The organism is Streptosporangium sp. CA-135522, from assembly GCF_050949235.1.
In the GTDB taxonomy this organism is placed as follows: domain Bacteria; phylum Actinomycetota; class Actinomycetes; order Streptosporangiales; family Streptosporangiaceae; genus Streptosporangium.
In genome coordinates this window covers 111,203-221,004 of record NZ_CP192026.1, presented here as the reverse complement: position 1 = coordinate 221,004, position 109,802 = coordinate 111,203, and the positions used below count along the sequence as shown (strand labels likewise).

Below are 109,802 nucleotides of genomic sequence, written 5' to 3'. Positions count from 1 at the left end.
TGGCGTCGATCGGCCGGGCGCCCTTCCCGTTGTAGACCGATATCACGTCATGCGAGCGCGGAGAGATGGCGTTGTAGACCGGTATCCCTATGCGGTCCAGCCACGTGATGTCCGCCACTCGCGTGATGCCGGCTCGCCGAAGGTGCGGTCGCACGCGCTCCCACGTGGCTTCCGAACTCACCTCGCGGTGAGCGCCCGTCCCGTTGATTTTCGGAACATGTCGCCGAAGGTGCATGGTTCCTCCTCTGAATCGTCCTATGCGCCGGCGAGGCCGGATGACGTCCATCCCGCCGGCGCGTTCAGGTAGGGGTGGCGGATGTCGAGGCCTTCCTCGCGGTACCTGCTCTCGATCGCCAGGAAACGTTCGCGCGGCGAGTCGGCCCCTTCTTCGTGGGCACGCACGAGACCTTCGGCCACGAGCTGGCACCGGTGCAGGCCGAAGCTCGTACGCCGGCCCTTGACCTCGGGCTCCTGCGCGAAGGAGAAGCCCGGCGCCAATCTGAGCGCGAAGCAGGGATGGTCGTCCCTGAACCGGTCCGCCCTGCTGCGGTGGATCGCCTCCAGCACCGCTCGATGGCGTTCCCATGCTCCGGCGCTGATGTAGATCACAAAAGCGTCCCGGCGCTTGAACGCCTCCGGGTGGTTGACGACTTTGAGCTGGAACGGGACCTTCAACGCGTTCAGCGCCCGGGTGGTGGAGCCGACCAGCTCGGGTGCCGCCTCGGCGTCGGCCAGCGTGAGGTAGAGGCGGACGAGCCCGCCGTCCTCCCCGTCCAGCACGCCGTGATCACCGAAGATCGTGTACCAGCCCAGCAGCAGATAGGGCCTGTCGGGCGGCAGGCGTAGTGCCACCGTCCTGCCCTCGGCCGGCGGTCCGTCGGCGAACAGCTCCTCCCGCGAGACCCGCAGGGTCAGGCGGTCCTTGGTGACGAGGTAGTCGTCGTCCCGTTTCTCTTGGACGACCCATCCGTGCCTCAGATGCCCCTGCCCCACGCCGGCCGCCCGGATGCGGTTGACCAGGTCGAAGTCCTCGTGCCCCTGCAGGGACGCCGCGCGGCGGCCACCGCGGAGGAAGAGCTCCGCGGCGAAGTGGTCTCCGGCGTAGTAGGTGAGATAGAGCACGCGGTGCAGGTACGCCAGGACCGGACGCTCCGGATCGACGTCCAGGTCCCGGGGCGGTTGCAGGGTTCCGAGCTCCGGGTGGCGGAAAGTGGCGGAGTCCAGGATCTCGATTTCTTCCGCGATCCGCCAGAAGATCTTTTCGTAGCCGTTCAGCCGACCCACCCCTTTCTCCGGCGCCCATCCGAGAGCAGCATGGACACGATGTCGGGATGCTGGACGAAGCGCTTACCGAAATGCAGGCAGAGATGTCCGATCCTGCCCAGCGCCCCTATTTGCTGGAGCCTGACGGTGGAATGGACGAGCAGCGCTATACCGGCGTACTGCACCAGCCGGCGCACATCCTCTTCGGACACGGACCTGGCCTTCGAGTAAGCGCTCATGAAATCGTGCGCGTTGGCCTGTATCCGTGACACCCAGTCGGTGGCCCCGACGTCGAACCGTACGCGTCGCATCTCGCCGAGAAAGAGCTGGCCGACCAGGAAACCGACGTCGTACATCGGGTCGCCGAATCCCGCCAGCTCCCAGTCGATGAGCCTGACCGGCAAGGCGCCGGCCGACGGCGCCACCGGAAAGAGGACGTTGTCGCCACCCAGGTCGAAGTGGATCAGGCTGTTCGGAGTCCACCGGTCATGAAGTTCCCGGAACCTCGGCTCCAGCTCCTGCATGGACCGCAGGTAGTCGTCGAAGTCCAGGCCGCAGCCGTTGGCGTACTCCCTTGTGCTCACGAGCGTGTCCCGCGGCACCGGAGGCCCCAGCGTCCGGTCATGGTGCCCGTCCCTGATCCCCCGCACCTCGACACCGTGCAAAGACGCAAGGATCCGGGCCAGTGCTCGCAGGTAGGGCTCCGGGACCGGCCTTTCGTTCCCGAGCAGATCGTGCAGGCTGGGACACGGGGGAATCGCGTCGACGACGACTACGCGTGTCTGCGGGTCCACCGCCAGGATGCGCGGGATGGCCGCCCTGATCTCGGGAGGAAGCGCCACCTCGTCGAGCAGGCCGAGCATGGTGGTTTCGTAGTTGTTCTCGACGTCGATGTCCTCATCCGGCCATTTGAGAAGAACGAAGGAGTCGTCCACCAGCCGCACCAGGACCACGCGTCGCCGGGAGATGCACCGCGTCACGGAGATCACTTCGTGAACACGATGTCCCACGGCGCGAAGGATCCGGCCGACCGATTCGCTGGAGACCAGTTCCTCGTCTTCCATACGCGGGGAGGGGCGCGTGCCCGGACGCGGGATCAGGAATCCCAGCGTCCGGGCACGCAGTAAATCTTCTGGCGAATATCTCATCGAGTGTTCAACCGTCGCACTCGATTCAGCAGTGCGTCGCGGGTGTGACGAGTACACCGGTGAAGGTGCCTTGGATGCTCTCGTCGGGAGAGACCCCGACCTTCTCCTCAAGGAACTGCTGCAGCTCCTCGGCGCTGATTCCAGCAAGCTCGGAGAACGAGACGTCGATCGATCCCAGGTCGATGTCCTGGAAATCGTCCTCCTTGACCCGATCCATGAGCTCTGCGATGAGAGCTTCGTCGACTGGCGCTTCTGGCATTGCTGCCCTCCTCTTTCGGCGGACGAACTCGGAGCCAGATTAATTTGGCGTGACAGAGCCCACAACAGGCACTAATTCCAGCCAGTCGCATATGCAACACTTTCCACGACATGTCGCTTGATCACGTCGTCGCCGTACATTTAGCCTGGCGGCATGTTAAATGCGGCAGGAGCGAGGCGCGGTGCCATCAGGAGTTGATCGCGATCCGGACGCCTCATCGAACTCCCAGGTCGAAACCTCGCTGGACATCACCGACAAAAGCGTGGTGCGATCCATGCGCGGCCCTTTTGTGAACAGGATCTGCATGCGAACGGCGCATGGATATCGATGGATCGAGCACTTGCAGAGATCCAGCGGAATATATCTGGACAATGCCCGCCTCGCCGATGTTTTCCGCGTCATGCCGAAGACCGGCGCGGTCGCCGTGCCCCTCCGCGTCCAGAATCATGTCCTTGCGACGTGGAACGCCGTACCCACCCCCGCGCTGCTGTGCGACCGGATCTTCGACGCCGCGTTCACCGGGGAGGACGGCTGGTGGCACGGAGTCCTCGGCGGCCTGGCCCGTTTTCTGGGGGCTCTGCACCGGCTCCCCGCAGACGATCTCGTGGGCGTCCTCCCGAGCCGGAGCGCCGGGAGTGCTTGGCTCGCATCGGACGGCGAAGCCGCGGCCGGCGTACGGCGAGCCAGGGACCGGCTGCCATCGCACCTGACGCCCCTGATGACGGAAAAGGCGCGATGGCCCGGAACACCACCCCGGAACACCGCCGTCGTCCATGGCAGATTCTCCACGGGAGTATGCGCCCCCACCTCGCCGGTGGCGATCCTCGGATGGCGTGAGGCGGGCATCGGCGATCCGCTGAGCGACGTCGCGTATCTCATGGGAGAGGTTCTTGAGGCGGCCGCTCTGACGGGAGTCGCGCCCCAGACGCTCCATCTCCGCATCGGGACGTTCCTCACCCGGTACCAGACCTCGCTGGGCCGCTCGCTGAACGCCGCCGAGGGTGAATGGCTGAGCGTGCTCACGGCCCGGAGAGTGATCGATCACTACGCGCAGGCGACGTGGGCCCTCGGGCCGGACGACACCTTGCGTGAAGTGCTGCCGAAGGTGGAAAAACAGTGGCTGGTCCTTCACGAGGTGGCGAGCTCATGACCTTTCCCTCGGATCCCTCGGAGCCGAGACAGTTGAGGCTTCTGCTCGGTGTCTGTGGATCGGTTTCGTCCCTGACCGTCCCGCACCTCCTTGCCTGGCTCAGCCTGAAACTGGGCGTAGCCGACGTCCGCGTGGTGCTGACCACGATGGCCCGGCGGTTCGTCACCGAGGAGTCGCTCAGAGCGGTCGCGGCTTGCGAGACGTTCTCCGGCTGGGACGACCTGCCTCCCGGCAGAGACTCACACGTGACAATGGCCAACTGGGCCGAGGTCATCGCCGTCCTCCCCGCCACCGCGAACTTTCTCGGGAAGGTGGCCAACGGCATCGCCGACGACCTGCTGACCTCGATCCTCCTGGCGGCCTCCTGCCCGGTCGTCCTCGTGCCGGCCATGAGCGAGGCCATGTGGGACAAGCCCTCTGTCAGAAGGAACGTCGCACGGCTACGCGACGACGGCTACCAGGTCGTGGAGCCTGGCAACGGCGTCGCCTTCGCGACCGGTGAGGCGGAGTCCGGATCCTTCGGGGATTTCCGGCGCCCGCTGGTCACGGCGGTCGCGCAGGCGCTGGCCAATCGTGGCAGAACACCATCCGAACAAGGAGCCGAGTCATGTTGAAGGCCGACACCTCACTACAGCGCGTCCCCGAGCTCTTCATGGAGTTGGAGAGCGCCAATCTGGTCCGGATCCACCACGATCGACGCGTGTGGGAGTTCGGTCAGCACACGCTTGCGCTGCTCGACGCTTTCTACGCTCCCACCTCCATCGCCGAATGCCTGCAACGCCTCGGGCCACGGCTCAAGAGCCGGCGCGCGATGGAGGAGGCGCTGACGACACTGAGCATGCTGGTGAGCGCGGGCATCCTCACCGAGGAATCGCCGACGGGCTTCACCGACCTGATGTTCCCGACCGGAGGGTACGGGCTGGCCCACCTGAACATCCGCATCCTGGAAGATCCGGTCAGGAAGGCGACCTTCATCCGAGCGATCAACGAGGTGGTGACTCCTGACGATGTCGTGCTCGATCTCGGCACCGGCTCGGGGATCCTCGCCGTCGCCGCCGCCAAGGCCGGCGCCAGACATGTCTACGCGGTGGAACCGGCGAGAAGCGGTGACCTCGCCGCAGAGATAGCCAAGGCCAACGGCGTGGCGGACCGCATCAGCTTCGTCAAAGGCTGGTCCAGCACGACCGAGCTGCCCGAACCCGCCACCGTTCTGACAACCGACATCGTCGGCAATGACGCCCTGGACATGGTCATCTGGGAGTCGGTCCAGGACGCCCGGAAGAGGCTGCTCGCTCCGGACGCCCGGCTCATCCCCTCGTCGTTCGAAACCTATCTCTACCTCGTGGACATGCCCGAGAAGGCCGTAGGTCAGCAGCGCATCCTTCCCCAGCAGATCAAGCGATGGCAGAGCCGCTACGGCATCGACTTCTCCCCCATGCTGGACGCCGACCGAGGGCGAGTCGCGGGATTCTACGAGAGACCGGAGACCGTCCAGCAGTGGCGGCGGATGTCGCTCCCGCAGACGCTGAGCAGGATCGACCTTCGACAGGACGCCCGGGTGTTCGAAGGTGAGGTCACCCTCACCGCCTCCCGGCACGGGACCGTGTCAGGAGCCGTGCTCTATTTCGAAGCGCAGATGTCTCCCGGCGTGTCGATGTCGACCGCCCCCTGGGACGGGGACGAGCTGAGCCACTGGTTCACCGCCTGCTGGGCCCTGGAATCCGAGATCGAGGTCGTCCCCGGCGACGACATCCGTCTTCGTTACCGCTATGAGGGTGATGGACGTGCAAGCCTGGCATTGGCCGGCGACTAGCCCGGCCGTTCACCACCTCGATCGTTTACCCCTACGGGAGGATTCATGAGCCGCTCCGCCGTCCTGGTGGACGCTGACTGGGTCGAGGCCAACCTCGACGCCGACGGCATCGTCCTCGTCGAGGTCGACGAGGACACCAGTGCCTACGACAGAGGCCACATCCGTGGCGCCGTGAAGATCGACTGGAAGCAGGACCTCCAGGACCCGGTCCGCCGTGACTTCGTGGACCGCGAGGGCTTCCAGACGCTTCTTTCCTCCCGTGGCATCGGCAACGACGACACCGTGGTCCTCTACGGCGGCAACAACAACTGGTTCGCCGCCTACGCCTACTGGTACTTCAAGCTCTACGGCCACCACAACGTCAAGCTCCTGGACGGCGGCCGGAAGAAGTGGGAGCTCGACTCCCGCGAACTGGTCAAGGACGTGCCCGCGCGGGAGTCGACGAGCTACCGGGCCGCCGAGCAGGACCACTCGCTGCGCGCCTTCCGCGACGACGTGCTGGCCGCGATCGGCAAGCTCAACCTGGTCGACGTGCGCTCGCCCGACGAGTTCACCGGCAAGCTGCTGGCTCCCGCGCACGTCCCGCAGGAGGCGGCCCAGCGCGGCGGCCACGTGCCGACCGCCCGTAACATCCCGTGGTCCAAGGCGGCCAACGACGACGGCACCTTCAAGTCCGACGCGGATTTGAAGGCGCTGTACGAGGCCGAGGGCGTCGACTTCGGCAAGGACACCATCGCCTACTGCCGGATCGGCGAGCGCTCGGCGCACACGTGGTTCGTGCTGCACGAGATCCTCGGTCAGACGGGTGTGAAGAACTACGACGGTTCATGGACCGAGTACGGCTCGCTGGTGGGCGTGCCGATCGAACTGGGAGAGGCTCGATAATGACGACTCAGGGTTGCGCCGCTCCGGAACATCGGATGCGCGTCCGCCTCTTGAGCGCGGTGGCCAGGGCTTCTCGCACCACCCGGTAAACGGCCGGCTGCGCTACCGGACCGGTAGGCCGGAGCCTGCCGGTCTCCGTCAACTCGGCGGTGAGCCCCGCAGCGCACGAACCCCGGCCCATCGCTGATCGGAAACCCCTTGTCGATCAGCTCGCTATCGGCCCAGAGGAGCGGCGCGGATGGCATCCTGAAAGTCGGCGATCACGAGGAGATCAGCAATGGCCCACCCTCTCGGCACGCAGCCGGCGCCCCGGCGCACCCCTCTCGACGCGGAGGAGAAGATCCGGGCCGAGGCGAACTTCACTCCCTTCGTCGCCCGGCAGCTCGTCGCCAACGGACAGTTCAGGGTGACCGCCGACACACCGGAGATGGTGGAGTTGTTCCAGAGGGTCGCCCGCAGGGTGGGTGACATGCTCCAGCGGCCTGTGATCAGCTACGCCAACGGCAGGTACATCGTGATCACCTTCGACCAGGAGGCCACGGGTCTCACCGATCGGGACACCCGCTCAGTGCGGGAGTGACCGCCAGATCCTCCATGTAGTCGAGCACTTCCGACGTAGTCGAGCACTTCCGGCCAGCGTGCGTCCCGGTGATCCGGCTCGCACGCAGGCCGGCCGTCCGTCATCGCCCATGCCGGCGACCGGCCTGCACCGCCGCAGGCCATCCGGATCGGCCTGCCGGGCAAGACGAGCAGCAGGAGGGGCAGGAAAGCACACCGCATCTACCGAAGTGCGTTGAGCGGTAGCCGAGCCTGCGCAGTGCCTTCTGTAGTTGCTCGACATCGGCCCCCCTGACGCCGGGGACGAGGCTGCGGTGCATCGGCACCTTGCCGGAGAAGACGAACACCGGGCGCCCGTTCACCTCCATCACCACCGCGCCCTCGGCGATCGCGCCCGTCCGGGGGGCACGGGTGGCCCGCTGGGTGGTGTCGCCGCCGCCCACCACCCCGGCCAGCGACACCGGGTACGGCGAGCCGTACTCCAGTGCGCCGCTGACCGCGACGGTACTGACCAGCTTGCGCCGCTCGACTTCGGCGGTGACCAGCGACGGCTTGGGCGGCTTGCGCGCCGCCGCCTCGTCGGCCGGGAAGCGCAGCCGGGTGCTCACTTCCCAGCCGATCCCCGCGACCGCCAAGACCACGGCCAACACGAGTTGAAGGCTTCGGATCCACAACATGGCTCCGCGTAGATGCAGGCCGGCGAGGTGGCTGTCGGGAGTCTTGTCGAAGCGGAAGGCCGGCCCGCGCCACTCTTGATCCGGTTGATGCAGCGCTCCGCGGAGTTGCGCTGGTTGTAGAGATCTGGATCATGGCTGATCGGGCGGCCGCCGCGAGGGCCGTGCTTTGTGCGGTTGGCCGCCCGGTCGGCCTTCTCCGGGATGACGGCCTTGATGCGGCGTCGGCGCAGATAGGCGCGGTTGCCGCCGGAGGAGTAGGCCTTGTCGGCGGCCATCGCGCCCGGCCGGATGCGCGGACGCCCGACGGGCAGGCGGATCTTGACGCGGGCCAGGACGGCGCGCAACTGCGGGCTGTCGCCGGCCTGGCCCGGGGCGAGGACAAAAGACAGCGGACGGCATCGCCGGTCGGCGGCCAGGTAGATGGCGCTTTCCCAGCGCTGACCTGCCGTTCACGCTGTTCCTGCTCGGGTCGTTATCCCCTCTGCCAATGACCGCTACGGTCCCCGCCCGGCTGTGGTCATCCACATCCCGCTCGACCGTTTCTTCATACACGGTCTGACGGCCGAAGCCCTCAATGGGCAGCGTGCGGGCCGCCGAGTGATCGCGGTCTGGCGATCAGGTGTTACTTACTCGCCCCAGAGCATCCAGTACGGGCTGTCCCAGAGGCAGTCCCAATCACTGATCTTGTTCTGGATGAGCATCGCGGTGCCCATCTGCACACACTGGTCGAGTGTCTGGAAGCCCTGGATGGGCCTCATCGTGGCGGCGAGAGAGGCTTGACCCGTGTCCGCGGCGGCACCCGGTGTGCCAACGGCGCCCACCGACACGACCATTGCCGCGGCCACGGCCATGAAGCCCGCTGCTCTCAAGGCTCGGCTACGAATCTGACTTACGGTAGTCATCTTGTCTCCCTGGCTAGGAAAAGGTTGCGTCAACATTCTGTATGATCTTGGTGATTTCGGAAGGGATGGAGCTCACCTTTTTGAGATTTGGGACAGCCTCAACCGCCGGATGCCAGGGAGTAGCCCATCGCCCCACGGGCGTACAGGACGCTTCCGCCGGTCCGGGTACCGGAGATCAGTCCGGCCTTGCGCGGGGCCGCGAGGTGGTCGCCCATCGCACTGACCGAGCACGTCGGGGCCGACACCGCCGGCGCCCGCAATGCCCATGCCGTCCTCACCACTCGCCTCAGATTGGGCGACGAAATCATGAAGTCATTCGGTGGTGAGCTTGCAGCAGGTCCCGGCAGCATCCTTGGAGACCGGCGCGGCTTTACCGCCCTTCAGCCAGGCCCGATGCCACTCACAGGCAAATTTGCGCGTCACGCCCGGCAGGTGGGCCACCCGCGGCGGCTGAATTCCTCCGAATGATATCTCCGCCGCCCGAAGCCGCAGCGCCTCGCGGCGCGGCGCACCGCCGCCTTGATCTCCGTTCGGTCGACTCGGCAGTGCCAGCCACGTAATCCTCGGCGAACCGCTGGAACGCCTCTGGAGACGGATCGACGAGCAGCGCGAACAGGTGCACCGCTCCATCGGGGTCGCTCTCTCCGTCCGGGTACTCGATATCACCTACCTGTCAATGCTCATCACGCGCTTCACGCCATAGGCAGGCGGTCACGATCGGCATACCGTCCTCGTCGCAGGACTCAGTCTCTTCCACATAATGGCGGAAGACATCGGGGACCGAGTCGAGCACTCCCGGCCACGGCCCGTCGTTCCCATATGGGCTCATCATCGCCTCGTGATCGAAGCCGCGAATGTACACGCCTGCATCGGAGAAGACGATGGAGTATTCGTCTCCCGAGCCGTTCCGCATCGAAGCCGTCTTCTCCGCCGGACCCCAGCCCGCGTCGAAGAAGTGGTAGCCGCCCTCCCAGTCCGGACTCAGGACCGCCATTGACCGGCACAGGTCGCCAAGCGCCGGAACATCGGGCAACAGCCGGGCCACATCATGGGCAGTCATAAGCCCCATTCAATCGGACGCAGCGTCCTCCTCACCGGGGCATAGCGGTCGTTTCATCACGCCGAAGCAGCGACAAGAATATGACCAGCACCGCGCCGGCCAAATAATGCATGGCCGGCCCGGCCTCGATGATTTTCCACCCCCCGAAACGGAGCGTGTCCCGGCAGTCATCGGTGACGATCTCGATGGCGAAGGGGATCGTGAACAGCACGGCGATCACCACGAACAGTGCCGCCGTCACCCAGCCGGCGATCGTGCCCCACCTCCCACCAAGGGCGAGAACCACACTTAGGCCAAGCGCCATTACGGCGGTAGGCCAGCCGTTCAACTCCGCGGAAATGGTCCGCCAGCTGATCTCTATCAGCCAGCCGACATCCTGAAAGACGTACGGCTCAGCGCTGAGGGGGCAGGCAAATCCTTCCGCCGTGTAAGTTGGCCCTTCTGGGAAGTACCACCAGACGGTACGTAATGCAGGGGCCGCCAGAGCCGCCAGGGTCAACAGGGGTATCCCCCAGCGCGGGGGAATTTGCGGTAATGGGAGCAAGAATGCCGCCGCTTCATCATGGATGGAGGCGCCCAGCCTAGATCATCTGCGGCAAACGGAGACAGACACCATCCACCCCAGACCCGCGACAGGAGCAGTTGCCCGCACTCGCTGCCTCCGACGTCGCCGGCAACCGGGAGCAATGAGCGATCACGGGACAACATGCTGCACGGATAGCAAAGGGCCACCTCCGGTGATCGGAAGTGGCCCTTGAGCCGTGGCGCGGTCGAGAGGACTCGAACCCCTGACCTTCCGATCCGTAGGGAAGGGCAGACTCCTCGTCAGCGGCGTCCCGGCCTGGTCAGGTGGTGGATACGGGCTGGTGGAGTGTGATCGTGTAAGGCGGTATTGCTGTACACCACCTCCGTGGACGCAACCTTGATGCTTGGCGCCGACAGCGCGCCATAAGGCGAGGCGGATCACGTACTTCTCCCGGTGACAACCCACACCGAAGGCCGCCAGTCCCCTTGCCTGACATCGGCCGTTTGCGGGGGACCAGAACGCACATACGTTGCGGCCGATTACAAGGTGTACAAGACGAAAGCGCTCCCGCTCCTCCGAAGAAGGCGGGGACCGTGCTGTGCGATCGGTTGAGGTTGCGGCAGGAACCGCACCCACCTCGGCGACATGAACCGTTCGCGCATCCTGGTAGATCGGCTGGAGCCTGCTCTGCGACAGGAACCGGCATCCAGCAAGGCGTCCTCCACCCGAGAAGCAACCAGGGATAGCTCTGTGTGACGACAGAGACAGTAGACACTTAAAGTGACCGACTGTTTACAGTGTGCAACGAACGGCCGTGGACGCGGCCCCAGGCACCGGAGACATCCATGCGACATACCATCCCCAAGGTCGCCACCCTCGCAGCGGTTGCGATGCTCGCCCTGACCACCCCTGCTCAGGCCCAACAGACCGACGCCCCCCAACACACCGCCACCGACTCGGCGGCCTACTTCGAGTTCACCGACATCACCCGGGAAAGGGCCGTTCTCCAGCTCACCGACCCGGCCAAGATCCAGCACGCCAGGGACCTGCTCAGCGGCGCCGCCACCGACAGGCCCCACGTCGTCGGCAGGATCGTCAAGCGTCCCGCCCCCTACAACCCGCGCTGGAGCTACCACTACAACCCCGACACGATCGACTTCTTCGACAACTTCATCGAGGTGTGCGACGCCACGATCCCCTACGTCGAGGACCACTTGGACGAGGCAGGCGGCGCGTTCCTGCCCGGCCTCGTCTGGTGCCCCTGGACCTCCCGCCTGGTGCGCGAAATTCCCGCACCGTAGGACCGCACACCAAGTCACAGCACATCTGTCGACATGACGAAAGCAGCCTCGATTCTCTCCGAAGAGAATCGGGGCTGCGTTGTTCGGCCTGCTGGCCTACGACAAAGGTTGCGCCGCCTCGACCACCCGGGCCGTCCGCGCCTCCTGGTAGACCGGCTGCTTCTTCGACCACAGCAGAAGCCGTCCGAGCCACGGATACCGGCGCTCCGCCCACCGGGCCACGACGTAGTAGACGACTTGGATCACGAAGAACACAGCACCGGAGACCACCACCGTGGTCTGCTCGGACAGGTCGGCGGGGACGACGACGCCGACCGCGGCCCCAGCGCCGATCAGACCGCCGACGAGCTTGGACGCGACGGTGCGCGCTACGCTGATGAGCACGTTGGACATGCCCCCTCCTTCGAGGATCAGGCGTAGCGGTGCAGGATGTCCTTGAAGGCCGAAGCGGTCTCCAGCGTGACCGTGTTCGCCCAGGTGTGGCGGATCGTCACCCGCCCGCGATCGGTCGCCGACAACTTGAAGTGACCGTTGATGCTCGCTTCCACCCGGCCGTCGGCGTCGGCGTGAACGGTCATGAGGCGCCCGGTCGGCCAGGCGTAGTCCACCAGGGAGCCGTCGGCCAGGTGCCGGGTGAACCCGATCTTCTCGCCGGGCGTCAGGCCGCGCAGCGCGACGAACGCGGTGACGTCGGCCCACACGTCGGCGTCCGGCGCGATCGACTGGCCTCCGGCCGGGTGCCGGCCCGAGGTGTCCCGGTACTCCTCGGTCCACTACGGCTGATGGGTGATGTTCAGCGCGACGGTGGCCTCGGCACTCCGGCCGAGCGACACGACTTCAGGCACTTCTTCCTCCTCGGTGGGCGGTTCAGCGGGCGGCTTGGATCGCGGTGGCGTGGCTCGCATCCCGAGTGAAGCCGGAAACCAGAAGGAATCCGTACGGGTGGATCGGCGGAGGCGAGATCAGCGGAGCGCGCGGTTGACGGCCTCCACGTACTTGTAGAAGTCCTTGGTGCGGTTGGCCGGGTTCTCCACCCAGGCTCGGGCCAGCTTGCCGCCTGCGAAGAACAGCATGCGCTGGCCCTTGCTGATTTCAAGTTGCACGCCCATGCCTCGCCGGTTCCGGTTGGCGATGTTGTTGCGGTGGTCGCCGCTGATCTTGTCGGGGACCGTGGTCGCGACGGTGAAGCCGGCCTGGCGCAGTGCCGCGGAGACCTTCGCGATGAGCTTGGTGTCGCGGCCGCCCACGTAGGTTGTCACCTCGCTGCCACCGGTGGCATGCCAGGAAACGGTGTAGTCGACCGCGCTCACCAGCTTGAGCGCGCGGGGTTCATCGAAACGGGTTGAGGTGATGTGGAGCTTGCTGTTGCCGTCGGACTTGATGCCGACGAAGGAGTAGAAGGCGTGGCGCGTGCCCGCTGCGTGGTCGGCGAGCTGGGTGGTCGGCGACTCGATCGCGCCACCGTGGATGGCGATGTGCGCCACCTTGGCGCCCCTGGGGAAGCGCCGCACGCGCAGGTAATCCCGGCCCTCGACCTCGTGCGCGGCCAGTTCGGCGTAGTTGCGGTAGAAGTCGGCGGCCCGGCCGGCGAACGCTTCCTGAATGAGCGGATCAGCGTGGGCTGCATGGATCGTCGTCAAGGGGGCGAACAGGGCGAGGCTCGCGGTGGCGAGGGAAAGCACTGTCTTCATGGGAACACCTCTCTGACGGTGGAACACATCTGATGGCTTGGTGGAGCGAGAGAAGGACTGTGGGGGTCTACGGCACGCCCCCGCTAGGCGAGGCGCTGGAGAGCGGCGTGCCCTGGACAGGGGCTCGGCGTTGGGTACGGCAGGGTGCCGGGCGCGCTGTGGCGGCACATCGCGTCACGAGGGACCGTGGGTGTCAGGACATGACGGAGGAGAAGTTGTCCAGCTGCACCCAGGTGATCTTGCTGGCCGGCGTGGCTCCCAGGACGGTGACCGGACCGCGGGGGTCCGCCTCCACCCGGCAGGCGTTGACGCCGTTGAGGTTGTTGCATGGGCAGACTCCGCGGGTCAGCTTCCGTACGGCCGGCCCGGCGGGCAGCGAGCCCAGGGCGGCGTCGCCGGAGAAGCTACACCAGGCGCCGCCCCGCATCTGCAGGAAGTCCGTCCCGGCGATTCTGACGACGCGTGCCTCCGGCACGTCGGCGGCGAAAGCCCGGACGCCGGGTCGCAGGCTGAGGGGTTGCCAGCCGTACACGACGCTGAATCCGCCGGTGCTGCGGGCCGCGTCGGCCGCAGCGGCGAGAAGCAGGGTGCCGGCGGCTGAGGCCGACAGGGTGATGGCCACGGTCAGGAGTGAGCGGCGGCCCGGTTGAGGAAGGGGCGGCCCGGTTGCCGGTTGAGGAAGGGGCGGCCCGGTTGAGGGAGGGGCATGTTTGTCACTTTCGGTACGGCGGGGCGAGTGGCGTGGTCGTCAGCGCCAGGTCGCGGAGAAGTTGTCGAGGTCGATCCAGGAGATGACGCCACCAGAGATGGCGCCGAACGCCCGCAGCTTGGAAGGTGTCCCAGGTTCGAGGGGCGAGGGGTGTGGGATCGTCCTCGCCGCGGTCCCGGTGACCTTTCCTGTCTCGGGGTCGATGGGGTAGCGGCTGTAGAAGCATCCCCGGGCGGTGCGGTACCTGATGGTGACCCAGTGGTGGATCGGATCGACGTTCGGCGCACAGTTGTACGCGTCGGCTCGGGCCGGAACGGCCGGGAGAGCATGGTCGAGGTCATGTCGATTGCTCACCGGCTGATCCGCTCTCTTGGCTGACGCGGTTCACGCACGGGTTCCCGTCGGCCGGCGCTGTCGTCGCGTTTCTGAGCCGGACGACGAAGAGATCGCGCGTGACGGGATCACGGCCATCGATCGCATCAACTGAGGGTGGTGTAATCGGGTGCCGCTGAGCACCCGCCCCCATGGACCCGGCAGGTCGATGAGGTCTGAGCTCGGCATGGATTCCTTTCGTTTTTCGATCTGGAGGTTCTGCTGTTCCTCGAGTGGGATCAGAGGGCGTACCCCAGCGTCATGGCGGCGATGACCGGACCCATGTACAGCAGCGGAAAGACGATGCTCTTGTAGGAGCGCGCCCGGATCACGGTGATGACGGCGCCGGTGAAGTACGCCACCAGGCCGATGCCGGCCAGCACCCCGATGACCGGCAGGAACAGCCCGGCCACGAGACCTATCGCGCCCGCGGCCTTGGCCGTACCGAGCCATGGCCACCACGAGCGGGGCACGCCGTACTCGGCCAGCGGATCCACGACCCACTTGGCGCCGATGAAGACCGACAGAGCCGAAAAGCCCACCCAGGCCGCGGCCAGGACGGTGACGATGACATAGGCGGTGGACATCAGAAACACTCCTAATCAAACAGATGCCGTTCAGGGCCGGTTGTCTTGAGCCCTTCACTACCTCGACCCCGTGCGACGCACGAATGTGACAAGACCACCCCAACCCGGCGGCCAGCCGAAGAGAATGCGCCCTACCAACGCCCGCTCGGGGAGGTATCGGTCAGCGCGCCCATCGGAGCGAGCAGCGGGCGCTTGGCCGTACGGCCGTCGCCCGTGGATCGGCCGCGCAGGCGGCGGCCGATCCACGGTCCGGCGAACCCGACCAGCCAGCGCAGTTCGGTGGCCGCCGCCCGCCAGGCGGGCGGCGCGGGGCGCGGAGGCAGCGCGGCCGTCCAGGTGTCGTCGCTGCCCGGCAGGCCGAGCGCATGCGCCAGGGCGGCGGCGATCCTGGCGTGCCCGGTGGGACTGGCGTGCAGCCGGTCGGCGCTCCATACCCGGGCGTCGGTGGCGAACGCGTGCGGGTAGGTGTCGACCAGGGTGACGCCCTGGCGGGTGGCGGCCTGGCGGATGCGCTCGTTGAAGTCGAGCACCCGGGGCAGCAGCCTGCGGGCCGCCGGCGCGATCTGGCCGATGTCGGGGTAGGTCACGGTGACCACCCGCGTCCCGGCGGCGGTCAGGGCAGCGAACATCTCCTCCAGCACGGCGGTGACCTGCGCGGCGTCGAAGCCGGGCCGGATGAGGTCGTTCATGCCCGCCACGACAGTGGCCACGTCGGGGCGCAGCGCGAGGGCGGCCTGCAGCTGTTCGTCGCGGACCTGCGCGGCCCGGCGGCCGCGCACGGCGAGGTTGGCATAGAGCAGGTCGGGGTTGGCGCGGGCCAGGTGCTCGGCGAGCCGGTCGGCGAAACCGCGGTGCCCGCGCACGTCGTCGCCGTCCCCGATGCCCTCGGTCTGGCTGTCGCCGAGCGCGACGTACCGCTGGTAGGTGGTCATGGCAGCATCCCTTTCTCCTGGGTGTTGGCGGCTCGCTTCTCCTGGGTGTTGGCGGCTCGCTCGCCCAGAGTCCGGGCGGTCTGCAGGCACCACTCGCGCATCTCCCGCTCCAGCCGTCGCCCGCCCAGACAGGTGAGGTAGGGACCGACGCGTTCTCCCCGGCGCAGGAACGTCTCCTCGTCCAAGACGCCGCGCAGGCGCACCAGCATCTTGTCGAACAGCTCGAGCTTGGCCGCGGCCTCCTCGGCCCGCTCGAGCAGCTGGGCGATCAGGAGTTCGGGGTCGAGCAGGTCGGCCGCGTGGACCTTCACGATCAAGTCGTCGCGGATGAGCAGGGGCTTGGCCGGGGCCGCGGCGAAGGCGGCCAGTTCGTCCAGTCCGGCCTGTGTCACGGTGAACAGCCGCTTGTTGGGACGTCCCTGCTGGACCACCTCGCGGCCGGCCACCATCCCGGCGGACTCCAATTTGGCCAGCTCGGCGTAGAGCTGCTGAGGAGCGGCGTACCAGAAGTTGGAGACGCCCACATCGAAGATCTTGGTCAGCTGGTAGCCGCTGCACTCACCGTCCAGCAGCGTCGCCAGCACCGCATGTCGCAGAGCCATCGGCTAGTGATACTCATGATTATTAATAGTCATGGATGTGACTATAGGAACTGTGAGCGGTCCCGGCAAGAGGTGGAGTGAATCGCCCCGGGTTCGGTGGAGACTCTGATGTCCCCCCGATTTCGTGGAGTCGCTCTGATTGAATGCGAGCCTCAACGGCTGACGACGACCGCAGTCGGCAAGAAGGCTCTCAAGGACTCCGATGGCCTCTTCCGCGCCTGTCACCCCACTTGATTGCCGGCATCCGCTCAGTCCGCCATGGGTCCCTGGGAAGTGAGATACGGGTGCTCCTGTTCAAGCCACTCCAGACTCAGCCTGGCCCCCGTGGTCAGCTCGACCGTCGCCAGCGCCGTCGCCCTCCAACTCTTCCCGTTCTTCCATTTGAAGTGCGGCGCCATGATCGCCAGTTCGGGCCAGCGCGCCAGATTCGGCTCGTGCGCCCACGCCTCCGGGTACATGGCATCGACCGTCAGGAGCAACTCTCCATCGGCGGCGAAGGCGACGCGGTTGTTGGCGTTCACGTTCCAGTAGACGCTGTAGGCCCGGGCATCGGTGCTGAGACGTGAAAGCACCGAGGGATGCACACCGCGGAAATCGTTGTACTCGAACAACGTTGTACTCGAACAACGCGGCCACCGGGCCGGAGTGACCCACCGACATCGCCAAGGCGGCATCATCGGAGTAGTCGTCCTCGAAGCGTGCCGCCTCGCGAATCTCATGGCTCGCGCCGCCGCTCACTCGTTCCCCGATCTCGGTGAGCGTGAGTGGTTCACCGTCGTTGGGGACGACGACAGTCCAGCAGATGGCCACCCCCAGCCAGTGGTCCTTGAGAAGACGCCGGTAGTAGCGGTACATGTCGGCGCCCGCGGACCGCTCATCGCTCATTTCGTGAGACTCCGTCACTTCAGGTACGCGGAGTTCAGGATCTTCGCAGACGGGTGAGACGGAACAGGGGCCGGTCAGCGACCTGTCAGGAACCATCTCCGGCACACCGTCAGAGGTCGGTAGAGCCCGGTGCTGTATTTCGCTGCTGTACGGACATGACAAAGGCCCTCCGGGATGATCCCGGAGGGCCTTTGACCTGCTGCGCGGCCGAGAGGACTCGAACCCCTAACCTTCTGATCCGTAGCCAGTTCGAGATCGTCCACCGGCGTCCACCACCATCAGAAGCACCTGCTCAGCGACTGTTTCGGCTTGATCACCTTCCAGAGACGTACACCGGTGTCCAGGGCCGTCGTTAGCAACGGCGTTAGCAAGATCTGCCGAGCTGGTGGTCTACCCCGTGACGGCACGTGAGCGATAGCCACCTCATTGCCGTCCGCCGAGCCGGCCGGCTTACCCCCCAAAGATCCGGTGATCGAAAAGAGACCTCGGGACGGGAAGATCAACAGCGTCTTCCCGGCGCGGGGGGCATCGAGAGAGGACCACTCGGATGAAGCGATGGATTGCCCCACTGGCCGTCGCGGTGGCCACGTCCATCGCGGTCACTGGACTCAGTACCGCTGCGGGCGCTCAGACAGGCCCGATCAGCCCGGTCGACGCGCTCAGGCGTCAGCTCGTCGAGAACCGAGGCGTGTCCATGTCGGAGGTCACCACCTGGGGGAGGGACGGAGAGAAGCACAGTTCTCGGCGCAAGACCCGCACCGAGTTCGGCAAGGGCACGGTGACGGCCGCCGATGTCAGACACGTCGCCGGATCCGATGACCCCCAACCTCCCGTGCGGTTCCTCACGTTCAAGGGCCGGACGTACTGCCAGGGCTGGATCTGTCCCGCTCCCGAGGGGAAAACCTGGGTCCTGTTCTACGAGGACAAGAAGACCCGTCCCTTCCTGACCGCCGGTGGGATCGATATCGGTGATCCGGCCGCGTTGCAGGCAGTACTGGCCACAACCGAGGCCAAACGCCCGGGAGGCGTCTACGACAGCACCCGCACCACGATCCACCAGGGGACGATCACCTACGCCCAGCTCTACAAGGCGTCTCCCGCGTTCCGCGACCAGTACGGCAGCAAGCCACCCACCGGGAGAAATGCAAAGGTCAAGCTCTCGTGGCGGCTCTGGCTCGGCAAGGATCAGCTGGTACGCAGGGTCCAGACCTCTTGGACCGAATTGATCGCCAACGGCACCAGTATCCGGGATTTCCATGTCATTGACGCTCGCCTTACCGGCTGGGGCGCCAAAACCGACATCCCTGTCCCTTCCGCCGACGAGACAGCGAAGCAGGGCGACTGGAAGGATTCCCCAAACAGCGCTCTCTCCTGAACCTGGCTGCCGAGGAGTGAAGTACCTACTCCGGTACCCGACGCGCCGTAAATCTTCATGAGCCGGCTCGGCAGCGGTGACTGCCTCATGCACAGCAAGAGCTAGGTTGCCGGCCTCAGAGGGTGCCCTCTCCTTGGCTGATCTTCGGCACGCAAACGGCACAACCAACCAGAGTCAACAGACGGAAGCCGGACGCCGGCGACTGATCCGAAACACGAAGAAGCCCAGGCCATCGACTGACGGTCCGGGCTTCTTCGTATGGCGCGGCCGAGACGACAACCCCTGATCTTCTGATCCGTAGGGAATGGCAGACGCCTCGTCAGAGGCATCTCGCCCTGATCAGGGGGTAGATACGGGCTGGCAGCGCGTGATCGTGTAAGGCGGTGTTGCTGTACGGCACTGCTGTACAACAGTCCCCATGAGATACGGCACGGCCTCTCGGCCAGCGCTCGCCATCCAGCCCGGGGCGCAACCGTGACGACGTGTTCGTATCAGGACCGCGGCTAGGCCGGCCGCCTCGTTCTCCGCTGATGTCGACGATGGCTAGCACTGCCACAGGAAGCGGCCCTCTTGCTCGTCGGCACTGAGGAAGCCGTAGCCCATGCCGCCGTCACCGAACATCAACTGGTACATGTCCCGCTGGGAGGAGCGGAGTTGAAAGAAGAAGCTCCACGGACCACCGGCCGGGTACTCCTCGTCCTGCAGCCAGCCGGGAACGCCCAATAGGCGGGATCCCCAGCAAGGCGGCTCCACCTGCTCAACCTCTTCCAAATCGACGAACAGCTCTTCGACGAGGCTTTCACCATCGGCGGCATCAACCGTCTCGATGAATGGTGGGATCCGGCCAGGCTGCATGATGAGCGCGTTTTCGCCCCCCTCCGGCCGCCAGGACTCCTCGGATTCGTCGTCCATGAAGAGGTAGGCCATCCGGATCGACCTACCGGGGAGTCTGAACTGTCCGATGAACCCCATTGGACGCTCGTGCCGTGCGCAGAGCGGCCACTGCGGCTCCTCCAACCAGGTCGGCCGGCCGCCGAGCTTGGTGCAGAACTCGTCGATCACCCGGTCCACACGAGAGAAGGCCATCTCCCATGTGAGGTCATCAGCGTTGATCATCGGGGCATCTTACGGTGAGGTATCAACCCGGTCCATGGAGACTGGTCTTGCCCGGCCGGCGGAAGCAGAAAGCCGACACGACCGTCCGCTTTTCAGGCGGACCGACTGCCCTACTCGGCTGACCCGGTGTGAGGTCAAAAGGCTGTGCACGGTTGCTGCCGTGTGCCTATGGGCGCCGACGTTGTCGTCAGCGTTGTCGTCAACTTTCACTGCTCTCAGCCAGCAGTTACGGGCTGATGACACGTGATCATGTAAGGCGGTGTCGCTGTATGCAGCTGCCGTACACCATGTCATGGGACGCAACCAGTCACTGTTCCAGTAAGTCCGTGATGCTTGGGTTTGCTATGAGCGATGGTGGCGAGATGGGCGCACGGCGTGTAGTACTCGCGATCACATGCACGGTCGTGGCGGTGTTCGGCGCACTGTTTGCCATGATCCAGTGGGAGCAAGCGAACCGGATCACGACATCGATGCCGACAAGCTGGTAGCCGGACAGGAGTGGCGCAGAACCGATGACCACGTATTCACGACCGGCTGGGGTGAGCCGATCCATCCCGACACGATCAGCTCGCTCACCGCGACCATGATCCGCCGCTACAACAATCCGGCGAAGGGACCGAAGCCCAAGAAGTCACTCCCGCACGCCCGGCTCCACGACCTGCGCCACATCCACGCCACGACGCTCCTCCTGGCAGGCGTTCCCGTCCACGTCGTCGCCGCCCGACTCGGCCATGCCGACCCGTCCATCACGCTCCGCGTCTATGCCCACGTGATCCGAGCGGCAGAAGCCTCTGCGGTCGACGTCTTCGCCAAGGCCATCGGAGAGTAGGAAGGGCTGGAGCCAAGCACGACCCAGTAGGCCCGTGACGGCATTTCGCCCAGCGGGTCTACTGGTATGTCACCACGTATCGGCATCTGGCAGAACGATTCCCGGATGGGGAAGAATTCCAAGATCAAAACTTGGAGGCTGTTCCTGCGATGCCCACAGATTCACCGTCTCAGCCACCGATGATCACTGAACGCGCCCGGCCGTGGCGGCTCCAGTCACAGGGATACGTGGCCCTCTTCGGCGGGTGTATCGCCGTCACCGCCATCGCGCTGATCAACGCCACTCGCCTCGGTGTACCTATGAAGGGCAGAGCGTTCATCGCCTGCACGGGGCTTGTCGGACTGGCCCTGGTCTTGGCCATGATCCTGAACGGAGTGAGCCCCGCCGCCTACACTCCCCTGGCGATGTTGCCCGCCGTAGTCGTTCATATCGTTCAGGCGGGGGTGCAGAAGCCGTATGACCGGGGTGTCCTGCTGCTGTCGCGAGGCAAGGAGCATGCGCCGATGTGGCTTCCCGGCGCGGTCGCGGTCGCGGCTGGGGGCCTGCTCGAACCAGTCGTGTTGATCGCCCTTGAAGGATGATGGGAGCCAAGCCTGTTAGCAAAGGTGTTAGCAAAAACCCCGGACGACCAAAAAAGAAGAAGGCCCCTGAGCGGATAATCCCTGCTCAGGGGCCTTCTTGCATCTGCGCGGCCGAGAGGACTCGAACCCCTAACCTTCTGATCCTTAGGGAAGGGCAGGCGCCTCGTAGACGGCGTTTCTGGAGTTGCCCCGGTTCGGTAGACACATCAGGGCTTTCGGCTACGCGGCAGCATAGTCGTCTTCTTGAATGGGCTTGAGGGCTTGGCGTCGCTCATATTCGGCCGGGCTGAGCTGGCCGTTAGCGGAGTGACGGCGGCGTGGATTGTAGAAGCCCTCGATGTAGGCGAACACCGCGCGCCCGGCCTCTGACCTGGTGTGGAAAGTCCGCCGGTCGATCAGCTCGCACTCCAGCGAGGCGAAGAAGCTCTCGGTGATCGCGTTATCAAAGCACGTGCCGGTGCGGCCGGTGGAGGGGCGCACGCCGGCCTGCGCACACCGCTGGCCGAACGCAATCGACGTATATTGACCGCCCTTGTCGCTGTGATGGATCACCCCGGCGTCAGGGCGGCGCTGACCAACCGCCATCGCCAGGGCATCGGTGACCAGTTCGGTGCGCATGTGCTCGGCCATCGCCCAACCAACGATCCTGCGGGAGAAGACATCCAAGACGACCGCGAGGTAAAGGAAGCCCTGCCACGTCGGCACATACGTGATATCGGCGGTCCAGATCCGGTTCGGCTCGTCGGCTTCGAACGTCCGCCTCACCAGGTCTGAGGCGGCAGCCGCCTTCCTATCCGTAATCGTCGTGCGACAGCCCCGACGCCGAGACACTCCGGCCAGCCCGGCCGCGCGCATCAGCCGGGCCACCCGCTTGCGGCCCACGTTGTCCCCGTCGATCTGGCGCAGGTCGGCGTGGATGCGCGGCGCTCCGTAAATCTCATCGGAGGCCTGATAGTGAGCGTGGATCTTCTCGGTCAGCTCCGCATCGCGACGGGCGCGAGCCGACGGGCCGCGCCCGGCCCAGGCGTAGTAGCCCTGGCGCGACACACCCAGCACCCGGGCCAGCAGGGAGACGCCGTGGTGGTCTTTCTCCGCATGAATCAGCCGGAATCTCATCTCGGCCGATCCGTCTCCCGCGCGAAGAAAACCGCGGCCTTACGCAAGATCTCCTTCTCCTCGCGCAGCAGCTTGACCTCACGACGCAGCCGGGCCAGCTCGTCTTTTTCGGCGCTGGTCAGCCCGTCTTGGCGGCGGCCGTCATCCAGGTCGGCCTGGCGCACCCAGACACGGATCGACTGCGCGGAGGGCTCGAATTCCTTGGCGAGCTCCTCCGGCGACCGTCCCGCGCGCACCAGCTCCACCATCTGCCGGCGAAACTCCGGCGGATAGTTGTTCGGCACAGTGGACTCCTTCTTCCGGGAACCAGGGTTCCTCAGAAATCAGGTGTCCATCAAACCGGGTCAACTCCATTTCCTCCTGCTCTGGCGGCAGATACAGGCAGGTGCCGCGTGATCAAGTGAGGCGGTGTTGCTGTATCGGTTGCTGTACAGCAACCAACCGCCGTGACAGCCAGCGGCCAACCCTCAGCATCGCTCGTTCTGCAAGATTTCCATCGCGTGGATCACCTCTGACGCCGGGCGGTGGGGGTGCGCCAGACGATGACGTCGACCGCGCCGCCCTTGCGCCATACCTTGGCGCGCTGGTTGCGCACGTCGAGGTCGTCGACATCGAGGGCCGAAGCCTCCTCCGCCCGGGCCGCCGACTCATACAGCAGCCGAAACAGGGCTCGTTCCCGCAGGGGCAGGCTCTGGCGGGTCAGCAGCGCCTCGATCTGACCCCGATCCAGGGCCTTTGAGCGGTCCGGCGGGCGGGCGCGTCTTTGGAGCTGGCACGGGTTCCAGCGTCATGGCGCCGCGATACCTCTCACGATTCGCCGTAGATCATCTGCGGGGGCAGTGACCACGATGGCCAGGCCGGACTCTGGAGTCCAGGTGAACTTCCGGCTGGGTGTGGAGGCCCCCATGTCGAGCAGGTTCCCGTGCACGCCGGCGATGGTTGCCGGCTTCGGCTCACCTCTGGACACGCTGCTCCACCAGGTGGCGCTCGGAACCGCCGCGCCACGCTGGATGGAGACAGTGACAGTGTCTTCGCCGTCCGAGCCGATCCATCGCCGGGTGGTGGAACGCCAGCGTGCTGTCATGGCGGTCTCCACAGGACCCGGCCGCAGATCTGGACCAACGAGGGAGATCGCGATGCCGTCGACGGACTCGCCCTGGCCTTCGGGAGGCGACTGGATGCCCTCGGCGATCCGTACCAGGTCCCCCTCCGGCAGGTGGTCCCCCCGGACCCGCACGCCGATTCCCGGCTTGACCAGCCACAGCAACACCCGGCCTGCCTGTCCGGTGGCTCCCGCGTAGGCCGGCTGGCCGTGTACCGAGGCCGGACGCACATCGGTCAGAACCTCCTGCGGCGGTCCGGCGGCACGCAACTTCTCCAGTGTCGCCACGGCCCGGCCGTATACGACCTCGATGGAGACGCGCTGGCCGGACTCACCTTGCCAGAGCCGGGTCAGCGCGTCGAGATTCGCGCCGATCGTTCCCGAGACCCACATGCCGGCCGGCATGTACGTGACGCGGAGTCCAGCGAAGGCGGGACTCCAGCCGGCCACTCGCAGCCCACCGGCGATTCGGTCGCGCTCTCCCTTCAGAGCCGCCGAGACCGTGACTTTCAGTACAAGGCGGTGGTCAGCGACCCACATGGCGCTGGTGCCGTCGCCGGACAACACCGGATCGTCGATGGATCGCGGCTCGACCGGTGAGTCGACAACATTCATGGCCATGATGTCCATCGCGTCGCGCATGCCGCCGTCCGTGCGGTAGGCCGAAACCTGGACGAAATCGCTGCCGGCCTGCCATCTCAGCGCCTCACCGCGCAGCCGGATCTCTCCTTTGACGTCTTTCTCCTGCGCCCGCAGGCGTTGCGGGGCACCCAGCCCCTCCGGGATGTAGCCGATCCGCACGCCATCCAGTTCCGGGGAGGCGGCGACCGGGTCAGGCCGGGTGACGATGTACGGCGACACGACACCGATCGCCACCAGAACGGCGGCGGCGGCCGCGGCGGCACTCGCCGCCAGTCTGCGCCGCCTTCTGCGCAGCGCCACTCGGGCCGTCACCCGTACGGCCAGCTCCGGCGCCCCCAGCACTGGCCGGGTCGCGTCGATCATTCCCTGGCGTAGTCGTTCCTCAATACCGCGCACTGTTCGCCACCTCCTCACCCAGCAGCGCCCGCAGGCGTTTCAGCGCCTTGGACGTCTGGCTCTTAACTGTGCCGACGGAGCAGCCGAGCATCTTCGCGGTCTGGACCTCAGTCATGTCATCCCAGAACCTGAGCACCACCACAGCCCGCTGACGGGGCGGCAACGCCCGTAACGCGTCCATGACGACATGCCGTAACTCGATGTCCTCCCGCGCGGCGAGCAATTCGGGAGGGGTGTGCGTCGGAATCAATCGCACGATTGCCAGACGCCGCGCCCGGCTGATCGCCAGATTGACGATGATCCGCCGGATGTAGGGCTCGGGGTCGCCGCCACGGCACAGCCTGTCCCAATGCAGACACGCCCGCTCCAGCGCGGTCTGCAGCAAATCTTCGGCTTCCCCAAGCGAACCGCAGGTCAGGTACGCCGTGCGCAACAGGCTTGTACTGCGGGTGGCCACGAACTCCGTGAACCCGTCCGTATACGGCGTCACTGAGCGCCCTTCGAAATCATGACCCCATACACGCACAGCACGCCGCGAAGGTTGCCTTGGTTTCCCAACCCCAGCCGCAGGAGGGAGAACACGTGATGGGGACCCGGCATGCACCGGGACCGGACGGCGAGCGAGCAGAAGCCACCGACCCGGTGGAGACGGGCGACCTCGCCGAGCAACGGCGGCCCCAGTGCGTCGCCCTGGCGGCCGGCGAGCGCCCCGCCGCAAAGCGGCTGCTCGGTTTCCGCAAGAACGTCTGTGAGAGGCGGTTGCTGTTGTATTTCGCTGCTGTACGGACATGACAAAGGCCCTCCGGGATGATCCCGAAGGGCCTTTGACCTGCTGCGCGGCCGAGAGGACTCGAACCCCTAACCTTCTGATCCGTAGTCAGATGCTCTATCCATTGAGCTACGGCCGCTCGCTGCGTAAGTAATCATAGCGGGTCTTGAGCCATGCCTCGAACCACTTAACCGATCCGCCTCCGACGGGCTGTCCGATCTTGGATTTTCCGGTGCTGGACCGGGTGGCTCCCGCCGGAACATCATGCACTTTGCTGGTGACCTCGCCCGTCTGGAACCCGTCCCCTGGGTCCCTCCGCCTGAAACCCGTCCCCCTAGAACCCGCCGTCTGCCCCCCTGGAACCCGCCGTCTGGGACGGAACCCCCTGGAACCCGCCGTCTGGGACGGAACCCGCCGTCTAGGACCCGCCCGCAGAGGAAGCCTCACATCGTCCGCGGCTTCACCGCCTTCTTCGGGAACAGGGTGTAGCTCACCGGCCAGATCGCGGCGATCAGGGGGATCTTGAGCAGGCTGCCCATGAAGGCGGTCAGGGCAGTGGTGCGGGAGGGATCGTCGACGAACCGGATCAGGCCGAACAGCAGAGCGCAGGCGATGCCGTACGCGAGGACGATCCGGAGCCAGATGCCCCATTCGTGGCGTGCCCTGGCCATGCCGCCCGCCGGAGGCTTGCCGGGCCGGGGGCCGCCGGCGAAGCGGTGGGCGAACATGGCGTCGGCCCATTTGATGGTCCGGTGGCCGAAGACGATCGAGTAGGCGATGTAGGCGGCGGCCAGGCCGTGACGCCAGTCCGCCTGAGCTCCCCCGCGCATGTCGATGACGGAGGCGACCAGCAGGACCACGTCGAGCAGCGGCACCGAGATCAGCAGAGCCGTGCTGAGCCGTCGCATGCCCCACAGGTAACGCAAGGCGAGACCGAGTCCGAGAAGGACCCAGAACCCGATCTCGCAGCCGATGATAATCGCCAGAATCATGGTTCGAGGATCACCGCCCGGTGCCCGGTGGCGCATCGTCACCGCTGATGAACCGGCCTACAACCTTGTGTGTACGGTGAACCGGCCCATGGCCGGAGCCGCCGTTCCTTCCAGGATGGTGGGATGGAGGGCATGAGACGGGACGTGCTGTGGGCGGTGGCGTGTTTCGCCGGCGGTCTCGTCCTGCTGGCCACGCACGGCTACGTGCACCGGGCGATCCCCGCCTACCTGCTCGTCGGGCCGCTGCTGGTCACCTGTCTGGGTGTCGCGGTACGGCGGAGCTCGCCGATGGCCTCCCTCGCGCTGGGCGTCGTCGCCGCCGTCGGGGACGGCCTCCTGGGCCCGTCCATGGGCACGATTCTGATCTTCACCGACAACCTCTACGCAGCCGTCCGGTACGGCCCGGCCCGGCTGGGCAGGTGGATGCTCGGCATCACCTCGGTCTTCGCCGTCGTCGGCGGGGTGGCCGCCGGGTTCGTCCTACGCGACCTGGGTGTCCTGTCGGCGGTCGTCGTCCAGCTCGGTCTGGTCGGGATCACCCCGGTCCTCACGGCGATGATCATCAAGCAATCCCTGGACCGGGCCGAGCTCGAACGGTCCAGGGCCGAGCAGGTCGCGCGGCTGGCGGAGCTGGACCGGCGGGCGGCGGTCGACTCCGAGCGGGCCCGGATGGCCAGGGAACTGCACGACATGATCGCCAATCACTTCAGCGCGATCGCCATCCAGTCCACGGCCGTGCTGTCCCGCAGAGATCTGAACGCGCAGACCGTACGGGACGTGCTGGAATCCATCCGGGAGAACAGTGTCCAGGGCATGGCCGAGATGCGTGCCATGATCGGGCTGCTGCGGCAGGACGGCGAGGAGGCCGAGGCCACCCGCCGGCGAGTGGCCGAGGCGGGAGAGCTCGCCGAGCGGGCCCGGGAGGCGGGACTTGAGGTACGGCTCCGCGTGGACGGTGACGCCCGCGAGCTGCCAGCCTCGGTGGATCTCGCCGGATACCGGATCGTCCAGGAGTCGCTGACCAACGCGCTCAAGCACGGCGGCAAGGTCGCCGACCTGGTGATCGGCTACCGGCCCGGGCTGGTCACGCTGACCGTGGACAACCCGATCGACGCCCCTGGGCTGGGGCTGCCCGGCGCCGGGGCCGGGATCATCGGCATGCGGGAGCGGACCGCCCTCGTCGACGGTGTCTTCGATGCCGGGCCGCACGACGACGGCTGGCGTGTCCGCGCCGAACTGCCCACCGGGGAGATCTCATGACCATCCGAGTCCTCGTCGCCGACGATCACGCCGCGGTCCGCGCCGGGATCGTCCTCATCCTCGAAGGCCAGGGGGACATCGAGGTCGTCGGTCAGGCGACGGACGGGCATCAGGCTGTCGCCATGGCTCTTGAGCTGCGACCCGATGTGGTGTTGATGGACATCCGGATGCCGAGGTTGGACGGGATCTCCGCGACGCGCGAGCTGAGCGGGATCGCCGACGTCCTGGTCCTGACCACGTTCGACATCGACGAGTACATCTTCGGGGCGTTGCGGGCCGGGGCAGCCGGATTCCTGCTCAAGAACACCGACGCCGCGGCGTTGGTGGACGCGCTGCGGGTGGTGGCCCGGGGGGACGGGATCATCTCGCCGTCGGTCACCCGGCGATTGATCTCGGCTTTCGGGGCGTCCGTCCCGGAGCGCAGGCCGCATGCGATCGACGGCCTGACCCCGCGCGAGCGCGAGGTGCTGGCGTGCATCGGGCGCGGTCTGTCGAACGCCGAGATCTCCGCCGAGCTCGACATGGCGGAGGCGACCACGAAGACCCATGTCAGCAGGTTGCTGAACAAGCTGGGCCTTCGCAGCCGCGTCCAGGCCGCGATCCTTGCTCAGGAGCTGTCGTCGGAGACGTAGGGCTCGGCTCCACGGCGACCTGATCTCAGGACTCCGCTGGAACGTAGAGCGAGAGGGTCTCCGCGACACAGGCCGGTTTCTTCTGTCCCTCCACCTCGACGGTCAGGCGCATGTTCGACAGGTAGCCCGAGGGGGTTCCCTTCACGTCGACCAGCTCGGCCCCGGCCCGGATCCGCGCGCCGACCGGGACAGGCGCGGGAAAACGTACCTTGTTGAGCCCGTAGTTGATCCCCATGGCAAGACCGTCCACCCGCACCAGCTCCGTCATGAACGACGGCAGCAGCGACAGGCTCAGGTAGCCGTGGGCGATGGTCCCCCCGAACGGGCCCTCCTTGGCCTTGTCGACGTCCACGTGGATCCACTGGTGGTCGTCGGTCGCGTCGGCGAACAGGTCGACCTGCTCCTGGGTGACCTGCCGCCATTCGGTGTGGCCGAGATGCTCGCCGGCGGCCGCCCTGAGCTGCCTGACATCGTTGAAGATCCTCATACATGGAACTTTATTCGGTCGAGGGGACGGCGAGAAGGTTCACGACCGTCAACTCCTTACCTCCGCCCTTCGAGACCCCCGTGCACGACTTGATCTTCCCTGTGGGAACGGGTTCTCCAGACGGCCGGGGAACCGCGCCGGCGTCGACCGTCTCGCACTCCCCCACCTGCCTCTGCCCCTCGTCCCAGTAGAGGATCGAGGTGGGTGAGGAGGAGGTGCCGATTCCGTAACCTCCCCCACCTGACCGGTCACGTTTGCCGATTCCGGCCATCGTGCCGGTGGTCGGGTCGTACACCGCCGCCAAGGGCACCTGCACGTCCTCGCCCGCCGCGTCCCGGCCCACGACCTCCGAAACACTGAGGAGCCCGAACCCGCGGGCGAGGATGCGCTGCTCCCCGCCCATGTAGCTCAGGCCCGGCGGCAGGGTCTTGCGGTCCGAACCGTCCACCCGCTGCACCACGGTTATGTCCTGGCCCTTCTCCTTCCCGAAACACCAGACCGGGCCACAACGGAGACCCCGGACCCCGTCCGGAACGTTCACCTCGACCGTCTGCCCCGTCTCCAGGTTGACCGCCTTGGTCTGGTTCTTCTCCCAGTCCTGGCCCTCTCCTCCCTGGGCGACGTCGGCCGCCCAGGGCCAGGACAGCAGGTGAAGCCCGTCGGTTCCTTCGATCTTCTCCGGAGACCCGCCGGTCAGAGGCATGCGGTAGATCCCCCCGCCGGCCACCGACCAGACGACGGAGTCCGCGGTGACGCCGATCCGCTCCACCTTGGAGAGGTCGCCGGTGACCTGTCCGACCTGCTTCGCCGTACCGCCGGCGCGCGGCGCCGCCCAGAAGTCGGCCCACGCGTCGGAGTTGTTGGGAGTCTCACCCCACCACGCGATGTACTCGGCTCCCACCTCGATGTCCTGCACGAAGTAGCCTTTGACCCCATCCGGGGTGGGCATGTCGGCGAGCACGGTGCTCTTGCCGGCCGTGGTGTCGTAGGCCTCCAGCCGTCCGGCCTTCTCGAAGGAGGATTCGGCGGCCAGCAGCAGCTCGGTGGCGCTCAGCCCGGTCACCGGCCGGTATTTCCAGCCGTCCGCGGCCTTGGCCGAGATCTTGGTCACCGCCGCGGGCCACACCTCGGCCGCGGGCCGTATCGCGCCCTTGCGGGACTTCGCGGCATCAGCCGGCCCGGCGGACGCCGTGGCAGCGACCGTGGCGTCGGTGAGGATTCGTCCTTCTCCGCCCCCGCTGGAGAAGGCTCCCCTGGCCACCGCCGTACCGCCGCCGATCACCGCGATCACGCCGGCGACCGCGAGCGCCGACTGCACCCGTCTGCGCGTGCGCCGGCCACGCCGCCGGTGGATCATCGTGAGGAGATCGCCCGCAGGCTCCGGCGCGGCGTCGGCCGCGCCGGCCAGCGTACGGATCAGTTCCGCCTCGTTCCTGTCGTCCATCACACTCGCCCCGTCTCTAAAGCGGCCACCCGGATTCTGAGCTTGTCCAGCGCGCGGGCCGCCTGGCTGCGCACCGTCCCGCGGGAGATGCCGAGGAGTTCGGCGATCTCCCGGTCCGATAGGTCCTCGTAGTAGCGCAGAACCAGCACGGCCCGCTGTTTGGGCGGCAGGCCCTCCAGCTCTTTCCACAGGCCGACGTCGCCGTCGAGGCGATCATCGGTGTAGATCGCCTCGGGGACCGCCTCGACCAGCCGTTCCCTGCGCAGCCGTCGCCAGAGACTGATGTGCAGGCGCGCCATGGTCGTACGGACGTACCCTTCCGGGTCATCTCTTTTCCGGATCCTGGGCCACGCGTCTCCCAGGCGCATCAGCGCCTCCTGGGTCAGGTCGGCCGCGTCTTCGGCGTTACCGGTGAGGACGTAGCCGTACCGGTAGAGCGCGCTTCCCCGCGCGGCGACGAAATCGGTGAACTCCACGACTCCAGGGACGTGCGAGGCGTCCGTTCTGTTGCATCGCCTTTCTCGCCCCGGCCGCCGACATGCCTTGTCGCCCGAGCTCTCCACGGGTTCTCCCCGCGATCTTCCTGGGCTTTCTCTCCGCTCATCCTCCTGCGGGCCCTCTCCCCGCGCCTCCGCGGCTCTTCTCCGTACGGCCCGCGTCTCCGTACGGCCCGCGGCGCAACACCGGCCGTTCACGTGAATTGCCTAGCGTGCCGCCATGAGACGACGCATGACGATCACCTTCGGCGCGGCCGTACTGGCACTGGCGATGGCCTCGCCCGCGGTGGCCGACCCCTGGCAGCCCGGCTTCGAGCGCGCCACGCTGACCGGGTTCGCCTCCCTGCCCGCCCAGACGTTCGTGCCCGGCAGCAAGCCGTCGGGGGGCCAGCTGGGCACGGCCCCGATCAACGGGGTGACCCCGCCGTTCGGCGGGCAGCCGGTGCAGGGCTTCAGCGGCGTCGTGCGACGACACGACGGCACCTTCGACGTGCTGTCCGACAACGGCTACGGCGCCAAGGCCAACAGCTCCGACTTCCTGCTGCGGGTGCACCGGATCAGGCCCGACTTCCGGCGGAGCACGGTCGAGGTGCTGGGCGGGTTCGACCTGAGCGACCCCGACGGCCACGTGACCTGGCCGCTGGTCCGGTCCGACCGGAGGTTGACCGGCGCGGACTTCGACGTGGAGTCGATCGTGCGCGCCTTCGACGGAACCTACTGGATCGGTGACGAGTTCGGCCCGTTCCTGTTGCACTTCTCGGCCTCCGGCGAGCTGCTGGAGACCCCCGTCGCGCTGCCCGGCGTGCAGGCCCCGGAGAACCCGTTCCTCGGCGACGGCCAGCCCAACCTGGGGCGGAGCAAGGGCTTCGAGGGCATGGCCCGCTCGGTCGACGGCCGCACGCTGTACCCGCTGCTGGAGGGCACCGTGACCGGCGACCCGGCCGGGGCGCTGCGGATGCACGAGTTCGACCTGCGTAAGCGGGCCTACACCGGCAAGCGCTGGACCTACCGGCTCGACAGCCCCGACAACTCGATCGGTGACATGACCGCGATCGACCGGCACCGGTTCCTGGTCATCGAGCGCGACAACCTGCAGGGGGACGCGGCCAGGACCAAGCGTGTCTACCTGATCGACACCCGGGACCGGGAGCTGCGCAAGACCCTGGTCGCCGACCTGCTCGACCTGGCCAACCCGCGCGGTCTGGGCGGGTTGGGGGAGACCTTCCGCTTCCCGTTCCAGACCATCGAGGACATCGTGATCCTCGACGATCGGACCCTGGGCCTGCTGGACGACAACAACTTCCCCTTCTCCTCCGGCCGCACGCCGGGCCGGCCCGACGACAACGAGTTCATCACCGTACGGCTGTCGCGCCCGCTCCTGGCCGACCCCCGCGTCTATCTGTGACCATGTCCGTCCGTCCGTGACCACGTCCATTCGTTCGGAACCACGTCCGTCCGTGACCACGTCCATCCGCCTGTGACCATGTCCGTCCGTCCATGATCATGTCCATCCGTGACGGCCGGGGGCTCTCCCTTCCGTTCTGTGGGGCCTCCTCCGTTCTGCGGAAGGGTCCTCGGCTCTTTGGGAGGGCCCCTCGGCCGTGGGCGCCGGGTCTGGGCGGATCCCAGGATTCGACTCGAGACCCTGGCCAAGGAGATCGGTGAGCGGACTCTGGTGGCCTCCTACGAGCTGGGCGACGCCGCCTCGGCCGCCGGACCGGTGTCCGCTACCCACCGAATCCCCACCAAGCACCCTCATCGCAAATTAATTCCGTTTAATTCGACGATTATGACCGAAGATGTAATTCGACCGGGAAAGCAAGGCGTCGAAATGGAATGACCCCCGCACTTTCCCGTCACTGCTACACCCATTTAATCTTCGTTAACCGTATCGATGTGCCGCCGAACCGATCACTGGGTATCTCCCGACTGTCACCGCCACGGCGGTTTCTCGTGAGCCCGAACAGTCGGCGTCATCAACGATATGGAATGAAATGACTTCTAACGGCAACAGGAGGGTTCCGGACCTGCGGCCCGGCAAGCGGGTCCAGGCCTGGATCGTCGCGACGACAGTTATCAGCGCGTTTCTGGCGGGATCGCACCAGACCCCCGTCAACGCCGCCGCAGGGAAATCCGATGCCGCCCGGCCACGTTCGATCTCCCATGGCGACGTAACCGTGCTGATCGACCATTTCAGTATTATTTCCGAAAAAGCGGTGACTCGCGCGGGGACGGGCTGTAAGAACAGGTATCCCAGGCCGGCCAAATGCCCGCGCGGCCCCCGGACCCCGCAGACCCCGACGAGCCCGCAGACCCCATTGAGCCCGCAGACCCCGACGAGCCCCCAAGTCTCGCAGGGCCCCCAAGGTCCGCAGGGACTGCAGGGAGCGCCGGGACCGCGAGGTCCGCAAGGCTCCAGCGCGAGCATCGCCACGGCGTTCCAGGGCAGTCTGACGTTCATCGGAGCCGTCAGGGGTGACGGGGCGACGTTGATCCGGGACCTGCGGACGACCCCCCGCTGGGTCGACATCTCACCGCTGGCGAACTATCCCGGCGGCGTGATCGCCATGTCCATGGCGAGCATGGGCAACGACATCCACATCACGGTGCGGAGCGCGATCGGCGAGATCGCGCACACGAGATGCACCGTCCAGCCCACTCCGGGGACACCGGGGAACCCGGCGTGGCCGGGGAACTGCACCGCCTTCGTCAATCTGACCCCGCCGAACTGAGTCTTACCGGGAGTTGACGCGACAGCCGCGGACGCCGTGCTCGCGATCGGCCGAGCACGGCATCCGCCGAGTCTCGACCGGGCACCGCGTTTGACACGGGTGACCGGTGACTCATGTGTCGGTGGAACGCCGAAGGTCGGAGTCAGCGCCGATCCTTGCGGATCTCGTACATGACCTGTGGCTCCCCATATTCGATGAACCGGTCCACCTCGACCATGCCCAACCGGTCCAGCAGCCGCCTGGACCTGGTGTTGACCTCCTGGGTCACCGCGACGATCCGTCCGGTGTCCGGAACGTTGGCGAATCCCCACTCCAGCACGGGACCACACGCTTCGTGGGCGTACCCGTGTCCCCAGTGCTCGGGAAGGAAGTCGTAGGACAGCTCGATGCCGCCGGTATGGTGCCGCCCCAGGTAGCAGAAACCGACGACGGTGCCGTCGTCGGCCAGTGTCACGACGAACGTGCCTCGCCCGGCCGGCTCCGCCCGTCGAACCTCCAAGGTCTGGGCGTCGACGGGGCCACCCAGGTGCCGGCGAATCTCCGGGTCCGACCAGGTGCGCTCCAACGCGGGCAGATCCCGCCCGGTGAACTCACGAAGGTGCAGACGCCCGGTTTCAATACCAGCCGGGTCAAGCCAGTTCATCACCATCATCCTCTTCGTTCATCCTCTTCGTCATCCGGTTCGCTCTCATATCTCGCTCCATCAGCGATGATGTGAGCGAGTCATGAATATAAAGCGATATGAATTTAGAGAAGGGAAATTACTCCGGTAAGGGAGCTTCTACTGCTCGCCGGTCTCGCGATGCCGTCCCGGACACGTCGTCGTCCATCCGGACACGTCGTCGTCCATTCGTCGTCCATCCGGACACGTCGTCGTCCATAAGGAACCTCTACGGAAACCGCGAATCGAACGAACCGACCAGTGACGGCCTGACATGGTCAACGCGAGACAGGTGCACCCCGGTAGCACGTTCGGCCAGGGTGAGAGCACTGGTGACGGGCTCGTCGGTGAACTCATCGCGATCGAGCCCAACTCGCGCACATCGGCCAGGAGCGGATCGGGAACAACGCCTTCCCGGAGGGAGTAGGCGTACGGGCTGAATGAGCTGATCCACCGGCCGTCGACGACATAGGTGAAGTCGTCATGCTTGATATCGAAGAACACCGTGGCCACCGCCGTACCGGTGGCCAGTGAGCCCAGTTCGTGATGGAGCATCCCCGCCCAGCCGTACTCAAGGACGGTCCCGCCCCGAGCGGCATAGGCCGCGACGACGGACTCGCCGGCGCCTCCCGGGACCGCTCCGATCCTGCGAAAGACCTCATCGGGAGGTAACGCGCGAACGAAGGTGAGACATAGGCCGATCTCACCGCCGCCGTCGGTGGACTCCTCCTCAAGCCAGGCGTAGTCCGCCGCCACCGCACCGCTCACGACCGCCCCCATTCCGATCCGGATCACACCGTACGGCTCTCGCCGTACGTTGAGGGGCACGTGGGAAGTCACCGCCGGTTCGGCGCTCATTTGAAGACATGCGGTCGGAGGAGACGACGTCCGATCGGAGCGCAACCCTTGGGTTGCGCATAGAGAGTCAATATGCAACTCTAGAGTTGCATCCGATGGTGACGATGAAGGAGTCTCCTCATGAGCGAGGAACGAATCGAACGCGAAACCCTGATCGCGGCGTCTCTGGAGCGGGTCTGGTCACTGGTGATCGAACCCGGGTTCTGGGTGGCCGACAATGCGGGCCTGTCCGGCACCGTAGCCGAAGAAGGCGAGTCGATGGTGGCGAAAAACGCCGAGTACGGTGACTTCCCGGTGCGCGTGGAGAAGGTCGAGCCGCCGACGTACGTGGCGTACCGCTGGGCCAGCGCGTTCCCCGGAGAAGAGCTGCGCGAGGACAACAGCACTCTCGTGGAGTTCACGTTGACTCCCGAGGGCGACAAGACGCGGCTCCGCGTCGTCGAGAGCGGGTTCGCGACACTGGCCGGGTCCGAAGAGCTGCGCCGCCAGGCGGTGAAGGACAACACCGGTGGCTGGTCCCAGGTGCTCGACGCGTTCAAGGCGCGCGCCGAACAGTCACCCGTGTGACGGACGAACGTCGCGGCGCCGTCGAGGCGGTCGACAGCGTCCTCGTCGCGCTGGCCGACCCGACGCGACGCCGGCTGCTTGATCTGCTCGCCGCACAGGGCGAGGCCACCGCGACGACGCTCGCCGAACGACTTCCCGTCTCGCGGCAGGCGGTGGTCAAGCACCTCACCGTCTTGGACACCGCCGGGCTGGTCTCCGGCAGGCGGGTCGGACGCGAGGTGCGATACGCGGTACGGCCCGCGGCACTGGACGCGACGGCGCGGTGGATGGCCGCGCTCGCGACCGACTGGGATAGGCGACTGGCGAACATCAAGCGCGTCGCTGAGGCGGCGGATCGGGATTCGCACTAGCGCCCCCGTCGCAGTTTTCCATTTTCCCTGTTCAGGACGCTTTTCCCTGATCAGGGAAGCTGTTTTGAACGTAATGGGCTGACGGCCCGTCAGGGCACGGGTTCGTGACTCACCCGATCGGGATCCGTTGAGCCCGGCATGAGAACAGATGCCGAAGCGGGGCCGCGAGCCAGGGAACTGGAGTCGCCGCCGCCGCGGGTGGGTGCGCGGTTCGGATGCATCCACCCGCGGCGGCGGATGCGAGACCATGCGCGGGCCGCTCGGCCCGCCGACAGGAAACTCGGCCCGTCCGGCAGAAGAACAGCCGGCGGAAAACTCGGCCCGTCCGGCGGGAAGAACAGCCGGTAGATCTCCGGGCACGCCGGCCATGCCACGCCGCACAAGCTGCGGCGACTGCTGTCCCGGTGTGCATGGGATCCGAACGAGATCCGCGATGACCTGCAGGAATACGTTGCCGAGCGGCTCGACCAGCCGGACGGCCTACTGATCGTTGACGATACCGGGTTCTTCGATACCGGGTTCTTGAGGAAGGCAACCGTCTCATGACCACCGACACAACCGCGCCTCCACATATCAGCGGCAGGCAGCGGTTGATCCTGCTCGTCCTGCTCGGTGCCGGGTTCATGTTGTCCGTCGACTTCTCGATCCTGAACGTCGCGCTGCCGAATGTCGGCGCGGGCGTCGGGCTGGGGTTGGCCGGGCTCCCCTGGGTCACCTCTGCGTACGCGCTGCCCGCAGCCGGCTTCACCCTTCTGTTCGGCCGGATGGCGGACCTGTTCGGCCGCCGCAGGCTGTTCCTGTCCGGTGTGGTCCTGCTGACCGGGGCGTCGTTGCTCGGCGGCTTCGCAACCACCCCTGAGATGCTCCTGACCGCCCGCGTGCTGCAGGGCTTCGCCACCGCGATGGCGACCCCCGCGTCGTTGTCACTGCTCACCAGCACTTTCACGGAAGGCGCGATACGCGACCGCGTTCTCGGCCTCAACGGCGCGCTGCTCTCCGGCGGTTTCACCGTCGGCGCGCTGGTCGGCGGCGCCCTCGTCAGCCTGCTGAGCTGGCGAGCCGCGTTCTTCATCAACGTCCCGGTCGCCGTGGTCATCCTGCTGGTCACCCCCTCCCTGATCAAGGAGAGCAGCGTGCCCGACCGGGTGAAGCTGGATCTGCCCGGAGCGGTGACCGGGACCGGCGGCCTGCTGGCCGTGATCTACGCGGTCATCGAGAAGAACATCCCCTCGGCCGTCGTCGGCGTGCTGCTGCTGGCCGCGTTCTGGATGATCGAGCTGCGCTCGCCCGCGCCGCTCGCCCCGGTGCGCATCCTCAAGCGGCCCACGGTGAAGTGGGGTAACTACGCGGGGTTCGTGGTCTTCACCATGGAGACTGCCATGATCTTCCTGATAACGCTCTACCTCCAGAATGTCCTGGGCTTCTCCCCTCTGATCACCGGCCTGATCTTCGGTGTCCCGGGCCTGGCGGCCGTGGCCGCCGGGGTGATCGCCGGACGCTCCATCGGGCGCTTCGGCAGCCGCAAGGTCCTGACCGTGGGCCTGGCCGTACAGGGGCTGGCGACCCTCCCACTGGTGTTCCTCGGCGCCGACCGGATGGCGCTCGCGGTCCTGCTCCCCGCGCTGTTCATCGGGTTCTTCGGACACGTAACCTCCATCGTGGCCTACACGGTGACCGGGACCTCGGGTCTGGCGAACGAGGAGCAGGGCCTGGCCACGGGCCTGACCTCGATGACCCAGCAGGTGGCCATCACCGTCGGCATCCCGATCCTGAGCTCGGTCGCCGCGACGCAGAGCGTGGAGCTGACCGGCATCCGCTTCGCACTGAGCGTGGATGTGGCCGTGACGCTCGTCAGCGTGGTCTTCATCTGGTTCGGGCTGCGTCCGCGCGGCGAGCGCCGCACGGCAGGGGCAGCCGTACCGGTGTCGAAGGAAGCCGACGAGGAACTGGCCGCGTCTTCGGGCTGAGCCGGCTGTGGCCGCGCGGCGGAAGCGTGAGCCGGCACCCCGGCACTCACCCGCTGCTCGGCACCCCGGCACTCACCCGCTGCTCGGCACCCCGGCGCCGGACTCGGCAACGCGCCGCACACCGGCCGCGTCGGGCGATGCGGTCGCTCGACCAGCGGGTCGTCTCGGCGGGACACAGCTCGCGGACGAAGAGCCGGTGCCGGCCGGCTCACCGCCGGATGATCGCGCAACGAGCGGCGCGACAGAGCTGTCAGCTTGGGAATTGCGAGGAACTCGCGATCACGGGAGAAGAACGATGTGCCTTCGCGTGCCTGATGTCACTGGGCGCAGAAGATCATCCCGTGTATATCCCGCAACAGGACGCCAATAAGCTCGATGGAGCGATGGGGGGAATGACGCGGATGGGCTTGGAGGTCGAAAGTCGATCGTCTGATTCGCCGTACATCGAGCGGGTGTGGCGGAGCAGCAGCGATGACGTCGACCGGATGACATCGATTGCGACAGCGCATTGGGACCTGGTCTTCTGGGAGCACCGCGGTCAGGTCAATGTGGCTGTTCAGGGGCCGGAGTTGAAGGCGAGTCCGGCTCCCGTTCCCGAAGACGCCACGTTCTTCGGGATCAGCTTCTCCCTCGGCACGTCGATGCCGCACCTTCCGATCAACAGGCTCGTCGGCGGTTCTGCAGAGATTCCCGATGCCACGCGCAGATCGTTCTGGCTGAAGGGCTCCGCCTGGCGCCTTCCCGACTACGGCAATGCCGAGGTGTTCGTACGGCGGATGGTGCGTGAGGGTGTTGTGGTCTGTGACCCGATCGTGGCCGCGGTGCTTGGTGGCGCGGCGCCGGAAGTGTCCGAACGCACCGTCCAGCGGCGCTTCGTGGCGGCGACCGGACTCACCCGCGGCGCCATCCGGCAGATTGATCGTGCCCGGCAAGCTGCTGTCCTGATCCAGGAGGGCGTGCCAATCCACGACGTGATCCACCGGCTCGGATACTTCGACCAACCACACCTGGCACGGTCACTGACCCGTTATATCGGGCGGACCGCCACGCAGTTGAGCGATCGGAATCCATCGGAGCCGCTGTCGCTTCTGTACAAGACCTGAGCGCTTGCTCTCACCTAACCTCCAGTCGCAGCCATCGGGCCCGGCTCGAGCCAGGCACCGCCCTGGAACACGACGGAGAGCGCCGGCCCGGCAACGGGAAGGTCGTCCTCGTGCGCGAGATCGTCGTCAACTTGCTCACCTCGTGGCTGTGGACCATTCCTAGCAACCTCAGCGACAAAGGAGCAGAGCAATGCCTAAGATCATCTCGAACTTCTTCATCTCCGTGGATGGCGTGATCGAGTCACCGGATCAGTGGCACTTCCCGTACTGGAACGACGAGATGGGCGCCATGGTCGAGGCGGGCATGCAGAGCGCGGCGGCGTTCCTGATGGGTCGCAAGCTGTATGAGGAGTGGTCCGCGTACTGGCCGACGACAGACAACGACCAAGACGCCGCCATGTCCCTCAACAACGTCCGCAAGTATGTCGTGTCGAACACCCTGGCGAAGGCGGACTGGAACAACACCATCGTCATCTCCGGTGACGTCGCGGCCAGGCTGCGCGAGCTCAAGAAGCAGACCGACGGTGACATCCAGATGTCCGGCTCCGCGACGACCGTGCGGTGGCTTCTGGCCAACGGCCTGCTGGACGAGCTGAACCTGCTCGTCCACCCGATCGCCGTCGGCCATGGCCGGCGGCTGTTCGAGGACACTCCGACCCACCCGCTGAAGCTGGTCAAGTCCGAAACATTCAAGACCGGCGTGCTCAACCTGACCTATGTTCCGGACGCCGGCTGACCGATGACCGTACCCGGTCCGAGCGCCATGCCCGACCAGACCTGGACCGCGGCGGGTCTTCCGTCGATACGCATGGGCAAGTCTGGCGTTTCACGAACCAGGCCGCGAGAGCAGTCAGGGCCTGACGCCTCGTCGCCGGTTTGGAAGACTTCGGCATGCACCCCGCTGAACTGCTGCGCTCCAGGTCAGGGTGTGTGCGATTTTCTCCGTGGGCCCCATGGTTCCCCCTTGTTCCCCTCCCCGGCCGTACTGGTACACGAATGGCACGACGTCAGCACATCTACCCGAACTGCAACCCGGATCGGCTCATCACCTGCGCGGACGCGCACACCTCGCCCGTCTGCTCATCCCGTCTGCCGTCGACCCGCCCGCAGGGGAAGCGGGACGGGGCCCACGGGTACCAGATGGAGCGCCCCAATGGACGAACGATCTGGTATCCGTGGGCCTGCCCGCTCGGCTTGTTCCGAGTCGATGGCGGGCGGGATGATCAGGCTCCCCTCCGTCACTGATCGACGGTTGTCTTTGCGATCATCCCGGAGTCCGAGGTCCCCGCCGAAGGCTGTTTTTTGCTGGGAGCCAGCTCACGAGGGACGCTCCGCCAAGGAGGGTGCTCGACCCTTTTCATGGAGCATGCAGATTTCATGGAGTATGCAGAGCAAATCGCGCCTTTGGGGCCGCCGGTCCGTCACGGCGATCAGGTCGTCCCGATGCCGAACAGTTCGGTGTTGCCGGAGACGCCATTGACCGCGAACACCGAGGTCATCTTGGGGGCACCATTGAAGTTCGGGTGCCACGTGTTCCAGCCTCCCGAATTGTTCATCCAGTTGTGGTACAGGGTGTCGTCGGTCCCGATGCCGAACAGTTCGGTGTTGCCGGCGACGCCATTGACCGCGAACACCGAGGCCGTCTTGGGGGCGCCATCGAAGTTCGGTTCCCACGTGTCCCAGTCCGTGCCCCCCAAATAGGAGGTGCGGTACAGAGTGTTGTCGGTCCCGATGCCGAACACCACGCTGTTGCCGGCGACGTCGGCGTCCATCGCGAACACCGAGGCCATCTTGGCAGCGCCGTTGAAGTTCGGGGTCCATTCGCTCCAGTACCCCTCCTCATCACTGCCATCGCAGCCGTACAAGGTTCCATCGGTCCCGATGCCCAACACCTCGGAGCCGAGTGTCTGTATGCCGCCGGCGATGGAGATCACCGCGAACACCGAGGTCATCGGAGGGGCGCTATTGAAGTACGGGTCCCACGGGTTCCAGCGCCCCGAAGGCTCCAAGAAAGTGTGGTACAGGGTGTTGTCGGTCCCGATGCCGAACAGCTCGGTGTTGCCGGTGTTGGCGTTCATCGCGAACACCGAGGCCATTTGGCACCCGCCGAGGAATTTAGGGGTCCACTCATACCACGACCCCGAATCATCCATATAGGTGTGGTACAGGTTTCGGTCGACTCCGATGCCGAACAGCTCGGTGTTTCCGGAGACGCCATAGATCGCGAACACCGAGGTCATCTTGGGAGCGTCATTGAAATTCGGGGTCCACTCGCCCCAGTACCCCGATTTGTTCATGGCGGTCTGGTACAGGGTTTGGTCGGCTCCGATGCCGAACAGCTCGGTGTTGCCGGAGACTCCATTGACCGCGAACACCGAGGTCATCTTGGGAGCGTCATTGAAGTTCGGGGTCCACACCTCCCAGGCCCCCGAATCGTTCATCGAGGTGTGGTACAGGGTTCCAGCGGACAGAGACTCATCTCGTACGGACTTCTTTCGCCCCATTTGCGCTACCATTAAGGCCTCTTTCTGTATCGTCGCGACTCGTCGCAAATACGGCTTTTACTACGGTCGCGGTACCCGCCGTCTACGGTCGAGTGCCCGCCGGCGGCCCACCTATCCGCATCACGGAGGCGCTATTGCTCGACATCGAAAGTAAATTTGCCTCCCTTTTGTCCCCACTGTCCCCTGGAACGCTGGCATCGGTGGCCGCCATGACTGATACAAGATGATTCGCGCCTTCTGTCGCGCTCCGCGCCAGAATGAAGCTGAAATCACGGAGGGCGCCACCGCCTTATGGCCGTGAGCTGACCTTGCCCTGGCCGAGATTCACCGCGACGCCGACACAGGTCTGACTGAAACCGACACATCGGCGAATCAATCGGAAGATTTGACCGATATTCCGGTTTTGGAGGGTCGCCTGCGTTTCAGGGCGTTGCCATGGTTCCGGCAGGACAACGACTGATCCAGTCGATTCTGCCCTCATATGACTTATCCCCTTATGGCACCCTGGATATCGGATATCCAACGCTTGCCGCTGCGGATTATCCCGCCAAGGGATATCGCCTATTCAGCCGGAGGATTCCGGCTCGGGATGGGTTGAGCAAGCCCAGGTGAACACCCTTGACCCATGATTGCCGAGGGTGAGCCGACGAATGAGGGCGGTGAGGCCTGCTGCGGTCGTGGCCGGCGATGGATTCGAAGGAGCCGCGCGGACGTGGAGTTCTGCATCGACGGCCAGGTCGTGAAGCCGGTCCGGGTGAGGTGCTTCGAGTGCTCAGGTCTCGGCGAGGTGGCGGTCTGATGGACGCACATGACCTTCCGGCCATCAGGCGGAACACCGTGACCACGCCTCTGAACGCGGCGCGGCGGCATGGTTCACCCCCGTGCCCATGCCGCCGCGTCGCGGGGTGACGACTTCCTGTCGGGTGAAGGCCTTCGCATCTTTAACATGCGGAACGGGACGCGCTGGTCGGTGGTCCTGGCCTTCGGCATCCGTCAGGGCGAGGCGCTTGGGCTCCGCTGGCAGTACGTCGACTTGGAGACCGGAGTGATCAGGACGTGGTTCCAGATCCAGCGCACGGAGTGGCGGCACGGCTGCGCCGATCCTCATAAGTGCGGTGAGAGGTGGCATCGCTGGCCCTGCAAGAAGAAGTGCAGGGATCACGGGCATAGCCCCGGCTGCAAGGAGGACTGCAAGAAGCAGGGGCACACCTGCTTCAAGAGGACCTGCCTCAAGGACTGTACGAGCCACGCCGACAAGTGCCCGAAACGTATGGGTGGGGGCGTCGTCTTCCGGCAGCGCAAGGGCAAGAGCAAGCTCACCCTTCAATGCCCGCCCGAACTCCTCGCGCTGCTCAAGGCTCACCGCAAGCTCCAGGCCGCGAACCGCCTCAAGGTGGGGGATCGCTGGGAGGATCACGACCTCGTGTTCGCCACCCGGCACGGCGGCCCGATCGAGCGCACCGAGGACTGGAAGGTGTGGAAAACGATTCTCAAGCAGGCCGGTGTGCGAGACGTCCGGGTGCATGACGCTCGCCACACGGCCGCGACGCTCCTCATCGAGCAGGGGGTGAACATCCGCGTCGTTCAGGAGGTCCTCGGTCACACGAGGGTGACCACGACGGAGAGGTACACCCACGTGTCCACACCTCTTATGCGCGACGTCAGGGAGCGGCCGGCCTCGGCACTCTGGGGAAAACCCTGAGCGTCGCAACGAGGATTGCGACCATGACGCCCTTGAAGGTCAAAAAAGGCCCTCTCCCAAGGTTCTGGGAGAGGGCCTCTGACCTGCGGAGGATTGGGGATTTGAACTCCGGATGGGCGATGAACCCAAACCGCATTAGCAGCTCTGATCCTGCCCGTCCCGATCAGTTCCACCTGGACCAACAGAGCTCGATGGTCCACCTGGAACGGGACCGTACGGCGTTGGATTGCAACTAAGACTGCAACTAGACCAGAGGCTCGCCAAGCATCTGCTCATGATCGGCAGCCTGGACTCCCCAATCGTGATCCTGCGGATTAAAAGATCGCCCTCATGCTGTTCCGGGCGGTTCAATGCAGGCCAGCGGGCGCAAGCGGTCTCTCCTGAACGGCCCTGACCCCCCTGTATTGCAACGGGAAATGCAACGGGAGCTGCTCTCCCCGTTAGCTCTGTTGCCCGGTGGGCCGGGGCTGAGGAACGAAGCCCTGGACCGTCGATCGCCCCCAACCCTGTACGGAGATCAGCCACCGCATGGCGATCGTCAGGGCGGTATTGACTCGGTGCCGTGTTGCCGCCGTCGCTCGGGGATCAGGGGGTTAGTCCGCCAGTTTCTCAGCCTCACGTTCGTGAGCCTGCCGGGCTTCCTGGTCCAGGAGCATGACCCCCTCGACGCTGCCATTGGCTTGATCGAGATGAGCACCGGTCCAGAGGCTTGGTCGTGAGGATATCCGTGTGCGGCGGGGCCGGCCTTTGGACTTCACGATGTCTCGAATCCAGATTGCGCCCGCCCCGATGAGCACCACCAGCACGATCCACGCGAATACACTCACTGTGCTTCTCCTCTTTGGTTCTCTCGGTGAGAACTGACAGCGGCTGTAGGCGGGAGCTAACAGCGCTCGCCGCCTGTCCTTGTCGCCGAGTTTTGACAGCGGCCCCGTACGCACCGGGAACTGGGCGGACACGGGTCGGCTGCGCTCGGTGCTGGGGATAGACCAAGTACGCCTGAAAGGGGCAGCGGCCCGTTCTGTTCGGGCGAGTCGAGTCACTCCGTCGTGGCGTTGATGGGGGGACTCCCCGACTGAAGTACAGTCCGTATCTGATTGATCACATGCTGTGATTAGATTGGAACGGAGAGTCCTTCATGCGCATTCGATCTGCCTGCGCCATGGTCGCCGTAGCGCTCAGTGCGACCGTCCTCGGGATGGGCACCGCCCACGCGACGGGGCCGTTGAGCGGCACCAAGATCCGCGACTGGAAGAGCGGCGCCGTCCTGGGCGTCTCCGGCAACTCGGTGGTCGGCGGTGCTGGGCTCCAGTACCAGACCGACACCAACGACTTGGCTCAGAAGTGGGCCATTGATCCGGTCACCAAGGACACCTTCATGATGCGCAATCTTCACAGCGACATGTGCGTCACCCTAATAGGCGGCGGCGGGGAGGCCATCCAGCAGCGTCCGTGCGATCCCCGGTGGGAGGAGCAGATCTTCACCATGATCGATTCCGCCAAGCCCCATCGATACCGGCTGCGCAACGTGGCCCAAAACCTGTGCCTGAGCCCAGCTACCACCGCCGTGCCCATCCACGCCGTGCTGTATGCCTGTGACACAGATCCCTACCAGATTCACTCGTTCGACGTCCGTTGACCTCACTTCAGGGCGCGGCAACACAGCAAGCCAGCACCCTCTGACCAGGCCCAACCCGAAGAAGGGACGTCCGGAGCCATGGAGACGGCTTCGGACGCCCCTTTCGACCTGTCCCGACATGCAAGCCGCTCTGATCAGTGGCTCAGCGCACCGCTGCCCCTTTCAGGCGTACTTGGTCTGTCCTCCGTGCTGTCGCTTCTCGCCAACATTCCGCCAGAGCGAAGATCGCAGAGTGTTGCTGAAACTCGTGAACATCCACTGCTACTTCACACCGACATAGCCACCTCTTGATCGCTCTGTGCGGAGGGGTGCAAAACGCTCACCCATTACCACTGACAGTAGAAGAGCTGAGCGGTCGGCGCGAAGGCGAAAGCACTCGAAGAGCCCGGAAGAGATCAGGACCGGTGGTCGAAGTTCTCGCGACTGGGCGGCGGTGCGGCCCCGGTGCGGCGGGTTGGTTGTGTATGGCGGGCGCGGGGTGCGGCGCGCGGCCCTGAGTCCCGCGCCGTCCGGGACCGGCCCCCAGGCCGCATGCCCGGACGGCGGGCGGGCGGCGGGCCGTGCGGCGGCGCGCCGCGCCGCCGCCTTGATACCCATAAGAACAATTCGGCAATGTCACTCGTGAGGCTGCGACGCCCCAAGTAGGCGAGTGCCGTCGTGGTGGCGGATGGCCGGTGCCTGGTCGTGGTGCATGGCGTCGAGGACGCGGATGGCGAATGCCTCGGATGCGAGTTCTTGGACCTCATCCGCGGTGACCCAGCGGAAGGCGCGGGTCTCGTCGGTCTCAGTGAGGTGGCCGCCGATGACCTTGCAGCGGAAGACCAGGGCGACGATACCGCGGGTCATGTTCTTGTAGACGCCGGTCAGAGTGACGGGCTCGACATGTAGACCGGTCTCTTCGTGGATCTCGCGGAGAAGGCCGGCGGTGATGTCCTCGTCGCGTTCCAGGATTCCGCCAGGTGCTTCCCAGTGGCCGTTGTCGCGGCGCTGGGTGAGGAGTGCGCGGCCCTGATCGTCGATGATCACGCCTGCCACGCTGACGGAGTGCTGCGTGTTGTGGTGATCCATCGGATGTCCTCCGGGGCTGCTGATCGCTATTCTCGAACTGCGGTACATGTATGTACGAGTTGAGGAGTGGTCGTGGCCGAGCTGCCGTTTCCGGATCTGGACCCGACCAGCGACCGGGCCGTCTTCCGGCAGATCGCCGATCACATCAGGCATGCGATCGAACAGGGCACTCTCGCCGAAGGTGACAAGGTGCCCTCAGAAGCTCAGCTCATGCAACATTACGGCGTCGCGCGGATGACCATCCGCAACGCGCTTCAGGTCCTCCAGGGTGAAGGCCTGACCGTCGCCGAGCACGGGCGTGGCGTCTTCGTCCGCTCTCATCCTCCGGTCCGCCGGCTGGCTTCGGACCGGTTCGCCCGTCGGCATCGGGAGCAGGGCAAGGCCGCATTTATCGCGGAGACCGAGGGAGCAGGCGGGAAACCGACCGTCGACTCCATCAAGATCACCGAAGAGCGGCCGGCGGTGGACGTGGCCGAACGGCTCGGGATCACCTCGGAAGATCATGTGATCGCCCGGTCGCGTCGGTACCTGATTAACGGTCAGCCGGTGGAGACGGCCGTGTCGTACATCCCGGCAGAGATCGCCCGGGACACGCAGATCGCGCAGCCGGACAGTGGCCCGGGTGGGATCTATGCCCGGCTGGAGGAGTTGGGCTACCGGCTGGATCACTTCGAGGAAGAGATCCGTTCCCGGATGCCGCTCCGCGACGAGGTACGGGCGCTCAAGCTCGCGCCAGGCGTTCCGGTGTTTCACCTGATCCGTACGGCTTACGCCACCGATGGTCGCGCCGTGGAGGTGTGCGACACGGTGATGTCCAGCGATGCCTACGTGCTCTCGTACGAACTTCCCGCCCGATAGCGCTTGACGAACTCCTCTAGAGGAGTCATAAAGGAGTTGCACCCAAACTCCTATAGACGAGCAGACGTCTGGAGGGGCTGGCTCTGGTGCTGTAGGAATCGGCGGATTCGAAGGGGCGAAGCCTTATGGCCGACCTGTGTGTCCTGTGAGGGACGGGGGTGGAAGTACGTCAGTCCCCGGCGTGGCCTGGTCGCCGGGCCTGGTGAGGCTGCTCCTTCTCTCCGTGCGCGTGACGACTGCTCCACATGTCAGGGATCTCGCACACAGGAGATTTCGCAGGGACGACCGTCGTGAGTGCGGCCTTCACGGCGGGAGGCATCTCGCCGCTGGAGACGGCCGAGTCGTTGCAGGCCGAACTTCGGCGTGGCGGGATCTCCGCCGACGTGCACAACGGGTACGGCCTGGCGCTGGTGTCGATCTGGGTGGGGCTCGTCGTGTGGTGTGACGGGGACCGGTTCTGGTGGCGTACCGGTTGGGACGATCGGCGTAGGCGCTTCGTCTACGCATGGCATCCGGCAGTGGACCCGACCCGTGCCGCTCGCCGGGTCGCGTTCCGCTACGGAGATCTCCGCAGGGCGGGTTCGTCGCCCGAGTCGGACGCCTAAGGGGCGCTGTGCTTCCGCCGCCCGAGGAGTGCCTGAGTCCGCATCTGGGCATGGCGCAGCGCGATCATGTGCGGCTGGTCTGGCGGCACTCCTATCAGACCTTTGAGCGGGTGCGGGTGCGGGAGTGGACCTGCGTCTGCCGGACTCCGGTGTACGAGCTGTGCGAGGGCGGCGGTCGGGCGTTTATCCGGCGCATCGTCCAGCTCAAAGGCGATCAGCAGGTTCATGAGACCCATCGGTGGTCGATTACTGAGGCTCGGGCGATCTGGACGCGGCTGCTGTCCGGGTTGGCCCGGTAGAACGAGTGTGGCGGCGCGGTCGATGAGGCCGAATGGATGGAGGGGGTCTCAAGGGGCCCGCACCGCCACACTCTTCCCTCCCGCGTTTTGATCAGCTATGCAAGTCGAGCATCCGCGTCTATGCTGACGATAAGTCGAGTAGTTGGGTTGTTGTCATGTCCGTATCTGATGATGAGTACGCTCCTCCGAAGTATGCGCAGATCGTCACCGCGATCCGGCGCAAGATCGCGGACGGCACCTACCCTCCCGGCTCGCAGTTGCCGTCTGAGACCCAGCTCGTTCGCGAGTTCGCGGTCAGCCGCCCCACCGTCGTCCGGGCGCTTCAGGTGTTGCAGCTTCGCGGGATCATCGACCGCGAGCACGGCAAGGGCTCCTATGTGAAGACCCCGCCGCCCGGCTCCGAGGGTGAGTCCTCTCGGCCGGGCCGGGCCGTACTCGACCGGGTGGAGGCCAGCGAGGGCGGAACGGTCATCGAGGCGGGAGCGCGGCCGGCGCCGGGCAATGTCGCGGCGATGTTGACCCTCCCTGAGGGAACGCCGGTGATGATGCGCCGCGTTCTGCTCAGCGAGGCCGACGAACCGTGTGAGCTGGTCACCTTCTGGTGCCCGATCGAGTTGGCCGAAGGAACCGACCTCGGCCGTCCGACGCCGTTGACGGTGAGCGTCCGTCAGCACCTCCAAGGGGCTAGAGGGCTGCGGCTGGATCACGTCGTGGAACGGCTGGCCGCCCGTCATCCCCTGCCCGACGAGGTCAAGGTGCTGGGAGTGGGCAAGTCGGCCGCGGTGCTGGGTGTACTGGCGCGGGTCTTCGACGTCTCGGGCCGCCCGGTGCTGGTCGTCGACATCGCGCTTCCGGGCGCGCTGCATGAGCTGGAAGACGCCTACACGCTGTGATGTGACCTAAGTCACAGCGACTCTCGGAAACTCGTATTGTCGAGTGTTCGTTTCCTGGATACCATCTAACTTGACAGTACGAGTTAGCGACAGAACGACAGGAGAACAAACCATGGCTATCCAAGGCCCCATCGCGATCGGCTTCGACCAGGTCTTCCCGCACGGCTGCTACGTCGTCGGCGAGATCGAGCCGGTCAAGGACTTCGACGCCTCCACCAACGGCCGTTTCGTCCAGGCCCGCGACAAGACCACCGGAGAGCCGGTGTGGCAGATCGCGGTCATGGACGCCGACCCCACCGTGAAGGCCGCACAGAAGACCATCGCCGTCAAGATCCTGTCGGCGGTGCAGCCGGTTCCCCCGGCACCGCTGCCGGGCTCGCCGTTCACCCCGGTCGAGTTCGACGCCATGACCGTCACCGCCTACGTCGGCCAGAACACCGGCCGCCTGGCCTGGTCCATCCGGGCGCAGGCGATGCGCGCACCCCGTACGGCCACCGCCCCGACCCGACAGACCACCACCACAGCCAAGGACACCACGACCAGCAAGGAGATCGCAGCGTGAGCACCCGCGACAGCTACCAGCCCTACACCTACATCACCGCGTCCATCCACGAAGGAAACACCCGGCTCGGTGTCTCCTTCCACACCGCCGACCTGTCGGTCCTCGCGATGAACGTCCACGGCATCCGGCCCTATCTGTACTTCGGCAGTGCTGAAGGCCAGTTGTCGATCTCCACCACCGGCGGCGGACCGGTCACCGCCGCCGATGTGGACCTGGCCCGGGAGATCGCCGACGCCGCCGCACGCTACCGGGACGAGTGCGAGCGCCTGCACACCGAACAGGCGGCGGTTGCTCTGCCGGGCCTGGACGAGGTCACGGCCTGACACGAAGCGGGGCCGCTGGAAGTTGCAGCTCCCGGCGGCCCCTCGGTTCTCCCTCTCACGCGAATTCAAGGAAGAGAGCTCAGCCTAATGTTCAAAAAACTGCCTGGCGACGAGGCGCAGCACCTCGTCTCCACCACCCCTGACACCGCCGTGGTGTTCCGCCCGGCCGTGGTCCGCACCCCGGCCATCGTCACCCTCGTCATCTTCGCCTGGCGGCTACTGGCCGGACTCGTCCGGCTCCTCTGGCGGCACCCGATCGCCTCGACCGCCGTCACCGTCCCCGGCGTGATCTGGACCCTCTACGGCTGGCAATGGAGCGCCGCCCTGCTCGCCCTGGTCCTGCTCGGCCTCACCGCCTGGGGCCTGGTCGACCGTCCCTCGTTCCTGCGCTGGGTGGGCTGGCGGCTGCTGGCCTGGTGGCGACTGGTGTGGGTCTACCGGCGGCACTGGCAATCGGTGATGATCGTCTCCGGCCTCAGCCGGAAGGTCCACGGCCGCGACTACCTGCCTGGTCTGCTCGGCGTCTCCTGCACCTCGTGGGCGGACCTGGTCACGGTGAAGATGCTCAAAGGCCAAGCGGTCACCGACTGGTCCGACCGCATCGACAACCTCGCCCATGGCTTCGGCGCGACCTCGTGCCGGGTCACGGTCGCCCGGTCGGGCCGGTTGCTGCTGGCCTTTCCCCGGCGGGACCCGCTGGCCACCCCGCTGCCCGCCCTCCCCATCCCGGAGACGTCGTCGGTGGGGCCGGTGGAGATCGGCACGCGGGAGGACGGCACCCCCTGGCGGCTCAAGGTGCACGGCACTCACGTCCTGGTCGCCGGGGCCACCGGGGCGGGCAAGGGCTCGATCATCTGGTCGACCATCCGGGGCCTGTTGCCCGCCGTCCAGGCCGGACTGGTGCAGATCTGGGCGCTGGACCCGAAACTCATGGAGCTGTCCTTCGGCCGGAACCTGTTCGACCACTACGCCGCCGACCCGGCCGCCTGCGCCGACCTGCTGGAAGCCGCGGTGAAGGTGATGCAGGAGCGGGCGGGCCGCTTCGCCGGAGTCCAGCGCAACCACACACCGACCGTGGAGGACCCGTTCGTCCTGGTGGTGGTCGACGAGGTGGCGTTCCTGACCGCCTACCAATCCGACAAGGGCCTCAAACTGCGCATCTGCGCCGCCCTGGCCACCCTCACCACACAGGGGCGAGCGGTCGGCGTCGGCGTGCTGGCCGCACTCCAAGACCCGCGCAAGGACGTGCTGAGCATCCGCAACCTGTTCCCCGACAAGATCGCACTCCGGTTGGACGAGTCCGAGCAGGTGGACATGGTCCTCGGCGACGGCGACGGCGCCCGGGACCGGGGCGCGCTGGCCGACCTGATCTCCCCGGACCCGCAGCTCGGCGCGGGCATCGCCTACACCCGGCTGGAGACCTCACCCGAACCGATGCGGGCCCGCGCCGGCTACATCTGCGACGCCGACATCCGCGCGATGGTCGCCGCGTTCGCCGCCGACACCCTGCCCCTGCCCGTGCCGCTGCCACGGATCGGAGAGGTGGCCTGATGAGGATCATCATCCATGGCACCGCCGACGAGATCGACACCCTGCCGTTTCGCCGCATGCGGACCGTCGACGGCGCCGACCTCGCCGAAGTGGTCGTGATCGTCGACCTGAACACCGCCCGCCTGCGCAAGGTCCCCTACGGCGACGCCTACCGGCTGTGCGCCGACGTGCCCACCCGGAAGGAGGCCAGGTGACCGACACCGCCCACCCGCCCATTCCTTCGACCGCCACTCCGCCGAACGGGGCCGACCGCACCCTTCCCCGCCTGGTCCGCGACACCCTGCCCCTGGCCCTGGACGTCGCCGTCGAGGTCGCCAAACTCAACGGGGTCTGCATCCGCCCCATCGAGATGCGCCGCCTGGACACCCACACCGGCACAACCGAACCACTCGACATCCCCTGCGGCACCACCCAAGAGGCCAAGTGCCCGCCGTGCGCCAAACGCAACAAACAACTCCGGATGGCGCAATGCCGGGAGGGCTGGCACCTGGAGGCCGAGCCCGTCGCCGAACCACATCCCTCCACCGAGGATCAGCGATGGCTGATCGAGTTCCGCGCCGACGTGCAGGCCAAACGCGACGAAGCCGAACAGACGGGGGAGGACACCGCCGACTGGGACGAGGCGATCGCGGGCATTGATGCGGAGATCAACGCCGCCGGGATGCGCGGGACCGTCCTGGGCGGCCGGGCCACCGCCAAGCGCTCCCGTTCCACCCGCCGTCGGCAGGACGCCCCGGACCTGCCCAAGCGGACACGGCAGGACACCACCTTGGGGCGGACCTTCGTCGCGCCCGACGGCAGGGTGTATCGGCCGTCGCTGTTCGTCACCCTCACCCTGCCCTCCTACGGCAAAATCCGCTCCGGCCACGGCGTGCCGGTCGACCCGGCCACCTACGACTACGCCCGCGCCGCCCGCGACGCCCTGCACTTCTCCAAGCTCGTCGACCGCTTCGTGCAGAACCTCCGCCGGGTGGCCGGCTACGACGTCCAATACTTCGCCACCGTCGAACCACAAAAACGGCTGGCCCCGCACCTGCACATGGCCATCCGCGGGACCCTGCCCCGTGCGGAGATCAAGCAGATCGCCGCCGCCACCTACCACCAGGTGTGGTGGCCCCAGGTGGACGAGGTCCGCTTCGAAGGCGACCACCTGCCGGTGTGGACCGAACGGGCCGACCGCGCCGAGCCGTACCCAGACGGGCAGGCCGGCGACTACCTCGACCCGGCCACGGGCGAGCTGCTGCCCACCTGGGACCAAGCCCTCGACCAGCTCGACGCCGACGACGACGCCGAACCCCTGCACGTGCTCCGCTTCGGCGCCCAAGTCGACGTACAGGGCATCGTGGCGGGTTCCCCGGACGCCCACAAGCGCATCGGCTACCTGACCAAGTACCTCACCAAGAGCCTCGGAGACCCCCTCGACCCCGCCGACGCCGACGACCACGCCCGCCGTGACCACGCCGCTCGGATGGTCGAGGCGCTGCGCTACGAACCCTGCTCGCCCACCTGCCCGAACTGGCTGCGCTACGGCGTGCAGCCCAAGGGCGCCAAGCCCGGCATGCTTCCCGGCCGCTGCCGGTCCAAGGCGCACAAGGCCGACCATCTCGGCTACGCCGGACGCCGGGTCCTGGTCTCCCGCAAGTGGTCCAACAAGACCCTCCGCGAACACAAACAAGACCGCCGGGCCTGGGTGCTCGACATGCTCGGCCTGCCCGACGAGACCACCGACCCGCACCGCTACGTGTGGCGGCCGGTCTCCACTTCCGACCCCACCCGAACCCCACTGGCCAAACGCCTGCTGCGCGGCGTCGCCAACCGGCACCGCACCCGAATACGCCTGCTCGAATTCGAAGCCATAGCAGACGGACGACCCGTCCCAGATCTTTCGGCAATCGGAGAGGCGGCCTGACATGGAACCCCTGTTCTACCGTCCGAAGGACGCGGCGACCCTGCTCGGCATGAGCCGTACCGCCGTCTTCCGGCTGATCAAGACCGGCGAACTCAAGTCGATCAAAGACGAGGGATACCGCCTGGTCCCTCGGTGGGCGCTCCATGAGTTCGCCCGTGCCCTGGAGACCAAGGCGGGCCTGACGCAGGAAGAGGCGGCGTGATGGCGAAGAAGCCGGACGGCCGATCCTCGATCTACTTCGGCAACGACGGCTACTGGCACGGCTGGGTCACCATGGGGATCAAGCCGGACGGCTCCCCCGATCGTCGTCACCGGATGGCCAAGACCGAGGCCGAGGTGACTCGCAAAGTCAGCGATCTGGAGAACAACCGGGAGTCCGGACAGGTCACCAAGCCGGGCCGTACGCCCACCGTCGCCGAGTGGATGACCGAATACCTCGACGTGATCTGTGTGCGGCTGGTGGCCTCGGGCAAGATGGCGCCGCGCACTCTGACGGACTACCGGTCCAAGACCCGTCACTGGATCATTCCCCTGCTCGGCCGGCATCGGCTCAACCGGCTCGCTCCCGAGCATCTCGACACCGCCTACACCGTGATGCTTGAGAAAGACCTCTCGACGAGCACCGTCCTCAAGGTTCACCGCATCCTGTCCCGGGCGCTGACCATCGCTGTGCGCCGCAACAAGCTCACGCGAAACGTCGCGACCCTCGTCGACGCTCCCTCGGCCGCGCCCACCGAGATCGAACCGCTGAGCCGCGAGGAAGCCCGCAGCATCCTCGACGTGGCCGGCACCCGGCGGAACGGCGCGCGCTGGTCGGTCGCTCTCGCACTCGGCATCCGCCAGGGCGAGGCGCTTGGGCTCCGCTGGCAGTACGTCGACTTGGAGACCGGAGTGATCAGGACGTGGTTCCAGATCCAGCGCACGGAGTGGCGGCACGGCTGCGCCGATCCTCATAAGTGCGGTGAGAGGTGGCATCGCTGGCCCTGCAAGAAGAAGTGCAGGGATCACGGGCATAGCCCCGGCTGCAAGGAGGACTGCAAGAAGCAGGGGCACACCTGCTTCAAGAGGACCTGCCTCAAGGACTGTACGAGCCACGCCGACAAGTGCCCGAAACGTATGGGTGGGGGCGTCGTCTTCCGGCAGCGCAAGGGCAAGAGCAAGCTCACCCTTCAATGCCCGCCCGAACTCCTCGCGCTGCTCAAGGCTCACCGCAAGCTCCAGGCCGCGAACCGCCTCAAGGTGGGGGATCGCTGGGAGGATCACGACCTCGTGTTCGCCACCCGGCACGGCGGCCCGATCGAGCGCACCGAGGACTGGAAGGTGTGGAAAACGATTCTCAAGCAGGCCGGTGTGCGAGACGTCCGGGTGCATGACGCTCGCCACACGGCCGCGACGCTCCTCATCGAGCAGGGGGTGAACATCCGCGTCGTTCAGGAGGTCCTCGGTCACACGAGGGTGACCACGACGGAGAGGTACACACATGTGTCCACACCTCTTATGCGCGAGGCAGGGGAGCAACTGGCCGCGGCACTCTGGGGAAAACCCTGAGCGTTGCAACTAGAGATGCAACTATGACGCTTCCAGAGATCAGAAAGGCCCTCTCCCGAAACTCGGGAGAGGGCCTCTGAACTGCGGAGGCTCGGGGATTTGAACCCCGGATGGGCGATGAACCCAAACCGCATTAGCAGTGCGGCGCCATAGACCTGACTAGGCGAAGCCTCCTGGTTGCCGTGTGGCTCAGCACAGAGTACCGGCCATCCGCCAAGGCGGCAAAGCGATTGATGATCGCGTCGCCGAGAACGGGGCACCCAAGTTATCCACTAACTGTGGATAACTTGGGTCGAGCTTGTGGACAAAGTCAAGATCTCCCAGCTGAGCGGGCTGGGGATCTTGGGGATTCTCGCAACACGAGACAGGAAATCTCGGTGGGCGGACCCGCAGGGGCTCCCCCTTCACCCGGGCCTGAAGGGGCTCCCTCTCCACCCGGAGGAAACCCGGACGGAAGGAGCCCGAGTAGATCACGGAGATCAGACGGGGTTGGCTTCGCCCTCGATCTCGATCTTGACCTTCTTGCCGACCAGGACGCCACCGGTCTCCAGGGCCTGGTTCCAGGTCAGGCCGAAGTCCTCGCGGTCGATCTCGGTCGTGATGGAGAAGCCCCAGACCTCCCGGCCCCACGGGTTGGTGCCGGCGCCGCCGTACTCGACGGTGAGCTCGACCTGCTTGGTGACGTCGCGGATGGTGAGGTCGCCCAGGACGGTGAACTCGCCGCCGGAGTAGCCGACCACGCGGGTGGTGCGGAAGGTGATCTCGGGGAACTTCTCCACCGCGAGGAAGTCCTCGCTGCGCAGGTGACCGTCGCGGTCGGCGCCGCCGGTGCTGATGCTCTCCGTCTTGATCGTGACCTCGGCGGAGGAGTCCAGGGGGTTCTCGGCGATGGTGACCGTGCCGGAGAAGTCACTGAAGCCGCCGCGGACCTTGCTCACCATCATGTGCTTGGCCATGAAACCGACCTGGGTGTGGGCGACGTCGAGGGCGAAGGTTCCGGGGGTGGGGATCCGAAGGTCTTCCCAGGTCCGAGTGCTCATGTCTACTCCCGATAGATGTACTTGCCATGCGGATGATTGCGACAACATATTTCTACATGAGGAATATTCCACTCGTCAACTATCGTCGGATACAGTGTAGAAGTGATCTCCCTTGACGACTCCCGGCTGACGGCGGTAGGTCTGCTGGTCGAGGCCTACACCGGCCTGGCGGCGAAGATGCATGTGTCCTTCTCGGCGGTGAAGCTGTCGGACATCGACTTCGAAACCTTGATCCGGCTGGCACGCTCGCCCGGACAACGTCTGCGCATGAGCGATCTGGCCGCGCAGACCAGCCTGTCCACCAGCGGGGTGACCCGGGTCGTGGATCGGCTGGAGCGCGAAGGACTGGTCGCGCGGCAGGCGTGCGCCACCGATCGCCGGGCCTCCTACGCGGCCATCACCGAGGCGGGCACCGACCGCCTCAACGCCGTGCTTCCCCAGCACCTGGCCGACATCGAGACCTGGCTCACCGGCCTGCTCACCCCCGAACAGCTCAGCGCCTTCCTGGACACGCTGAGGATCATCCGCGACGCCGTACGGCCGTGCGCCACGGCAGGGGCCGAGCTCCCACCACCCGAATGACGGCAGGCCTCTTTCGACCGTTGTCCAACGCCCGCCCGGCAGGACCGTTGTCCATCGCCCGCCCGCCCGGCAGGCACAGCTGACGGCTGACGGCTGACGGCTGACGGCTAGGTCTGCGGCTCCAGCTGACGCTGCTCCGGAATCGTGAGGTCACCGCGGAGCTTGGCCATCGCCCGCGAGACCGTGCTCTTCACCGTGCCGACGCTGATCCCCAGGGCTTTGGCGATCTCCGGTTCGGTCATGTCCTCGTAGTAGCGCAGCATGACCGCGGCCCGCATGCGGGTGGGCAGCCGCTCAAGGGCCTGCTCCACCTCCTCGGGCAGATAGCCGTGGCCGCCCGGGAAAACCGGCTCCGGAAGCTCCTCCGAGGGATACTCCTCCAGCTTGCGCCGCCGCCACCAGGAGATGTTGATGTTGACCATCGCCCGGCGTACGTAGGCGTCCAGAGCCGCGCGGTCCTGGATACGGTCCCAGGCGAGGTAGGTCTTGATCAGCGCCGCCTGGAGCAGGTCCTCGGCGTCGTTGGGATGACCGGTGAGCTGGTGGGCGACGCGTAGCAGTACAGGACCGCGAGTAACGACGTACTCGCGGAACTCCTCGTGTGTCCCGCCGGTCACCACGATCACCAGCCTGTGGTCAGGGTGCGTCTCGTGGCCAGAATCGCAGCCGCAGCCCATAATTCGGCTGAACCGGAACCTATATTTCATCCCGTCAACGGCAAAAACAGGCCGGGTCCTCCATCACCCCCTCAGGGGGGACAGATACGGGTTTACCCGAAGATGGGGGGCAACGCGTTGTACCGGGGATGGGAATTTTGCTACGACGTCGGACACCTGCCCGAGTTATTGACGCAAGCGAACGGCGCGACTCCCGCGACCGTGTGACGCTAACAGGGAAATCTCGGCGAAACATGAGGAGTGACGATGCTGCACCGCAGCGTTGATCGCCGCCGCGTTCTGGCGGCGGCCGCGCTTGGCCGCACCCTCGAAGAGCCCGGGGCGGCCTCCGACGACGGCGAGCTCCTCCAGTCGGTCACCGGCGAGATCCTGGACGTCAGCCCACATCTGATCATCATCGACACCCCCGAGGGGCACGAGGAACGGCTCGTCATCGCGCCGTGGGCGACGGCCTGGCGCGGTGAGGCCGTCGCCCCGGCCGACCTGCCACCGGGCGCCCATGTGATCATCAGGGCGCTGCGGTCCGGCCGGGTGGTGGACCGGATCTGGGCGGACATCACTCGTATCACCGGAGTGATCCAGTCAGTCGGCTCCGGCTCCAGGGATCGAACCGTGGAGCTGTACTGCGGGCCGCACCGGGGACGGCGCACGATCGTCATCCCCTACCGTTCCTCCGGACGGCTACGGGTCCGGCACCCGCAGTTCGAGCCCGGTTACCTGTTCGACGCCATCGGGGTTCGCGAGGACGGCGTGGCTCAGGCCCGGCTGCCGGCGACCTCTCAACCGCCCTACCGGTGGACGGCCGTGCCTTCGCCGCCGCCCGGTTACAGCAGCGTGCAGTCGCGGATCTCGGGCACCGCCACCTGGTCGGACTCCTTCGACTGCGACGAGCGGGGGGCGGCCTACCCCATGCTGGAGCGCTCCGACGCCGATTGCCAGGACGCCGGGGTGTCCTGCACCGGCCTGCCCTATCTCGCGCTGGGATCGATGCTCAACGTGCGTAACGTGTGCGCCGGACGCACCTCGGTCCTGCCGATCGTGGCCTGCGGTTGCCTGGCCGGCCGGTTCTGCGACCGGTGCCTGGAGTGCGGCACCTCTTCGCGGGGCCGGATCGTGGAGTTGTCGGCGACCGCCTTCGTGGAGCTCGGCGGCGACCTGACCAAGGGCTGTTTCAACGCCAGGGTCGGATTGGGGTGACAGGAATGTGGGCGACGATCTCCGCCGCGCAGATACCGGTGCTGGGCGCGCTGCTGGTCGCGGGCGCACTCGCCAAGGTGCGGACGGTCATGAACGAGTCCGAACCGGGCGGGCTGAGCAGGCTGGGGCCGGCGGTGCTGGTGGCCGAGCGCTGGCGCGGGCCCGCTCTGCTCGGCTGTGCCGCCGGAGAGGTGTTCTTGCTGGTCGGCTTGATGTCGACCGGCCTTTCCCTGTTCCGATGGGGCGCCGCGGCCTTCTTCGCGGTGTCGACCTACGTACTGTGGGAGCTGCGCCGCCGCCGCCCGGACGTGGGTTGCGGCTGCTTCGGCGAGGTGAGCGCGATCCCGGTGGGGCTGCGCTCACTGGGGCGCACCGCGGTCTTGACCGCCATGGCCTTGGGAACGGTCTGGACCCCGCCGGTCCCCGGCTGGGTGACGCTGACCACTCTCACGTGGTCCCAGGTGCCGGCCGTCGCCGGCGGGCTGCTGGTGCTCGCCGCGCTCTCCCCGGAGATCGAGGAGGCGGCCTCCCGGCTCCGCCATCGCGCCCCCTGCGAACAGCGTCCGTTGGATCCGGCGACCGCGCTCGCCCGCCTGCGGGCGAGCGCGGCCTGGCGGTCACACGTGAAGCTCTTGTCGAGCACCGATCCGGTCGACAGCTGGCGGGAGCTCTGCTGGCGGTTCTTCGTCTACCCGGGGCGCAGCCATGCGGGCGACCCCGCCGACGTGGTCTTCGCGGTCTATCTGAGCGGGCGGCATCCGGCGGTGCGGGTGGCGATGGTAGGCGTCGACGGGCGGCCGATCGAGATCGGGCCTCTGCCGGAATCTATCCCCGTATCGGCGATTCACTAGACGGCCCTAGATTTTCCTAGGCCGCAGCATTCATCTCTATATGGCTCTCTAGCTTCCCCACTAGAGAGCCATATAGAGGTCTAGGAGGCCCAGGAGGCCTTCTCATTGTATCGAACATGTGTTCACACGGGCTGAGAACGTAGAAACTTTCCGAAGTGCGGGACGGTGAACGCGATCAGCCCGCGCTCGGCGCTGTAGATCAGACCCTTCTTGATGAGGCTGTCTCGGGCCGGAGAGAGGCTGGACGGCTTACGCCCAAGCCCCTCGGCCACGTCGGCGGTGGCCACGGGCTCATCACCGATGGAGGCCATGGCGTGCATGTAGTCGCGCTCGGCGGGTGTGGCCCGCTCGTAACGGCTGCCGAAGAAGCCGACCGCCAACTCCTCCTCGGCCTCCGGCGCGGAGACCTTGATGTCGTCGACGGTGATCGGGCTGCGCAGCGCGATGTCCCAGGCGACCTTGCCGTAGGCCTGGACGAAGTAGGGATAGCCGTCGGCGGCCTCGTAGAGCGCGTCGAGCGCCTCCTGGGTGAACTCCACGCCCTCGCTCTCGGCCGGGGCGATGAGTGCGAGATCGGCGGCCTCGCGGTCGAGGCGGTCGATCCTGGCGTAGCGGAAAAGGCGCTCGGAGTAGCTTTTACTGGCCGACAGGACGCTGGGCAGGTGAGGCAGACCGGCGCCGACCACGATCAGCGGGCCGCCGCTCTGCGAGAGCTCGTGGCAGGCCGCGCAGAGCGCCGAGACGTCGGGGGTCTGCACGTCCTGCATCTCGTCGATGAACAGGGCGATGCCGACGCCGAGGTCGGTGGCCACCCCTGCCGCGTCGACGAACAGCTCGGTGAGATCGATCTCCAGGTCACCGGAGTCGGCCCGGCCCCGGCCGGCGGGCACGTCGATCCCGGGCGACCAGTGCGAGGTGCCCTTGGCCGCGGCCGGGTCGCGCATCGCGAACGCCTTGAGCACACCGAGGAACTCCTCGATGCGCTCGGGTGCCCGGTGCCGGGGGGCCAGCTCGCGGATCGCCAGGTGCAGGGCGGCGGCCACCGGGCGCCGGATCGACTGGTCGGGACGGGCCTCGATCTTGCCCGTTCCCCACAATCGCTGCATGGCCATGGATTTGAAGGTGTTGAGGAGGACGGTCTTGCCGACGCCGCGCAGGCCGGTGACGACCATGCTGCGCTCCGGGCGGCCACGCGCCACCCGCTCCAGGACGATTTCGAACTGCTGAAGTTCACGGTCGCGCCCGGCGAGCTCTGGGGGACGCTGCCCCGCACCGGGGGCGTAGGGATTGCGCACGGGGTCCACGCTCTCGGACTTTATGACGGGATATAGCGGCCGGCGTAGATTTCCGTAGAAAGCGCTACGGCGTGTCGCATGACGCCGGACGGGTGTCCGCGGGGCGGGGGCGTGTGCGGTCGGCCGCGTCGCGAGCATCGCCATGACACACTCCTCACCTGGGAAGACACCGTCCGAGCCCGTGTCCGAACCCGTGTTCGATCCAATGTCGCAGACTGTAGCGCGACTTCGAACACAGGCGCGAGAGTTTTCGAAGAAAGCTCAGCTAAAGAATGCCGGCGCGCCCACCGATGGGGTTGAATCGGGGCGAAAGCCGTACGAGATCGAGGAGTGATCGAACACCGCTCGCGTCGGCGCCTCCTCTCACTTCAGGTAGCCGGTCAAATACGATGGAGGCTTGTCCTTTGTCGATCGTGGGGGTGGCGACAGATGAGCAGCTCTCCGCCGGTGGTGCGCGTCAAGGTGACCATGGCGGTGGTCGCCGGTTGTCTCGTGGCGGCCGCGTGCGGTACGACCGCCACCTCGCAGCCCGCGCAGGCGGCCCAGCCCACGCAGACGGCCCAGCCGACTCCGCCCGCGTCGACGCCCGCGGCGCCGGCTCCCTCCGCCGAGCCGACCACCGCGAGCCCGTCCCCCACCGGCCCGCCGAAGTTCTCCGCCAAGGTGACCGGGGTGGCCCGCGACCGGCTCCGCTACTCCTGGCGGCCCGGCTGCCCGGTCCCGGTCGGCGAACTGCGGCTGGTCACGATGACCTACTGGGGCTTCGACGGCAGGCCGCACACCGGCGAGCTGGTGGTGCACAAGAACGCGGCCGACGACATCGTCACAGCCTTCAAGCGCCTGTACGGCTGGCGTTGGCCGATCCGCAAGATGCAGCTCGTCGACGTCTACAAGGGCGACGACTTCGACTCGATCGACGCCGACAACACCTCCGCCTTCAACTGCCGTCCGGCGACCGGGTCGAGCAGCTGGTCACAGCACGCGTACGGCAGAGCCGTCGACATCAACCCCCTGGAGAACCCCTACCTGTCCTCGGACGGCTCGGTGGCGCACAAGAACGCCCGCAAGTTCGCCAAGCGCCCGGTGCACGCCCCCGGCGTGATCAACCCCGGCGACCGAGTGGTCCGGCTCTTCGAGAGGCTCGGCTGGGAGTGGGGCGGCTACTGGTCGGGGATCAAGGACTACCAGCACTTCAGCAAGGGCGGCGGCTGAGAGCCGAGGCGTTCCGCCCTCCCGGGAGCGAACCCGCGCTTCTCGCGGGTGTCCGCGATCGTCCGCCAGACGGCCAAGGTGACTCCTTACCGATGACATGGCCTGGATGCCCGATATGATCCCCGCCGTGACTTCTCCGGACCCCGCCCCGGCCGCGACCGAGTCACCGGGGGCATCTCGACGGCTGTGGATCGTGTTGACGGCCGTGCTCTTCGTGCTGGCCACGGTGCTAGCGCTCGCCTGGCCCGCGGGCGGGCTGGAGACGGCCGAGGAGCCGATCCCGCAGCGGAGGTTCGGCCAGACCGTCACCGGTGAGCGGTTCGGGATCACGCCGCGGAAGGTGTCGTACGTGACCGCCGACCCGGCGCCGAAGTTCGGTGATCCCCAGCCCGGCCGTTTCCTGGTGATCGAACTGGATGTGACGAACCTCGGCCACGACACGGCGACGACGGAGGCCCTGGCCGAACAGTTGGAGATCACCACCTCTCCCGGCGGCGCCCTCCACCGTTTCAAGGACCGGCACACGCAGTTCGTCGTCCGTGACGGCGGCGACGACCGCGACCAGCTCCACCCCGACCTCCCGGAGAAGGTGTTGATCGCCTACAGGGTGCCCGAGAGATACCCCGATCCCGAGCACATCACGATGACCTTCACCGACTCCGCCTATGGAGCCGGGTTCCAGTCGACGCTGTCGTCGTGGATGGACGGGGAGGTCCTGGCGGCCTACTCGGCGGACCTGGGCCGGGCCGGATGACGCGCCGGATCCTGAGCCTGCTCGCCGGGGTGCTCCTGCTGGCCGCGATCGTCGTGGTGAACCGGCTGTCCCCGAGCGCGGACCGGCAGTACGAGCCGATCGCCTCCACCGGCGGGATCCGCGAGGAGATCGACACCGTCGATTTCCAGATCCGGGTGGACCGGGTCGGGCTCGCGAAGTCCATCAAGATCAAGGATTCCTTCGGTGCCGAAGGCAGGCCGCGAAGCACCGCCGGGACCTGGGTGGTCGTCTGGGCGACCGCTTCGGCCACCCGCAAGGAGGTCAGCCTGAGGGGTTCCGAGATCGCGACCGCCGACGGGGACGTCTACGCCGCCACCCCCGTCCTCGGCGCCCTCGACACCGCGGCCCTGCAGCCGGGGATCCCCGCCTACGGGGCGATGCTGTTCGAGGTCCCGGCCGCCAAGCTGCCCGGCGCCGTACTCAAGGTGCACACCCAGCTGCAGGAGGGGTTGCGCCTGCTCGGCGCGGCGGCGGAGGTCCCTCTGAACCTGCCCGGAACGGAGCCCGAGGCGTCCGTCGTGCTGGGGGCGGTGCGGGAGGTTTGAACGCGGTGCTGCGCAATCTCGCCTACGGCGTCGGCCTGGTCGTCGCGCTGGCGGCCACCACGGCCGCGCAGACCCTGCCGTGGAAGGAGAAGTACGACGACCAGAGCGGTGAGGGCGGTCCGGCGGTGACCGCCGGACTCGACCGGCCCGCGCGCCTGTACGACATGGAATGGCGGCTGAAGGACATCACCTCGGGGAAGCCGGGTGCTTCGCCGACCCGGCCGCTGCCGCCCAGGACCAGGGTCGTGGTCGTGGTGTTCTCGGTGAAGCCGCTGACTCCGGCCGCGAGCCGATGGTTCACCGACGAGCCCTCCGGTGACTGCTCCGTCCAGGTGGCCGACCGGTCGGGCCGGATCTGGTCTCCGTCGTTCCGGACCGGCGTCGCGCCGGGCCCGAACAAGGACGGCTGCAAGAGCGCCGGAGGGGATCTCAAGCCGGAACCCCTGGCCGTGGGCCGGGAACGGACGGTGCAGAAGGCGTTCATCGTCCCGCAGGACGCGATCGCCGGCCTCCAGGTCGAGGTCAGGATGCCACGGCGTCCCGGGGTGGTGCGGATGGCCCGCTAGCCCCGGCCGCCTCGTTCACCCCGGCCGCCTCGGCCGTCATCCTGGCGGCCACCCTGCGCAGCGCCAGGTCGAACCCGGCGGCCAGCAGGCAGACCCTGAGCACCTCGTGGACCACGTCGATCGGCAGGTGGGCGGCGCTCTCCCACATCTGCCACCAGATGATCTCGTGCGGCCCGACGAGGTGGGTCACCCCGATGAAGGCGACCTTGCTCAGCGCCTCCAGCGTGACGTAGATCAGGCTGAAGCTCAGGTAGAACAGCGGCCCGGCACGAAGCACGAACCGCAGGCCGTTGATGATCGGGGTGTACTTGTCGCGGAGTCCGCGAGACAGGAACTCCACCGTGTTCTGGACCTGCGCCGGCAGCATCTTCCACAGGCCGGAGACCCGCTTCTCGACCCGGGTGCCCTCGATGACCTTCACGTCCCGGGTCATGTCGGAGCTGTAGACCACCGCGGTGATCGCCAGCCAGAGCAGCGGCGCGACCAGACCGTCCTTCAGGTCCGGCACGTACGGCGAGAGCACTCCCCAGGCGTCCTTGAGCGGCTGGGGGACGATCCCGGCCACGTCGAACAGGCCCGTCGCCCCCTTCCACACCACCCGCGTGGTCAGCCAGTCCTTGGCCACCCCGATCCAGTTGCCGATCGAGATGATGCCGAAGAACATCCACAGGCATTCCAGGCCGCTGGTCGCCAGCCCGAGCACCTTGATCTGCCGGGACTCGTAGAGCCGCTCGACCACGACCTTGACCAGGAAGACCGCCAGGGTGACCACGACGATCAGCACGTTGATGTCGAACAGGTTGCTGACCAGGTCGGCCTCGGCCAGGAAGTCCGTCTGCCATATGGGGTGGAGCTCGTTGGAGAGCCGCTGGAAGCTCTTGAGGTCGTCGAGGAACAGCTCCCAGGCGCTGTAGAAGATCAGGAAGGGCAGCAGGGTGTGCGCGAGCGCGTCCACCAGCCGGCGTTCCCGCTCGTCCAGCGTGAGCACGGCCGCGTCCACCCTGCTGAGCTGGCGGCCAAGGGTGTTGAGCATCGCGATGTAGGCCATGAGCGTGGCCAGCAGCGCGAAACTGAGAATGCCGAATCCCGCGTAGGCCCGCCATCCCGTGGGCTCGGCCACCCAGACGGCGAGGAAGATCGACCCGTCGTGGGCGAGGAGGCCGAGCGTGTGGAAGAACGCCAGCGGGAGGAAGAACCGCGCCGCGAGACGGAGCGTGTCCCAGGGCAGCCGGAGGGGAGAGAGTGAGCTGTCCATAGCCGAAGGATCGTAGCGAATGACGACATATCCATTTTCAGCGGTACGGCCTGCCCCAAAGGACCGCTATCCCCTGCCCCCAAGGGACCGCTATCCCTTGGTGCATCATTGGATCCATGGCGGCCAAGGACGGCGACGGATGGGCCTACTGTGATCGCGGGCATCGGCACTGGGGCGTGTACGGCGCGTCCGGCCTGCTCGCCGTTCACCACGACAGCACCGGGACACCTCGCATCCTGGCCCAGGAGCGTGCCGTGTGGAGTCACCACGGCGGCACCTGGGGGCTACCCGGCGGGGCCCTCGACAGCCACGAGGACGCCATCGCCGGCGCGCTGCGCGAGGCCGGGGAGGAGGCGGCCCTGACCGGTGACGGCCTTCGGGTCCAGGGCGTCTACCTCGACGACCACGGCGGCTGGTCCTTCGCAACCGTGATCGCCGAGGCTTCCGGTCTGCTGGAAGCGGCCCCTGCCAACAGCGAGAGCGTCGATCTGCGCTGGCTCACTCCCGAGCAGGTCGCCGCCAAGAACCTGCACCCCGGCTTCGCCGAGACCTGGCCCGCGATCAGACACGCGCTCGGCCCGCTGATGATCGTCCTCGACGTCGCCAACATCGTGGGCGCCCGCGCCGAGCACGGGTGGTGGAAGGACCGCGCCGGAGCCGCCGCCAAGCTGCTCGCCGAGGTGAACGCCCTCGCCGAAGGCGGCCTTCGCGGCCTGCCCGACGGCCTCCCGGCCCTGGACCGGTGCTTCCCCCGCTTCGTCATGGTCGTCGAGGGAGCCGCCCGGGATGTCTCACCGCTGCCCGGCGTCCGCGTCGTCGCCGCCCCGGGGAGCGGCGACGACGCCATCGTGCAGGCCGTACGGGACGTCCCCTCCTGGGAACGCGTCCTGGTGGTCACCGCCGACCGAGGTCTGCGCGAGCGGGTCACGGCCCTGGGCGCCCTGGTCGTCGGACCCCGTTGGCTACTGTCCCAGTTGTAAATGTTCCACGTGGAACATCGCGGGAATCTGCCACGATGTGGGGCATGTCCCAGCTTCGAGCCGAGCCGCGGGGCTTCCAGGCCGATGAGGACGAGACGATCCCTCCCGACTCCTGGGGACGCCGCGCCTCTTCCCGTCGCTCCCTGCCGTGGGGCTTCGCCCTCGTCGTCGTCCTGCTGGTCGCGGGGCGGTTCGCACTCGCGCCCCACCTGACGGCGCCGGCCCTCCAGACCTGGGCCACGATCTTCGTGGCGATCTGCGTGCAGGCGCTGCCGTTCCTGGTCTTCGGTGTGGCCCTGTCGGCCGCGATCACCGCGTTCGTCCCGGCGTCGTTCTGGACCAGGGCACTGCCCGGGCATCCGGCCGCCGCCGTACCCGTCGCGGGCATCGCCGGGGCGGTGCTGCCCGGCTGTGAGTGCGCGTCCGTCCCGGTGGCGTCGGGACTGATGGCCCGGGGAGTGACCCCGGCCGCCGCACTGGCCTTCCTGCTCGCCTCGCCCGCGATCAACCCGGTCGTGCTCGTCGCGACCGCCGTCGCCTTTCCCGGACAGCCGATGATGGTCGTGTCCCGGTTCGGGGCGTCGCTGGCCGTGGCGGTGCTCGCCGGCTGGCTCTGGCTGCGGTTCGGCCGCGGCGAGTGGCTGTCGATCCCCTCCCGCCCGCATGGGGACGGCCCCAAGTGGTCGCGCTTCGGTGAGGTGATGCGGCACGACCTGCTGCACGCGGGCGGGTTTCTCATCGTCGGCGGCCTGGCCGCCGCCACGCTCAACGTCACGGTCCCCCGCGAGTGGCTGACCGCGCTGGCCGGGGTTCCGTGGCTGTCGGTCGTGGTCATGGCCCTGATGGCGGTGCTGCTTTCGATCTGCTCGGAGGCGGACGCGTTCGTGGCGGCCTCGATGACCGCGTTCTCACCGACCGCGAAGCTCGCCTTCCTGGTGGTCGGGCCGATGGTCGATCTGAAGCTCATCGCGCTGCAGGCCGGCACGTTCGGCCGGGCGTTCACGGTCAGGTTCGTCCCGCTGACCTTCGTGCTCGCCATCCTGGTGAGCACCCTCTTCGGATGGGCTGTGCTGTGAGCCGGGTGACCCAGAACCTGATCCTGACGTTGCTCGGCATGGCCGTGCTGCGGATCTCGGCGTTCTCCGCGACCTATCTGAACTATGTGAAGCCCGGTTTCCGGCCGTTTCTGATCGGCGCCGGTACGGTGCTGCTGATCCTCGGCGCCGCCGGCCTGGTCCAGGCCTTCCGGGCGGGGAGGGAAGCCTCTGGACAGGCGCACGACCGCCCGCCGGGGCGGAACCCGGATCATGAGCACGGGCAGAACCTGGACCGCGAGCAGAGGTGGAATCCGGATCATGAGCAGGATCGCCCCGAAAACCACGTCCCCGAGCATGGGCACCGCGAAAACCACGCGGCCGGGCACGGGCATCCACACGGTGGCCCCCGGGTCGCCTGGCTGATGTGCCTGCCGGTGTTCGCGATCTTCCTGATCGCGCCGCCCGCCCTGGGCTCGTTCGCCGCCGCCCGTTCCGAGACGCCACCGCCGCGCGACCGGGCACTCAGCGCCTTCACCCCCCTGGACGGCGGCGCCGGCCCGGTGGACATGCCGGTCGGCGAGTTCATCGGCCGGGCCTGGGACGATGACAGCAGATCGCTCACCGGCCGCGAGGTCAGGCTGACCGGCTTCGTCGTCCCTTCGAAGAAGAAGGGCCGCTGGTACGTCACCCGCATGCAGATCGCCTGCTGCGCCGCGGACGCGTTCCCGCTGAAGGTCGCGGTCAGGGGGATCCAGGCACCGCCCCCGGACACCTGGGTCGAGGTGACCGGGACCTGGATCCCGCAGAAGTTCGGCACGATGCCCAACGGGGTCGTCTATCCGGAGCTGGCCGGCACCGACATCACGAAGGTCGACACCCCGCAGGAGCCGTACGAGTAAGACGCGGCCCGGCGGTTCGACCGGCCCGGCGGTTCGACCGGCCCGGCGGTTCGACCGGCCCGGCGGTTCGACCGGCCCGGCGGTTCGAGGTCAGGAGGCAGGTCAGGCGCGGGACGGCGCCGGGTACGGCGGCCGCGCCGGGATCAGGTCGCGGGTGGCCCGGTGGAACAACCAGTAGCTCTCCGCCGCGACGACGAGGAAGAGCAGGCGAGCGGGGCCGGGGATGTCGAGCGTGAGCAGGCCGTCGTTGAGCGAGTGCAGCACGGCAGCCACCACGAAGACGCCGGCGACGGAGAAGGTGATCGCGATCCTTCCCCTGGCCTGCCAGGCCTCGAAGGCGACCGCGCAGATCAGACCGGTCCAGACGAGGTGGCTGAACGGAGTGGCCAGGCCTCGCATGAACAGCACCATGCCCGCGTTGACGGCACCGGTGGCGTCGACGCTCTTCCACGCGTAGGACATCGATTCCATGATCGCGAATCCGGTCGCGCAGGACAGGCCCAGCGCCACCCCGGCGGCCTTGGTCAGGTAGCGGCCGGTGAGCGCCACCAGGAGGAGGGGAACGAACTTCGCCGATTCCTCGATCCACCCGACCTGCAGGATCGAGGGGCCGTGCTTGTCGGGGATGAACAGCGCGTTGAAGTATCCACCGAGCAGGAGGGCCACGCCCCCTCCGAACAGGAACATCCCCACCAGCGTGACGCCCGGGACGCTGGCGCCGATCCCGGTCCGGTCGTGGATGGCGACCAGGAGTCCGACCGGTCCGGCGGCGGCGCCGTAGAAGAAGGCCGCCGGCATGACGGCGCGGTTGCCCACGGCCTCCGTCATGGCGATGAGTGCGGCCGACAGCGCCGCCATGGCGATCCACACTTTGAACCACCGGTGCCGGTAGAACCTAAAATGTTCGCTCATGCGAAGTAAATCCCCATTTGGGGTGTCGCAGATTCGGGCGAATCGCCCATCTTTGCCTAAAGGTCGACCCCCTCACGATGGCCACCCCGACCACCGCGAACACCACCGGGACAAGCCGCCTTCCCGATCGCTCGACCAATCCGATGATCTTCTTGCGAGACATCTCCTTGCGAGACCCGAGCCGGGACGCGGCCACGCGCCAGATCCCGACCGGAAGGGCGCACACCGCTATCGCGGCAGAGCTGGACGTCAGGCCGATCATGCGGAACGCATGCGGAACGTCGGAGTGTGGACCGAGATGTCGTCGGCGCCGTCGGTGACCGCCACCCCGGCGATCGACACCGGGCAGGTCGGGTCCACGGCCGGCATGGCCCGCCGTGGGCGGTGAACGTTACGATCACGTTCATCCGTTCCCGTCGGCTTCCGGAGGCCTCACGTGGGCTATCCGCCGCAGTACGGCCGGCCGCCACGAGGCGAGACGGGCCGGGGAGTGGCCGTCATAGTGATCATGGTCGTCGGCGTTCTCATCGGGGCGGCCATCTCCGTGATCGCGGTGCTCAACCCGGCCGTCACGCCGAAGGCCCTTTCCGCACCCCGAGATTCCGGACATTCCGAGACCGCGGTGCGGCAGGCCGCACAGGTGGGGCTCGACTCCTATTCCGGCGGATCCTACGGTGAGTTCTGGGATATGTGGAGCACGCAGGCGCAGACCGCGATCCCGCGCGAGGAGTACGCCCGACTGTTTCAGCTGTGCCCGCAGCCGGTGGCGGACGTCCGGTTCACCATCACCACCGTTACGGTCACCGGTGACGACGCCAGGGTCCAGGCGACTCGGGGCGGCGACACGACCGACTTCGACTTCTTCCTGGAGAGCGGCTCGTGGCGGCACGTGCCGCCGTCGGAGGAACTGCAGGAATATCGGACCAAGGGCGTCGACCAGCTGGCCCGGGAGCGGCAGGCCGCGGGAACTTGCGGCGCCGTGACCCCCGCCCCGACCCCGTCCGCCACCGATCCGTCCACCTCCACCGGCGCTCCCTCCGACCCCGCCACCGATCCGTCCACCTCCACCGGCGCCCCATCCCACCCCGCCACCGATCCGTCCAGCTCCACCGGCGCCCCATCCCACCCCGCCACCGATCCGTCCACCTTCACCGGCGCTCCCTCCGACCCCGCCACCGATCCATCGGGATGAGCGGGAAGGGATCGGCGTGGAGCCCGATGGAGAGCCGGCGTCGAAAAGGCACGGGCCGATTCAGCTTCGTTTCTCACCGGCATATCGTTCTCGACGCCTCTGGCCGGAATATCAGCTGATCGCCGAAGTCACCGAAAGGTAATGCCCGCGCCGCGATCCGCGGCTACTGTCAGAGGTATGGCCCACCCTCTGCCGGCCTGGCGAAACGGCGCAGGTCCGGACGCACCGAAATCGAGCGATCAGGATGCCGCCGCGCGGGAGCCGGATTCCGTGCCGCTGTGGCTGGCGCATCTCCAGCCCAGGGAGGGAAACAGGGCGATCGATACATCGGCCTCCGATACCTCCATTACCGTAGAGCTGGATAAAGCGGACTTTGAGGCGCTTTCTCGTAAGGCGCGGTTGACGGGCAGCAGGATCGCCGACGTGATCCATGCCGCCGTCCAGCGTGAGATCGGCAACAAGCCCCATGTCATCACGTTGATGCAGCGCTGGAACCTGCACCGCGAAGATCTCGACATGGCGGCCGACGCCCTCGGCGTCGATCAGCTGTCCGAGATGGAATGGGGCCAGATCGGCATCCGCTGGGTCCGGAGGGCCTGATACATGCTTCCCGGTCGAGTGCTCGACGTCAGTGCGCTGATCGATATCGCAGTGGCGAAGACCGAATATTCACGAAGTATCGCCGCCATGTGCCTTTTCCGCGGCGGCGGGATATGCATTCCGGCAACCGGCCTGGCGGCCGTCCTGTCCATCTCTCCGATGTCCACCCAGGTGGAGTTGTTCGAGCTCGTCACGACACCGGGCGTGAAGATCGACGACTTCACCCAGGGAAAGGTCGGGGAGATCGCCGAGATCCTCGACGGGTCACGTGACATCACCGCGGGACACGTCGTCTGGTGTGCCCGAAACACGAAATGGCCCATCTTGACGGATCGAGGCAGGGAACTCGTCCAGTACGACCAGCACATCGCGATCGACCCGTTGCCCTAGCGTTGCGAGCCGCCGGCCTAGCGTTGCGAGCCGTTGATCCGCCGTATTCGTGGCGGGCCCTTTTCTCCCGCGCCCCGGCTCGCGGCCACGCGCCGCGCCGGGTCCCGTATCCGAGGTGACGTTTCCCGTCATCGCTCTTCTGACGAGCACACGAGGAAAACGGGAACGCCTGATCGTGCAAACACGGGATGGCATGTGGTTCCCGCTGAAGCCTCAGAGCGGGCGTCTGCGGTGGGCATTTGTGGTGGGCGCCTGCGGTGGCGATCCGCCGGAGATGCGTCGGGGGTGAATGCTACGGTCGCGCGCATGCGAAACAGCTACCTTGCGTGGGGCGATGCGACCGACCTGTTCGAGCGGCGGGGGCTACCGAAGGGGACGTATCAGAACCTGTACGAGGAGGAGTACATCCTGGTGCCCGGTCCTGCCTCGGTGACCGGGGAACTCCCCCTTGACGAGCACGAGCGGACTCCATGGCGTGAGGGCACGCCCGACGGGGCCACCGGGTACGTCGTGGACGGCGACCTGACCGTCGACGGCAACATCACCGACGTGGACGACGGCGCCGCCGCACTGATCGTCCTGGGGAACCTGCGGGCGAAGAACATCTACCTGGCGGGCGACACGAAGCTGATCGTGCTCGGTCATGTGACGGTGGAGACCTTCGTGGGCGACATGACCGAAAAGCTGGTGATGATCCACGGTGATCTACACACCACCGTGGCGATCTTCTGGAACGAGTTCTGCCCCGATCTGGTCGCCGGGACCCTGCACGGCAGAACCCTCGCTCCCGCCTACCTCGACCTCTCCACCGCCCCCATCGGCGGCCTCCTCGACCCCACACCCGATGCCCCGCTCAACAGCCTCCTGGCCCCCGAGCTACTGATCACCGGTGCCGCCTGCCCCGACGACCTCCCCGAGATCGGCATCCGCGGACCCGCCCTCCGCGAGCACCTTCTCACCGGCCTTCCCCTCACCAGGCCCCTCTGATCCACGTCCACTCCGCATGGGACGTGACGGCCCCGAACGCGGTCGACGCCTCACCGAGGAGGTTCCAGTACGGTCTCCGAAACGGCAGAACACCCCTGACCCGCTGAAGCCGAGTCGATCATCCACCCAAGCTTCGCTTTCAACCCGACGACGAGTGCCAGGCCGCCCGGCAGGCCTTTGGGGTGGCCGGATGGCGTGGAGCGGGATCTCGGGCAGTGCCGCGCGGGGTGACCTGGGGAACCGTCTCAAGATCCATCCCGCGTATATTCCGCGAACACCGGCCAAGAACCACTCACAGTGGCGTACGGCTGCGCACCCCGGAAACGGCCAACGGCGCCCGGTCCGGGGAATCCCCTGCTCAGGTGCCGTTTTGCGGGCTCGGTGGAGAGCGTGGGATTCGAATCCACGAGGAGCCGCAAAGCCACTAGCGGTTTTCAAGAGGGCGGCGTTCTAAGCAACGAAAGGGTCTCTGACCAGGGCGGAAGCACTCTCCTCGTACTCACGCAACGAAGATCATCCCGTGTATATCCCACGCTGACCGACTGTCGACATAATGGACCGGGAGATCGAGAAGGTGATGCCATGGAGGACTACCAACACGCCCTCATCGGCCGAATGACCGCGTACCTCGACCTTTACGACTCAGGTACGATCCCGCTGCTCAAGTTGGCCGAAGATCTCCGCGGCCTGTTCGAGGCCGCCGATCCTCGTGAGCTGAGCATCAGGGACTCGTTCGAGGAACTCTGGGTCGAACTCGATGCCGAGAGCGAACTAAGAACCGAACCATGGGCGCCTCCTGGACTCGCCGACGACGCTCACCTGCGCGAGATTCTCCGTAGGCTGCGCTCCTGGATCGAGCTGCACGGCCTCGCCTCCTGATCCGTAGATCCCCAAACGATCTCCACGGGCGTTCAAGCCGGTTCACCGTGCAGGTCGTCGACGATCCGGCTGTTCAGATCAGTACAGCTCAGTCCGAGGTCGTACAGCCTGTTGGCTCCCAACTTGGCTCCCAGAATGAAGTGCCGATGGTTTTACTGCGGCTCGGCGGTTCAGATGCGGCATGCCGCTGCGCTGGCCGTACGACTCCCGTCGTGGCCTCGGCTTGCAGTTGTGGGTTCTAGTCACGGTTGTTGATCGATACGCTGCCCGCGTGAGTGGGAACAGGGATACGGATCTGATCGAAGTAGACATCGAGGGTCAGAGCTGGAACGCCACGCGTACCTGGGTAGAGAAGGGCCTGCCCGAGGGGGACCGAGTTGAGCATGTCGAGCGATTGCGTGGCGGGTGGACGTCGGAGATGCGGCGTCTACGCATCATCGGGCCGAGCGGCGGACACTCGCTCGTCTTGCGGTCCTTCGTCAAGCCGTTCTTCCAGCAGCATGCCGAAGGGCTGCTCACTCGCGAGGCGGACATCCTGACCCTGCTCAGCGGTACGGATGTGCCGGCGGCCACGCTCCACGCCGTCGACGCGACCGCGCAGCACTGCGACCACCCCTCCTTGCTGATGTCCCTGCTCCCCGGCAGCGTGCGGGTCGATGAGGACGGAGCCGAACAGCGCACCGACCTCCTGGCTCGGCACCTGGTGCTCATCCACCAGGTGCAGGTGACCGAGCAGACCCGCCCGCGCTCCTACCAAGCGTGGACCTCACCCGAGCGTGTGCGTATGCCCCAGGACACCGGCCAACCCGAGCTGTGGCATCGCGCCGTGGACGTCATCCGCCACGATCCCCCGGACTACCGCGCCTGCTTCCTGCATCGGGATTTCCACCCCGGCAACGTGCTCTTCACCGGAGACGGCGACGACCTACGAATCAGCGGCATCGTCGACTGGGTGGAGACCTCCTGGGGGCCGGCCGACCTGGACGTGGCCCACTGCTCCACGGCATTGGCACTGCTCCACGGCGCCCCTGCCGGGATGCTCTTTGCCGATCGATACGTCGCCGCAGGTGGCCGGCTGACCGCCGATCCCGCCGCCCATCTGTACTGGCGGATGTTGGACGCCTTGGCCTTCGCACCGGATGCCGAAAAGGTCGCCGGCCCCTGGCGCGAACTCGGACGCACCGATCTGACTTCCACGCTGCTCATCTCCCGGTTGGAGGACTATCTGCAGGAGCTCTTCAACCGCTACGGCTGACATCGCCCAACGCACAGCCCGAGACAAAGATGGCATCGGCGTTCGACCTAGGCCGTGGCCGAATGCCGCGCCGCCGTAGGCTCCGGCCTTTCAGCCCGCACGATCCAACGGTGATCGGCCATGTTTCCCGGTGAGCCGGGGTGAGGCACGAACCCTGGATCTTCGATCGCCCCCGACCACAACGGACCTTGGCCACGATGAGGTGATCGTCGGGCTCCGTCTGTGCGGCGCGGCCAAAGGCCAGCGGAAGGCGTGGGTACGGCGCGGCGCGAGTACGGCGACGGCCCTGAGTCCCGCGCCGGCCGGGACCGGCCCCCAGGCCGCATGCCCGGACGGCAGGCGGGCGGCGGGCCGTGCGGCGGCGCGCCGCGCCGCCGCCTTGAGTGCCATTCCTTGCCTGTGCACGCCCTGTCCAAGGTCCGAAACGTAGGGCTCAGCCTGTACGCGCTGACGCTCCGACTCGACGGCGGGGCGGCCGCTGCCACGACCATCGCCCGTAAGCGGTCGGTCTTCTACAACGCCCTGCAGTACGCCGTGGACCTAGAGGAACTGCCCTCCAACCCGATCGACAAGGTGAAGGCGTGGAAGCCTCCAAAGGTCCGGTAGGTCGTGGACCGCCATCCGCCCCAGGCCCGCGAGTTGCTCGCCGCGGTGACCTACGTGGGCCGTCTCGACCGTGGCCGGCACCTGCGGGGCTTCTTCGCCTGTCCGTACTTCGGCGGCCTGCGCCCGGCCGAGGCGCTCGGGCTCCGCAAGCAGGACTGTCACCTCCCGGCGACCGGCTGGGGACGGCTCATCCTGGCCAAGTCCAAGCCACAGACGAACAAGAAGTGGACCGACAGCGGGGCGGCTCACGACGATCGGGGCCTGAAGCACCGGGCAGAGGGCGAGGGCCGTCCCGTTCCGGTCCCGCCTGAGCTGGTGGCCATCCTGCGCGAGCACATCGAGGAGTTCGGCGTCCACGAGGACGGCCGGCTGTGCCGTGGCTCGCGCGGTGGCGTGATCTCCATCGGGACCTACTGCGAGGCGTGGAAGGCGGCTCGGACCTTCGCCCTGACTCCCGAACAGCAGATCTCACCTCTGGCGGCCCGGCCGTACGACCTGCGGCACGCGGCACGCGGCAGTGTCCCTCTGGCTCAACGCGGGTGTTGCCGCTCCCGATGTGGCCGAGCGGGCAGGGCACGGAGTGGACGTGCTGCTCCGGGTCTATGCCAAGTGCATCGATGGAGGCGCTGAGATCGCCAACCAGCGGATAGACGACGCACTCGCAGCATGATCACAGGTACGTTCAAGGGGTCCCGTTCATCGCGGGGCCCCTTCTTTTTTGCGGGCGCGACCTGGAGAAACACCTCAAGATCCATCCCGCATATATTCCGCGAACACCGGCCGAGAACCACTCACAGTGGCGTACGGCTGCGCACCCCGGAAACGGCCAACGGCGCCCTACCGAAGGAAAATCCCTGGTCAGACGCCGTTTCGCAAGCCTGGCGGAGAGCGTGGGATTCGAACCCACGAGGAGCCGCAAAGCCCCTAGCGGTTTTCAAGACCGCCGCCATCGTCCACTAGGCGAGCTCTCCTGGCGACACGCTCCGAAGAACGTGTCAGATTGCACCTTAGCCTCTCACCGCCCCAAGCGTGCACCGGACTCGGCGGGCCCCCTTCTCCGCGTGGAGCCGGGTGCCCGCCGTACCGGATTCACCCCTGCGTGCCGGCGAAGCCGTCGCCCACCGAGGCCGCCAGCCGGAGGTAGGACTCCCTGGTGGTGGGCTGCAGCCTTTCCAGATCGATCTCGGCGCCCTCTTCGAGATGGGGGTCGTAGGGAACGCGGATCACGGCGCGGCAGCGAGCCGCGAAGTGGGCTTCCAGACGGTCGAGGTCAACGGTGGACTTCGAACGGGGACGGACGCTGCACAACACCACCGTGGCGGAGCGGACCAGCTCTTCGTAGTGATGGGCCTCCAGCCAGTCCAGGGTCGCCGAGGCGGCGCGGGCACCGTCCACGGATGGGGAGCTGACCAGGACGAGCTGGTCGGCCATACCGAGGACGCCGGACATCGCCGAGTGGAGCAGGCCGGTGCCGCAGTCGGTGATGCAGATCGAGTAGAAGTTCTCCAGGACCTGGGCCACCGACTGGTAGTCGGACGCGCTGAACGCCTCCGACACCGACGGGTCACGGTCGGAGGCAAGGATCTCCAGGCGAGACGGAGCCTGCGAGGTGAAGGCCCGGATGTCGACATAGCGCTTGATCTGCTGACGCTCGTTGAGCAGGTCACGGACGGTGGCGGAGGTTTCGAGCTCGAGCTTGTCCGACAGGGTGCCCCGGTCGGGGTTGGCATCGACCGCGATGACCCTGTCACCGCGGATCTGCGCGAGAGTGGCGCCGAGGCCGACCGTGGTGGTGGTCTTCCCGACGCCGCCTTTCAGGCTGAGCACGGCGACCCGATGATGGCCCGTGGCGACGGGAGTGCGGGCGCGGGCCACCAGTTCCCGGCGCCGGCGAACCTCCGGGGACTCACCGGGCTTGATCAGACCCGCGGACGCCTTGTAGATCAGCTTGCGCCAGCCACCGGCGGGCCCGTTGCGACGGCCTCTTAGCAGCGACTCGGGATCCAGGCTGTCAGCTGACGGCCGGGGAGTGCCCGGCGCCTGCTGCCGGGACGGGGTGCTGAAGGCGGGCGGCGGGGCCGACTGCCGGCGACGTGCCTGGTACGGCTCTCGCACCGGCTCGGCCGTGTCCCGGCCGGGAGTGAAAGGCGTCTCCTGGTCGGGGGCGAAGCCGGTGTTCCGGCTGGGAGCCGGGGACCTGTCCCGATCCGGAGCGAAGCCGGCGTTCCGGTCGGGCCCAAAAGCCGTCTTCTCGTCCGAGACGGAATCGGCATCCCGGCCGGAAGTCCGAGGCTTGTCCCGATCCGGCGCGAAAGGATTGTCCTGGTCGGAGATGAATGCCGTATCCCGGTCTGGCCCGAAAGCCGTCTCTCGCGCAGAGAAAGGCGTCTCCCGCTCGGAAGTGAAGGCCGCTTTCCGGTCGGCGTCGAAAGCCGTCTTCCGCTCCGAGAAAGGCTTATCCCGCTCCGGTCCGAAGCCCGTCTTCCCTTCGGATCCGAAAGGCTTGTCCCGGTCCGAGGTGAAAGCCGCGTCCCAGCCTTGGGAGGGGCTCGACAGGCCGGGAGAGTCCGAACCGAACGAGCCTGGGACGCGCTCCGGCGGAGCGGCCGGCTCCGGATGATCGGCGCCGAAGGATTCGGGTACCCGGAATGGTTCGGCGACCTTGGGCTCGGGTTCGGAGCGCTCAGGAGCCGGCCGAAGCGACTCGGCCGCGGTGAACGACTCGGCGGTGAACGACTCGGCCGCCAATGGCTCGGCGGCTTTGAAAACAGGCTGTTCGCTGTCCTGTTCGGCGCCGTCCGATGCGCCCGATGCGGACCGGTCGTCCTCCCACTCGGTGCCGCCCGATGCGGACCGGTCGCCTTCCCGCCCGACGCCGCCGAAGGCGAAGCCGTCGAGGTCCGAGCCGGCACTCGGGAGCGTGAACCGGTCATGGTCGGAGTCCGGGGCACCGAAGCTGAACGCTTCGGATTTCGGGGCCGGCGGCTTGAACGGTTCGGATTTCGGGGCCGGCGGCTTGAACGGTTCGAGGGTGGGGCCGGCGGGCTCGACGGGAGCGGAGGTGAAGGGCTCCGCCGGCGCCTCCGGACGGCGGGGCTGCTCGAACATGCCGCGCGACGACTCTTGCCCAGGCTCCGCGAACGGGGCGCGAGTCCCGGACTCCGCGAACGGGGCGCGAGCCTCGGGCTCGGCGAACTCGCCTGTGCCGTGGTCGCCGCTGTCGTCCTGCTCCTGGCGGGGCAGCGGCTTCAAAGGAGCCAGGAACCCGTCGTTGTCCTGGGCGGCAGGCGACTTGACGGAAGGCAGGGTGAAGGCGCCCACCGTGTCGGCCGCATCGATCCAGTCGGCCGCGTCGGCGTCCTCGACCGGTGGGTCCGGCATGGTCACGGGAGCGCCCGCGGAGTTGTAAGTCGAGTCGACGGCCGTGCGGAACAGCGGCGACGATCCGGCGTCGGGCTCGACCGGCACCGAACTCCAAGGGTCCTTCGGATAGGGCGAGATGATGGCTTCATCCACCATGGCGCTCTTCACCGGGATGGGGGGCGCCTCCTCCTCCTGCTCCTTGATGGCGTCGAGCCAGGCGAGCTGTTCCTCGAGAGATTCCTCACGATCGTGCCTCGCCACCGTGTTCCCCCTCGGGATGGGCATAAAAGGGCAGCAAACACATAGCAGGTTAACGCCCTGTGTTCTCATCAACGCAGGCAACCACCAAGTTGGGGTCACCCGTTAGCTTGGTCACATGCGCGCCATCGTGATCGATAAACCTGGTGGACCGGAAGTGCTGACCTGGCGAGAGGTGCCCGACCCCCGGCCCGGCCCGGGCGACGTGCTCATCGATGTGGCCGCCTCGGCGGTCAACCGGGCCGACGTGATGCAGAGGACGGGCCGGTACGACCCGCCTCCGGGCGCCTCGCCGTACCCGGGGCTGGAATGCTCCGGGGTGGTCATCGAGGTGGGCTCCGATGTCGAGGACTTCAAACCGGGCGACCAGGTGTGCGCCTTGCTGGCCGGGGGCGGTTACGCGGAGAAGGTGGCGGTGCCCTGGCAGCAGGTCATGCGCGTGCCCGACGGTGTCGACCTGGTCGAGGCGGCGGCCCTGCCCGAGGTGGCGTGCACGGTCTGGTCCAACGTGTTCATGACCGCGCGCCTGAGGAAGGGCGAGACCCTTCTCGTCCACGGCGGCGCCAGTGGGATCGGCACGCTCGCCGTACAGCTGGCCAAGGCGTTCGGCTCGCGCGTGGTCGTCACCGCGGGGTCGGCCGAGAAGGTCGCCCGGTGCCTGGAACTCGGCGCGGACGAAGGGGTCAACTACCGCGAGGAGGACTTCGCGGAGAAGGTCCGGGCCGATGTGATCCTCGACATCGTCGGCGGCAGATATCTGCCGGGGAACGTGAAGGCCCTCAAGACCGGCGGACGGCTGGTGGTGATCGGAATGCAGGGTGGTTCGAAGGGTGAGCTGGACCTGGGCGCGCTCCTCGCCAAACGGGCCTCCGTGCACGGCACCACGCTACGCGCGCGGCCGGTCGACGAGAAGGGCATCGTCGTGCGGGGTGTCGTGGACAACGTCTGGCCCCTGGTGGACGCCGGTGCGATCCGGCCGGTGATCCATGCCCGGGTGCCGATGAGCGACGCCGCGGAGGCGCACAAGATCCTGGAGTCCGGCGAGCACGTGGGCAAAATCCTGCTAGTAAGTTGAAGGCATGAACGCTGAGGAGAGCACTCCGCACATAGTGGTCATGGGTCCTCAGGGGGTCCAGGCCGAGGAGGACGGCGAGGGACGGTCGATCACCGAGCTGGTCGAGCAGCCCGCCAAGGTGATGCGGATCGGCAGCATGATCCGCCAGCTCCTCGAGGAGGTCCGGGCCGCCCCGCTGGACGAGGCCAGCCGCAAGCGGCTCAAGGAGATCCATCAGAGCTCCATCAAGGAGCTCGAAGACGGCCTGGCCCCGGAGCTGGTCGAGGAGTTGGAGCGTCTGTCGCTGCCGTTCACCGAGAACGACAACGGCGCCCCGCCGAGCGAGGCTGAGCTGCGGGTCGCTCACGCGCAGTTGGTCGGCTGGCTCGAAGGGCTGTTCCACGGGATACAGACCACGCTTTTCGCCCAGCAGATGGCGGCTCGCGCCCAGCTGGAGAACATGCGCAAGGCACTGCCCAGCGGCATCTCCCTCCCACAGGAGGGCCACCAGAGCAGCTCGGGTCCCTACCTGTAGAGGTCCCTACCTGCAGAGGTGTCCCTACCTGTAGAGGTCTTCGAGGACTCGGGCGACCCCGTCGTCGTTGTTGGCCGCGGTCACGTGATCGACCGCGGCCAGCACTTCGGCATGGGCGTTGGCGACGGCGTAGGAGGTGCCCGCCCATCGCAGCATCGGCAGGTCGTTGGGCATGTCTCCGAACGCGATCGCCTCGGCCGGCTTGATCTCCTGCCGATCGGCGAGGACGGCCAGCGCCGAGGCCTTCGTCACCCCGTGGGCGCTCATCTCGATCAGGGCGCGACCGCTGGAGTGGGTGGGGGTGACGAGGTCGCCGACCAGCTCGCAGACCGTCTCATGGAGGGCGTCGGGATCCATCCGGGGATGCAGGGCCAGCAGCTTGGCACACGGCCGTGAGGTCAGCGTGGCCGTCCCGACGCGAAGCCCGGCGACCGCCTTGCCGTCCCAGCGGCCGAGACGGAAGTCCGACTCGTGGGCGAACCCACCCTCGTATTCCACCGAGAAGGCCAGTTCGGGAACCTTTTCGCGGAGCCGTCTCACGACCTCTTCAAGCACGTCTGAGGTGATGAGGTGTGATTTGACGATCTGCTCGGTGTGCAGATCGTAGACAAGGGCGCCGTTGGCGCATATGGCCAGTCCTCGGTGACGCACGGCACCCGCGACCGTGTGCATCCAGCGTGGTGGCCTGCCGGTCACGAAGACCAGCGTGGCTCCGGCGTTCTCCACCAGGGCGAAGGCGGCGGCGGTGCGAGGGGAGACGGTTCCGTCCGAGCGCAGGGCGGTGCCGTCGAGGTCGGTGGCGACGAGCCGGGGGCTTCCCATAACAGGTTCCAGTCTGCACTGTGATCCCTGAGGTGTCGGCCCCGGGATCCATCTCCGAGGAATCTTCCTCATGGCGGGAACACGAGTGCGCCAGATAGTGTTAGATGTGATGGCGTTGTATTAGCTGAATCCCGTTGTGAAAACCAGTTTGACTGAACCACCCCGGGGCTTGCTGTACGACACATGGGGTTCACGAGGTGTGAATCCCAAAGTTTCAAATCCTGAGGGAGAGCTTTAATGGCTCAGGGAACCGTCAAGTGGTTCAACGCTGAAAAGGGCTTCGGCTTCATCGCACCGGACGGCGGTGCACCGGATGTGTTCGTGCACTTCTCCGAGATCCAGGGCAATGGCTACCGTAGTCTCGAAGACGGCCAGCGTGTCGAATTCGAGATCACGCAGGGCCAGAAGGGCCCGCAGGCCTCGCAGGTCCGCGCCGTCTGACGCATAGACCTCTGGTAGCGAGGAAGGCGGGGTTCGCTTAACGCGAACCCCGCCTTTTTCGTTTTCCGGGCAGATCTCCGTGCGCACGCCTCACCGGTAGACCAGGCCCGAGAGCCGCCAGGCGAGACGGCGGCGGAAGACCGGGTTGCGCGCCAGGACCCGCAGGACCAGGTTCCGGATGGGGCGCAGGCGCCTGTTGTTCATGGTCGCCAGCCGGGTGAGCCGTCCGGCGAAGGCGACGACCTCCTCCGCGACGGGGCGGCGGGCGGCCGCGTAGGCGTCCAGAGCGCCCTCATCGCCCTTGAGAGCCACCAGGAGGGCCTCACCCAGGGCGGTGGCGTCCTGGATGCCGGTGTTCATTCCCTGGCCCCCTGCGGGGCTGTGAACGTGCGCGGCGTCACCCGCCAGCACGACCCGCCCGGCGCGGTAGGTGTCGGCCACCCGGTGATGGACCCGGAAGCGCGATCCCCAGACGACCTCGTGCACCACGGCCCGGTCCCGCTCGGGTCCCCGGCTGTCCAGCAGCGCCTGGACGAAGGCCACATCGGGTTCGGCCGGCGCCTCGTCCACGGTGGCCACGATCCGGTGGCCACCGTCGGGCAGCGGGGCGACGACGACCAGCCCGGCGGGTGAGAAGAAGAGGAGGACCTCGTCGGCGGGCACACCGCCGGTGAGGCGCACGTCGGCGAGGCTGAACGACTCGGCGTACCGTCCGCCGGTGAAGCCGATACCGGCCTGCTCGCGGACCGTGCTGTGCATGCCGTCCGCGCCGACCGCGTACTTCGCGGTGACGGTGTCGCCGCCGGTGAAGACCGCGGTGACGCCCTCGCCGTCCTGGGTGAGGCTCTCCAGCGTGTACGGCCTGGCGACACGGCCGCCCAGCTCGACCAGGCGCTCCAGCAGGACCCGCTCGGTCACCGCCTGGGAGATCATCAGCGTGTAGGGGTAGCGCGTCGGCAGCCCGTCGAAGCGGACCGGCACGAGGACCCTGTCACGGTCCTTGATCGTGAATTGGGGGGCGTGGATGCCCAGGGCGGCCAGCCGCCCGGAGACTCCGATTCCTTCCAGGACTTCGAGCGTCCTGGCGTGGACGACGGCGGCCCGCGAGGTGTTGTCGCCGGCCTCCTCGCTGTCGACGACGGTCACGTCGAACCCCTGACCGGCGAGCGAGAGGGCGACGGTGAGGCCGGTCGGGCCTGCGCCGATGACGAGAACGTCGGTGGTTTCGGGGAGCATCTCGACCTCCGCGAGGTGATGTCAACACTTGTTGGTCAACGTCTGTTGGCACAACTATGCGCCTTCGCGATGGCCATGTCAACGGCCGTTGGCCTACACTTGTTGACATGAGGAGAACTTCTGAGGAGACCAAGGCGACGATCCTGGTGGCGGCGCGCGAGCGCTTCGCCGCGGACGGATACCAGCGGGCCACCATCCGGGCCATCGCCTCGGACGCGGCCATCGACCCGGCCATGGTCATGCGCTACTTCGGCAACAAGGAGAAGCTCTTCGCCGCCGCCGCCGACTTTGATCTGAAATTTCCGGATTTCACGGAGATCCCTCGCGAGACCGTGGGGCAGGTGCTCGCCGCCCACTTCCTCGACCGCTGGGAGGATGACGAGGGCATGATGATCCTGCTGCGCACCGGTGTCACCAACGAGGCCGTCGCCGAACGCATGCGCGACATCTTCGCCGCGCAGCTCGGCCCGCTGATCGCCCGCCTGTGCGGTACCCCGTCCCAGGTCCCTGTCCGCGCGGGGCTCGTCGCCACGCAGATCCTCGGCATGGCCCTGTGCCGCTACGTGCTCCGCCTGCCGCCCGTCGTCGCGATGTCCAGGGACGAGATCGTGGACTGGCTCGGCCCCACCCTCCAGCGCTATCTCGTGGAGTGACGGTCAGCCGGCACGGCAGGCCCGACCACGGAGGCCACGCCGTTCGAACCGGCAGGGGTCGGGCCACGGCGGCGAACGTCGCCCTGGCCCACGGCCGCCCGCGGGGCCGGCGCCTGCACCCGACCGCCCACGATCTGGCGTGCCTACGCGTTCCCCATACCTTGATCCACGAGAGCAAGGTAGAGCTCACGCTCCTTCAGGAGCTTCTTGCGCCCCTGCGGCCTCCGGTCCTTTCGGATCTCGAAGTCCACTGCAACTCCCTGAACACGGGGGTGTCGCAACGACCTCTTGAGCTGAAGTGGGCGGGGGCCTTCGTGAAAGGAACCGGTCTACCAGGCCGGTCCACCTGACGGATCGAAGACCTCCCGCCCGAAGGTCCGTGGTCCACCTGACGGATCGAAGACCTCCCGCCCGAAGGTCCGTGGTCTACCTGACGGGTTCGAGGACGTCGAGGCCGACATAGGGACGCAGGGCCTTGGGAATCACGACCGAGCCGTCGGCCTGCTGGTGGTTCTCCAGGATGGCGGCGATCCAGCGGGTGGTGGCCAGGGTGCCGTTCAGCGTCGCCACGTGCTGGGGCTTGCCGCCGGCGTCGCGGTAGCGCACGGCCAGACGCCGGGCCTGGAAGTCGGTGCAGTTGGAGGTCGAGGTGACCTCGCGGTACCGGCCCTGGGTCGGCAGCCACGCCTCGCAGTCGAACTTGCGCGCCGCCGAGGAGCCCAGGTCACCGCCCGCGATGTCGATCACCCGATAGGGCAGCTCGACCTTGGCGAGCATCTCCTTCTCCCAGTTGAGCAGGCGCAGGTGCTCTTCGTGCGCGTCCTCCGGACGGGCGTAGGAGAACATCTCCACCTTGTCGAACTGGTGGACCCGGATGATGCCCCGGGTGTCCTTGCCGTACGAACCGGCCTCGCGGCGAAAGCACGTCGACCATCCGGCGTAGCGGTACGGCAGCGAGCCGCCGTCCAGGATCTCGTCGGCGTGGTAGGCCGCCAGCGGCACCTCGCTCGTCCCGACCAGGAACAGGTCGTCCTCGGGCAGGTGGTAGACCTCGCCGGCGTGCTCGCCGAGGAAGCCGGTGCCCTTCATCGACTCCGGTTTGACCAGCACCGGCGGGATCATCGGGATGAAGCCCGCCTCGATCGCCTGCTGCATGGCCATGTTGAGCAGACCGAGCTGGAGCCGCGCGCCGACGCCCCTCAGGAAGAAGAACCGCGAGCCGGAGACCTTCGCACCGCGCTCCATGTCGATCGCGCCGAGCAGCTCGCCGAGCTCCAGGTGGTCTTTGGGCTCGAAGTCGAAGACCGGCCTCTCGCCGACCTCCTCGATCAGCACGAAGTCGTCCTCGCCGCCGGCCGGAACCCCCTCCTCCACGAAGTTGGGCACCGTGTAGAGCAGGCCGTCGAGCTCCCCGGCCAGCTTCTCCGCCTCGGCCTCGGCGGACTTCACCTGCGCCGCGAGGTCCTTGGCCCGATCGAGGAGGGCGGTCTTCTCCTCTCCGGAGGCACGCGACACCGACTTGCCGATGCTCTTCTGCTCGGCGCGCAGCGTCTCGAAGCGGCTCAGCGCACCGCGCCGGCGCTCGTCGAGGTCGAGCAGCGTGTCGACGACGGAGTCGTCCTCACCGCGGGCACGCTGCGACGCCCGTAGCCGGTCGGGATCCTCACGAAGGGTACGCAGGTCAATCACAGATCAAGGCTACCGATGCGAAGCTTGAGCTCGCGCCCCGACCGAAGGCCCTGATCGCGAGCACCGATCAGACCCGCCGATCAGACCCGCCGGATCAGACTCACCGATCAGACCTGGCCGGTGCGGATCCTGGAGAGCCAGTCCATGGCCTCGGCGAAGTCGCCGTCGGCCGTACCGCGCTTGATCTGCGGCGACAGGCCGTCGGCGCGCGGGTAGCTGCCGAGGAAGCGGACGTCGGCGCAGATCCGGTGCAGGCCGGAGATCGCCTCGCCGACCCTGGCGTCGGCCACATGACCTTCGAGGTCGAAGTGGAAGAAATAGCGGCCGATGCCGTCACCGGTGGGCCGGGATTCGATGCGGGTCAGGTTGACGCCGCGCACGGAGAACTCGGTGAGCATCTCCAGCAGCGCACCCGGGTGGTCGTCGGTGAGGAAGGCGACCAGGGAGGTGCGGTCGGAACCGGTGGGCTCGGGCAGCGCGCCGGGACGAGACACCCGGACGAACCGGGTCACGGTGTCGGAGCGGTCGCCGACCCCGGCGGCCAGCTCGACCAGGCCGTAGTGCTCTCCCGCGATGCGCGCGGCGATGGCGGCGTCGTACGGCGAGCCGGGAAGCGCGACTTCCTGGGCCGCCGCCGCGGTCGACGGGGCCGCGACCACCACGGCGTCGGGCAGTTCGCGGGCGACGAAGCTGCGGCACTGGGTGATGGCCGCCGGGTGGGTGAAGACCCGCTTGACCCGGGCGAGCGCGGTGCCCGGCCGTGCCAGGAGCGAGAACTCGACGGGCAGCAGCAGCTCACCGACGATGAGCAGCGGCTCGCCCGAGGCGAGCTCGTCAAGGGTCGTGGTGATGGCGCCTTCGAGCGAGTTCTCCAGGGGGACGACGGCGCCGTCGGCCTCACCCCGCCGGACGGCGTCCAGGGCCGCGCCGACGTTCGCGCGCGGCAGGCGCTCGGCTTGCGGTGCCAGGATGCGCAGGGCCTCTTCGGTGAAGGTGCCCTCCGGTCCCAGGTAGGCGAGTTTGGGCATGCCAACAGGCTATCCGGCGTCTGTCCAAAACCACTCGTAAAACGCTACATCCGGCCAAGCCGCCTGCGCTCGAGCCGCTCATCTCCTGCCGAAGTGCGCCTCCACCTCGGGGCCCAGACCCAGCCGGGCGGCACGCACCGCCTGCTCCTCCTCGGGAGACAGGGGCTGGCGGCCCTTGCCGCCACGCAGTGACCGCGCATAGGTGCGGGTCTCCGAACGGCCGTTGATCGAGGTCAGGACGATCCCGTCACCCAGCCCGTTCATCAGCGCGACCGAGAAGGACAGCTGTCCGGTCATCTCCTCCAGCGCGTCGTAGCGGAACACCGCCACGTCCCTGATCGCCCTGAGATCCCCTGCGCTTCCGGCGCCCTCGACGGCCTGCCTGGCCAGCATCCGCTCGCAGTCCCTCAACGCGCCGCGGGACCGCCGTAGCGCCAGGCAACCGATCACCACGCCGGCGATCGCGACGCCGGCGACCCCGGCCACCACTCCCACGACCGTCCATTCGGTAATCATCACGGCACTCAGGGTAATGTCCGGGTCAGGGAAGTGTCCGGAAAATCTCCCGTCGTCTCGGCAGCCATGTCCCGAGCAGCCAGACCAGGACCAGCGCGCCCAGCCCGAACCCGTTCTGAACGATCTTGCCCAGCACCGGGCTGAGCAACGGGATCTCCGCCGCCTTGATCGACACTCCCCACCAGGGGACCGGCACCACGTAGTAGAGCCAGACGCCGGCGGCCACCCGGACCCGCACGGGGTCGCGCCCGTCACCGGCCAGCGCGCCGAGCACCACGACCACCCAGGCCAGGTGGTGGATCCAGGCCACCGGCGACAGCAGGACGGCCATCAGGCCGACCAGCGCGACCGCGGTCACCGCGTGCCCGTCGAACATCGCCCTGCGCGCGTGGCGGAAGCCGTACCAGGCGATCGCCGCGACCAACGCCAGCCAGAGCAGGCTCGTCGCCCAGTCGGGCAGGTAGAGGCGGATGAGCATGCCGCGGACCGACTGGTTGGTGGTCGCCGCGTTGGCGCCGAGCCGTTCCGGGTCGAGCAGCGCGTGGAACCAGAAGTCGGACGCGTCGGCCGGGATCACCAGGAAGGGCAGCAGGGTCAGCAGCGCCGCGGTGAAGGCGGCCATGAAGAAGGTCCTGCGCTGTTCCCGCCGGGCGCCCGGGCCGAAGCCGGTGACGAGCAGGTAGATCAGGAAGACGCCGGGGGTGAGCTTGACCGCGACGGCCAGGCCGATCAGCATGCCGCGGGGCCACACGGGACGGCGGGCCAGGCAGTCGGCCAGGCAGAGCGCGACGAGCAGGATGTCCACCTGGCCGAAGCGAACCTGGTCCCTGATCGGCATCAGGTAGGCGCAGGCGATCGTCAGCACGGCGAACACCACGGGGAGGCCGAGAGCGCCCGCCCGCTCCAGGACGCCACGGCCCGCCACGGCCGCGTCCACAGCCGGATCCGCCGTCGCGTCGTCCACAGCCGGATCCGCGACCGGATCCGCGACCGGATCCGCGGCCGGCGCCGCTGCGCTCCGGCCCGGCGCGATCCGCTCCGGCGAGGTACGGCCCAGCAGGGCACGGAAGCCGTGGGCGACGGCGACCCCCAGCGTCACGAAGACGAGGGCCGTCCACACCCACTGCGCGGCGGGCCAGGACATCATCGCCAGCGGCGTGGCCAGCATCGCCGCGATCGGCGGATAGGTGAACGGCAGGAGCTGCGGCGCGGGCGTCACGAAGTCGTAGACCGGCCGCCCCTCCAGGATCGCCTGGCCGCCGGTACGGTACACATCCAGGTCGACCAGGCGTTGGTCGTCGACGTTGCCCAGCCACTCGATCACCAGCGGGGACACCGCCACCGCGATGAGCAGCAGCGCGAGCAGCCACATCCACGGTGGCCGCTTGATCGTGGTCGCCTCGCCAGTCATCACGACCAGGCAGGTTACCGTGGGCCTGAGAGAAAACGGCCGCCAACGCATGGGAATACGGGAGAACCGGATGGGCTCAGCAGACGAGGGCAGGCCATGGCTCGCCGGATTCCCCGGCCCGTCCGGCGCCTTCGGACAGCCCGAGGTCCGGCACACGTCCCTCCCGGCACGGCTCGCACCCACGCCCGCCGGGCTCACCGGGCCCGCATCCACCGCTTTCGCCGTGTTCAGTGCGTTCACCGCTTTCGTCATGTTCACCGCGTTCGGCTCACGCCGGCGACCGGGCGCGCGCCGCGCCACGGCCCGCGCCCTCCTGGCCTCCGTGCTCCTGGCCTCCGTGCTCCTGGCCCTGTCCGGGGCCGGTACGGCCGCCGCCTCGACCCGGACGCTCCCCGCCAGGGTCGTGGTGATGGGGGTGCCGGGGCTGCAGTGGAGCGACCTGGACCGGGCACGGACGCCGAGCCTGTGGAAGCTGGTGGAGCGGGGTGGGTCCGCGTCGATGTCCACCCGGGCGGTGCCGCTGCCCGATCGGGGCATCACCTGCCCGGTCGCGGGCTGGCTGACCGTCTCGGCGGGACAGCGGGCGGGCGCCCCCGGAACCGGCTGCGCCCTGCCGGCGCCGCCGCGGCAGGGACCGGACGGCGGGGCGAGCGTGCCGGACTGGTCCGGGCTGGTGACCTACAACGCCACCGAGACCTCCTACCGGCCGGTGCTCGGGCAGCTCGGGCAGCTCGTGGTGGACGCGGGCGGGAAGGTGGCCGCGGTCGGACCGGGAGCGGTACTCGCCGCCGCGGACAAATCCGGAAATGTAAGTAAGTATGCGGCGAGCATCGACGACCTCGGCGACCTGGCACCGTACCGGCTGGTCGTGGTGGAGGTCGCCGACCTCGCGCGGGCCTGGATCGGGGCGGGCCCCGACGCGGGCGGTGATCGGGCCTCGATGAGCGAGCGGGCCAGGCAGGCCGCGGTGGCGGACGCCGACCGCCAGGTGGGCGCGGTCCTCGACCGGCTCCCGGCGCAGACCACGGTCCTGCTCGGCGGCCTGGCCGACACCTCGCCCGCGCCCCACCTGCACGTGGCCGTCGCCGACGGCCCCTCGCCCGAGAGCGCCCCCTATCCGCGCGGTTACCTGACCGCCGCCTCCACCCGCCAGGACGGGCTGGTCACCAACACCGACCTGACCTCCACCGTGATCGAACTGCTCGGCCTGACCTCCCCGAACGGCGTCGTGGGCCATGCCTGGCGGAGCGCGGGGCCGAGCGGGGAGCCGGCCGCCGGCACGGTGCGAAACCTCGCCGACGAGGACCTGGCCAGTCAGGTGCTGCGCGATGTGCGAGGACCGTTCTTCACGGTGTTCGTCACCGTACAGATCCTGTTCTACCTGCTGGCCGCGGTCGCGATCCGGCGGGGCTGGGGCGGCTCGCGGGCGCTGACGGCCACCCGGGTGGTCGCCGTGGCCAGCGGCGCGATCGCCGTCGCGACCTTCCTGGCCCAGCTCGTGCCCTGGTGGAGCCTGCCCGCCCCGATGGCCTGGGTGATCGTGACCATCTTCGGCATCGCCTGCGCGATCGCCGCGGTCGCCTTCGCCGGGCCATGGCGCTCGCACGTCCTCGGCCCGCTGACCGTGGTCGCCGGGATCACCTCGGTGGCCCTGCTGATCGACGTGATGACCGGCTCCAGGCTCCAGGTGAACGCGGTCACCGGCTACGAACCCGTCACCGGCGGACGCTTCTACGGCTTCAGCAACATCGCCTTCGCCGTCTACTCCGCCGGGACGATCCTGGCCCTGGCCGGGATCGCCCAGTGGCTGATCTCCCGGGGACGGCGCACGCTCGCGCTGATGCTCTGCACGGCCTACGGCCTGTTCGCGGTGTTCGCCGACGGCTGGCCGGCCTGGGGCGCCGACTTCGGCGGGGTCCCGGCGTTCCTGGTCGGGGTGGCCGTCTTCGTCATCCTGCTGTCCGGCAACCGGGTCTCCCCGGTCAAACTGGGGCTGGTCGGCCTGGCGGGCGCCCTGCTGATCGGGGTGATCGCGGTGGCCGACTGGCTCAAGCCCGCCGCACAGCGCACCCACCTGGGCGCCTTCGTCCAGCAGGTGCTGGACGGCGAGGCCTGGACCGTGATCGGCCGCAAGCTCGGCGCGATGGTCGGGGTCACGGTCGGCAACTGGTCGCTGACCCTGCTGTCGCTGGTGGCGCTGGCGTTCCTCTTCCTGGTGCTGGACCGGCCGTCCCGGTGGGGCGCCTCCGCGCTGGGCCGGGCCTACCTGCTCGCGCCGGCGTTGCGCGCCGGCCTGATCGGCGCGCTGGCCTGCGCGCTGATCGGATTCCTGATGAACGATTCGGGCATCGCCATCCCGGCGATGGCGCTCACCGTCGCGGTGCCGCTGACGCTGGCCGCCTGCGTGCGCGCGCTCCAGCTGTCGCCGCCCACCACGCCAGAGCGAGCGTCAGCGCCAGCAGGGACCACGGCACCGCCCGCTCTCTGACGACGGTCTTCAGCCAGAGCAGGTCCTCCGGGCGCAACGCCTCCCTGGCCGGGAGGTATCCCAGGGAGAGGATCGCCACCCTGGCCACCATGAAGCTCTCCAGCGCCGGCCAGGAGGCCATGGCCAGCAGCGCGAAGGCCAGCCCGTCGTACCAGGGCAGCGCGTACGGCGCGGCGAACAGCCAGGCGACCACCATCACCGCGGCGACCGCCGCGGCCGTGTGCCGGGGCGCCGCCCGCAGAATCATCCAGGCGAGCGCGGCCAGCAGGAGCAGGGAGCCGATCTGGATCCAGGCCGTGTAGGCGCCGGGCCCGAACATCGTCTGGAGCCCGACCTTGACCAGCTGCCAGGGCGTGCCGAGCGAGACCTTCCTGCTGGCCGCGCTGACCTGGTCGAAGACGTGCGAGCCGGCGACGCCGTAGACGACCAGCACGGTGGCCGTCGCGGTGCCGGCCACGACGGCGAGCCTGCCGGGCGAGCGGCGCAGCTCCCATGCCGGACCGAGCGCGACCAGCCCGGCGTTGAGCTTGACCCCGATCCCCACGCCGAGCAGCAGTCCGGACCCGGCCCCGCGGGCCATGAGCGCCGCGATCATGCAGGCCACGGCCAGGGTGTCCACGTGCATCCCGGCGGCCAGGTGGTAGATCATCAACGGGTTGGCCGCCCACAGCAGCGCCGCCCGCCGTTGCAGGTCCGCCTCTCCTCGGGTGAACCGGTGCAGCAGCAGCGCGGTCACGACGAACGCCGTCGCGTTGAAGGCCGCCATCACGAAGACCGTCAGCCTGACCGAGTCGCCGCCGGCGAAACTCGCCAGCGCCTGTACGGCGGTCGCCACCGGGCCGTAGACGCTGGTCACGCCGGCCCACTCCTCCACCGCCCCGGTGACGGGATCGCCGGGCAGCGCGGCGGGAGTGACGGCGTAGGGGTCATGGCCGAGCGTGACCAGCCGGCCGTAGGCGGCGTAGTTCAGGTGGTCGGCCGAGCCCGACGGCGGCAGGAAGGCCAGGAGCGCCGCCGCCGCGCAGCCGGCCGCGAGCAGCCACCGCGGATCGGGCCGCCACCGTGACCGCAGCGCCGCGGCGAGCCCGAGCCCGCCGAGCAGGAGCGCGGCCGCGGCCATGGCGATCACCAGATGGCCGTCGGGACGCAGGTCCAGCGAGTATGGCGGCTGCCAGGACGGGCCGGGCAGCGCTGGCACCATGGCAGAGGGGCCCAGCAGCCCGATCACGATCGTCAGCGCGACCGACAGGCCGACGGCCGCGAACGCGGCGGCGTCGAGCCCCCGCGGCACGCCGGGCGCGGGAACCCGTCTCTCATCGACAACCGACGGAACCCGAGTCACCCGCAAATTCCAGCACATCCGGCGCGGTGCCCGGAGCGGCATCACACGAACGAGCCCACCCGGCGGGGCGGGAACGCGCCTACCTGCGGGCCAGCAGGGCGCGGGCGACGTCGCGGAACTGCCTGGCCCGGTGGAGCTGGGCCTTCCAGTCGGTGCCGGTGGCCCGGTGGCTCATCTCCACCTCGACCTCTCGCACGCGAAATCCCCGGCGGAGCAGATCGATCGTCATGGCGGTCTCCACGCCGAAGCCGTGCGCCAGGGGCCGGGCGGCCTCGAACGCGGCCCTGGTCAGGCAGCGTTGCCCGTTGAGCGGCTGGGTGGGCGTCCATCCGGTGGCGCGCTCGATGCCCTCACGGGCGAGTTTCACCACGAATCCGTGGCCGCCCAGCTTCACGCGGGTGACGAACACGGCGATGGTCATGTCCGCCTCACCCGCCATGACCGGCTTGATCAGGGGCGCGGCCGTGTGCGCGCTCTCCCCCAGATCGGCGTCGAGGAACAGCAGGTGCCGAGGCTCCTCGCCGTCGAGCAGGCGCACCGCCTCGGCACCGCTCTCCATCGCGGCGGCCTTGCCCCGGTTGCGGCTGTGCCGTACGACGCGGGCCCCGGCGGCCTTGGCCACCCGGCCCGTCTGGTCCTTCGATCCGTCGTCCACGACCACGACGAGGTCCACACCGGACAGCGCCAGCGCCGCGGCCACGGTGGCGCCGATCCGGTCGGCCTCGTCCTTGGCCGGAATGATCACCGCTGTGCCGGTCATCCCTTGGGTTCGGCCGTCAGCAGCTTCCCGGGCACCGCATCGTGCACGGTGAACACCGAGTCGAGGCCGGTCACCTGGAGGATCTTGCGAACGGCGGGCCGCGGTGCCGCCAGCTCCAGTGTGCCGCCGCGTTCCTTCAGTCGCTTGAGCGCCGAAAGCAGCACGTTCATGCCCGTGGAGTCGCAGAACTCCACCTTTGACATGTCGATGACCACATAGGTGGTCGGGCTCTCCTGGAGCAGCCGAGTGAACTCGGACTGGAGACCAGGAGCGGTATATAGGTCGATTTCGCCGACAATGGTCATGACGGTGTGCCCGGCATGAGATCGAGTTGAGACTTTTAGCTCCACAGCGGGCACACTAGCGGCGCGAAGGCCGCTGGTCACGTTCTCTCGCCGAACCCGAGTCGTCAGCCCTTTGTCCCCCGTTTCGGCCCCACGGAAACCGTGAGTGCGCGAAACTTGACACTGTGCAACACCGGCTTAGCCGGAAAGGGGGGAGACCCGGAATCTCCCGACCGTCCCTGCGCTACGTCAGTGGCGGCCGTTGAGTAGAAACGGGCTCGAACGCAGCGATGAACACCGACCTTCCTGAGGATCCCCAACGGCAGCGACTCCGGGAGCACCTGGAGTCCATGATCACCCGCACCGAGAAGGCCACGTCGTGGCACGATGCGGCCAATTCTTTGCGCAGTCTGGTGAACCGCGAGGGATACGTACCGATCAGAACCCGCCTGGCCAGTGAGGACCTCGACTTCCTCGAGGGGGCGCGCGAGGAGTTACTCGGCTTCGCCGCCCTCGGAGTCAGGCTTCTCGACCTGCACCAGCCCCGCGACGCGGGCGGCATCACCAGCGACGCGGCGCATCCCATCCTGCGCTGCCGCAGCTGCATGTGGCGCTGGCCGTGCCCGACCTTCCGGGCCATGGCCGAGTCCTTCGGCAGCCCCAGGACCCCGACTTCCTGCCAGCACGTCGAGCCCGACGACGGCGAGAACGAGGACGACGCCCAAGTGACCCTCGTCGTCCCCGTCCGCCCCGAGGCTCCCGTCCGGACGGCGGGCGAGGTCCCGGTTCTGACGACCCCTCGCCGGGCCGTGGGAGACATGACCGTCTGACCGTGCCCGGCGGGGCTTCCCCGATCCGGCGGACCGGCGGGGCCCACCGTCGTGGGAGGGCCGCCCCCGTGCCGGGCTTCAGATGGACAGCGGGAGACGGATCTCGAAGCGGCAGCCGGGCCCGGCGTTGACCACGCCGATGGCTCCCTCGTGTGCCTCGACGATGCCCCGGGCGATCGCCAGGCCGAGCCCGGCTCCCGCGCCGTCCGCGCTGGGGGTCCGGGCCGCCTCTCCGCGGAAGGCGACATCGAACACGCGGGGCAGGTCGTCCGCCGGGATGCCGCCGCAGCAGTCGGCGACCTGCAGGCAGGCCACCCCGTCCTCCACCAGCGCGCGCACCCGGACCGTGCCGTCGGCCGGGGTGTGCCTGATGGCGTTGACCACCAGGTTGCGCAGGGCCCGCGACAGCTCCCCGGCGTCGGCCTGGACCGGGATCGTCTGTTCGGCCTGACCCGCCAGCCGTACTCCCTTGGCCCGGGCCAGCGGCTCCGCCCCGGCCAGGGCGTCGGCGACCAGGTCGCCGAGACCGACCCGCCGGCGGGACAGCCGCAGCGCCCCCGCATGGATCCTGGACAGCTCGAACAGGTCGCCGACCATTCCCGACAGCCGTTCCACCTCCAGGCGGATCTGCGTGTGATACCGGCTCACGGTCTCCGGGTCGGAGACCACGCCGTCCTCCAGGGCCTCGGCCATGGCCCGCATACCGGCCAGCGGGGTGCGCAGGTCATGGCTGACCCAGGCGACCAGCTCCCGGCGGGCGCTCTCCAGGGCGCGTTCGCGCTCATGCCCCAGGCGCAGGCGCTCGTAGGCCTCGTCCAGGGTCCTGGCGATGGTGTCGAGCTCGGCGGGCAGTCCGCGGGGCGGCTCGAACTCTCCCGAGGGCGGTACGGCGTGCACTGCGGCGACCAGCCTGCGGCTGGCCGCCACGACCCGGCGGGCCAGCACCGTAGCGACCCCCAGGCCGACCAGCCCACCGACCGCGACCACGCTGAGCACGATGTCCCTGGGCGTGCCCTCGATGATCATTTTCAGCGTGATGGCGACCACGCCCCCCACCGTGGCCAGGACGGTCACCACGGCGACCACCGCGAGCATCACCCCGATCGACCGCTCCCGCAGCAGCCGCATCACGCCCAGTCCGGCCAGCGCGACCAGCAGGCCGAGTCCCGCGGTGACCGCGACGATCAGCAGGATCTCGGGGATCATGACGGCTGCGCCAAGGGCTCGTAGCGGTAGCCGACGCCCCATACCGTGACGATGCGCCGGGGGGTGGTCGGGTCCGGCTCGATCTTCTCGCGAAGGCGGCGGACGTGGACGGTCACCGTCGAGGAATCGCCGAAGGACCATCCCCAGACCTGGTCGAGCAGGGCGGAGCGGCTGAAGGCCTGGCGGGGGTTGCGCATGAGATGGGCCAGGAGGTCGAACTCGCGGGCGGTCAGCATGATCTGGTCCTCGCCGAGCCGTACCTCGTGGGCGCCGACGTCGACCACCAGGGCGCCGTCCCTGAGCACGCCGGTTCCGGCCGGCACCGTGGCGCCGCGCGCCCGCCGCAGCACGGACTGGACGCGCAGGGCCAGCTCCCGGGGGCTGAACGGTTTGGTGACGTAGTCGTCGGCTCCGGTCTCCAGACCCACGACCCGGTCGATCTCCTCGCCCAGCGCGGTCAGCATGATCACCGGTACCGGCCAGCGCTCCCTGAGCTTCTTGCAGACCTGGAGCCCGTCCATCTTCGGCAGCATCAGGTCGAGCACCAGTAGATCGGGCGGGTTGGACAGCGCACGCCGGAGCGCCTCGGCGCCGTCGGTCACGCATTCGACCAGGTGGCCGTCGCGTTCCAGGTAGCGGGCCACGACCTCGGCCACCGTCGGGTCGTCGTCGACCACCAGAATCCGCGCGCTCATGGTCTCCACGGTAGGCCCGGGCGCGGCCGGCGCCTAAGCCTGTCACCACTCCGTAAGCACTGGATCGTTATGGTTCCGGCTCCCCTCGGACCGGCTCCGGGTCGTACGGTGGGATCATGAGTCGTACCGTCATGGCAGTCCTGGGCGTCATTCTCGCGCTCTACGTCGTGTTCGGGCTCGTGCTGCCCGCGCTGTTCGGGCTCTTCAAGTTCCTGATCGTGCTGGCGCTGATCGCCTTCGTGGTCGTCGCCGCCGTCACGGCCGTGAGCAAGTTCACCAAGTGAGCCTGCTGCTCGCCCTCCAGACGCTGGCCGTCTGGATGTTCGACGGCGGGGGCGGCGCCGTGACGGCGACCGCCGTGGTCGGGCTGGGCGTGCTCCTGCTCGCCTGGGCGCTGCGCGCGCTGCCGGTCACCGCGCAGACGGGTGAGCGTTCGGCGCTGTCGCGGCGGGAGCGGGCCAGGCGGGTCCTCTTCGTCCGGCAACGCGACCCTGACGCCGCCGGGCGGTCACGCCCCAGAGCGCCTTCGGCGGGCCCGGCGCCCGCGTAGAGCCACGCTTCCGGCACGTCCGCCGGATCGCGGGCGCCTTCTGAGCTGATTCCCATTCGGTCAGAAGGGCTCCCATGTTCGACTCCGTCATCGAGTTCACCGCCGCTCTCATCACCGCGATCGCCCAGCCGCTGGGCTCCGTCGCACCGGCGATCATCCTGTTCACCCTCGGCGTCCGGCTCCTGCTGCTGCCGCTCAGCGTCATGCAGGCCAGAGGAGAGCGCGTCAGGGCGCGGCTGGCGCCGCGGCTCCAGGAGCTGAGGAAGCGGCACGGCCGCGACCCCGAGCGGCTCCGCCGTGAGCTGGCCGCGCTGTACGCGCGGGAGAAGGCCTCCCCGCTGGCCGGCTGTCTGCCGGGCCTCGTCCAGATGCCGTTCTTCATGGTGACCTACCGGGTCTTCGCCTCTTCGGAGATCGCCGGTCACGCGAACGCCCTGCTCACCCACGGGCTGTTCGGAGTGCCGCTGGGGCAGCACTTCGCCAGCACGGTGGCCGGGTTCGGGCTGCTCAGCGGACCGACCCTGGTCTTCGCGGGACTGTTCCTGCTGCTGTTCGCCGTGGCGTCGATCACATCGCTGCGGATGCGCCGCACGATGGACGAGCAGACCCAGCCGGAGATGCTCCGCCGGCTGCTGCCACTGCTGCCGTTCGCGACGTTGCTGGCCGCGGCCGTACTGCCGCTCGCGGCGGGTCTCTACCTGCTGGTCACCACGGCGTGGACGGCCGCGGAGAAGGCGGTGCTGTACCGCGCGGCGCCCGCCGCCGCCTGATCAAGACCTTGTCCCGCTTCACCGAGGATGAAGCGGGACAGGATCTATCCGCACTCCCGCAGAGCGGGTTCGGGGATGGAAACCTGACCATTACCGTTACTCACGGTGTCGACGGTTGTGACCACCGCCCACACCGTGGTGATCTCTCCGTCGTGCCTGACCCCCCATCTGGCGGCCAGATACTCGACGATACCGAGGCCCCTGCCCCCCAGAGAAGAGAGCGTGGGCCGTCCTGCTCGCGGCTCCGTGGCGGCCCCTCCGTCACTCACCGCTACCTCGACGTGTCCGTCAGCCCAGCGCCACGCCACCCTGATCTGACCGGACGGTAAAGGATGTGCGTGCCGGAGCGCGTTGCTCAGCAGCTCGCTCACCACGAGGACCGCGTCATCGATCGCGGTCTCGTAGACCCCCAATTCCTGCAGGTCAGAGCAGAGGCGTTGACGTGCGACAGCGACGCTGGACGGTGCATACGGCAACAACACGACGCTCGACGCACTCACCTCCCCGTATCCCTGTTCCCCCTGAGGAACACACCCCAGTACGACCGAAATGCCCCGTTAGATGGTCTTAGAAACCGAGCGTCAATTACAGCTTGTGCACATTCGACAATAGATCAGCTCATCCGTTACCGGGTCCTTACCGCTTCGGCGTGTCACTTAGGTAAGGGCGCCTGGCGTGTCGGCAATGCGCAGGGCCAGTCGCATGCGGGTGCCGCCGCCCGGCCGCGGGTGCGCCGACACCTCGGCGCCCTGGGCGTGGGCCAGGCTGCGCACGATGTAGAGGCCCAGACCGACTCCGCCGAACCGGCGGCGGTCGCCGCTGTCTCCCTGGACGAAGCGTTCGAAGACGCGCTCCCTACTGGCCGGAGGGATGCCCACGCCCTCGTCGTCCACGACCACCACCACCCGGTCGCCGGCCACCCAGGCCTCGACCCTGATGAGGCCGCCGTCCGGTGAGTACTTGAACGCGTTCTCCAGAAGCTGGCCGAGCATGATGTCGGTGGCGAGCGCGTCACCGGAGACCGGCGGCAAGCGGTCGGGGACGCTCACCTCGACCCGGTGCAGGTCCGACAGGACCGGCAGGCCCAGCGTGGCGGCCCGCAGCAGCTCCCCGAGGTCGAAGCCCTCGATCCGGAGCGTCAGCTCGCCCGCCCCCGCGCGGGAGCCCAGCAGCAGGTGGTCCATGAGCTGACCGAGGGAGCGAGCCCGCTCGGCGATGGTGTGCACGGCGGCGCGGCGCTCGGCGTCGGTCATGTTGTCCCAGCGCGAGTCGAGCGTGCCGGCGAAGCCGCGGACCACCGTGATCGGGGTGCGCAGCTCATGGCTGGTGGTGGCGAGGAAGAGGTCCTTGGCCTCCTCCAGCTCCTTGGCCCGGGTGATGTCGCGGAAGTCCACCACGATCTCGCCCGTCTCCACGATCTCCGCGCAGAGCACGTCCAGCCAGGTGCCCGAGGGAAGCTGGAGGGTGAGCTTGTCACCGGGCTCGGGCAGCTGGAACGGCGGCGGCCCGCCGATCACCTCGGCCGCGTGGAAGCCCGTCAGCTCGCAGGCGGCCGGGTTCCACTGGATGACCCGGCCCAGGTTGTCGAGGACCGCGATGCCGTCGGCGCTGGCGTCGAACACGGCCCGTTCGTGGGCGCGCTGCCGTACGGCCTCCTGGTAGGCCATGGCGTTGCCGACGGCGATCCCGGCGTGCCCGGCGAGCAGTTCGAGCAGCTCCAGCTCCACGTGGCCGGCCTTGCGCTTGGCGAACAGGGCGTACAGCGCGCCGTACGGCCTGCCGCCCACCGCCGCGACGCCGAGCGCGATGGTGTGCAGGCCGGGCAACTGCGACCAGATCAGCTCGTCCAGCCGAGCCTGGTTCCCGGTCTCCAGCATCACGGTCCTGCCGGTGCGCAGGAGCTTGCCGACCAGGCTCGTGCGCAGGTCGGCGGTGGAGTCGCGAAGCGAGCCGGGAAGCCGGTGGCTGGCCACCAGACGGACGCGGTCGCTCTCGATGAGCACGAACCCGCCCGCGTCGGCCCCCGTCAGCTCGGTGAGGCTGGCCGCGATCCGGTCGAGCACGGCGGGCAGCTCCCGCTCGGCGTTGATGTCGGCGACCACGTCGGTGAGCCTGCGGACGAGCTGCGCCCGGCGAGCGACCCGGTCCTGGGCGGTCTCGTCGTCCTGGGCCAGGTGGTAGACGCTGACGTAGCCGAGCAGCGCCCCCGCCTCGGACCGCAGCGCGCTCGTGTCCACCCGCACGTCGAGCAGGCTGCCGTCCCGGCGGAACCGCTTGGTCCGCAGCGAGACCTGGCCTCCGGTGCGCACCCGCTCCAGGACCGCGTTGTGCTCGGCCGTCAACTCTTCGGGGATCACCGGGGCGCGGCGCCCGAGCATCTCCTCGGCCGACCACCCGAACAGGCGCTCGGCGGCGGGATTCCACGTCAGCACCGCCTGATCCCGGTCGAGAGCGACGATCGCGTTGGGCGCGCCGGCGACGACCGCACGGCCGATGCCGTCGTCACCGCCGGCCCTGTTGTCACCCACACACCCATAGTGCCGCGTTAACCGGCCTGATCTTGGCACTTTCGTCCGCATGTGCTGACACTCGTTGGGGTGATCCGTCCGATACGCTGCGGACACCACACACCTGGATACGAAAGGGTGGGGCCATGTCATCCGGTGACATCGACGCATTGCTACGGGTGACCTCGCCCGACTACATAGGGAAGACTCATCCCGACATCGCGTTCGGCACCCTGGACGGCCCGGTGGGACGTCTCACCCTGGCGGTGACCAACCGGGGTGTGGTGGCGTGCAGCTACGAGGACGAGAACGTCATCTTCGAGCGCGTCAGCAGGGAGGTCGGCTCGTTCATCGGGCCCGACGCCCGGCGGCTCGACCCGGTCCGCCGGGAGCTGGACGCCTATTTCTCCGGCCGGCTGCGCACCTTCGCCACCACGGCCGACCTTCGGCTGGCGACCCCGTTCGCCAGGACCGTGCTGCAGATGATGACCGCGGTGCCGTACGGCACGGCGACCACCTACCGGGAGATCGCCGAACGGATCGGCAGGCCGCGGGCGCTGCGCGCGGTCGGCAACGCCCTGGGCAGCAACCCGGTCTGCGTGATCGTGCCCTGTCACCGGGTGGTCGAGAGCGAGGCCGTCCTCGGCGGTTACGCGGGAGGCGCGATCGCCAAGGAGCGGCTGCTGCGCGTCGAGAGAGCCAACAGGAACCACCCGGCCGGCGGGGCGTGAACCGCCCGGCCGGCGGAGCGTTCACCGACGGCGGCGGAGCGCGCCGAGACCGAGGGTGATCAGGCCGGAGACGAGGAACGCGCCGATGGCCGCGCTCATCCACGGCTGCGGGGTGAAGCCGATGGCCTTCCTCGCACCGTTCCAGATCGCCGCCCACCACGACACCGTCGAGGGGGCCGCGAGCAGCCACCAGGTGGCGAAGCCGAGCAGCCACGGGACCACCATGAGCCAGCGGGAGGGCGCGTTCTCGGAGGTGTCCCACTCCTTGCCGTGTCCGAGCAGGAAGTAGTCGACCGCGAACACGCCGAGCATCGGCACGAACACCGCGCCGATGATGCCGAGGAACGCCCCGTAGGAGTTGACGTCGACGACCAGGGCCATGCCCGTGGTCAGCACGCCGATGACCACGGAGAAGATCCGGCGGTCCACCCGCGGCATCAGGTTCTGCAGCGACATCGCGGTGGAGTAGACGTTCGCGAAGGACTGGTCGGTCTCGCGCAGCACGAGGACGCCGAAGAACAGCGCGCCGAGCGGGGCCGCCACGAACGGGGCGAACACCGTGGTCGGCTGCTCCAGCACCGCGCCGTGACCCGCGAGCGCCACCGCGTAGACACCGACGGCCAGGCAGGCGACCTGGGCGACGGTGTAGCCGCCGACGACGCCGGTGAAGGCCGCGCGGCTGGAGCGCGAGTGCCTGGCGTAGTCCGCCGCGACCGGCACCCACGACACCGACAGGGCGATCACGAAGTCGACGGCCGAGGCGAAGGCGTCCCAGGAGCCGCCGGTCTGGGCGGGGGTCTCGCGGATGAAGACCACCGCGAACCAGATCACCGAGATGACCACTCCCGCCGTGACGAACCGCCGGATCAGCCGGATCGCGCCCAGGGGATAGATGGTCAGCGCCGTCGTCAGGACACCGGCGGCGATCGCCCAGACCGCGTAGGGGACGGACGTCCCGAAGATCGCCTGCGCGCCCATCGCGACGACCCACAGCTCGAACGCGCCCCAGCCGATCATCTGGATGATGTTGAGCACGGTCGGGACGGCCGAGAGTCTCGCGCCGAACAGCCCGCGCAGCAGCACCATCGCGGGCTGGCCGGTCTGCGCGCCCGGGACCGCGGCGAGGCCGACCATGGCGGTGCCGATGAGGCTGCCGACCACGGAGGCGGTCAGCGCCGCGGTGAAGGTGAGCGGATTGTCGTCGAGGAGCGGGTTGATCAGGAAGAGCGCGAAGGAGAATCCGAGCAGGCTGACGCCCAGGTTCGCCCAGAACGCGCCCTGGTCGAGCGCGCCGAGGGTCTTCGGCGGAGCCTGGTCAAGGGTGAGGGGGGCCTCGGCATGCTTGACATCGATGACGTGGGACGTCATGAAAAGCTCCCTACGCCGGCATTACCCGGACAGGTTCATGCGGTCGGCGGCGCGTCGGAGAGCTCACATGGCCCTCTGCGTGGTTCCGCCCTCTCAGCCCGGTCCCGCCCGAGCTCCCGCGATAGATAATTCGCCCCGAATTATGTCATTTCTTCCCTTCTGCGCAAGGGGCAGACCCTTGCCGCGCGAGGGGCACGTCAGGCGACGAACGGATCCTGGCTGCTTTCGCTGACCATCGGACGGCCGGCGAACTCCCAGGACTGCATGCCACCGCCGACGTTGATCGCGTCCCGGCCGATGTGGCCGAGCCAGGCGGCGGCGTGCGCGGAACGACCGCCGACGCGGCAGACGACGTAGACGGGCGTGTCCTTGGGCACTTCTTCCACCCGGGCCTGCAGCTCGCCGAGCGGGATGTGAACGGCCGTGGGCGCGTGCCCGGCCTGCCACTCGTCGCTCTCTCGTACGTCGAGCAGGAACGCGCCCTCCGGCACGTCCTGCACCTGGACCTCAGGAACACTCATGGCACCATTCTTTCAACTCCGCCATCGGATGGGGGGTAAAGCGGCTGGACCGCCCCAACTTCACCAACATATGCGTGCACGTTCCGGGAAAAATCCGGGCAAGCTCCGAAAGGCCGGCTCAGGGCACGTCCCAGAAGGCGAGCTCGTGGGACATCCCCTCGGTGAACAGCTCCACGGCCCTGTCGAGGTCGGGGACGGCCTCGTCGATCATCACGGCGATGCGCCCGGTCAGTTCGGCGAAGCCGGGATGCGCGTAGGTGTCGACCCAGGCACGGTAGCGGGGCTCGGCCGGAGGGTTCTCGGCGAGGATGCGACCGAGGGTGGAATAGCCCCACATGCACGGATAGAGCGCGGCCAGGCCGTCGGCGTAGCCGGCCGCGGAGTCGAGCAGGAACGAGGTGTAGGCCACGCAGGCCGGCCCCTTCTTCGCGCCGGCGAGATCAGCGGCGAACTCGGCCGACAGGGACCGGTGCAGGTCCAGCTCCTCGTGGAAGGTGGCATGGGCCAGGTCCACCAGATCACCCAGGTGCCCGTCGGGTGCCTGCCAGGCGAGCCGGGAGAACACCCGCACGTAGTCCAGAAGGAACAGGTAGTCCTGCTCAAGCCAGGACCGGAACACCGGCTCCGGCAGATCCCCCCGCGCGATCCCCGCCACCGTGGGGTGGGCGAGCTGCGCCTGGAGGAGCGGGCGGCCGATGAGATGGAGTTCCGCTGAGATGCTCATAAACCGAGCATTGTCGCAGCGCCGAAGGCGTCTCAACGCCGGCGCCCGGGTGACGCCCACGAAGTAGGGTCGGCAGATGACGACCATCGCCGAAGAAGTCCTCCTGCTCGCCTACGAAGAGACCGAAGGCAAGCAACTGATCAGCTCCTCGGAGCTCGACGCCGCGCTCGGCGGCGCCCTTCTGGCGGAGCTCGCCGTCGCCGGCCGGATCGATCTGGTCGGCAAGAAGGTCACCGTTGTGGACCCCACACCGCTCGGGGAAGAGGAGCTGGACGCGACGCTGGCGCGGATCGCCGCGGAGTCCAGGGAGCACAAGCCTGACTGGTGGGTCTACAAGCTCCACTCCACCAAGCTCCGCAAGCGCCTGCTGTCCCGGCTGGCCGAGCAGGGTGTGTTGAGCGAGGAGTCCCGGAAGGTCCTCGGAATCTTTCCCAGCACCCGCTATCCCGAGCGTGATCCACGCGTGGAGCAGGGCATCCGCGAACACGTCCAGAGCGTGCTGTCCGGAGCCTCCCCCGACGAGCGGTCGGCCGTGCTGATCGCGATCCTGCACGCGGTGAAGATCGACCGCAAGGTGTTCCCCGGTACGAGCAAGGAGCGCATCAAGGAGATCACCGAGGGCGAATGGGCCGCCGAGGCGGTCGCCAAGACCGTCGCCGCCATCAACGGCGCCATCATGGCCTCGGTGATCGCCGCAACCGTCGCCGCCAGCAGCGCCGCCGCCACCTGAGCCGTCACCCCAGGGCACCGGCTCGGGCACCGGCACATGCACCACCGTCATCCGAGCCGTCGCCCCGGGGCACCGGCACATTCACCGCCGTCACCCCAGGGCACCGGCACATGCACCGGCACATTCACATGCACCGGCTCGGGCGCCGAGGGCGCCTGAGCCGCCCGGCCGGGGCGTCACTTGCCGAGGACGTCCTTGGGAACCGGCTTATCCTCGGCCAGGGCCCGGAACATGCGCAGGGCCTTGGCCTGGTCCCACTTGACGACGGCCTGGCCGTTGATGGTCGGCAGGGAGCCGACGGGGACGACCGTGGTCACCGGGTTGTCGCCCATGGCCAGGCCGAGGGAGAGCAGGTTGAACGCGCCGGTCTCCTCGCCGACGGCCACGGAGTCGGCCGCGCTCAGGGCGAGCGGGACGGAGCGGAAGGGGTTGATCAGCACTCCGGGACTCGACGCCTTCTTCACCACCGCGGAGAAGAACTGGCGCTGGCGCTGGGTCCGCTCGAAGTCGGGTATGGCGCCGGTGGCCCGGGTGCGGACGTAGCCGAGGGCCGTGCCGCCGTCCATCGTCTGCAGGCCCTTCTTGAGGTCGATCCCGGCCTTGGGGTCCTTGATGGCCTGCTTGACGTTGATCTCGACGCCGCCGATGGCGTCCACTATCCCCACGAAGCCGCCGAAGCCGATCTCCATGTAGTGGTCGAGCCGGATCCCGGTGACCTTCTCGACGGTCTTGGCCAGCAGCTTGGGACCGCCGTTCTGGTAGGCGTAGGCGGCGTTGAGCTTGTCGCTGCCGTGGCCGTCGATCGGCACGTAGGAGTCGCGGGGGAGGCTGACCAGGGTCGGGCGGTCGCCGCCGTCGGGGATGTGCAGCAGCATCATCGTGTCGGTCCGGCGGCCGATGGAGTTGCCGGTGGCGAGCTTCTTGCGCTGGGCCTTGGTCAGGCCGGCGCGGCTGTCGGAGCCGACCAGCAGCCAGTTGGTGCCGGGGGTGTCCGCGGGGCGGCCGCCGTAGTCGGTGAGTGCCTCGATCCGCGTGAGCCGGGAGTTGATCATGAAGTATCCGCCGACGGCCAGCACCAACAGCACGGCGAGCAGCCCGATGAGGATCCGCGCGATCAGCTTGCCCGGCCGCTTCGGACGCCAGGTCATGCCCGGCGTCCGGCTCGTGCCATTCCCGCCGGAGGACCCTCCGGCGGCCTCGCCGGGAGGTCCGGCGGGGGAGGCGGCCGGCCCCGGCAGGGGCCTGACCGGGCTGGAGCCCTCCCTGGCCTTGCCGTAGACCCGCGAGGTCGTCCGCGGTCGCGTGTCACCCGGCGGCTCCTCCCCGCCGGTCCCTGCCGGTCGGCCCCGTTCCTGCCCCGGACCGGCGGGCCGTCCGGCCGCCCGGGGCGGCGTGGGCTGGGGCGATCGCAGCGCGCGGGTGCGATCGTCGTCTTCCGGCCAGTCACCCACGTCGTATCCCCGCCACTTCTTGAAACCGCGTTGAGACCGTCATTATCGACGCTACGTCGTCACCCCGTCGCGCGCAGACGCCTCCCCAAGGTTTCCCCGTGTAAAAGTACGCAGAAGGGTACGTGGCGGCCAACGATGCAATCGTCGGTCAAACTGGAAACATCGATCACCACACGGATCGTTACGGTAGGGGACGACCTCTGCTCGAAAGGATGATCGTGTCCACTCCGGACTCATGGAGTACCTGCCCGTGCACATGCACGGGAACTGCCGCTGACTCGACCGGGAGAGCCGCCCGGTGAACACGGCTCTCGGTCTGCTGGCCGTACTGCTCCTCACTCTCGCCACCGGCTATTTCGTCGCCCAGGAGTTCGCCTTCGTGGCCGCCGACCGCGGCGTGCTGCGCGAGCAGGCCGACGCGGGCGACGCGGCGGCCAGGCGAGCGTTGGAGGTGACGGGACGCCTGTCGTTCATGCTGTCGGGCGCCCAGCTCGGCATCACCGTCACCGCCCTGCTGGTCGGCTTCATCTCCGAGCCCGCCATCGCCACCGTGATGCGCCCCTGGCTGGAGGCCGCGGGCCTGCCCGCGGCGGCGGTACCCGGCGTCGCGGTGGCGCTGGCCGTCGCGGTCGCCACCGTCATCCAGATGGTGCTCGGCGAGCTCGCCCCCAAGAACCTGGGCATCGCCCGTCCCGAGCCGGTGGCGAAGTTCCTCGCCGGCTCGACCATCGTCTACCTCAAGATCGCCGGGCCCGTCATCCGGCTGTTCGACTCCGCCGCCACCGGCCTGTTGCGCCGGGTGGGAGTGGAGCCCGTGGAGGAGATCGAGCACGGCGCCAGCCCCGAAGAGCTGTCCCGCATCATCTCCGAGTCGGCCACCTCCGGCGACCTTCCCCCGCGGCTGTCGGAGCTGCTGGAGCGGGCGCTGGAGTTCGGCGACCGCACCGCCGAGGACGTCATGGTGCCGCGCCCGCGCGTGGTGCTGCTGCGGGCCGAACGCCCGATCTCCGACCTGCTCGACGCCGTCCGTGAGCACGGCCACTCCCGTTATCCGGTGCTGTGCAAGGAGAACGGCGAGGACGTGGTCGGCGTCACCGGCGTACGGGAACTGCTGAGGTCCGGCCTGACCGACGGCCCGCTGGAGAAGATCACCCGCTCCGCGCTGCTCGTGCCCGACTCGTTGCCGCTGCCGGTCGTGCTGGAGCGCATGCGTGCCGCCCACGACGACCTGGCCTGCGTCATCGACGAGTACGGCGGGCTCGCCGGCGTGGTCACGGTCGAGGATCTGGCCGAGGAGCTCGTCGGCGAACTGGTCGACGAGAACGATCCCGAGCCCGCCGGAGTCGTCGCCAACGACGACGGCACCTGGGACCTGCCGGGCACGCTCCGGCTCGACGAGGTCGAGCGGGCGACCAAGCTGGCGCTCCCCGAGAGCGACGGCTACGACACCATCGCCGGCCTGGTGCTCGCCACCCTCGGACGGATGGCCGAACCCGGCGACCGGGTCACCGTCACGCTGACCCGGGAGACCGACCTGTTCGCCAACGACGACGGGGCCGACGCCAACGCGGCGCTCACCGTGCTGTCGGTGCACCGCCGGGTCCCCGAGTGGGTACGGCTGGCCCCTGCCCCGGCGCAGGACGCCGGGGAGGACGGCGAGCCCGCGATGGCCGGGCCGCGAACGGCCGAACACGGTGACGGGACATCCATGATCGAGCGAAGCACGGTGGACGGACGATGAGCATCATCGGAGCCCTGCTCCTCGGCGTGGCCCTGCTGATCGGCAACGCCTTCTTCGTCGCCGCCGAGTTCGCCGTCATCTCGGCCCGCAGGCACCGCCTGGAGGAGCTCGCGGGCAAGGGCGGCCGGTTGACCCGGATCGCCGCGCGCGCCGCCGTACGCGGCGGCAGGGAGCTCTCCCTGATGCTGGCCGGGGCCCAGCTCGGCATCACGCTGTGCTCGCTCGGCCTCGGCATGGTCACCGAACCGGCGATCGAACATCTGCTGGAGCCGGTCTTCGCGGCGATCGGCCTGCCCGAGCCGCTCCGGGTGCCCATCTCCCTGATGATCGCCCTGGCGCTGATCACCTTCCTCCACATGGTGGTGGGAGAGATGGCTCCCAAGTCGTGGGCGTTGACCCACCCGGAGACCGCGGCGATGGGCCTGGCCCTGCCGTTCCGCGGCTTCACCCGGGTGGTGCGGCCGGTGCTGGCCTCCCTCAACGCCCTGACCAACGGGGTGCTGCGGCTGTTCGGCGTGCACGCCAGGGACGAGCTGGCCACCACCAGGACCCCGGTCCAGCTCGCCATGCTGGTCGGCGAGTCCGGCCGGATGGGCCTGCTCGACCGGGACGAGCACGACCTACTCACCCGGGCCCTACGGGTTCACCAGCAGCCGGTCGAGCGCCTGATGCTGCCCATCGGGGAGGCGACCTGCGTGAGCGGGGACGCCACCGAGGACCAGGTGCGCCGGACGTCCGCCGACAGCGGGCACCTGCGCCTGCTGGTCAACTCGGGCAGGCCTGGCGACGTCCTGGGCGTGCTGCACGTCAGGGACGTCCTGATCCGGCCCGAGGCGAGCCCGGCGGAACTCGCCCGCCCGGTGCCCAGGCTGGACAAGAGCACGACGATTCCCGAGGCCGTGTCCGTTCTCCAGGACGCCCACGCCCATGTGGGCCTGGTCACGGACGGCGGCGACGAGGTGGCCGGCATGGTGAGCCTCACCGACCTGCTCGGCGAGCTGCTGGACGTGCGGATCCTGGCCACGCGCTAGCGAGAGGCGTAAGGGAGGGGCGGGTCCGGGTCACCGGACCCGCCCCTTTCCGGCTCGGGCCGATCCGTCTCTTCTCGTCCGGCCATCTCTTCCCGCCCAGCTCTGTCCGATCGTCTTTGTCCGGTCGTCTCTTCCCGCCCGGCTCTGTCCGATCGTCTTTGTCCGGTCGTCTCTTCCCGGTCGTCGGCCGGTGACGCACGCCGTACGCGCCGCGGGGGACCGTAGAACGGAGCGGGGCGGCATACCCATAGATTTGTCAGCCCTGAGCGTAATACGCCGCAAGTAGCCCGAAAGTGATCTGCAAGCCGGCGCGGGTAGACATCTCCGCGTGCCAGGAAGCCGTAAAGAATCCCGCAAAAACACAAGAAGCCCCGGTTCCGGGGAACCAGGGCTCTCTTATCGCTGTGGATCTACCGATTGCATCGGTGAATTCGAGTGGGCGAGGAGGGATTTGAACCCTCACGTCCTTTCGGACACACGGACCTGAACCGTGCGCGTCTGCCGTTCCGCCACCCGCCCTTTTGGGTGCGGTGGAAACATTAGCACGGATCAGCCGGTACCCACGAACCCGGATACGATCCTCCTAGACGCGGAGCGGAACAGCTGGGTGCGAGAGAGCGAGGAACAAGCCCCAAGCGGCCGTGACCTAGGTAGACGGAGGAAGGGAGGTACCCGGTGGGAGTCCTTCAGCGCTTCGAGCGGAGGCTCGAAGGCTTGGTTGAGGGAGCCTTTGCGCGGGCGTTCAAATCTGACCTTCAGCCGGTCGAGGTTGCCAGCGCGGTTCAGCGTGAGATGGACGAGCGTGCGGCGATCGTCGCACAAGGGCGCACGCTCGTGCCGAACGACTTCGTGGTCGAGCTGTCCACGACCGACAGCGAACGCCTGGAGGTCTACGCGGACAGCATCGGCCACGAGCTGGCCAACCTCGCCAGGGAGTACGCCAAGGAGCAGGGCTACTCCTTCGTGGGACCCGTCCGGGTGCGCTTCGAGACGGCGGACGACCTGGCGGTCGGCCTCTTCCGGATCCGCTCGGGCGTGATCCGCGGCGCGACGGTCGAGCAGGACGAGATCCGCCAGCCGGTGAGCGATGTGCCGGCGGCCAAGCCGCACGCCTTCGGCGGCCGTCCCCGCCTGCTGGTCTCCACTCAGGACGACCCGCAGGGACAGCGTTCCTACGACCTGACCACCCCGGTGACCCTGCTCGGCAGGGGCACAGACTGTGATCTGCGGCTGGTCGACCCGGGTGTGTCCCGGCACCACGCCGAGCTGCGCGTGGAGGGTCCCCAGGTCGTGCTCGTCGATCTCGGCTCCACCAACGGCACCTTCGTCAACGGCCAGCCGGTTCGCCGGGTCGAGCTCCAGAACGGCACTCGCGTGACACTGGGGCGCACGACTCTGGTTTTCCGGCGCGATTAAAGGTAAACAGACGGTCCATGTCCGAGCTCACGCTGCTGCTGATCCGGCTCGCGTTCCTCGCGGTGCTGTGGTTCTTCGTGATTGCCGCTGTCGGCGTGATCCGGACGGACTTGTTCGGATCACGTACGGCCACCGCCGCCCCCGCGCGCAAGGCTCCCAAGCCGGCCAAGCCCGCGGCCAAGTCCAGGAAGGGGGAGCCACGACAGATGGTCGTCACCGGCGGTCCCCTGCAAGGCACCACCATCACCCTGTCGGAGACGCCCATCACCATCGGCCGAGCGAGTGACGCCACGCTGGTGGTGACCGACGACTACGCTTCCAGCCTGCACGCCCGGCTCTTCTCCCAGGACGGTCAGTGGATCGTGGAAGATCTCGGTTCGACCAACGGCACATATCTCGACCGCTCCAAAGTCACCCGTCCGACTCCGGTGCCGCTCGGTGTTCCGATCCGCATCGGTAAGACCGTCATCGAATTGCGCAAATGACCATCGCACTCCGTTACGCCGCCCGCTCGGACGTCGGTCTCCTCCGCGAAGGCAACGAGGACTCGGCCTACGCCAGCGCTCGCCTGCTCGCCGTCGCCGACGGCATGGGCGGCCACGCACACGGCGAGGTGGCCAGTTCGGTCGCCATCGCCGCGATGTCCTCCCTCGACGAGGACCCGCAGGGCGGTGACCTGCTCAGCGCCATCGAGGCGGCGGTGCGAGACGCCAACCGCAGACTGCACGAGATGGTGGGGCGCGATCCGAGCCTCAAGGGCATGGGCACCACCCTGACCGCCATGCTGTGGTCCGGCACGAGGGTCGCCCTGGTCCACGTCGGCGACTCCCGCGCCTACCTGCTGCGCGCCGGGGAGCTCTACCAGATCACGCACGACCACACCCTGGTGCAGTCGCTCGTGGACGACGGCCGGATCACCCTGGAGGAGGCCGCCACCCACCCGCAGCGCTCGATCCTGCTGCGCGCGCTCGATGGCAGCGGCGAGGTCGACCCCGACCTGTCCCTGCGCGAGGCGCAGGTCGGCGACCGTTACCTGCTCTGCTCGGACGGGCTGTCGGGGGTGGTGAGCGCGGAGACGCTGCACCACACGCTCTCCACGATCGAAGACCCCGAGACGGTGGTCCGCACGCTCATCGACCTGGCCAACCGGGGCGGCGGTCCCGACAACATCACCTGCGTGCTCGCCGACGTCCTGGAGGTGGACGAGGGCCTGCCCCTGCCCGCCGACGCCGCCGTGGTGGGCGCCGCGGGGTCCAGCCGGCCGCGGGCGCATCAGCCGCCGGACACCCCGGCCGGCCGCGCCAGCGCGATCACCATGCCGCAGCCGGTCATCGCGGACGACGATCCGGAGGAGCCGGTCGTCAGGGCCACGAGGCGGCCGGCCAAACGCCGTCGGCTGTGGCCGCTTGTGGCCTCGGTGGGCGGCGTCGTCCTGGTCGGAGGCGGCCTAGGCTGGTACTTCGGCAGCCAGTGGCTCGATGATCAATACTTCGTGGGGGCGAAAGGGGATGAGATCGTGGTTTTCCAGGGCGTGAAGACCAACATCGGCCCCATCGAGCTCTTCGACGTCGCCCGGAGCACCACTGAGTCGATCAAGGTTCTCAACGCCTTCCAGCAGGGCCAGGTCCGCGACGGCATCCCCGTCACCAGCGTCGACGAGGG

120 protein-coding genes, 4 tRNA genes, 1 pseudogene and 1 riboswitch (2 of these 126 running past the window's edge) are annotated in these 109,802 nt (G+C 67.8%); of the genes and pseudogenes, 66 read left to right on the top strand and 59 right to left on the bottom strand.

All coding sequences use genetic code 11. The features are described 5' to 3' along the window. The 4 genes in view from ACQPYK_RS01175 to tvaA are tightly spaced (at most 25 nt apart) and all read right to left on the bottom strand, a layout consistent with a single transcriptional unit that may run on beyond the window. Window positions 1–235: the beginning of a YcaO-like family protein gene (locus ACQPYK_RS01175; protein WP_433248793.1), read on the bottom strand. 1,112 nt of this gene lie to the left of the window's left edge; only the first 235 of its 1,347 coding nucleotides appear in the window; the start codon lies at window positions 233–235; its stop codon lies off the left edge, out of view. Between the two features lie 20 nt (window positions 236–255). Then, window positions 256–1,284, bottom strand: a complete 1,029-nt coding sequence (locus ACQPYK_RS01170; RefSeq protein WP_433248790.1) for a T3SS effector HopA1 family protein — start codon at window positions 1,282–1,284, stop codon at window positions 256–258. Next, window positions 1,272–2,411: a phosphotransferase family protein gene (locus tag ACQPYK_RS01165; protein ID WP_433248787.1), complete on the bottom strand. Its 1,140-nt coding sequence runs from the start codon at window positions 2,409–2,411 to the stop codon at window positions 1,272–1,274. The genes ACQPYK_RS01170 and ACQPYK_RS01165 overlap by 13 nt, the downstream gene beginning before the upstream one ends. Before the next feature lie 25 nt (window positions 2,412–2,436). After that, the gene (gene tvaA, locus ACQPYK_RS01160; protein ID WP_433248784.1) at window positions 2,437–2,670 is read right to left on the bottom strand and encodes a thioviridamide family RiPP peptide; all 234 of its coding nucleotides are present in this window, start codon (window positions 2,668–2,670) and stop codon (window positions 2,437–2,439) included. 400 nt (window positions 2,671–3,070) lie between these two features. Here tvaA and ACQPYK_RS01155 point away from each other — a divergent pair, with 400 nt between their 5' ends. The 5 genes from ACQPYK_RS01155 (at window position 3,071) to ACQPYK_RS01135 (ending at window position 7,098) form a co-directional block, all read left to right on the top strand. Beyond that, window positions 3,071–3,820: a phosphotransferase gene (locus ACQPYK_RS01155; RefSeq protein WP_433248781.1), complete on the top strand. Its 750-nt coding sequence runs from the start codon at window positions 3,071–3,073 to the stop codon at window positions 3,818–3,820. Then, entirely contained in the window at window positions 3,817–4,434 is a 618-nt protein-coding gene (locus ACQPYK_RS01150) for a flavoprotein (protein WP_433248778.1), read from the top strand. Before ACQPYK_RS01155 ends, ACQPYK_RS01150 begins: the two co-directional genes overlap by 4 nt. Next, on the top strand, window positions 4,428–5,633 hold the full coding sequence (locus ACQPYK_RS01145) for a 50S ribosomal protein L11 methyltransferase (RefSeq protein ID WP_433248775.1): 1,206 nt from the start codon (window positions 4,428–4,430) through the stop codon (window positions 5,631–5,633). The genes ACQPYK_RS01150 and ACQPYK_RS01145 overlap by 7 nt, the downstream gene beginning before the upstream one ends. Before the next feature lie 45 nt (window positions 5,634–5,678). Beyond that, entirely contained in the window at window positions 5,679–6,518 is an 840-nt protein-coding gene (locus ACQPYK_RS01140; protein ID WP_433248772.1) for a sulfurtransferase, read from the top strand. A 277-nt stretch (window positions 6,519–6,795) separates the two neighbouring features. Beyond that, a complete protein-coding gene (locus ACQPYK_RS01135) occupies window positions 6,796–7,098 on the top strand; it encodes a hypothetical protein (protein ID WP_433248769.1) in 303 nt (100 codons plus the stop codon). A gap of 100 nt (window positions 7,099–7,198) precedes the next feature. Here the strand turns inward: ACQPYK_RS01135 and ACQPYK_RS01130 are convergent, their stop codons facing one another. The 5 genes and pseudogenes from ACQPYK_RS01130 to ACQPYK_RS01110 all read right to left on the bottom strand — a co-directional run bounded on the left by ACQPYK_RS01130 (window position 7,199) and on the right by ACQPYK_RS01110 (window position 10,214). Further along, window positions 7,199–7,726, bottom strand: a complete 528-nt coding sequence (locus tag ACQPYK_RS01130; RefSeq protein WP_433259154.1) for a peptidoglycan-binding domain-containing protein — start codon at window positions 7,724–7,726, stop codon at window positions 7,199–7,201. A gap of 6 nt (window positions 7,727–7,732) precedes the next feature. Beyond that, window positions 7,733–8,181, bottom strand: a pseudogene (locus ACQPYK_RS01125) (transposase); the annotation flags it as partial. A gap of 198 nt (window positions 8,182–8,379) precedes the next feature. Further along, window positions 8,380–8,511, bottom strand: coding sequence for a hypothetical protein (locus ACQPYK_RS01120; protein WP_433248766.1), 132 nt, complete (start codon window positions 8,509–8,511; stop codon window positions 8,380–8,382). Window positions 8,512–9,328: 817 nt separating this feature from the next. Then, window positions 9,329–9,715: a hypothetical protein gene (locus tag ACQPYK_RS01115; protein WP_433248763.1), complete on the bottom strand. Its 387-nt coding sequence runs from the start codon at window positions 9,713–9,715 to the stop codon at window positions 9,329–9,331. Window positions 9,716–9,746: 31 nt separating this feature from the next. Then, window positions 9,747–10,214: a hypothetical protein gene (locus ACQPYK_RS01110; protein ID WP_433248760.1), complete on the bottom strand. Its 468-nt coding sequence runs from the start codon at window positions 10,212–10,214 to the stop codon at window positions 9,747–9,749. An 872-nt stretch (window positions 10,215–11,086) separates the two neighbouring features. Here ACQPYK_RS01110 and ACQPYK_RS01105 point away from each other — a divergent pair. Then, window positions 11,087–11,542: a calmodulin-binding protein gene (locus tag ACQPYK_RS01105; protein ID WP_433248757.1), complete on the top strand. Its 456-nt coding sequence runs from the start codon at window positions 11,087–11,089 to the stop codon at window positions 11,540–11,542. A gap of 96 nt (window positions 11,543–11,638) precedes the next feature. Here the strand turns inward: ACQPYK_RS01105 and ACQPYK_RS01100 are convergent, their stop codons facing one another. The 9 genes from ACQPYK_RS01100 to ACQPYK_RS01060 all read right to left on the bottom strand — a co-directional run bounded on the left by ACQPYK_RS01100 (window position 11,639) and on the right by ACQPYK_RS01060 (window position 17,046). Continuing rightward, on the bottom strand, window positions 11,639–11,935 hold the full coding sequence (locus tag ACQPYK_RS01100; protein ID WP_433248754.1) for a hypothetical protein: 297 nt from the start codon (window positions 11,933–11,935) through the stop codon (window positions 11,639–11,641). A gap of 17 nt (window positions 11,936–11,952) precedes the next feature. Next, entirely contained in the window at window positions 11,953–12,243 is a 291-nt protein-coding gene (locus tag ACQPYK_RS01095) for a hypothetical protein (RefSeq protein WP_433248751.1), read from the bottom strand. A 261-nt stretch (window positions 12,244–12,504) separates the two neighbouring features. Continuing rightward, window positions 12,505–13,233: a poly-gamma-glutamate hydrolase family protein gene (locus ACQPYK_RS01090; protein WP_433248748.1), complete on the bottom strand. Its 729-nt coding sequence runs from the start codon at window positions 13,231–13,233 to the stop codon at window positions 12,505–12,507. A 193-nt stretch (window positions 13,234–13,426) separates the two neighbouring features. Continuing rightward, complete coding sequence (locus ACQPYK_RS01085; protein ID WP_433248745.1) at window positions 13,427–13,855, bottom strand: hypothetical protein; 429 nt, start codon at window positions 13,853–13,855, stop codon at window positions 13,427–13,429. 126 nt (window positions 13,856–13,981) lie between these two features. After that, the gene (locus ACQPYK_RS01080; RefSeq protein ID WP_433248742.1) at window positions 13,982–14,296 is read right to left on the bottom strand and encodes a hypothetical protein; all 315 of its coding nucleotides are present in this window, start codon (window positions 14,294–14,296) and stop codon (window positions 13,982–13,984) included. Window positions 14,297–14,553: 257 nt separating this feature from the next. After that, complete coding sequence (locus ACQPYK_RS01075; protein WP_433248740.1) at window positions 14,554–14,901, bottom strand: DoxX family protein; 348 nt, start codon at window positions 14,899–14,901, stop codon at window positions 14,554–14,556. A 131-nt stretch (window positions 14,902–15,032) separates the two neighbouring features. Next, a complete protein-coding gene (locus ACQPYK_RS01070) occupies window positions 15,033–15,833 on the bottom strand; it encodes an SGNH/GDSL hydrolase family protein (protein WP_433248737.1) in 801 nt (266 codons plus the stop codon). Beyond that, window positions 15,830–16,435, bottom strand: coding sequence for a PadR family transcriptional regulator (locus ACQPYK_RS01065; RefSeq protein WP_433248734.1), 606 nt, complete (start codon window positions 16,433–16,435; stop codon window positions 15,830–15,832). The genes ACQPYK_RS01070 and ACQPYK_RS01065 overlap by 4 nt, the downstream gene beginning before the upstream one ends. Before the next feature lie 248 nt (window positions 16,436–16,683). Continuing rightward, entirely contained in the window at window positions 16,684–17,046 is a 363-nt protein-coding gene (locus ACQPYK_RS01060) for a DUF6461 domain-containing protein (RefSeq protein ID WP_433248731.1), read from the bottom strand. A 968-nt stretch (window positions 17,047–18,014) separates the two neighbouring features. Here ACQPYK_RS01060 and ACQPYK_RS01055 point away from each other — a divergent pair. Continuing rightward, window positions 18,015–18,695 (top strand): hypothetical protein, encoded by a 681-nt coding sequence (locus tag ACQPYK_RS01055; protein WP_433248728.1) that lies wholly within the window; start codon window positions 18,015–18,017, stop codon window positions 18,693–18,695. 543 nt (window positions 18,696–19,238) lie between these two features. Here ACQPYK_RS01055 and ACQPYK_RS01050 read toward each other — a convergent pair. Further along, on the bottom strand, window positions 19,239–19,811 hold the full coding sequence (locus tag ACQPYK_RS01050; protein WP_433248725.1) for a hypothetical protein: 573 nt from the start codon (window positions 19,809–19,811) through the stop codon (window positions 19,239–19,241). Between the two features lie 439 nt (window positions 19,812–20,250). On the opposite strand from ACQPYK_RS01050, the gene ACQPYK_RS01045 reads away from it, so the two are divergent. After that, window positions 20,251–20,640 carry a tyrosine-type recombinase/integrase gene (locus ACQPYK_RS01045; protein WP_433248722.1) on the top strand — a complete coding sequence of 130 codons (390 nt, stop codon included), beginning with the start codon at window positions 20,251–20,253 and terminating at the stop codon, window positions 20,638–20,640. Between the two features lie 179 nt (window positions 20,641–20,819). Beyond that, entirely contained in the window at window positions 20,820–21,221 is a 402-nt protein-coding gene (locus ACQPYK_RS01040) for a hypothetical protein (protein WP_433248719.1), read from the top strand. A 219-nt stretch (window positions 21,222–21,440) separates the two neighbouring features. Here ACQPYK_RS01040 and ACQPYK_RS01035 read toward each other — a convergent pair. The 4 genes from ACQPYK_RS01035 to ACQPYK_RS01020 form a co-directional block, all read right to left on the bottom strand. After that, a protein-coding gene (locus ACQPYK_RS01035) for an IS3 family transposase (RefSeq protein ID WP_433258665.1) occupies window positions 21,441–22,585 on the bottom strand; the annotation gives its coding sequence in 2 pieces (ribosomal slippage) (window positions 21,441–22,372 and window positions 22,372–22,585; 1,146 coding nt in all). A 257-nt stretch (window positions 22,586–22,842) separates the two neighbouring features. Then, window positions 22,843–23,052, bottom strand: a complete 210-nt coding sequence (locus ACQPYK_RS01030) for a tyrosine-type recombinase/integrase (protein WP_433258663.1) — start codon at window positions 23,050–23,052, stop codon at window positions 22,843–22,845. A 72-nt stretch (window positions 23,053–23,124) separates the two neighbouring features. Further along, on the bottom strand, window positions 23,125–24,477 hold the full coding sequence (locus ACQPYK_RS01025; RefSeq protein WP_433248716.1) for a hypothetical protein: 1,353 nt from the start codon (window positions 24,475–24,477) through the stop codon (window positions 23,125–23,127). Then, entirely contained in the window at window positions 24,464–24,967 is a 504-nt protein-coding gene (locus tag ACQPYK_RS01020; protein WP_433248713.1) for a SigE family RNA polymerase sigma factor, read from the bottom strand. The genes ACQPYK_RS01025 and ACQPYK_RS01020 overlap by 14 nt, the downstream gene beginning before the upstream one ends. 95 nt (window positions 24,968–25,062) lie before the next feature. Here ACQPYK_RS01020 and ACQPYK_RS01015 point away from each other — a divergent pair, with 95 nt between their 5' ends. Next, window positions 25,063–25,269 carry a hypothetical protein gene (locus ACQPYK_RS01015; RefSeq protein ID WP_433248710.1) on the top strand — a complete coding sequence of 69 codons (207 nt, stop codon included), beginning with the start codon at window positions 25,063–25,065 and terminating at the stop codon, window positions 25,267–25,269. Between the two features lie 43 nt (window positions 25,270–25,312). Here ACQPYK_RS01015 and ACQPYK_RS01010 read toward each other — a convergent pair. Beyond that, window positions 25,313–25,385: transfer RNA gene (locus ACQPYK_RS01010), tRNA-Arg, on the bottom strand. A 304-nt stretch (window positions 25,386–25,689) separates the two neighbouring features. Next, the gene (locus tag ACQPYK_RS01005) at window positions 25,690–26,238 is read right to left on the bottom strand and encodes a hypothetical protein (RefSeq protein WP_433248707.1); all 549 of its coding nucleotides are present in this window, start codon (window positions 26,236–26,238) and stop codon (window positions 25,690–25,692) included. Window positions 26,239–26,370: 132 nt separating this feature from the next. Here ACQPYK_RS01005 and ACQPYK_RS01000 point away from each other — a divergent pair, with 132 nt between their 5' ends. Both ACQPYK_RS01000 and ACQPYK_RS00995 read left to right on the top strand, forming a co-directional pair. Then, a complete protein-coding gene (locus ACQPYK_RS01000) occupies window positions 26,371–27,498 on the top strand; it encodes a sensor histidine kinase (RefSeq protein ID WP_433248704.1) in 1,128 nt (375 codons plus the stop codon). Continuing rightward, window positions 27,495–28,130 (top strand): response regulator, encoded by a 636-nt coding sequence (locus ACQPYK_RS00995; protein ID WP_433248701.1) that lies wholly within the window; start codon window positions 27,495–27,497, stop codon window positions 28,128–28,130. Before ACQPYK_RS01000 ends, ACQPYK_RS00995 begins: the two co-directional genes overlap by 4 nt. 25 nt (window positions 28,131–28,155) lie before the next feature. Here the strand turns inward: ACQPYK_RS00995 and ACQPYK_RS00990 are convergent, their stop codons facing one another. Genes ACQPYK_RS00990 through ACQPYK_RS00980 form a run of 3 tightly spaced genes read right to left on the bottom strand, consistent with a single transcriptional unit; the run spans window position 28,156 to window position 30,537 of the window. After that, entirely contained in the window at window positions 28,156–28,617 is a 462-nt protein-coding gene (locus tag ACQPYK_RS00990; protein ID WP_433248698.1) for a MaoC family dehydratase, read from the bottom strand. 10 nt (window positions 28,618–28,627) lie between these two features. Further along, the gene (locus ACQPYK_RS00985) at window positions 28,628–30,061 is read right to left on the bottom strand and encodes a hypothetical protein (RefSeq protein ID WP_433248695.1); all 1,434 of its coding nucleotides are present in this window, start codon (window positions 30,059–30,061) and stop codon (window positions 28,628–28,630) included. Then, complete coding sequence (locus ACQPYK_RS00980; RefSeq protein WP_433248692.1) at window positions 30,061–30,537, bottom strand: SigE family RNA polymerase sigma factor; 477 nt, start codon at window positions 30,535–30,537, stop codon at window positions 30,061–30,063. Before ACQPYK_RS00980 ends, ACQPYK_RS00985 begins: the two co-directional genes overlap by 1 nt. Window positions 30,538–30,778: 241 nt before the next feature. Between ACQPYK_RS00980 and ACQPYK_RS00975 the strand changes: the two genes are divergently transcribed. Together ACQPYK_RS00975 and ACQPYK_RS00970 are read left to right on the top strand one after the other, a co-directional pair. Next, entirely contained in the window at window positions 30,779–31,963 is a 1,185-nt protein-coding gene (locus ACQPYK_RS00975; RefSeq protein ID WP_433248689.1) for an esterase-like activity of phytase family protein, read from the top strand. 913 nt (window positions 31,964–32,876) lie between these two features. Then, complete coding sequence (locus tag ACQPYK_RS00970; RefSeq protein ID WP_433248686.1) at window positions 32,877–33,290, top strand: hypothetical protein; 414 nt, start codon at window positions 32,877–32,879, stop codon at window positions 33,288–33,290. 142 nt (window positions 33,291–33,432) lie between these two features. Here ACQPYK_RS00970 and ACQPYK_RS00965 read toward each other — a convergent pair whose 3' ends face one another. After that, entirely contained in the window at window positions 33,433–33,933 is a 501-nt protein-coding gene (locus tag ACQPYK_RS00965; protein ID WP_433248683.1) for a GNAT family N-acetyltransferase, read from the bottom strand. Window positions 33,934–34,071: 138 nt separating this feature from the next. After that, entirely contained in the window at window positions 34,072–34,809 is a 738-nt protein-coding gene (locus ACQPYK_RS00960; protein ID WP_433248680.1) for a DUF6461 domain-containing protein, read from the bottom strand. 120 nt (window positions 34,810–34,929) lie between these two features. Here ACQPYK_RS00960 and ACQPYK_RS00955 point away from each other — a divergent pair, with 120 nt between their 5' ends. From ACQPYK_RS00955 to ACQPYK_RS00935, 5 genes are all read left to right on the top strand, one after another. Further along, a complete protein-coding gene (locus ACQPYK_RS00955; RefSeq protein WP_433248678.1) occupies window positions 34,930–35,376 on the top strand; it encodes an SRPBCC domain-containing protein in 447 nt (148 codons plus the stop codon). Further along, window positions 35,373–35,726, top strand: a complete 354-nt coding sequence (locus tag ACQPYK_RS00950) for an ArsR/SmtB family transcription factor (protein ID WP_433248675.1) — start codon at window positions 35,373–35,375, stop codon at window positions 35,724–35,726. The genes ACQPYK_RS00955 and ACQPYK_RS00950 overlap by 4 nt, the downstream gene beginning before the upstream one ends. 542 nt (window positions 35,727–36,268) lie before the next feature. Further along, window positions 36,269–37,693: an MFS transporter gene (locus ACQPYK_RS00945; RefSeq protein WP_433248672.1), complete on the top strand. Its 1,425-nt coding sequence runs from the start codon at window positions 36,269–36,271 to the stop codon at window positions 37,691–37,693. 218 nt (window positions 37,694–37,911) lie between these two features. After that, window positions 37,912–38,796, top strand: a complete 885-nt coding sequence (locus tag ACQPYK_RS00940) for a helix-turn-helix domain-containing protein (RefSeq protein ID WP_433248669.1) — start codon at window positions 37,912–37,914, stop codon at window positions 38,794–38,796. Between the two features lie 190 nt (window positions 38,797–38,986). Beyond that, window positions 38,987–39,532 (top strand): dihydrofolate reductase family protein, encoded by a 546-nt coding sequence (locus ACQPYK_RS00935; RefSeq protein WP_433248666.1) that lies wholly within the window; start codon window positions 38,987–38,989, stop codon window positions 39,530–39,532. 694 nt (window positions 39,533–40,226) lie between these two features. Here the strand turns inward: ACQPYK_RS00935 and ACQPYK_RS00930 are convergent. Next, window positions 40,227–41,237, bottom strand: coding sequence for a hypothetical protein (locus ACQPYK_RS00930; protein ID WP_433248663.1), 1,011 nt, complete (start codon window positions 41,235–41,237; stop codon window positions 40,227–40,229). A 1,009-nt stretch (window positions 41,238–42,246) separates the two neighbouring features. Here ACQPYK_RS00930 and ACQPYK_RS00925 point away from each other — a divergent pair. Beyond that, window positions 42,247–43,002: a tyrosine-type recombinase/integrase gene (locus ACQPYK_RS00925; protein ID WP_433248660.1), complete on the top strand. Its 756-nt coding sequence runs from the start codon at window positions 42,247–42,249 to the stop codon at window positions 43,000–43,002. A gap of 593 nt (window positions 43,003–43,595) precedes the next feature. Here the strand turns inward: ACQPYK_RS00925 and ACQPYK_RS00920 are convergent. Then, on the bottom strand, window positions 43,596–43,829 hold the full coding sequence (locus tag ACQPYK_RS00920; protein ID WP_433248657.1) for a hypothetical protein: 234 nt from the start codon (window positions 43,827–43,829) through the stop codon (window positions 43,596–43,598). 311 nt (window positions 43,830–44,140) lie between these two features. On the opposite strand from ACQPYK_RS00920, the gene ACQPYK_RS00915 reads away from it, so the two are divergent. Beyond that, window positions 44,141–44,641, top strand: coding sequence for an RICIN domain-containing protein (locus tag ACQPYK_RS00915; RefSeq protein ID WP_433248654.1), 501 nt, complete (start codon window positions 44,141–44,143; stop codon window positions 44,639–44,641). 615 nt (window positions 44,642–45,256) lie between these two features. On the opposite strand, the gene ACQPYK_RS00910 is transcribed toward ACQPYK_RS00915, so the two are convergent. Continuing rightward, window positions 45,257–45,709, bottom strand: coding sequence for an NUDIX hydrolase (locus tag ACQPYK_RS00910; protein ID WP_433248651.1), 453 nt, complete (start codon window positions 45,707–45,709; stop codon window positions 45,257–45,259). Between the two features lie 72 nt (window positions 45,710–45,781). On the opposite strand from ACQPYK_RS00910, the gene ACQPYK_RS00905 reads away from it, so the two are divergent. The 11 genes from ACQPYK_RS00905 (at window position 45,782) to ACQPYK_RS00855 (ending at window position 54,257) form a co-directional block, all read left to right on the top strand. Continuing rightward, window positions 45,782–46,567, top strand: a complete 786-nt coding sequence (locus ACQPYK_RS00905) for a GntR family transcriptional regulator (protein WP_433248648.1) — start codon at window positions 45,782–45,784, stop codon at window positions 46,565–46,567. A gap of 290 nt (window positions 46,568–46,857) precedes the next feature. Beyond that, window positions 46,858–47,172, top strand: a complete 315-nt coding sequence (locus ACQPYK_RS00900; RefSeq protein WP_433248645.1) for a hypothetical protein — start codon at window positions 46,858–46,860, stop codon at window positions 47,170–47,172. Between the two features lie 50 nt (window positions 47,173–47,222). Further along, window positions 47,223–47,471, top strand: a complete 249-nt coding sequence (locus ACQPYK_RS00895; protein ID WP_433248642.1) for a hypothetical protein — start codon at window positions 47,223–47,225, stop codon at window positions 47,469–47,471. Between the two features lie 155 nt (window positions 47,472–47,626). Then, complete coding sequence (locus ACQPYK_RS00890) at window positions 47,627–48,364, top strand: GntR family transcriptional regulator (RefSeq protein ID WP_433248639.1); 738 nt, start codon at window positions 47,627–47,629, stop codon at window positions 48,362–48,364. Between the two features lie 112 nt (window positions 48,365–48,476). After that, window positions 48,477–48,926 (top strand): plasmid replication, integration and excision activator, encoded by a 450-nt coding sequence (locus tag ACQPYK_RS00885; RefSeq protein WP_433248636.1) that lies wholly within the window; start codon window positions 48,477–48,479, stop codon window positions 48,924–48,926. After that, entirely contained in the window at window positions 48,923–49,249 is a 327-nt protein-coding gene (locus ACQPYK_RS00880) for a hypothetical protein (RefSeq protein WP_433248632.1), read from the top strand. The genes ACQPYK_RS00885 and ACQPYK_RS00880 overlap by 4 nt, the downstream gene beginning before the upstream one ends. 87 nt (window positions 49,250–49,336) lie before the next feature. After that, entirely contained in the window at window positions 49,337–50,800 is a 1,464-nt protein-coding gene (locus tag ACQPYK_RS00875; RefSeq protein WP_433248629.1) for an FtsK/SpoIIIE domain-containing protein, read from the top strand. Next, entirely contained in the window at window positions 50,800–50,994 is a 195-nt protein-coding gene (locus ACQPYK_RS00870; RefSeq protein WP_433248626.1) for a hypothetical protein, read from the top strand. The genes ACQPYK_RS00875 and ACQPYK_RS00870 overlap by 1 nt, the downstream gene beginning before the upstream one ends. Next, entirely contained in the window at window positions 50,991–52,709 is a 1,719-nt protein-coding gene (locus tag ACQPYK_RS00865; protein ID WP_433248623.1) for a replication initiator, read from the top strand. The genes ACQPYK_RS00870 and ACQPYK_RS00865 overlap by 4 nt, the downstream gene beginning before the upstream one ends. Before the next feature lies 1 nt (window position 52,710). Then, on the top strand, window positions 52,711–52,911 hold the full coding sequence (locus ACQPYK_RS00860) for a helix-turn-helix domain-containing protein (protein ID WP_433248620.1): 201 nt from the start codon (window positions 52,711–52,713) through the stop codon (window positions 52,909–52,911). Further along, on the top strand, window positions 52,911–54,257 hold the full coding sequence (locus ACQPYK_RS00855) for a tyrosine-type recombinase/integrase (RefSeq protein ID WP_433248617.1): 1,347 nt from the start codon (window positions 52,911–52,913) through the stop codon (window positions 54,255–54,257). The genes ACQPYK_RS00860 and ACQPYK_RS00855 overlap by 1 nt, the downstream gene beginning before the upstream one ends. Before the next feature lie 84 nt (window positions 54,258–54,341). Here the strand turns inward: ACQPYK_RS00855 and ACQPYK_RS00850 are convergent. Then, window positions 54,342–54,431, bottom strand: a tRNA-Ser gene (locus ACQPYK_RS00850). Between the two features lie 305 nt (window positions 54,432–54,736). Next, entirely contained in the window at window positions 54,737–55,297 is a 561-nt protein-coding gene (locus ACQPYK_RS00845) for a YceI family protein (protein WP_433248614.1), read from the bottom strand. A gap of 102 nt (window positions 55,298–55,399) precedes the next feature. Between ACQPYK_RS00845 and ACQPYK_RS00840 the strand changes: the two genes are divergently transcribed. Continuing rightward, window positions 55,400–55,879 carry a MarR family winged helix-turn-helix transcriptional regulator gene (locus tag ACQPYK_RS00840; protein WP_433248611.1) on the top strand — a complete coding sequence of 160 codons (480 nt, stop codon included), beginning with the start codon at window positions 55,400–55,402 and terminating at the stop codon, window positions 55,877–55,879. Between the two features lie 107 nt (window positions 55,880–55,986). Here ACQPYK_RS00840 and ACQPYK_RS00835 read toward each other — a convergent pair whose 3' ends face one another. Further along, entirely contained in the window at window positions 55,987–56,556 is a 570-nt protein-coding gene (locus ACQPYK_RS00835) for a SigE family RNA polymerase sigma factor (RefSeq protein ID WP_433258661.1), read from the bottom strand. 246 nt (window positions 56,557–56,802) lie between these two features. Here ACQPYK_RS00835 and ACQPYK_RS00830 point away from each other — a divergent pair, with 246 nt between their 5' ends. After that, complete coding sequence (locus ACQPYK_RS00830; RefSeq protein WP_433248608.1) at window positions 56,803–57,753, top strand: hypothetical protein; 951 nt, start codon at window positions 56,803–56,805, stop codon at window positions 57,751–57,753. A gap of 5 nt (window positions 57,754–57,758) precedes the next feature. Next, entirely contained in the window at window positions 57,759–58,604 is an 846-nt protein-coding gene (locus ACQPYK_RS00825; protein ID WP_433248605.1) for a MauE/DoxX family redox-associated membrane protein, read from the top strand. 122 nt (window positions 58,605–58,726) lie between these two features. Here ACQPYK_RS00825 and ACQPYK_RS00820 read toward each other — a convergent pair whose 3' ends face one another. Next, the gene (locus ACQPYK_RS00820) at window positions 58,727–59,908 is read right to left on the bottom strand and encodes an AAA family ATPase (protein ID WP_433248602.1); all 1,182 of its coding nucleotides are present in this window, start codon (window positions 59,906–59,908) and stop codon (window positions 58,727–58,729) included. A 420-nt stretch (window positions 59,909–60,328) separates the two neighbouring features. Here ACQPYK_RS00820 and ACQPYK_RS00815 point away from each other — a divergent pair, with 420 nt between their 5' ends. The 4 genes from ACQPYK_RS00815 to ACQPYK_RS00800 all read left to right on the top strand — a co-directional run bounded on the left by ACQPYK_RS00815 (window position 60,329) and on the right by ACQPYK_RS00800 (window position 62,997). Beyond that, on the top strand, window positions 60,329–61,111 hold the full coding sequence (locus tag ACQPYK_RS00815; protein WP_433248599.1) for a M15 family metallopeptidase: 783 nt from the start codon (window positions 60,329–60,331) through the stop codon (window positions 61,109–61,111). Between the two features lie 127 nt (window positions 61,112–61,238). Continuing rightward, complete coding sequence (locus tag ACQPYK_RS00810; protein ID WP_433248596.1) at window positions 61,239–61,865, top strand: hypothetical protein; 627 nt, start codon at window positions 61,239–61,241, stop codon at window positions 61,863–61,865. Next, on the top strand, window positions 61,862–62,431 hold the full coding sequence (locus tag ACQPYK_RS00805) for a hypothetical protein (RefSeq protein ID WP_433248593.1): 570 nt from the start codon (window positions 61,862–61,864) through the stop codon (window positions 62,429–62,431). The genes ACQPYK_RS00810 and ACQPYK_RS00805 overlap by 4 nt, the downstream gene beginning before the upstream one ends. Window positions 62,432–62,436: 5 nt before the next feature. Beyond that, window positions 62,437–62,997, top strand: coding sequence for a hypothetical protein (locus ACQPYK_RS00800; protein WP_433248590.1), 561 nt, complete (start codon window positions 62,437–62,439; stop codon window positions 62,995–62,997). Here ACQPYK_RS00800 and ACQPYK_RS00795 read toward each other — a convergent pair. After that, window positions 62,954–64,252 carry a hypothetical protein gene (locus ACQPYK_RS00795; protein WP_433248587.1) on the bottom strand — a complete coding sequence of 433 codons (1,299 nt, stop codon included), beginning with the start codon at window positions 64,250–64,252 and terminating at the stop codon, window positions 62,954–62,956. The two genes, ACQPYK_RS00800 and ACQPYK_RS00795, sit on opposite strands and share 44 nt — an antisense overlap. Window positions 64,253–64,368: 116 nt before the next feature. Here ACQPYK_RS00795 and ACQPYK_RS00790 point away from each other — a divergent pair, with 116 nt between their 5' ends. Genes ACQPYK_RS00790 through ACQPYK_RS00780 form a run of 3 tightly spaced genes read left to right on the top strand, consistent with a single transcriptional unit; the run spans window position 64,369 to window position 67,168 of the window. After that, a complete protein-coding gene (locus ACQPYK_RS00790; RefSeq protein ID WP_433248584.1) occupies window positions 64,369–65,232 on the top strand; it encodes an NUDIX hydrolase in 864 nt (287 codons plus the stop codon). Between the two features lie 44 nt (window positions 65,233–65,276). Beyond that, the gene (locus ACQPYK_RS00785; protein WP_433248581.1) at window positions 65,277–66,308 is read left to right on the top strand and encodes a permease; all 1,032 of its coding nucleotides are present in this window, start codon (window positions 65,277–65,279) and stop codon (window positions 66,306–66,308) included. After that, on the top strand, window positions 66,293–67,168 hold the full coding sequence (locus ACQPYK_RS00780) for a TIGR03943 family putative permease subunit (RefSeq protein WP_433248578.1): 876 nt from the start codon (window positions 66,293–66,295) through the stop codon (window positions 67,166–67,168). Before ACQPYK_RS00785 ends, ACQPYK_RS00780 begins: the two co-directional genes overlap by 16 nt. Window positions 67,169–67,270: 102 nt before the next feature. Here the strand turns inward: ACQPYK_RS00780 and ACQPYK_RS00775 are convergent, their stop codons facing one another. Beyond that, complete coding sequence (locus ACQPYK_RS00775; protein WP_433248575.1) at window positions 67,271–68,080, bottom strand: PrsW family glutamic-type intramembrane protease; 810 nt, start codon at window positions 68,078–68,080, stop codon at window positions 67,271–67,273. A gap of 436 nt (window positions 68,081–68,516) precedes the next feature. Here ACQPYK_RS00775 and ACQPYK_RS00770 point away from each other — a divergent pair, with 436 nt between their 5' ends. The 8 genes from ACQPYK_RS00770 to ACQPYK_RS00735 all read left to right on the top strand — a co-directional run bounded on the left by ACQPYK_RS00770 (window position 68,517) and on the right by ACQPYK_RS00735 (window position 74,619). Further along, the gene (locus tag ACQPYK_RS00770; RefSeq protein ID WP_433248572.1) at window positions 68,517–69,272 is read left to right on the top strand and encodes a hypothetical protein; all 756 of its coding nucleotides are present in this window, start codon (window positions 68,517–68,519) and stop codon (window positions 69,270–69,272) included. Window positions 69,273–69,449: 177 nt separating this feature from the next. Continuing rightward, the gene (locus ACQPYK_RS00765; protein ID WP_433248569.1) at window positions 69,450–69,872 is read left to right on the top strand and encodes a hypothetical protein; all 423 of its coding nucleotides are present in this window, start codon (window positions 69,450–69,452) and stop codon (window positions 69,870–69,872) included. 159 nt (window positions 69,873–70,031) lie between these two features. Beyond that, window positions 70,032–70,262 (top strand): hypothetical protein, encoded by a 231-nt coding sequence (locus ACQPYK_RS00760; protein WP_433248566.1) that lies wholly within the window; start codon window positions 70,032–70,034, stop codon window positions 70,260–70,262. 306 nt (window positions 70,263–70,568) lie between these two features. Continuing rightward, window positions 70,569–71,249 (top strand): hypothetical protein, encoded by a 681-nt coding sequence (locus ACQPYK_RS00755; protein WP_433248563.1) that lies wholly within the window; start codon window positions 70,569–70,571, stop codon window positions 71,247–71,249. A 582-nt stretch (window positions 71,250–71,831) separates the two neighbouring features. After that, on the top strand, window positions 71,832–72,128 hold the full coding sequence (locus ACQPYK_RS00750; protein WP_433248561.1) for a hypothetical protein: 297 nt from the start codon (window positions 71,832–71,834) through the stop codon (window positions 72,126–72,128). 271 nt (window positions 72,129–72,399) lie between these two features. Next, on the top strand, window positions 72,400–73,383 hold the full coding sequence (locus ACQPYK_RS00745; RefSeq protein ID WP_433248558.1) for a phosphotransferase family protein: 984 nt from the start codon (window positions 72,400–72,402) through the stop codon (window positions 73,381–73,383). A gap of 393 nt (window positions 73,384–73,776) precedes the next feature. After that, a complete protein-coding gene (locus ACQPYK_RS00740; RefSeq protein WP_433248555.1) occupies window positions 73,777–73,989 on the top strand; it encodes a hypothetical protein in 213 nt (70 codons plus the stop codon). Between the two features lie 3 nt (window positions 73,990–73,992). After that, complete coding sequence (locus ACQPYK_RS00735) at window positions 73,993–74,619, top strand: hypothetical protein (protein ID WP_433248552.1); 627 nt, start codon at window positions 73,993–73,995, stop codon at window positions 74,617–74,619. A gap of 249 nt (window positions 74,620–74,868) precedes the next feature. Here the strand turns inward: ACQPYK_RS00735 and ACQPYK_RS00730 are convergent. Next, window positions 74,869–74,960 (bottom strand) — tRNA-Ser (locus ACQPYK_RS00730). Between the two features lie 118 nt (window positions 74,961–75,078). After that, on the bottom strand, window positions 75,079–77,613 hold the full coding sequence (locus ACQPYK_RS00725; protein ID WP_433248549.1) for an AAA family ATPase: 2,535 nt from the start codon (window positions 77,611–77,613) through the stop codon (window positions 75,079–75,081). Between the two features lie 115 nt (window positions 77,614–77,728). Here ACQPYK_RS00725 and ACQPYK_RS00720 point away from each other — a divergent pair, with 115 nt between their 5' ends. Together ACQPYK_RS00720 and ACQPYK_RS00715 are read left to right on the top strand one after the other, a co-directional pair. Beyond that, window positions 77,729–78,685, top strand: a complete 957-nt coding sequence (locus ACQPYK_RS00720) for an NAD(P)H-quinone oxidoreductase (RefSeq protein ID WP_433248546.1) — start codon at window positions 77,729–77,731, stop codon at window positions 78,683–78,685. Window positions 78,686–78,689: 4 nt separating this feature from the next. Next, window positions 78,690–79,199, top strand: coding sequence for a bacterial proteasome activator family protein (locus ACQPYK_RS00715; protein WP_433248543.1), 510 nt, complete (start codon window positions 78,690–78,692; stop codon window positions 79,197–79,199). A gap of 24 nt (window positions 79,200–79,223) precedes the next feature. Here ACQPYK_RS00715 and ACQPYK_RS00710 read toward each other — a convergent pair whose 3' ends face one another. Beyond that, complete coding sequence (locus tag ACQPYK_RS00710) at window positions 79,224–80,021, bottom strand: HAD family hydrolase (protein ID WP_433248540.1); 798 nt, start codon at window positions 80,019–80,021, stop codon at window positions 79,224–79,226. Window positions 80,022–80,258: 237 nt separating this feature from the next. On the opposite strand from ACQPYK_RS00710, the gene ACQPYK_RS00705 reads away from it, so the two are divergent. Then, window positions 80,259–80,462 carry a cold-shock protein gene (locus ACQPYK_RS00705; RefSeq protein ID WP_012886943.1) on the top strand — a complete coding sequence of 68 codons (204 nt, stop codon included), beginning with the start codon at window positions 80,259–80,261 and terminating at the stop codon, window positions 80,460–80,462. 90 nt (window positions 80,463–80,552) lie between these two features. Here ACQPYK_RS00705 and ACQPYK_RS00700 read toward each other — a convergent pair whose 3' ends face one another. Beyond that, window positions 80,553–81,698, bottom strand: coding sequence for an FAD-dependent oxidoreductase (locus tag ACQPYK_RS00700; RefSeq protein WP_433248535.1), 1,146 nt, complete (start codon window positions 81,696–81,698; stop codon window positions 80,553–80,555). A gap of 107 nt (window positions 81,699–81,805) precedes the next feature. Here ACQPYK_RS00700 and ACQPYK_RS00695 point away from each other — a divergent pair, with 107 nt between their 5' ends. After that, window positions 81,806–82,351 carry a TetR family transcriptional regulator gene (locus tag ACQPYK_RS00695; RefSeq protein WP_433248532.1) on the top strand — a complete coding sequence of 182 codons (546 nt, stop codon included), beginning with the start codon at window positions 81,806–81,808 and terminating at the stop codon, window positions 82,349–82,351. Between the two features lie 426 nt (window positions 82,352–82,777). Here ACQPYK_RS00695 and serS read toward each other — a convergent pair whose 3' ends face one another. From serS to ACQPYK_RS00675, 4 genes are all read right to left on the bottom strand, one after another. Then, entirely contained in the window at window positions 82,778–84,040 is a 1,263-nt protein-coding gene (serS, locus tag ACQPYK_RS00690; RefSeq protein WP_433248529.1) for a serine--tRNA ligase, read from the bottom strand. A gap of 107 nt (window positions 84,041–84,147) precedes the next feature. Further along, entirely contained in the window at window positions 84,148–85,068 is a 921-nt protein-coding gene (gene pheA, locus ACQPYK_RS00685) for a prephenate dehydratase (RefSeq protein ID WP_433248526.1), read from the bottom strand. Between the two features lie 78 nt (window positions 85,069–85,146). After that, window positions 85,147–85,584, bottom strand: coding sequence for a DUF4446 family protein (locus ACQPYK_RS00680; RefSeq protein ID WP_433258659.1), 438 nt, complete (start codon window positions 85,582–85,584; stop codon window positions 85,147–85,149). 25 nt (window positions 85,585–85,609) lie between these two features. Continuing rightward, a complete protein-coding gene (locus ACQPYK_RS00675) occupies window positions 85,610–86,995 on the bottom strand; it encodes a glycosyltransferase 87 family protein (RefSeq protein WP_433258657.1) in 1,386 nt (461 codons plus the stop codon). Between the two features lie 70 nt (window positions 86,996–87,065). Here ACQPYK_RS00675 and ACQPYK_RS00670 point away from each other — a divergent pair, with 70 nt between their 5' ends. Beyond that, a complete protein-coding gene (locus ACQPYK_RS00670) occupies window positions 87,066–89,483 on the top strand; it encodes a hypothetical protein (RefSeq protein ID WP_433248523.1) in 2,418 nt (805 codons plus the stop codon). Here ACQPYK_RS00670 and mptB read toward each other — a convergent pair. From mptB to ACQPYK_RS00655, 3 genes are all read right to left on the bottom strand, one after another. After that, the gene (gene mptB, locus ACQPYK_RS00665) at window positions 89,365–90,774 is read right to left on the bottom strand and encodes a polyprenol phosphomannose-dependent alpha 1,6 mannosyltransferase MptB (protein ID WP_433248520.1); all 1,410 of its coding nucleotides are present in this window, start codon (window positions 90,772–90,774) and stop codon (window positions 89,365–89,367) included. The genes ACQPYK_RS00670 and mptB overlap by 119 nt on opposite strands. 130 nt (window positions 90,775–90,904) lie before the next feature. After that, window positions 90,905–91,585, bottom strand: a complete 681-nt coding sequence (locus ACQPYK_RS00660; protein ID WP_433248517.1) for a glycosyltransferase — start codon at window positions 91,583–91,585, stop codon at window positions 90,905–90,907. Next, window positions 91,582–91,935, bottom strand: coding sequence for an STAS domain-containing protein (locus tag ACQPYK_RS00655; RefSeq protein ID WP_433248514.1), 354 nt, complete (start codon window positions 91,933–91,935; stop codon window positions 91,582–91,584). Before ACQPYK_RS00655 ends, ACQPYK_RS00660 begins: the two co-directional genes overlap by 4 nt. Window positions 91,936–92,159: 224 nt before the next feature. Between ACQPYK_RS00655 and ACQPYK_RS00650 the strand changes: the two genes are divergently transcribed. Continuing rightward, window positions 92,160–92,699 carry a hypothetical protein gene (locus tag ACQPYK_RS00650; RefSeq protein ID WP_433248511.1) on the top strand — a complete coding sequence of 180 codons (540 nt, stop codon included), beginning with the start codon at window positions 92,160–92,162 and terminating at the stop codon, window positions 92,697–92,699. A 78-nt stretch (window positions 92,700–92,777) separates the two neighbouring features. Here the strand turns inward: ACQPYK_RS00650 and ACQPYK_RS00645 are convergent, their stop codons facing one another. Next, entirely contained in the window at window positions 92,778–93,905 is a 1,128-nt protein-coding gene (locus ACQPYK_RS00645) for a sensor histidine kinase (protein WP_433248508.1), read from the bottom strand. Next, on the bottom strand, window positions 93,902–94,600 hold the full coding sequence (locus ACQPYK_RS00640; protein ID WP_433248505.1) for a response regulator transcription factor: 699 nt from the start codon (window positions 94,598–94,600) through the stop codon (window positions 93,902–93,904). The genes ACQPYK_RS00645 and ACQPYK_RS00640 overlap by 4 nt, the downstream gene beginning before the upstream one ends. 116 nt (window positions 94,601–94,716) lie before the next feature. Here ACQPYK_RS00640 and ACQPYK_RS00635 point away from each other — a divergent pair, with 116 nt between their 5' ends. The 3 genes from ACQPYK_RS00635 (at window position 94,717) to ACQPYK_RS00625 (ending at window position 95,920) form a co-directional block, all read left to right on the top strand. Continuing rightward, entirely contained in the window at window positions 94,717–94,884 is a 168-nt protein-coding gene (locus ACQPYK_RS00635; RefSeq protein ID WP_433248502.1) for a hypothetical protein, read from the top strand. Then, window positions 94,881–95,150 (top strand): DUF6412 domain-containing protein, encoded by a 270-nt coding sequence (locus ACQPYK_RS00630; RefSeq protein ID WP_433248499.1) that lies wholly within the window; start codon window positions 94,881–94,883, stop codon window positions 95,148–95,150. The genes ACQPYK_RS00635 and ACQPYK_RS00630 overlap by 4 nt, the downstream gene beginning before the upstream one ends. 74 nt (window positions 95,151–95,224) lie before the next feature. After that, a complete protein-coding gene (locus ACQPYK_RS00625) occupies window positions 95,225–95,920 on the top strand; it encodes a YidC/Oxa1 family membrane protein insertase (RefSeq protein ID WP_433248496.1) in 696 nt (231 codons plus the stop codon). 44 nt (window positions 95,921–95,964) lie between these two features. On the opposite strand, the gene ACQPYK_RS00620 is transcribed toward ACQPYK_RS00625, so the two are convergent. After that, window positions 95,965–96,402, bottom strand: a complete 438-nt coding sequence (locus ACQPYK_RS00620) for an ATP-binding protein (protein WP_433258655.1) — start codon at window positions 96,400–96,402, stop codon at window positions 95,965–95,967. Between the two features lie 174 nt (window positions 96,403–96,576). Continuing rightward, window positions 96,577–98,499, bottom strand: a complete 1,923-nt coding sequence (locus ACQPYK_RS00615; RefSeq protein ID WP_433248493.1) for a PAS domain S-box protein — start codon at window positions 98,497–98,499, stop codon at window positions 96,577–96,579. A gap of 74 nt (window positions 98,500–98,573) precedes the next feature. Between ACQPYK_RS00615 and ACQPYK_RS00610 the strand changes: the two genes are divergently transcribed. Next, window positions 98,574–99,158 carry a methylated-DNA--[protein]-cysteine S-methyltransferase gene (locus ACQPYK_RS00610; protein ID WP_433248490.1) on the top strand — a complete coding sequence of 195 codons (585 nt, stop codon included), beginning with the start codon at window positions 98,574–98,576 and terminating at the stop codon, window positions 99,156–99,158. Window positions 99,159–99,179: 21 nt separating this feature from the next. On the opposite strand, the gene ACQPYK_RS00605 is transcribed toward ACQPYK_RS00610, so the two are convergent. From ACQPYK_RS00605 to ACQPYK_RS00595, 3 genes are all read right to left on the bottom strand, one after another. After that, complete coding sequence (locus ACQPYK_RS00605) at window positions 99,180–100,526, bottom strand: purine-cytosine permease family protein (protein WP_433248487.1); 1,347 nt, start codon at window positions 100,524–100,526, stop codon at window positions 99,180–99,182. Then, window positions 100,517–100,656: riboswitch (TPP riboswitch) on the bottom strand. It overlaps the preceding gene by 10 nt. Window positions 100,657–100,723: 67 nt before the next feature. Further along, window positions 100,724–101,047: a rhodanese-like domain-containing protein gene (locus ACQPYK_RS00600; RefSeq protein WP_433248484.1), complete on the bottom strand. Its 324-nt coding sequence runs from the start codon at window positions 101,045–101,047 to the stop codon at window positions 100,724–100,726. A 118-nt stretch (window positions 101,048–101,165) separates the two neighbouring features. Next, window positions 101,166–101,771: a TenA family protein gene (locus tag ACQPYK_RS00595; RefSeq protein WP_433248481.1), complete on the bottom strand. Its 606-nt coding sequence runs from the start codon at window positions 101,769–101,771 to the stop codon at window positions 101,166–101,168. A 76-nt stretch (window positions 101,772–101,847) separates the two neighbouring features. On the opposite strand from ACQPYK_RS00595, the gene ACQPYK_RS00590 reads away from it, so the two are divergent. Next, the gene (locus ACQPYK_RS00590; RefSeq protein WP_433248478.1) at window positions 101,848–102,501 is read left to right on the top strand and encodes a GOLPH3/VPS74 family protein; all 654 of its coding nucleotides are present in this window, start codon (window positions 101,848–101,850) and stop codon (window positions 102,499–102,501) included. Between the two features lie 176 nt (window positions 102,502–102,677). Here ACQPYK_RS00590 and ACQPYK_RS00585 read toward each other — a convergent pair whose 3' ends face one another. Next, a complete protein-coding gene (locus ACQPYK_RS00585; RefSeq protein WP_433248475.1) occupies window positions 102,678–103,952 on the bottom strand; it encodes an LCP family protein in 1,275 nt (424 codons plus the stop codon). Between the two features lie 298 nt (window positions 103,953–104,250). On the opposite strand from ACQPYK_RS00585, the gene ACQPYK_RS00580 reads away from it, so the two are divergent. Both ACQPYK_RS00580 and ACQPYK_RS00575 read left to right on the top strand, forming a co-directional pair. Beyond that, window positions 104,251–105,693, top strand: coding sequence for a hemolysin family protein (locus ACQPYK_RS00580; protein ID WP_433248472.1), 1,443 nt, complete (start codon window positions 104,251–104,253; stop codon window positions 105,691–105,693). Continuing rightward, window positions 105,690–106,724, top strand: a complete 1,035-nt coding sequence (locus tag ACQPYK_RS00575; protein ID WP_433248469.1) for a hemolysin family protein — start codon at window positions 105,690–105,692, stop codon at window positions 106,722–106,724. Before ACQPYK_RS00580 ends, ACQPYK_RS00575 begins: the two co-directional genes overlap by 4 nt. Before the next feature lie 436 nt (window positions 106,725–107,160). On the opposite strand, the gene ACQPYK_RS00570 is transcribed toward ACQPYK_RS00575, so the two are convergent. Beyond that, window positions 107,161–107,243 (bottom strand) — tRNA-Leu (locus tag ACQPYK_RS00570). Window positions 107,244–107,399: 156 nt separating this feature from the next. On the opposite strand from ACQPYK_RS00570, the gene ACQPYK_RS00565 reads away from it, so the two are divergent. The 3 genes in view from ACQPYK_RS00565 to ACQPYK_RS00555 are tightly spaced (at most 17 nt apart) and all read left to right on the top strand, a layout consistent with a single transcriptional unit that may run on beyond the window. Beyond that, window positions 107,400–108,140, top strand: coding sequence for an FhaA domain-containing protein (locus ACQPYK_RS00565; RefSeq protein WP_433248466.1), 741 nt, complete (start codon window positions 107,400–107,402; stop codon window positions 108,138–108,140). Window positions 108,141–108,157: 17 nt separating this feature from the next. Next, window positions 108,158–108,625, top strand: a complete 468-nt coding sequence (locus ACQPYK_RS00560) for an FHA domain-containing protein FhaB/FipA (protein ID WP_433248463.1) — start codon at window positions 108,158–108,160, stop codon at window positions 108,623–108,625. Then, window positions 108,622–109,802 carry the 5' portion of a Stp1/IreP family PP2C-type Ser/Thr phosphatase gene (locus tag ACQPYK_RS00555; protein ID WP_433248460.1) on the top strand. It continues 148 nt past the right edge of the window, so 1,181 of the gene's 1,329 nt are visible here — the first part of the coding sequence; it begins with the start codon at window positions 108,622–108,624; its stop codon lies off the right edge, out of view. The genes ACQPYK_RS00560 and ACQPYK_RS00555 overlap by 4 nt, the downstream gene beginning before the upstream one ends.

Bases quoted from the DNA above. Each gene is read 5' to 3' on its own strand.
- ACQPYK_RS00700 (WP_433248535.1), bottom strand. From the start codon at position 81,698: ATGCTCCCCGAAACCACCGACGTTCTCGTCATCGGCGCAGGCCCGACC.
- ACQPYK_RS00805 (WP_433248593.1), top strand. From the start codon at position 61,862: ATGACGCGCCGGATCCTGAGCCTGCTCGCCGGGGTGCTCCTGCTGGCC.
- ACQPYK_RS00780 (WP_433248578.1), top strand. From the start codon at position 66,293: ATGGGCTGTGCTGTGAGCCGGGTGACCCAGAACCTGATCCTGACGTTG.
- ACQPYK_RS00870 (WP_433248626.1), top strand. From the start codon at position 50,800: ATGAGGATCATCATCCATGGCACCGCCGACGAGATCGACACCCTGCCG.
- ACQPYK_RS00890 (WP_433248639.1), top strand. From the start codon at position 47,627: ATGTCCGTATCTGATGATGAGTACGCTCCTCCGAAGTATGCGCAGATC.
- ACQPYK_RS01075 (WP_433248740.1), bottom strand. From the start codon at position 14,901: ATGTCCACCGCCTATGTCATCGTCACCGTCCTGGCCGCGGCCTGGGTG.
- ACQPYK_RS00945 (WP_433248672.1), top strand. From the start codon at position 36,269: ATGACCACCGACACAACCGCGCCTCCACATATCAGCGGCAGGCAGCGG.
- ACQPYK_RS00855 (WP_433248617.1), top strand. From the start codon at position 52,911: ATGGCGAAGAAGCCGGACGGCCGATCCTCGATCTACTTCGGCAACGAC.
- ACQPYK_RS00845 (WP_433248614.1), bottom strand. From the start codon at position 55,297: ATGAGCACTCGGACCTGGGAAGACCTTCGGATCCCCACCCCCGGAACC.
- ACQPYK_RS00995 (WP_433248701.1), top strand. From the start codon at position 27,495: ATGACCATCCGAGTCCTCGTCGCCGACGATCACGCCGCGGTCCGCGCC.
- ACQPYK_RS00925 (WP_433248660.1), top strand. From the start codon at position 42,247: ATGCGGAACGGGACGCGCTGGTCGGTGGTCCTGGCCTTCGGCATCCGT.
- ACQPYK_RS00985 (WP_433248695.1), bottom strand. From the start codon at position 30,061: ATGGACGACAGGAACGAGGCGGAACTGATCCGTACGCTGGCCGGCGCG.
- ACQPYK_RS00560 (WP_433248463.1), top strand. From the start codon at position 108,158: ATGTCCGAGCTCACGCTGCTGCTGATCCGGCTCGCGTTCCTCGCGGTG.
- ACQPYK_RS00705 (WP_012886943.1), top strand. From the start codon at position 80,259: ATGGCTCAGGGAACCGTCAAGTGGTTCAACGCTGAAAAGGGCTTCGGC.
- ACQPYK_RS00965 (WP_433248683.1), bottom strand. From the start codon at position 33,933: ATGAACTGGCTTGACCCGGCTGGTATTGAAACCGGGCGTCTGCACCTT.
- ACQPYK_RS00710 (WP_433248540.1), bottom strand. From the start codon at position 80,021: ATGGGAAGCCCCCGGCTCGTCGCCACCGACCTCGACGGCACCGCCCTG.
- ACQPYK_RS01105 (WP_433248757.1), top strand. From the start codon at position 11,087: ATGCGACATACCATCCCCAAGGTCGCCACCCTCGCAGCGGTTGCGATG.
- ACQPYK_RS00895 (WP_433248642.1), top strand. From the start codon at position 47,223: ATGGCGCAGCGCGATCATGTGCGGCTGGTCTGGCGGCACTCCTATCAG.
- ACQPYK_RS00610 (WP_433248490.1), top strand. From the start codon at position 98,574: ATGTCATCCGGTGACATCGACGCATTGCTACGGGTGACCTCGCCCGAC.
- ACQPYK_RS00935 (WP_433248666.1), top strand. From the start codon at position 38,987: ATGCCTAAGATCATCTCGAACTTCTTCATCTCCGTGGATGGCGTGATC.
- ACQPYK_RS00825 (WP_433248605.1), top strand. From the start codon at position 57,759: ATGTGGGCGACGATCTCCGCCGCGCAGATACCGGTGCTGGGCGCGCTG.
- ACQPYK_RS00835 (WP_433258661.1), bottom strand. From the start codon at position 56,556: ATGGGCTGCGGCTGCGATTCTGGCCACGAGACGCACCCTGACCACAGG.
- ACQPYK_RS00915 (WP_433248654.1), top strand. From the start codon at position 44,141: ATGCGCATTCGATCTGCCTGCGCCATGGTCGCCGTAGCGCTCAGTGCG.
- ACQPYK_RS00875 (WP_433248629.1), top strand. From the start codon at position 49,337: ATGTTCAAAAAACTGCCTGGCGACGAGGCGCAGCACCTCGTCTCCACC.
- ACQPYK_RS01005 (WP_433248707.1), bottom strand. From the start codon at position 26,238: ATGATTCTGGCGATTATCATCGGCTGCGAGATCGGGTTCTGGGTCCTT.
- ACQPYK_RS00715 (WP_433248543.1), top strand. From the start codon at position 78,690: ATGAACGCTGAGGAGAGCACTCCGCACATAGTGGTCATGGGTCCTCAG.
- ACQPYK_RS00650 (WP_433248511.1), top strand. From the start codon at position 92,160: ATGAACACCGACCTTCCTGAGGATCCCCAACGGCAGCGACTCCGGGAG.
- ACQPYK_RS00720 (WP_433248546.1), top strand. From the start codon at position 77,729: ATGCGCGCCATCGTGATCGATAAACCTGGTGGACCGGAAGTGCTGACC.
- ACQPYK_RS00660 (WP_433248517.1), bottom strand. From the start codon at position 91,585: ATGACCGGCACAGCGGTGATCATTCCGGCCAAGGACGAGGCCGACCGG.
- ACQPYK_RS00910 (WP_433248651.1), bottom strand. From the start codon at position 45,709: ATGGATCACCACAACACGCAGCACTCCGTCAGCGTGGCAGGCGTGATC.
- ACQPYK_RS00600 (WP_433248484.1), bottom strand. From the start codon at position 101,047: ATGAGTGTTCCTGAGGTCCAGGTGCAGGACGTGCCGGAGGGCGCGTTC.
- ACQPYK_RS00785 (WP_433248581.1), top strand. From the start codon at position 65,277: ATGTCCCAGCTTCGAGCCGAGCCGCGGGGCTTCCAGGCCGATGAGGAC.
- ACQPYK_RS00885 (WP_433248636.1), top strand. From the start codon at position 48,477: ATGGCTATCCAAGGCCCCATCGCGATCGGCTTCGACCAGGTCTTCCCG.
- ACQPYK_RS01070 (WP_433248737.1), bottom strand. From the start codon at position 15,833: ATGACCACCTACCAGCGGTACGTCGCGCTCGGCGACAGCCAGACCGAG.
- ACQPYK_RS00955 (WP_433248678.1), top strand. From the start codon at position 34,930: ATGAGCGAGGAACGAATCGAACGCGAAACCCTGATCGCGGCGTCTCTG.
- ACQPYK_RS01065 (WP_433248734.1), bottom strand. From the start codon at position 16,435: ATGGCTCTGCGACATGCGGTGCTGGCGACGCTGCTGGACGGTGAGTGC.
- ACQPYK_RS01050 (WP_433248725.1), bottom strand. From the start codon at position 19,811: ATGATCAACGCTGATGACCTCACATGGGAGATGGCCTTCTCTCGTGTG.
- ACQPYK_RS01000 (WP_433248704.1), top strand. From the start codon at position 26,371: ATGAGACGGGACGTGCTGTGGGCGGTGGCGTGTTTCGCCGGCGGTCTC.
- ACQPYK_RS00775 (WP_433248575.1), bottom strand. From the start codon at position 68,080: ATGAGCGAACATTTTAGGTTCTACCGGCACCGGTGGTTCAAAGTGTGG.
- ACQPYK_RS00860 (WP_433248620.1), top strand. From the start codon at position 52,711: ATGGAACCCCTGTTCTACCGTCCGAAGGACGCGGCGACCCTGCTCGGC.
- ACQPYK_RS01115 (WP_433248763.1), bottom strand. From the start codon at position 9,715: ATGACTGCCCATGATGTGGCCCGGCTGTTGCCCGATGTTCCGGCGCTT.
- ACQPYK_RS00815 (WP_433248599.1), top strand. From the start codon at position 60,329: ATGAGCAGCTCTCCGCCGGTGGTGCGCGTCAAGGTGACCATGGCGGTG.
- ACQPYK_RS01150 (WP_433248778.1), top strand. From the start codon at position 3,817: ATGACCTTTCCCTCGGATCCCTCGGAGCCGAGACAGTTGAGGCTTCTG.
- ACQPYK_RS00990 (WP_433248698.1), bottom strand. From the start codon at position 28,617: ATGAGGATCTTCAACGATGTCAGGCAGCTCAGGGCGGCCGCCGGCGAG.
- ACQPYK_RS00595 (WP_433248481.1), bottom strand. From the start codon at position 101,771: ATGAGCATCTCAGCGGAACTCCATCTCATCGGCCGCCCGCTCCTCCAG.
- ACQPYK_RS00760 (WP_433248566.1), top strand. From the start codon at position 70,032: ATGTCCACCCAGGTGGAGTTGTTCGAGCTCGTCACGACACCGGGCGTG.
- ACQPYK_RS00640 (WP_433248505.1), bottom strand. From the start codon at position 94,600: ATGAGCGCGCGGATTCTGGTGGTCGACGACGACCCGACGGTGGCCGAG.
- pheA (WP_433248526.1), bottom strand. From the start codon at position 85,068: ATGCCCAAACTCGCCTACCTGGGACCGGAGGGCACCTTCACCGAAGAG.
- ACQPYK_RS01145 (WP_433248775.1), top strand. From the start codon at position 4,428: ATGTTGAAGGCCGACACCTCACTACAGCGCGTCCCCGAGCTCTTCATG.
- ACQPYK_RS00615 (WP_433248493.1), bottom strand. From the start codon at position 98,499: ATGCGGACGAAAGTGCCAAGATCAGGCCGGTTAACGCGGCACTATGGG.
- ACQPYK_RS00960 (WP_433248680.1), bottom strand. From the start codon at position 34,809: ATGAGCGCCGAACCGGCGGTGACTTCCCACGTGCCCCTCAACGTACGG.
- ACQPYK_RS00635 (WP_433248502.1), top strand. From the start codon at position 94,717: ATGAGTCGTACCGTCATGGCAGTCCTGGGCGTCATTCTCGCGCTCTAC.
- ACQPYK_RS00790 (WP_433248584.1), top strand. From the start codon at position 64,369: ATGGCGGCCAAGGACGGCGACGGATGGGCCTACTGTGATCGCGGGCAT.
- ACQPYK_RS00765 (WP_433248569.1), top strand. From the start codon at position 69,450: ATGGCCCACCCTCTGCCGGCCTGGCGAAACGGCGCAGGTCCGGACGCA.
- ACQPYK_RS00750 (WP_433248561.1), top strand. From the start codon at position 71,832: ATGGAGGACTACCAACACGCCCTCATCGGCCGAATGACCGCGTACCTC.
- ACQPYK_RS01090 (WP_433248748.1), bottom strand. From the start codon at position 13,233: ATGAAGACAGTGCTTTCCCTCGCCACCGCGAGCCTCGCCCTGTTCGCC.
- ACQPYK_RS00830 (WP_433248608.1), top strand. From the start codon at position 56,803: ATGCTGCACCGCAGCGTTGATCGCCGCCGCGTTCTGGCGGCGGCCGCG.
- ACQPYK_RS00755 (WP_433248563.1), top strand. From the start codon at position 70,569: ATGCGAAACAGCTACCTTGCGTGGGGCGATGCGACCGACCTGTTCGAG.
- tvaA (WP_433248784.1), bottom strand. From the start codon at position 2,670: ATGCCAGAAGCGCCAGTCGACGAAGCTCTCATCGCAGAGCTCATGGAT.
- ACQPYK_RS00975 (WP_433248689.1), top strand. From the start codon at position 30,779: ATGAGACGACGCATGACGATCACCTTCGGCGCGGCCGTACTGGCACTG.
- ACQPYK_RS00695 (WP_433248532.1), top strand. From the start codon at position 81,806: ATGAGGAGAACTTCTGAGGAGACCAAGGCGACGATCCTGGTGGCGGCG.
- ACQPYK_RS00605 (WP_433248487.1), bottom strand. From the start codon at position 100,526: ATGACGTCCCACGTCATCGATGTCAAGCATGCCGAGGCCCCCCTCACC.
- ACQPYK_RS00670 (WP_433248523.1), top strand. From the start codon at position 87,066: ATGGGCTCAGCAGACGAGGGCAGGCCATGGCTCGCCGGATTCCCCGGC.
- ACQPYK_RS00575 (WP_433248469.1), top strand. From the start codon at position 105,690: ATGAGCATCATCGGAGCCCTGCTCCTCGGCGTGGCCCTGCTGATCGGC.
- ACQPYK_RS01100 (WP_433248754.1), bottom strand. From the start codon at position 11,935: ATGTCCAACGTGCTCATCAGCGTAGCGCGCACCGTCGCGTCCAAGCTC.
- ACQPYK_RS00675 (WP_433258657.1), bottom strand. From the start codon at position 86,995: ATGACTGGCGAGGCGACCACGATCAAGCGGCCACCGTGGATGTGGCTG.
- ACQPYK_RS00645 (WP_433248508.1), bottom strand. From the start codon at position 93,905: ATGATCCCCGAGATCCTGCTGATCGTCGCGGTCACCGCGGGACTCGGC.
- ACQPYK_RS01165 (WP_433248787.1), bottom strand. From the start codon at position 2,411: ATGAGATATTCGCCAGAAGATTTACTGCGTGCCCGGACGCTGGGATTC.
- ACQPYK_RS00795 (WP_433248587.1), bottom strand. From the start codon at position 64,252: ATGGACAGCTCACTCTCTCCCCTCCGGCTGCCCTGGGACACGCTCCGT.
- ACQPYK_RS00940 (WP_433248669.1), top strand. From the start codon at position 37,912: ATGATCGCGCAACGAGCGGCGCGACAGAGCTGTCAGCTTGGGAATTGC.
- ACQPYK_RS00930 (WP_433248663.1), bottom strand. From the start codon at position 41,237: ATGAACGATTCGGGGGCCTGGGAGGTGTGGACCCCGAACTTCAATGAC.
- ACQPYK_RS01155 (WP_433248781.1), top strand. From the start codon at position 3,071: ATGCCGAAGACCGGCGCGGTCGCCGTGCCCCTCCGCGTCCAGAATCAT.
- ACQPYK_RS01135 (WP_433248769.1), top strand. From the start codon at position 6,796: ATGGCCCACCCTCTCGGCACGCAGCCGGCGCCCCGGCGCACCCCTCTC.
- ACQPYK_RS01140 (WP_433248772.1), top strand. From the start codon at position 5,679: ATGAGCCGCTCCGCCGTCCTGGTGGACGCTGACTGGGTCGAGGCCAAC.
- ACQPYK_RS01040 (WP_433248719.1), top strand. From the start codon at position 20,820: ATGATCACTGAACGCGCCCGGCCGTGGCGGCTCCAGTCACAGGGATAC.
- ACQPYK_RS00625 (WP_433248496.1), top strand. From the start codon at position 95,225: ATGTTCGACTCCGTCATCGAGTTCACCGCCGCTCTCATCACCGCGATC.
- ACQPYK_RS01015 (WP_433248710.1), top strand. From the start codon at position 25,063: ATGGGGACCCGGCATGCACCGGGACCGGACGGCGAGCGAGCAGAAGCC.
- ACQPYK_RS01055 (WP_433248728.1), top strand. From the start codon at position 18,015: ATGTCGGAGGTCACCACCTGGGGGAGGGACGGAGAGAAGCACAGTTCT.
- ACQPYK_RS00590 (WP_433248478.1), top strand. From the start codon at position 101,848: ATGACGACCATCGCCGAAGAAGTCCTCCTGCTCGCCTACGAAGAGACC.
- ACQPYK_RS00680 (WP_433258659.1), bottom strand. From the start codon at position 85,584: ATGATTACCGAATGGACGGTCGTGGGAGTGGTGGCCGGGGTCGCCGGC.
- ACQPYK_RS01120 (WP_433248766.1), bottom strand. From the start codon at position 8,511: ATGAGGCCCATCCAGGGCTTCCAGACACTCGACCAGTGTGTGCAGATG.